At 40.3% G+C, this 115,343-nt stretch carries 73 protein-coding genes, 3 rRNA genes and 3 pseudogenes (2 of these 79 only partly in view); 37 read left to right on the top strand and 42 right to left on the bottom strand.

The features are described 5' to 3' along the window. Together CAL6303_RS20575 and CAL6303_RS20570 are read right to left on the bottom strand one after the other, a co-directional pair. Nucleotides 1-961, bottom strand: partial view of an inorganic phosphate transporter gene (locus CAL6303_RS20575; protein ID WP_015199759.1) — the 5' portion only. Its footprint begins 305 nt before the window's first position; the window shows 961 of its 1,266 coding nt (coding positions 1-961); it begins with the start codon at nucleotides 959-961; its stop codon lies off the left edge, out of view. A 338-nt stretch (nucleotides 962-1,299) separates the two neighbouring features. Beyond that, nucleotides 1,300-2,154, bottom strand: a complete 855-nt coding sequence (locus CAL6303_RS20570) for a bifunctional class I SAM-dependent methyltransferase/HIT family protein (RefSeq protein ID WP_015199758.1) — start codon at nucleotides 2,152-2,154, stop codon at nucleotides 1,300-1,302. 339 nt (nucleotides 2,155-2,493) lie between these two features. On the opposite strand from CAL6303_RS20570, the gene CAL6303_RS20565 reads away from it, so the two are divergent. The 4 genes from CAL6303_RS20565 to CAL6303_RS20550 all read left to right on the top strand — a co-directional run bounded on the left by CAL6303_RS20565 (nucleotide 2,494) and on the right by CAL6303_RS20550 (nucleotide 5,806). Continuing rightward, nucleotides 2,494-2,760: a Calvin cycle protein CP12 gene (locus CAL6303_RS20565; RefSeq protein WP_015199757.1), complete on the top strand. Its 267-nt coding sequence runs from the start codon at nucleotides 2,494-2,496 to the stop codon at nucleotides 2,758-2,760. A 278-nt stretch (nucleotides 2,761-3,038) separates the two neighbouring features. Then, nucleotides 3,039-3,872 carry a Cof-type HAD-IIB family hydrolase gene (locus CAL6303_RS20560; RefSeq protein WP_015199756.1) on the top strand — a complete coding sequence of 278 codons (834 nt, stop codon included), beginning with the start codon at nucleotides 3,039-3,041 and terminating at the stop codon, nucleotides 3,870-3,872. A 651-nt stretch (nucleotides 3,873-4,523) separates the two neighbouring features. After that, the gene (aqpZ, locus tag CAL6303_RS20555) at nucleotides 4,524-5,297 is read left to right on the top strand and encodes an aquaporin Z (protein WP_015199755.1); all 774 of its coding nucleotides are present in this window, start codon (nucleotides 4,524-4,526) and stop codon (nucleotides 5,295-5,297) included. Nucleotides 5,298-5,476: 179 nt separating this feature from the next. Further along, nucleotides 5,477-5,806, top strand: coding sequence for a low molecular weight protein tyrosine phosphatase family protein (locus tag CAL6303_RS20550; RefSeq protein WP_041740818.1), 330 nt, complete (start codon nucleotides 5,477-5,479; stop codon nucleotides 5,804-5,806). A 183-nt stretch (nucleotides 5,807-5,989) separates the two neighbouring features. Here the strand turns inward: CAL6303_RS20550 and CAL6303_RS31270 are convergent. The 4 genes and pseudogenes from CAL6303_RS31270 to CAL6303_RS20530 form a co-directional block, all read right to left on the bottom strand. Next, nucleotides 5,990-9,923, bottom strand: a pseudogene (locus CAL6303_RS31270) (CHAT domain-containing tetratricopeptide repeat protein). A gap of 454 nt (nucleotides 9,924-10,377) precedes the next feature. Further along, nucleotides 10,378-13,173 carry a preprotein translocase subunit SecA gene (gene secA / locus CAL6303_RS20540; protein ID WP_015199753.1) on the bottom strand — a complete coding sequence of 932 codons (2,796 nt, stop codon included), beginning with the start codon at nucleotides 13,171-13,173 and terminating at the stop codon, nucleotides 10,378-10,380. A 371-nt stretch (nucleotides 13,174-13,544) separates the two neighbouring features. Next, complete coding sequence (locus tag CAL6303_RS20535) at nucleotides 13,545-14,084, bottom strand: diheme cytochrome C (protein WP_015199752.1); 540 nt, start codon at nucleotides 14,082-14,084, stop codon at nucleotides 13,545-13,547. 477 nt (nucleotides 14,085-14,561) lie between these two features. Then, nucleotides 14,562-15,953, bottom strand: a complete 1,392-nt coding sequence (locus tag CAL6303_RS20530) for a hypothetical protein (RefSeq protein ID WP_158333170.1) — start codon at nucleotides 15,951-15,953, stop codon at nucleotides 14,562-14,564. A 498-nt stretch (nucleotides 15,954-16,451) separates the two neighbouring features. Between CAL6303_RS20530 and CAL6303_RS20525 the strand changes: the two genes are divergently transcribed. Continuing rightward, entirely contained in the window at nucleotides 16,452-17,957 is a 1,506-nt protein-coding gene (locus CAL6303_RS20525; RefSeq protein ID WP_015199750.1) for a FecR family protein, read from the top strand. A 78-nt stretch (nucleotides 17,958-18,035) separates the two neighbouring features. After that, nucleotides 18,036-19,487: a FecR family protein gene (locus CAL6303_RS20520; RefSeq protein ID WP_015199749.1), complete on the top strand. Its 1,452-nt coding sequence runs from the start codon at nucleotides 18,036-18,038 to the stop codon at nucleotides 19,485-19,487. 164 nt (nucleotides 19,488-19,651) lie between these two features. On the opposite strand, the gene CAL6303_RS20515 is transcribed toward CAL6303_RS20520, so the two are convergent. Next, on the bottom strand, nucleotides 19,652-22,009 hold the full coding sequence (locus CAL6303_RS20515) for a serine/threonine-protein kinase (RefSeq protein WP_015199748.1): 2,358 nt from the start codon (nucleotides 22,007-22,009) through the stop codon (nucleotides 19,652-19,654). 930 nt (nucleotides 22,010-22,939) lie between these two features. On the opposite strand from CAL6303_RS20515, the gene CAL6303_RS20510 reads away from it, so the two are divergent. Together CAL6303_RS20510 and CAL6303_RS20505 are read left to right on the top strand one after the other, a co-directional pair. Next, nucleotides 22,940-23,464 carry an NYN domain-containing protein gene (locus tag CAL6303_RS20510; protein ID WP_015199747.1) on the top strand — a complete coding sequence of 175 codons (525 nt, stop codon included), beginning with the start codon at nucleotides 22,940-22,942 and terminating at the stop codon, nucleotides 23,462-23,464. Between the two features lie 98 nt (nucleotides 23,465-23,562). Continuing rightward, the gene (locus CAL6303_RS20505) at nucleotides 23,563-25,167 is read left to right on the top strand and encodes a 2-isopropylmalate synthase (RefSeq protein ID WP_015199746.1); all 1,605 of its coding nucleotides are present in this window, start codon (nucleotides 23,563-23,565) and stop codon (nucleotides 25,165-25,167) included. A gap of 262 nt (nucleotides 25,168-25,429) precedes the next feature. On the opposite strand, the gene CAL6303_RS20500 is transcribed toward CAL6303_RS20505, so the two are convergent. Then, a complete protein-coding gene (locus CAL6303_RS20500; protein WP_015199745.1) occupies nucleotides 25,430-25,804 on the bottom strand; it encodes a DUF4870 domain-containing protein in 375 nt (124 codons plus the stop codon). Nucleotides 25,805-26,111: 307 nt separating this feature from the next. On the opposite strand from CAL6303_RS20500, the gene CAL6303_RS20495 reads away from it, so the two are divergent. Both CAL6303_RS20495 and CAL6303_RS20490 read left to right on the top strand, forming a co-directional pair. Next, on the top strand, nucleotides 26,112-27,293 hold the full coding sequence (locus CAL6303_RS20495) for an alpha/beta hydrolase-fold protein (RefSeq protein WP_015199744.1): 1,182 nt from the start codon (nucleotides 26,112-26,114) through the stop codon (nucleotides 27,291-27,293). Nucleotides 27,294-27,566: 273 nt separating this feature from the next. Continuing rightward, the gene (locus CAL6303_RS20490) at nucleotides 27,567-27,887 is read left to right on the top strand and encodes a hypothetical protein (protein WP_015199743.1); all 321 of its coding nucleotides are present in this window, start codon (nucleotides 27,567-27,569) and stop codon (nucleotides 27,885-27,887) included. Between the two features lie 164 nt (nucleotides 27,888-28,051). Here the strand turns inward: CAL6303_RS20490 and CAL6303_RS20485 are convergent, their stop codons facing one another. The 4 genes from CAL6303_RS20485 to CAL6303_RS20470 all read right to left on the bottom strand — a co-directional run bounded on the left by CAL6303_RS20485 (nucleotide 28,052) and on the right by CAL6303_RS20470 (nucleotide 32,987). After that, complete coding sequence (locus tag CAL6303_RS20485) at nucleotides 28,052-28,345, bottom strand: DUF2103 domain-containing protein (protein WP_015199742.1); 294 nt, start codon at nucleotides 28,343-28,345, stop codon at nucleotides 28,052-28,054. A gap of 13 nt (nucleotides 28,346-28,358) precedes the next feature. Further along, nucleotides 28,359-28,685 (bottom strand): ATP-dependent Clp protease adapter ClpS, encoded by a 327-nt coding sequence (gene clpS, locus CAL6303_RS20480; protein ID WP_015199741.1) that lies wholly within the window; start codon nucleotides 28,683-28,685, stop codon nucleotides 28,359-28,361. Between the two features lie 253 nt (nucleotides 28,686-28,938). Continuing rightward, nucleotides 28,939-30,954 carry an FAD-dependent oxidoreductase gene (locus CAL6303_RS20475; protein ID WP_015199740.1) on the bottom strand — a complete coding sequence of 672 codons (2,016 nt, stop codon included), beginning with the start codon at nucleotides 30,952-30,954 and terminating at the stop codon, nucleotides 28,939-28,941. A gap of 305 nt (nucleotides 30,955-31,259) precedes the next feature. Further along, complete coding sequence (locus CAL6303_RS20470) at nucleotides 31,260-32,987, bottom strand: S8 family peptidase (protein WP_015199739.1); 1,728 nt, start codon at nucleotides 32,985-32,987, stop codon at nucleotides 31,260-31,262. A 437-nt stretch (nucleotides 32,988-33,424) separates the two neighbouring features. Here CAL6303_RS20470 and CAL6303_RS20465 point away from each other — a divergent pair, with 437 nt between their 5' ends. Next, complete coding sequence (locus tag CAL6303_RS20465; protein ID WP_015199738.1) at nucleotides 33,425-33,949, top strand: hypothetical protein; 525 nt, start codon at nucleotides 33,425-33,427, stop codon at nucleotides 33,947-33,949. A 75-nt stretch (nucleotides 33,950-34,024) separates the two neighbouring features. Here the strand turns inward: CAL6303_RS20465 and CAL6303_RS20460 are convergent, their stop codons facing one another. Both CAL6303_RS20460 and CAL6303_RS20455 read right to left on the bottom strand, forming a co-directional pair. Then, on the bottom strand, nucleotides 34,025-34,981 hold the full coding sequence (locus CAL6303_RS20460) for a heme o synthase (protein WP_015199737.1): 957 nt from the start codon (nucleotides 34,979-34,981) through the stop codon (nucleotides 34,025-34,027). 328 nt (nucleotides 34,982-35,309) lie between these two features. Continuing rightward, complete coding sequence (locus tag CAL6303_RS20455; protein ID WP_041739812.1) at nucleotides 35,310-36,266, bottom strand: COX15/CtaA family protein; 957 nt, start codon at nucleotides 36,264-36,266, stop codon at nucleotides 35,310-35,312. A gap of 437 nt (nucleotides 36,267-36,703) precedes the next feature. On the opposite strand from CAL6303_RS20455, the gene CAL6303_RS20450 reads away from it, so the two are divergent. From CAL6303_RS20450 to CAL6303_RS20435, 4 genes are all read left to right on the top strand, one after another. After that, nucleotides 36,704-37,708 carry a cytochrome c oxidase subunit II gene (locus tag CAL6303_RS20450; RefSeq protein WP_015199735.1) on the top strand — a complete coding sequence of 335 codons (1,005 nt, stop codon included), beginning with the start codon at nucleotides 36,704-36,706 and terminating at the stop codon, nucleotides 37,706-37,708. A gap of 438 nt (nucleotides 37,709-38,146) precedes the next feature. Next, nucleotides 38,147-39,847, top strand: coding sequence for a cytochrome c oxidase subunit I (gene ctaD, locus CAL6303_RS20445; RefSeq protein ID WP_015199734.1), 1,701 nt, complete (start codon nucleotides 38,147-38,149; stop codon nucleotides 39,845-39,847). A 78-nt stretch (nucleotides 39,848-39,925) separates the two neighbouring features. After that, nucleotides 39,926-40,546 (top strand): heme-copper oxidase subunit III, encoded by a 621-nt coding sequence (locus CAL6303_RS20440; RefSeq protein WP_015199733.1) that lies wholly within the window; start codon nucleotides 39,926-39,928, stop codon nucleotides 40,544-40,546. Between the two features lie 213 nt (nucleotides 40,547-40,759). Beyond that, the gene (locus CAL6303_RS20435) at nucleotides 40,760-41,101 is read left to right on the top strand and encodes a hypothetical protein (RefSeq protein ID WP_015199732.1); all 342 of its coding nucleotides are present in this window, start codon (nucleotides 40,760-40,762) and stop codon (nucleotides 41,099-41,101) included. A gap of 29 nt (nucleotides 41,102-41,130) precedes the next feature. Here the strand turns inward: CAL6303_RS20435 and CAL6303_RS20430 are convergent, their stop codons facing one another. The 5 genes from CAL6303_RS20430 to CAL6303_RS29670 all read right to left on the bottom strand — a co-directional run bounded on the left by CAL6303_RS20430 (nucleotide 41,131) and on the right by CAL6303_RS29670 (nucleotide 44,401). After that, on the bottom strand, nucleotides 41,131-41,838 hold the full coding sequence (locus tag CAL6303_RS20430; protein ID WP_015199731.1) for a thermonuclease family protein: 708 nt from the start codon (nucleotides 41,836-41,838) through the stop codon (nucleotides 41,131-41,133). A 53-nt stretch (nucleotides 41,839-41,891) separates the two neighbouring features. Next, nucleotides 41,892-42,476: a YdeI/OmpD-associated family protein gene (locus tag CAL6303_RS20425; protein WP_015199730.1), complete on the bottom strand. Its 585-nt coding sequence runs from the start codon at nucleotides 42,474-42,476 to the stop codon at nucleotides 41,892-41,894. A 101-nt stretch (nucleotides 42,477-42,577) separates the two neighbouring features. Then, entirely contained in the window at nucleotides 42,578-43,615 is a 1,038-nt protein-coding gene (locus CAL6303_RS20420) for a WD40 repeat domain-containing protein (RefSeq protein ID WP_015199729.1), read from the bottom strand. A gap of 83 nt (nucleotides 43,616-43,698) precedes the next feature. Then, entirely contained in the window at nucleotides 43,699-44,004 is a 306-nt protein-coding gene (locus CAL6303_RS20415; protein WP_015199728.1) for a hypothetical protein, read from the bottom strand. A 226-nt stretch (nucleotides 44,005-44,230) separates the two neighbouring features. Beyond that, nucleotides 44,231-44,401, bottom strand: coding sequence for a chlorophyll a/b-binding protein (locus tag CAL6303_RS29670; RefSeq protein ID WP_015199727.1), 171 nt, complete (start codon nucleotides 44,399-44,401; stop codon nucleotides 44,231-44,233). Between the two features lie 347 nt (nucleotides 44,402-44,748). Between CAL6303_RS29670 and ald the strand changes: the two genes are divergently transcribed. The 3 genes from ald (at nucleotide 44,749) to CAL6303_RS20395 (ending at nucleotide 48,343) form a co-directional block, all read left to right on the top strand. Further along, on the top strand, nucleotides 44,749-45,840 hold the full coding sequence (ald, locus tag CAL6303_RS20405) for an alanine dehydrogenase (protein ID WP_015199726.1): 1,092 nt from the start codon (nucleotides 44,749-44,751) through the stop codon (nucleotides 45,838-45,840). A 329-nt stretch (nucleotides 45,841-46,169) separates the two neighbouring features. After that, a complete protein-coding gene (gene lpdA, locus CAL6303_RS20400) occupies nucleotides 46,170-47,600 on the top strand; it encodes a dihydrolipoyl dehydrogenase (RefSeq protein WP_015199725.1) in 1,431 nt (476 codons plus the stop codon). A 26-nt stretch (nucleotides 47,601-47,626) separates the two neighbouring features. Next, nucleotides 47,627-48,343, top strand: coding sequence for a pirin family protein (locus CAL6303_RS20395; RefSeq protein WP_041740816.1), 717 nt, complete (start codon nucleotides 47,627-47,629; stop codon nucleotides 48,341-48,343). A gap of 505 nt (nucleotides 48,344-48,848) precedes the next feature. On the opposite strand, the gene CAL6303_RS28640 is transcribed toward CAL6303_RS20395, so the two are convergent. Further along, nucleotides 48,849-49,553, bottom strand: a complete 705-nt coding sequence (locus CAL6303_RS28640) for a hypothetical protein (protein WP_015199723.1) — start codon at nucleotides 49,551-49,553, stop codon at nucleotides 48,849-48,851. A gap of 606 nt (nucleotides 49,554-50,159) precedes the next feature. Here CAL6303_RS28640 and CAL6303_RS20385 point away from each other — a divergent pair. Then, nucleotides 50,160-50,507, top strand: coding sequence for a hypothetical protein (locus CAL6303_RS20385; RefSeq protein ID WP_015199722.1), 348 nt, complete (start codon nucleotides 50,160-50,162; stop codon nucleotides 50,505-50,507). A 462-nt stretch (nucleotides 50,508-50,969) separates the two neighbouring features. Further along, nucleotides 50,970-51,203, top strand: a complete 234-nt coding sequence (locus tag CAL6303_RS20380; RefSeq protein WP_015199721.1) for a hypothetical protein — start codon at nucleotides 50,970-50,972, stop codon at nucleotides 51,201-51,203. 192 nt (nucleotides 51,204-51,395) lie between these two features. Here the strand turns inward: CAL6303_RS20380 and CAL6303_RS20375 are convergent, their stop codons facing one another. From CAL6303_RS20375 to CAL6303_RS20365, 3 genes are all read right to left on the bottom strand, one after another. Further along, nucleotides 51,396-52,052 carry a pentapeptide repeat-containing protein gene (locus CAL6303_RS20375; RefSeq protein ID WP_015199720.1) on the bottom strand — a complete coding sequence of 219 codons (657 nt, stop codon included), beginning with the start codon at nucleotides 52,050-52,052 and terminating at the stop codon, nucleotides 51,396-51,398. A 547-nt stretch (nucleotides 52,053-52,599) separates the two neighbouring features. Further along, complete coding sequence (locus tag CAL6303_RS20370) at nucleotides 52,600-53,496, bottom strand: carbohydrate ABC transporter permease (RefSeq protein WP_015199719.1); 897 nt, start codon at nucleotides 53,494-53,496, stop codon at nucleotides 52,600-52,602. 139 nt (nucleotides 53,497-53,635) lie between these two features. After that, on the bottom strand, nucleotides 53,636-56,689 hold the full coding sequence (locus CAL6303_RS20365) for a plasmid replication protein, CyRepA1 family (RefSeq protein ID WP_015199718.1): 3,054 nt from the start codon (nucleotides 56,687-56,689) through the stop codon (nucleotides 53,636-53,638). Between the two features lie 506 nt (nucleotides 56,690-57,195). On the opposite strand from CAL6303_RS20365, the gene CAL6303_RS20360 reads away from it, so the two are divergent. Next, a complete protein-coding gene (locus CAL6303_RS20360; protein WP_041739810.1) occupies nucleotides 57,196-57,393 on the top strand; it encodes a hypothetical protein in 198 nt (65 codons plus the stop codon). Nucleotides 57,394-57,497: 104 nt separating this feature from the next. On the opposite strand, the gene CAL6303_RS28635 is transcribed toward CAL6303_RS20360, so the two are convergent. Continuing rightward, nucleotides 57,498-60,503 carry a GUN4 domain-containing protein gene (locus tag CAL6303_RS28635; protein ID WP_015199717.1) on the bottom strand — a complete coding sequence of 1,002 codons (3,006 nt, stop codon included), beginning with the start codon at nucleotides 60,501-60,503 and terminating at the stop codon, nucleotides 57,498-57,500. A gap of 253 nt (nucleotides 60,504-60,756) precedes the next feature. Between CAL6303_RS28635 and CAL6303_RS30055 the strand changes: the two are divergent. Next, nucleotides 60,757-60,882, top strand: a pseudogene (locus CAL6303_RS30055) (EamA family transporter); the annotation flags it as partial. Between the two features lie 341 nt (nucleotides 60,883-61,223). Here the strand turns inward: CAL6303_RS30055 and CAL6303_RS20350 are convergent. The 6 genes and pseudogenes from CAL6303_RS20350 to CAL6303_RS20325 form a co-directional block, all read right to left on the bottom strand. Continuing rightward, a complete protein-coding gene (locus CAL6303_RS20350; RefSeq protein ID WP_015199716.1) occupies nucleotides 61,224-66,605 on the bottom strand; it encodes an ATP-binding sensor histidine kinase in 5,382 nt (1,793 codons plus the stop codon). A 223-nt stretch (nucleotides 66,606-66,828) separates the two neighbouring features. After that, entirely contained in the window at nucleotides 66,829-68,094 is a 1,266-nt protein-coding gene (locus CAL6303_RS20345) for a hybrid sensor histidine kinase/response regulator (RefSeq protein ID WP_015199715.1), read from the bottom strand. 85 nt (nucleotides 68,095-68,179) lie between these two features. Continuing rightward, nucleotides 68,180-69,031, bottom strand: coding sequence for a response regulator (locus tag CAL6303_RS20340; RefSeq protein WP_238993839.1), 852 nt, complete (start codon nucleotides 69,029-69,031; stop codon nucleotides 68,180-68,182). Nucleotides 69,032-69,080: 49 nt separating this feature from the next. Next, a complete protein-coding gene (locus CAL6303_RS20335; protein ID WP_083866358.1) occupies nucleotides 69,081-70,058 on the bottom strand; it encodes a transposase in 978 nt (325 codons plus the stop codon). 135 nt (nucleotides 70,059-70,193) lie between these two features. After that, a pseudogene (locus CAL6303_RS20330) lies at nucleotides 70,194-71,219 on the bottom strand (histidine kinase dimerization/phospho-acceptor domain-containing protein); the annotation flags it as partial. 146 nt (nucleotides 71,220-71,365) lie between these two features. Continuing rightward, nucleotides 71,366-76,756 (bottom strand): ATP-binding sensor histidine kinase, encoded by a 5,391-nt coding sequence (locus tag CAL6303_RS20325; protein WP_015199714.1) that lies wholly within the window; start codon nucleotides 76,754-76,756, stop codon nucleotides 71,366-71,368. A gap of 495 nt (nucleotides 76,757-77,251) precedes the next feature. Between CAL6303_RS20325 and CAL6303_RS20320 the strand changes: the two genes are divergently transcribed. The 12 genes from CAL6303_RS20320 (at nucleotide 77,252) to CAL6303_RS20265 (ending at nucleotide 97,876) form a co-directional block, all read left to right on the top strand. Beyond that, nucleotides 77,252-78,313, top strand: a complete 1,062-nt coding sequence (locus CAL6303_RS20320; RefSeq protein ID WP_015199713.1) for a DMT family transporter — start codon at nucleotides 77,252-77,254, stop codon at nucleotides 78,311-78,313. A 194-nt stretch (nucleotides 78,314-78,507) separates the two neighbouring features. Further along, nucleotides 78,508-79,692, top strand: coding sequence for a peptidoglycan-binding protein (locus CAL6303_RS20315; protein ID WP_015199712.1), 1,185 nt, complete (start codon nucleotides 78,508-78,510; stop codon nucleotides 79,690-79,692). A 782-nt stretch (nucleotides 79,693-80,474) separates the two neighbouring features. Next, entirely contained in the window at nucleotides 80,475-81,578 is a 1,104-nt protein-coding gene (locus CAL6303_RS20310; RefSeq protein WP_015199711.1) for a glycosyltransferase family 4 protein, read from the top strand. A 448-nt stretch (nucleotides 81,579-82,026) separates the two neighbouring features. Then, nucleotides 82,027-83,515, top strand: a 16S ribosomal RNA gene (locus CAL6303_RS20305). 329 nt (nucleotides 83,516-83,844) lie between these two features. Further along, nucleotides 83,845-86,733 (top strand): 23S ribosomal RNA (locus tag CAL6303_RS20300). A 69-nt stretch (nucleotides 86,734-86,802) separates the two neighbouring features. After that, nucleotides 86,803-86,922, top strand: a 5S ribosomal RNA gene (rrf, locus tag CAL6303_RS20295). The 16S, 23S and 5S rRNA genes sit together here, the layout of an rRNA operon. Before the next feature lie 264 nt (nucleotides 86,923-87,186). Then, a complete protein-coding gene (locus CAL6303_RS20290; RefSeq protein WP_041739808.1) occupies nucleotides 87,187-87,393 on the top strand; it encodes a hypothetical protein in 207 nt (68 codons plus the stop codon). Between the two features lie 550 nt (nucleotides 87,394-87,943). Further along, complete coding sequence (locus CAL6303_RS20285) at nucleotides 87,944-89,161, top strand: ISL3 family transposase (RefSeq protein WP_015196011.1); 1,218 nt, start codon at nucleotides 87,944-87,946, stop codon at nucleotides 89,159-89,161. Between the two features lie 352 nt (nucleotides 89,162-89,513). Beyond that, complete coding sequence (locus CAL6303_RS20280) at nucleotides 89,514-91,874, top strand: filamentous hemagglutinin N-terminal domain-containing protein (protein ID WP_041739807.1); 2,361 nt, start codon at nucleotides 89,514-89,516, stop codon at nucleotides 91,872-91,874. Beyond that, on the top strand, nucleotides 91,871-94,099 hold the full coding sequence (locus CAL6303_RS20275; protein ID WP_015199707.1) for a CHAT domain-containing protein: 2,229 nt from the start codon (nucleotides 91,871-91,873) through the stop codon (nucleotides 94,097-94,099). Before CAL6303_RS20280 ends, CAL6303_RS20275 begins: the two co-directional genes overlap by 4 nt. Nucleotides 94,100-94,150: 51 nt before the next feature. After that, nucleotides 94,151-94,885: a DUF928 domain-containing protein gene (locus CAL6303_RS20270; RefSeq protein ID WP_015199706.1), complete on the top strand. Its 735-nt coding sequence runs from the start codon at nucleotides 94,151-94,153 to the stop codon at nucleotides 94,883-94,885. Nucleotides 94,886-95,125: 240 nt separating this feature from the next. Next, a complete protein-coding gene (locus CAL6303_RS20265; protein WP_144051068.1) occupies nucleotides 95,126-97,876 on the top strand; it encodes a CHASE2 domain-containing protein in 2,751 nt (916 codons plus the stop codon). 812 nt (nucleotides 97,877-98,688) lie between these two features. Here the strand turns inward: CAL6303_RS20265 and CAL6303_RS20260 are convergent. After that, nucleotides 98,689-99,615: an alpha/beta fold hydrolase gene (locus CAL6303_RS20260; protein WP_015199704.1), complete on the bottom strand. Its 927-nt coding sequence runs from the start codon at nucleotides 99,613-99,615 to the stop codon at nucleotides 98,689-98,691. 11 nt (nucleotides 99,616-99,626) lie between these two features. After that, nucleotides 99,627-100,151 carry a DUF4112 domain-containing protein gene (locus CAL6303_RS20255; protein ID WP_015199703.1) on the bottom strand — a complete coding sequence of 175 codons (525 nt, stop codon included), beginning with the start codon at nucleotides 100,149-100,151 and terminating at the stop codon, nucleotides 99,627-99,629. A 245-nt stretch (nucleotides 100,152-100,396) separates the two neighbouring features. Here CAL6303_RS20255 and CAL6303_RS20250 point away from each other — a divergent pair, with 245 nt between their 5' ends. Further along, nucleotides 100,397-101,110 carry a M23 family metallopeptidase gene (locus tag CAL6303_RS20250; protein WP_015199702.1) on the top strand — a complete coding sequence of 238 codons (714 nt, stop codon included), beginning with the start codon at nucleotides 100,397-100,399 and terminating at the stop codon, nucleotides 101,108-101,110. A gap of 250 nt (nucleotides 101,111-101,360) precedes the next feature. Here the strand turns inward: CAL6303_RS20250 and CAL6303_RS20245 are convergent, their stop codons facing one another. From CAL6303_RS20245 to CAL6303_RS20225, 5 genes are all read right to left on the bottom strand, one after another. Continuing rightward, entirely contained in the window at nucleotides 101,361-102,386 is a 1,026-nt protein-coding gene (locus CAL6303_RS20245) for a 2-hydroxyacid dehydrogenase (protein ID WP_015199701.1), read from the bottom strand. 511 nt (nucleotides 102,387-102,897) lie between these two features. Further along, nucleotides 102,898-104,796 (bottom strand): ATP-dependent zinc metalloprotease FtsH, encoded by a 1,899-nt coding sequence (ftsH, locus tag CAL6303_RS20240; protein WP_015199700.1) that lies wholly within the window; start codon nucleotides 104,794-104,796, stop codon nucleotides 102,898-102,900. A 248-nt stretch (nucleotides 104,797-105,044) separates the two neighbouring features. Continuing rightward, the gene (locus CAL6303_RS20235) at nucleotides 105,045-106,058 is read right to left on the bottom strand and encodes an outer membrane beta-barrel protein (protein WP_015199699.1); all 1,014 of its coding nucleotides are present in this window, start codon (nucleotides 106,056-106,058) and stop codon (nucleotides 105,045-105,047) included. A 1-nt stretch (nucleotide 106,059) separates the two neighbouring features. Continuing rightward, nucleotides 106,060-107,178 carry a hypothetical protein gene (locus CAL6303_RS30840; RefSeq protein WP_203225931.1) on the bottom strand — a complete coding sequence of 373 codons (1,119 nt, stop codon included), beginning with the start codon at nucleotides 107,176-107,178 and terminating at the stop codon, nucleotides 106,060-106,062. A 265-nt stretch (nucleotides 107,179-107,443) separates the two neighbouring features. Beyond that, a complete protein-coding gene (locus CAL6303_RS20225; RefSeq protein ID WP_015199697.1) occupies nucleotides 107,444-108,613 on the bottom strand; it encodes a hypothetical protein in 1,170 nt (389 codons plus the stop codon). Nucleotides 108,614-108,832: 219 nt separating this feature from the next. Between CAL6303_RS20225 and moaA the strand changes: the two genes are divergently transcribed. Continuing rightward, nucleotides 108,833-109,831, top strand: coding sequence for a GTP 3',8-cyclase MoaA (gene moaA, locus CAL6303_RS20220; RefSeq protein ID WP_015199696.1), 999 nt, complete (start codon nucleotides 108,833-108,835; stop codon nucleotides 109,829-109,831). A gap of 2 nt (nucleotides 109,832-109,833) precedes the next feature. Here moaA and rpsD read toward each other — a convergent pair whose 3' ends face one another. From rpsD to CAL6303_RS20195, 5 genes are all read right to left on the bottom strand, one after another. Then, nucleotides 109,834-110,442: a 30S ribosomal protein S4 gene (gene rpsD / locus CAL6303_RS20215; RefSeq protein WP_015199695.1), complete on the bottom strand. Its 609-nt coding sequence runs from the start codon at nucleotides 110,440-110,442 to the stop codon at nucleotides 109,834-109,836. A gap of 407 nt (nucleotides 110,443-110,849) precedes the next feature. Then, a complete protein-coding gene (locus tag CAL6303_RS20210; RefSeq protein ID WP_015199694.1) occupies nucleotides 110,850-111,884 on the bottom strand; it encodes a glucokinase in 1,035 nt (344 codons plus the stop codon). Between the two features lie 141 nt (nucleotides 111,885-112,025). Further along, nucleotides 112,026-112,673: a histidine phosphatase family protein gene (locus tag CAL6303_RS20205; RefSeq protein ID WP_015199693.1), complete on the bottom strand. Its 648-nt coding sequence runs from the start codon at nucleotides 112,671-112,673 to the stop codon at nucleotides 112,026-112,028. A 168-nt stretch (nucleotides 112,674-112,841) separates the two neighbouring features. Further along, the gene (locus CAL6303_RS20200; RefSeq protein ID WP_015199692.1) at nucleotides 112,842-113,483 is read right to left on the bottom strand and encodes a DUF1294 domain-containing protein; all 642 of its coding nucleotides are present in this window, start codon (nucleotides 113,481-113,483) and stop codon (nucleotides 112,842-112,844) included. Nucleotides 113,484-113,504: 21 nt separating this feature from the next. Next, nucleotides 113,505-114,698 carry an AGE family epimerase/isomerase gene (locus tag CAL6303_RS20195; protein WP_015199691.1) on the bottom strand — a complete coding sequence of 398 codons (1,194 nt, stop codon included), beginning with the start codon at nucleotides 114,696-114,698 and terminating at the stop codon, nucleotides 113,505-113,507. A gap of 358 nt (nucleotides 114,699-115,056) precedes the next feature. Here CAL6303_RS20195 and CAL6303_RS20190 point away from each other — a divergent pair, with 358 nt between their 5' ends. Continuing rightward, nucleotides 115,057-115,343, top strand: the beginning of a protein-coding gene (locus tag CAL6303_RS20190; protein WP_015199690.1) for a sensor protein KdpD. Its footprint extends 823 nt past the window's final position; the window shows 287 of its 1,110 coding nt (coding positions 1-287); the start codon lies at nucleotides 115,057-115,059; the stop codon falls past the right edge of the window.

Genomic DNA, 115,343 nt, shown 5'->3' with positions numbered 1-115,343 from the left:
CCAATCCGGTAACGATCCCCATAGCTCCAATTAGCATTATCCATAACGGTATTTCAATTCCGGCAGTGGGAACAGCATGGTTTTTGATAGTATATATGATGGTTGCCAATGGCGCGATCGCATTACCCACATCATTAGAACCATGGGCAAAGGCGACAAAGCAAGCACTTAATACTTGATACCGGGCAAAGAGTCTTTCGATGGGGTTTTCAATTGCTGGTTTTTCAAGGTTATTTTCACTTTCGGTAACTTTGAGTTGTTGCCAACCAGAAACTGTTAAGCCAAATACAACTAATCCACCGATTAATAGGGAAATATCATGTTGTGGTATCTGTATTCCAAGTTTGTCACCCAATAATTCTGTAATTGGCTGAGTCAAAGTTGGCAAGACAATCACACCAAAAGCCCCAATTAAAGCTGTGCTTAACCAAGGAATCCACTCGTTGAGTTGCGTGAGTTGATTTGGTTGCTGCAAAATCCAACGTTGAATTTGACTATAAAATAAAGCCGCGATAATTCCACTGATAACTGGGGTTAATACCCAACCCACGGTAATTGTACCAATAGAAGACCACGCGATCGCTTTACCGCCCAAAGCCACTCCACTGAATCCTGCGATCGCGCCCACCACCGCATGGGATGATGATACTGGCAAACCCCTCGCTGTTGCTATCTGTAACCATAATCCACAAGCTATTAATACGGATATCATTCCAGTAATTAATGATTGGGGTGAATTTGCGAATAATTCCGGATTAGCCACATTTGTGGATAAAGTCTCCGTAACTTCACGCCCAAATAATGCTGCACCTGCAAATTCTAATACACCAGCTACAATCAAAGCTTGCTTTAATGTTATCGCTTTAGAACCTACCGAAGTCCCCATCGCGTTAGCAACATCATTTGCACCAAGGTTAAATGCAAGATAAAAAGCCAGAATAATAACGAAAGTAATTAACATTTTTGGCAATAATCAATATGTAGAGACGCGATATGTCACGTCTCTCTTTATATTTAACAATAACTACTATATAGGATTGATAAATAATTACTTTAATTTATGAAACAGACGTAGGGTGCGTTATCACGAAGTGTAACGCACCAAAATCCGGAAGACGGTGCGTTAGGCTAAAGCCATAATACACCCTACATACACTTAATTTTTTAAGTGCAAGGAACAGGCTACGTCAAAAAGAATCAAATCTGATTCCTATATATCTAGTAGTTATAATTTTTTGATGATTTATACAGCAAAACTAGAGTTTTTCAATCTACGTTTCCAACAAATTAAGAAAACTCCTATTTTTTCTGAGGAATCACACATCGCATTCCACTTTTTGCACCCATAACGTCTCCTCCATAGCGAGGAACTATATGAATACTAACATGCATCATATTCTGACCAGCTTCTCGATTAACATTCATGCCCACATTAAAACCATCAGGTTTAAATTCCTGGTTGAGAATTTCCTGAACCTTATTCACCATTAACCAACATGCTGATTGTTCTTTAAAGGGTAAATCGAAGTAATTACTAACATGACGTTTAGGTATTACCAAGGTATGCCCATTACTAAGTGGGTAGCCGTCAAGTATGGCATAAGCGGTTGCAGACTCTGTAATTAATTTCAGGTTTTGACGGGGGTTGCAAAATAGGCAATTATTGGATGAATTTCTTTGATAGTTATAATGTGTATATTCGTATATTTCGTAATTTTCTTCTAACTTAAGAGATTTAAATGGCAGTTTAACAATACATTGATATGTTGGCTTTTTGTGAACATAATGTTCTCTAAATCCTTCCTTTTTGATATCTCTTCTTACTGCATAGTAGGCTTTACCTCCTGGTTTGAGTAAATGTGAAATTGCCATCAATACATTTGATTGTTGTTCAGTAAACAAAACATTTAATACATAACAGCAAACTATTGTATCAAATTTATTTTCAGGATAGTCTGGAAAGTAATGAGGATCATACCCATTAATTTTAAACCCTTTTTTCTGAAGTAACTTTACATCATTACCAAAGCCACAACCAAAGTCAAGAATCTCACCTTTAAGTAAATTATTTTCTAATAAAAACTGTATTGGCAGTGATAAATTTATCCTTTCTATTGCCGTCAAATGGCTAAAATTATTTTTTTGCTTGAGCATACTTAAAAGATTATTATTTTCAAAGCAACTATGATTTACTAAATATTTATTTGAAACTTAATCTAATACAGTATTACTCTAATATCTCAATTATGACAAGTATTAATTATCTTGCGTATGTTTTACGTATTTTTACAGGTATTCATCAAAGTATTTGCTTCAAACTTAATAGCAATGAATCAAAAAATACATTCAGAGAAAATTATTAAATACTTGCAAAAGAATACTGTTTAACAACTATATTTTCTGTTTTAGTCTATATAAACTAATAACCCTAAACTCTGCCAGTAAATTAGCTCAGAGTTGACTTACATCTCCCTTCAAAACGGTGAAAATATTATGCCTCAGGTCTCAGAATCAATCCAAGCTTACCAAGATGCTAAAATAACCTTAGATCAAGCAATTAATGAAGCAGTCATTGAAGCCCGTGCAACCTGCGAAATTAAAGGAAAATATTCCCCAGAATGTGCAGTGGTTTGGGATATTGTAGAGGAATTACAAGCAGAGCGATCGCATCGTCAACAGGAGAACCGAATTCCCACATCCCTCGACTATTACTGCCACTTTCACCCTGAAGCTGATGAGTGTCGCATTTATGATGTCTAAGTAGTACTTGGATATAAATAATCTATGTAGGGTGCAGAAAACATAAAACTGTATTTGAATTTTGAGAAAAAATATAACGTTTCTTAACGCACCGTTCTATTTGGTGCGTTATTTATTGACTTAGTTCACAATTAAGTTGAATTTAGTATTTATCGCTACATATTTATCCAGCTGCAACAGATTTAAATGAACAAAATATAGACATGACTATATACTTGCTAATCTTGAAGTGAAAATGTAGGATTTAAGCCATTCTGTCAATATTATCCCCTACAGAAATGACATCTACCCCAGTACCAGATATTAAGCTTTTAGCTGTTGACATCGATGGAACAATAGCGGGACATTCTAATAAAGTTAGTAGTAAAGTTAAAGAAGCGATCGCACAAGCTCAAGAAAAGGGTATTCAGGTTGCTATTGCCACTGGACGTATGTATCGTTCTGCGTTACGCTTCCACAGCGAGATTAACTCACCATTACCCCTAATTGCCTACCAAGGTGCTTGGATTCAAAACCCAGCTACTGAAAAAGCCGAACGTCATCTGACAGTATCTCGGAAAACAGTTGAGCAATTACTAGATTATTTTGAACAACCAGAATTACGAAAACTATTATCTGTCCATTTTTATATTGACGATCAACTTTATATTCGAGAACTAACTAGGGAATCAAAAATCTACGCTCAACGTTCCAATATTAAACCAGTTGTTGTTGGAGATTTACGCCAAACTTTAGAGCGAGAACCAACCAAAGTACTGGCATTATGCGATGATCATAATGTGATTGACCAATTATTAGGTTCTCTACGCACTCAGTATACCCCCGCCGAACTGTACCTGACAAAATCAGTAGCAACCTTTTTTGAAGCAACTCACCCATCTGTAAATAAGGGTGCAGCAGTTAAGTATCTAGCAGAAGAATTATTGGGATTACAAGCTGAACAGGTGATGACTATTGGTGATAACTTTAATGATGTAGAGATGCTTCAATATGCTGGTGTCGGAGTAGCAATGGGGAATGCACCACCAGAAGTCCAAGCTATGGCGAATTGGGTTGCTCCCAGTATAGAAGGGGATGGGGTAGCAGCGGCAATTCAGAAATTCTTATTATAAGAGACTGCCAATAAAATCAAGATGAAAGCAGGAAGGGCACCGACGACTGACCGTGTTTCGTCTCGGTGCCCTTTCTGTTTTGCTCCTCACACACTGGAGAATTTAACTTGAATAATCCTAATGGTCAATACTTGTAATAAAAGTTATTCTTATCGCAATGTAACGCACACGCCATAGTTCTAATTGAGTGACAAACGATGGGTATGTGAGAAAAGCACAAATTCTAGTATAAGAAGGCAGAAGTAAGTAGGCAGAGAGCAGCGTGTTGCGGGGGTTCCACCCGTTGTAGCGACTGCGGAGAGGAACCTAAGGAATAAAGCCAATAAAACAAGCTTTTTTGTCTGGTTACGATGGTAGGTTTGTTTTCGCCGTGCTGTACTAGTTCAAATATCTAATAGCGATCGCGTAACAAAACAAAATCTTACTATTGAAGCTATCGTGACAAAGCTTTAATTTATATCCAGTCAAAATGAAGAAAATTAAACTTGTAACAATTCAACGACTAATAGTAGTATTATGATTCTAAATTTTAGGTCTAATAGGTAAAAAATTTAGCGCAAATACGCTCAATATCTATTTAACTACAATTTAATAACAACGAGTTCCCTGTTGCCTTTCATCTAATATTCAAATCAACAAGGAGTTTACTAAATGTCTCTGATCAAACGTAGTATCGCTGAATTTGTCGGTACATTTTGGCTGGTTTTAGGTGGCTGTGGTAGTGCAGTTTTAGCAGCAGCCTATACCGCAGATGGTGCTAAAATTAGTGAAAGTACTTCTTTCCCTTTAGGTATTGGATTAGTAGGTGTGTCCTTAGCATTTGGACTAACTGTCCTCACAGGAGCTTATGCATTTGGTCATATTTCTGGGGGGCATTTTAACCCTGCTGTTTCCTTCGGGCTTTGGGCTGGTAAGCGATTTCCTGCCTCAGATTTACTACCTTACATAGTTGCTCAAGTACTCGGCGCTACTACGGGTGCAGGTATTATCTACATGATAGCTAGCGGTAAAACTGGATTTGCACTCAGCGGCTCTAACCCACTTGCAACTAATGGCTTTGGTGCTCACTCTCCAGGCAGTTATAGCTTACTCGCTTGCTTAATCACTGAAGTCGTGATGACTTTCATGTTTTTGTTAATTATTCTCGGTGTAACCGATCGTCGCGCTCCCAAAGGATTTGCACCACTGGCAATTGGTTTTGGACTCACTTTGATTCACTTAATCAGCATTCCTATCACCAATACTTCAGTTAATCCTGCTCGTAGTACTGGAGTTGCGTTATTTGCTGGTCCAGAACTTTTTTCCCAAGTCTGGCTATTTTGGTTAGCTCCTATCTTGGGTGGTATTTTGGCTGGATGGTTCTATGTAACAGTTTTTAGCGAATCAACTGTAGAAGAACGACGAAGCATTGAAGAGCTAGTTTAAGTTGTTACATCAAGAGTATTCAATTTCTTGATCAATTTTTGCTAAATACATGTATTGCTGAATCAAGCCTGCTGCTTTAAAAGTGGCAGGTTTTGGTTATTTACCCAAAATGAAAAATCCTTAACCAAACTGTATTGGTAGTGATGGTATAGGGAATTAGTGATTTGAATGCAGCGATGGTGAAAAAGCTTTTATTTATATGTAGTCAAAATAAGTTAAGAAGTCCCACGGCTGAAGCTGTTTTTTCCGAATATGAAGGGTTGGAAGTAGAATCTGCGGGTTTAAATCATGATGCGGAAGTACCTCTTTCAGTTGAGATGCTGGAGGAAGCTGATATTATTTTTGTTATGGAAAAGGCACACAGAAGTAAGTTATCAAAAAAGTTTAAGCCTTATCTGAAAAATCAGCGGATTATATGTTTAGATATTCCTGATAATTACGATTATATGGATGTGGATTTGATTAAAATCCTAAAAAATAAAGTACTCCCATTATTAAACATCTGCTGAAAAAGACGTAGAGACGTAGCATTGCTACGTCTCTACAAGGGTTATGGGTAATGCATAATTAATTTCCAACAGATGTCTATTGGGAAGTTACTAAGTTTGTATACTTGCCTTAAATCCATATTTCCGCGCTAATTCACCAACAGTCGTGGTGCAGCGAGAAACCGGGTTTCTGAGATCTCAAACTTACCTCCACTCACCCTGTAAGGTGAAAGCAGCCCAATAATAGGGGCTTTTCCAATCCTTACCCTGCCACATCTGCAACTGCGCTTCCCGCAAAGCCACATCCGGAGACTTACCAGCTAACACCTCCTTGTAAAATAACGGCATCAACTGCGATGTCCCCTCATCACTGACATTCCACAGTGACACCACAGCCCGCTTTGATCCCGCATACATTAAGCCCCTTGTCAACCCAACTAAACCCTAAACCAGTTTGACAGGCACTCAACACCACCAACTCAGCAGCCCAATCCATGTTGAAGATGTCACCAAGGCGTAGATAGCCCTCTTCGTCTTTCACGGGTTTACCATTTTTGTCTACCTGTGCCAGCGCAATCCCTGATAACTCCGGTTGTTTAGGATCTGCTAAACCGTGGGTAGCAAAGAAAAGGTGTTGATATTGTTTAAGTACGGGATTAGTGGCAAAGTTGTAATTAGCATCAGCACCATAAGCATGGGTACTTTGTCCAGATGGAACAAGTTTGAGCATTGCTTCAGCTTCTACACGGGTACCTGGTAGAGGACGTAAATCGCTACGTTTGAGATTTCTCATTGCCCGTTGGAGTTCTGGTCCCAGAGATTCGGGTTTGCCTTGAGCTTGTTCTGCCGAAAATACCGGGTCTGCAAGTATAGCTAGGGTTTTGGGTGAGAGTGGACGGTTATTAAGTAGTTTGCGTTGAGTCGCTATGGCTGTTATTGAGGGAAGATTAACAATTTCGTGGTTGACAAGTAGTGGTTGATATGAAACTTCTCCTTTTGGCGGAGAAGGACTTTTATCTTGCTTCCTCGTTCCCAGGCTGGAGCCTGGGAATGCAATTCTAGAGGCTCTGCCTCTGGTAAACTCAGGAGGCAGAGCCTCCGTTACTGCATTCCTTGCCAGAGACAAGGAACGAGATTTGAGGGATTGGGTTTCTGGATCTGCTAATGCTGAAAAGGGGATAGTTTGCAATGCACCATCAGCGACAATAACTAACCGCTTTTTGCCTAACTTCTTAGCTACAGGTGCCAGAATCATTTGACTGAGTTGGGAAGCAGGTTGATTGATGTCATCTGGGTGAGCTTTCCCATAAGGAGAATCAGCAACGAGGATGACATCTCGGAAGTTGGCTACTGCTTTTTCAATATCTTCACCTTTGGGTAATTCGTAAGCTTGGAGTGAGTCGGGTGTAACTAACCAGAGATAACTGCGTTCTTTGCCGAGGGAATATTGAAGAAGGATGGTGTCTTTATCGAGTTGTTGCTGAATTCCCTTTAATTCCAAGGGTTGGGGATATTTCAGTGATGCATATTGTGGACTTTCTGTCAAAATTTTGGTTTTTAGTTCTTGTTGTTGGCGGATAATGTTGGCAATTTCTTTGGTTAACTCCTCTGCTGTAGCTTTGGCTGCGTCGTTGCCTTTTGATTTGCTGAGGATATCGTTTCTGGCTTTTTCTTTGGCGTTCAGTGATTGCTGTAACTCTTTTTCCTGTGCTAGAAGTTGGGGATTTATGCCTTTGCGGATGTTTGCCCCTGCTTCAGCAAGTAAGTCTACTAGTCCCCTAGCGCGGGAACGTTCTGATGTGTTCAGGGCTAATGCGTTGTAGCCTTTTGATGGTTGTTTTTTGTGGAGTTGCATCAATAGGTCGATTTTGAATTTGTAGTAATCTTGTTTAGTGGCAAAGAAAGAAGTTCGCAAATCCGGGTTATTAACTTTGGTGCGGGAATTTTCAATGATGTCGGTTGCTTGTTGAATATTTTCCAGGGCAACTGTGAGATTACCTCGATCCCGTTCCACTTTTGCCATTTCGTATAAAATTATGGCTTGGGTTTTTGTATCTTGGATTTTCTGTCGCAGTGTTAAAGATTGTTTGAAAGCTTCAATTGCTTGCTGTGGCTGTTTCATACCACTATAGATTTTACCTTGAATTTGGTAGCCATTAGCTTGATCTGATGTGTCTTCAGCTTGACGTGATAGGAGTATTGATTGATTGCTAGTTTCTAAAGCTTCTGGATATTTCCCTGCGGCTCTATATATCGCACTCAAAATACTTAGTGAACGGCGTTCCTGGTATTTGAGTTGACTTTTACGAGATAATGCTAAAGCTTGTTGAGAAAAACTAATTGCTTGAGGATAATCCTTGAGTAATCTATGTGCTACGGCAATATTGATAAGGTTGGTGATTTCGGTACTAGTATCACCTTTTTCATGATAATATTTCAACGCTTTCTTTGAAGATTCTAATGCTGCTTGATAATCAGTTCTTGCTTCATCTACAGAGCCATTTACATCTTCAAAAAATTTTCCTCTTCCTATATAAACAGAAAAAATACCATTATAAATCGAAGCAATAGGCATCTCAAATTTCATTTGCTGTGATATTTTTAGCGCATTCTGAAAAGTTGTCAAACTTTGCTCATAATCTCCTAAATCTCTATAAGTACCCGCTAGAGACATCAAGGTAAACACTTCGTATTGACGGTCTATTTTAAGAAAAATATTTCCTGCTTCTTTGAAATCATCTATTGCTTTCTGATATTCACCCTGATCATTATATAAATCACCTCTATATTGAAGTGTACTCGCTACTTTTAAAGGATCATTAAGAGCTTTAAATTTTGCCAAAGCTTGATTATAATACTCCAACGCTTTTTGAGTATCACCAAGCAGAGAATAAGTAAAGCCAAGACTTTGAATACCATCAGCTTCTTCCAATGGTATTCCTAATTTAGAAGCAAGGGTTAGCTGTTGTTTTATATAGAAAATTATCTGCTTGTTGTCAAACAATCGGGTATAATGATTCGCAATATCTCTTCGATTGAGATACTTTATGAAAATCAATTTTTTCTTTGCAGACGCAACACATTCTGTTTTCTTGCTTTGGCGTTCTTGTTCTGGTATTTGATCTAAATTACAACCTTGATCAAGGATAATTTCCGGATTCTGTTGTATTCTTTGCTCTATTTCACTTTCTAACTGTAATGCTTGTTTAACATATTTATCTACCTGCTGACTTTCACCTTTTCCAGCATAAGCTGAAGCAATATCCAGTAGGTTTTCTAATTTTCCTAGTAAATTGTTTGTTTTTTCACTTATTGCTAATGCTTGCTGTGAAAAATTAAGAGCTTGATCCGATTCTCCTAATATGATGTATACACCAGCAATGCTAGCTAGTATTTCTGCTTGTTTTGACTGATTATTTATCTGTTTTGCTATATCTAAAGCTTGATTATAGTATTCGATTGCCTTTTGATCCTCACCGTTTTGAGAATAGATTGAAGCGACATAATCTAAGGTATGCATTATCTGGCTTATCTGGCTTAGGCTACTTTCAGTCTGAGCTAACCTTAATGCTTCGCTGGCAGAATCTAAAGCTTTTTGTTTTTCTCCTAATTCTGTGTAAGGTAGAGCAATTTGTTTTAGGATTGCATATTGAAACTGACTATCTTTTAGTTCGCGGTAAATTACTAAGGAATTTTCAAAATATTTCACAGCCTTTTTCTTTTCACCCAAGTCTAAATATGTACTTCCAATGTCAAATAACAACGCAGCTTCATTGATTTGAGCTTTATCAAAGCCAGTTCTCACGTCTTGTCGCTGATAAATCTTTAATGCTTGTTCCCATTTCGCTATAGCTTGCTTTTGAGATTCTGATATTCCTGGTTGCTGTAAATTTATTCCCTCTTCGCGTAATTTGTCTGCTTCCTCCAACAATGCTTTCAACTTCGGATCAATATCTGTATTTGCTAGATTCTCTTTCTTTGTAGCTGACTGCTGTGCTATTTGTAACTCTGCAATTTTAGTTATTGCTCCAACTGAATCTGAGAGAAAAACCACGGTTAATAGGCAAATTAAGCTGTAAGAGTTAATTTGGCGTAGTGAAAACTTGATAAATCCCTGGTTATTTCTGCACCTATTCATTTTTAGCCCTCAATCAAGATTTTTAGTCGTAGCAAATTAGACCGTATAAATACGGCTATGGAGATAAGAAAGTTTTTTCTATTTCCGGAGATATACTGAATTATATAGTGGTCAGTTTAAAGCTAAAGTGAAGAGTCAGTAAACCCGGTTTCAGTTTTTGCAACAGGATTTTAGATCCGCCACTTCAAGAAGTCGCGGAGATTGTTGTGGTGCGGTGTGAAACCAGGTAGCAGCTTAACCCTGGGTAGTGAGAAACCCGGTTTCTTTAGTCGTAGTGAATAATTGTGATGTTGAACGTGGTGAAACCGGGCTTCTGAGTTCTTGTTTATATGTAGGCAAAATAGTTAAAAAAAATCCTACTGCTGAAGTTGTTGTTTCACAGTAGGATTTTGAGTCATTTAGTTAGGATGTAGAGATATGCCAATGGCTTGATATCCCTAAATCCTGCAACTTTTTACACCATCTCTGATGGAGCCTGCATCATTGCCTGAGGTTGAGGTTGGAACATAAATAACGAGTAAACAACATCTCTACGGATATTTACCATCATTTCCAAGAACAACTCGTACCCTTCACTCTTATATTCAATGAGTGGATCTTTCTGTCCATATCCCCGTAATCCTACTGATTCGCGGAGAGCATCCATCTGTTGTAAGTGTTCGCGCCACAGGGTATCAATCCGTTGCAGAATGAAGAAACGTTCTGCTTGCCGCATCAATCCAGCTTGGATTTGGTCAATTTCCCCTTCTTTCATATCGTAGGCAATGCGTACCTGTTCGTGGAGGAAGGCTTTGATATCGGTGACGGACATATCTATGAGTTGATCTGCTTGTAAGTCGGAGAGAAGATAAACGAATTCCTTGACTTTCTCAACTAACTTCTCTAATTCCCATTCCTCCGAAGGCAGATCAATGTTGATGTAGTAGTTAATGATGTCATCCATCGTTAACTCAGCATATTTGATCACTTGTTCCTTTAAATCCAAACCTTCTAGAACCCGACGACGTTCAGCGTAGATAGCACGACGTTGGTTGTTCATTACCTCGTCGTACTCAAATACCTGTTTCCGGATATCGTAGTAGTAGGTTTCGACTTTTTTCTGTGCCCCTTCCAAGCTGTTTGTCAACATCTTGGATTCGATGGGCATATCTTCTTCAACTTGGAAAACCTCCATTAGTTTCGCCACGCGATCGCCTCCGAAGATCCGCATTAAGTTATCTTCTAAACTGAGGAAAAATCTCGTGGTTCCAGGGTCTCCTTGTCTGCCTGCGCGTCCCCGTAATTGGTTGTCGATGCGTCGAGATTCGTGACGTTCTGTGCCAATTACATGTAACCCACCAAGATCTACCACTTTATCGTGTTCTGTCTTGGTGAAGGTTTCATATTCGTTTTTAATTTGGTTGTAAGCATCCCGTAATTTCTGAATCACCGGATCGTCAGTGGGGGCTTTTTCGGCGGCAACAGCGATTCTTTCTTCTGCTTCCAATTCTGGTAAACTGCGTTCACCATATTCGCGCACAGCAAAATCAACCGCTGCTTTTAATTGCTTTTCTGTCTCCTTAGAAATTTGGGTGGGGAAAATTTCTGGGGAAGCACGCCATGTTTTCACCTTTTTCCCAGGTACGAAACCTTGCCCACCACCACTGCTTGAACTGGGTAAACCCGATGCTTGTTGTACCCCAAAGTTGTCTTCATCGTCTGGTTGGACAATTCGGGGCATGAAATACTCCCGTAATTTCAACCGCGCCATGTATTCTGAGTTACCACCCAAAATGATATCTGTACCCCGTCCTGCCATGTTGGTAGCAATAGTTAAGGCACCACCTCTTCCGGCTTGGGCGACAATCTCAGCTTCCCTTTCGACGTTTTCGGGGCGAGCATTAAGTAGTTCGTGGGGGATTTCTATTTCCTTGAGGAGGCGACTCAAATACTCAGATTTTTCCACACTGGTGGTACCTACTAAAACAGGTCTACCCAGTTCATACATCTCTTTGCACTCGCGCGCGATCGCTACCCACTTCCCATGCTCAGTTTTAAACACCATATCCGACAAATCTTTACGTAGTCGGGTACGATTTGTGGGAATAATTGTCACATCTAACTTATAGATTTTGCCAAATTCCGCCTCTTCTGTTTTTGCGGTTCCTGTCATCCCTCCCAATTTGGGATATAGCAAAAATAGGTTTTGGTAAGTAATGGTTGCCAAAGTTTGAGTTTCTGGCTGAATTTCTACATGTTCCTTTGCCTCAATTGCTTGGTGCAAACCATCACTCCAGCGTCTTCCTGGTAATACCCTACCAGTAAATTCATCAACAATGACAATTTCACCATTGCGGACAATATAGGTTACATCTTTTTTAAATAATTCTTTTGCCTTGAGGGCATTAAAAATAAAATGCGCCCAAGGTTCCTCTGGATCGAATAAATCTGTTACTTCTAGGAGTTTTTCAGCTTCTGCAAAGCCTTCATCACTCAGCAGCACATTTCGAGCCTTTTCGTCAACTTCGTAATGTTCATCTATTTGTAATGCTGAAGCGATTTGAGATGCTCTTACATACTTCTCTGTCGGACGCTCCACCTGACCCGAAATAATCAGCGGTGTCCGGGCTTCATCGATTAAAATGGAATCAACTTCATCAATTACACAGTAATTGAACGGACGCTGCACCACATCCGTAATTGAAGTTGCCATATTATCTCGGAGATAGTCGAAACCAATCTCACTATTGGTGACGTATGTAATATCACAATCGTAATTTTTCCGTCGTTCTTGGGGGGTCATACTTTGCTGAATCAACCCCACACTCAAACCCAAAAATCGGTGTACCTGTCCCATCCACTCAGCATCACGTCTTGCCAAGTAATCGTTCACAGTAATTACATGCACCCCTTTACCAGTTAAAGCATTCAAATAACTTGGTAAAGTTGCTACTAGGGTTTTGCCTTCACCCGTTTTCATTTCGGCAATTTGCCCGGTGTGCAAAATAATTCCACCCAACATTTGCACGTCAAAGTGACGCAACCCCAATACGCGTCTTCCTGATTCCCTTACCACTGCAAATGCTTCCGGCAGGATATCATCAAGGGTTTCATCTTTGGCGAGACGTTGTTTAAACTCTAGTGTCTTACCCTTGAGTTCTTCATCTGAAAGAGCTTTAATCTCTTCTTCAAAAAGATTAATGTCGTTGATGGAAGGTTGATATTTTTTAAGTTTACGAGCGTTGGGGTCGCCCAACAAAGCTTTTAGCATGGCAGTTATTTAACTAAAATGAGGAAGAGAGGGATTTAAAGTTTGGCTATGTAATTATAGTCATTAATGCCAACCGGGACATTCGTAGCTGTCAACGGCTGTGCAACTAGTAAATTAGCTCAAAAATGGCGGGAGCCACTCAAGTATTCTTGAAGGCTGGTTTTAACTCATAAATTATATTAAAACTGTCCTTATAGTATCATTTTGCCTCATCAGCTTGTACAGATACTCCGGCACCATTGATGTAGCGATATCCGTAGTTGAGAATTCGGGAGTTATTTGGGGTGAAAAACCGAACGTGGAGCAGGGAGCAATGCTTCGCTTCACTCAGATGGGAAGGACTTACTCCCCCTACTAGAAAGCCCCTTGTTCTATTCCCACTCAGCAGTTAACCGACGGAAATTAAAATCATTTGCACCTGGATGACAACTAATACAGGAACTAACTTGGATGGGATTGGGAAGTTTGATTTTGGGGTGTAAAGCTTTAAAATAACGCGAACTGGCAAATCTATAGGGTGTTTGCTCATCTTCAAGCAGAGGACGGGAAAATGTGGAGAGGTAACGCCATGCTAATATTCGCGGCGGATCTACAAGTTGTTTTACTTGCACACCATAATGTTGATTATCTTGAAGTAAATTTTTCCAGGTTTGGGTGGGGAAAACCGCAGGTGGGATTCCAATATGGCAGGTGGCACAGTTTTCTAAATATACCTCTTGTCCCAGTTGGTATTGTGCTGGTACCACATCAACTGTACCGATTTCCGTAGTAGGAGTTGCACCTTGGACATTAGTGGCAAAAGCCAATAGCCAACCCATAGCTAAACTCCAAACCAAAATTACCAACAGCAAACCCATCGGTTTGCGCTGAAGCTGGCTTTTGGGGGTTTTGCGCTTCATCCGGTTTGACATATTCCCACTCCCAAGATTGCGGATTTTAGCTTTGATCTTAACTGGTAAGAGACTTCCAAATAAAAAATAGCCCAAAATTTCTTGTAGGCATTTTGCCTGCTACTAATATAAAAACAGGCAAGACTTCGGCGTGAGCGCTACTTTACCTCCGGTACACTTCGTTCCGACAGGCTTAGGAACCATCGAACGCTGCCTATCCCACAATATTGGGTCATCTTTTTTGTGGAGTTATCTAAGTGGATTGACGTGAAGTTTGAGGGAGTTTTCGGTAAAAGATTACAAACGCGATCGCGTAATTCTCTCGACGGGCAAATATGCTTATTGTTTTAGCAGGGATCCCTAGCTGTTGATCTAGCTTTGTGATCATTGCTAAAGTTGGGGAGTTCCTTAGGTTTATAGTTTTATATAATTCTCTGCCACTGTCACCCGATTGTTGGTTCCAGATTATATCTATATTAAACCACGACTCCACCTATATCAAAACCTACCCAAATCCACGTTGTAATTAATACTGAAGAACCAACCATCGAAATCAATACTACTTTCGGTGGAGTTACCCAAAGAGACACCAGCTTGGGCGCTCATGCTATTTGTATCAGATAGGCGATAGTTAAGATGACTGTATATACGGTGCGATATGTCTTGGCGATCGCGTTGAGTAAAGCTTGATAGATTGAACTGGTAATTTAAACCAACCTGTAGAGGTTTTTGCAAATAGTAATTTAACGATAACCACAAAGAATTGATTAAGCGATCGCGCTTTTCTGGGGGACCAGTTAAACTCCAGCGTAGTTCATAGTAACTATCAAACATTAGCTTTTTTGATAGTGGATCACGTCTACCTAACGATAAATGCCAAGCATTCTCATTTAAAAAGCGATCTCCAGACGAAAAATCATAGCGATCGCTATCCCTAGCATAAAATAATTGCTGGTTACTCCAACCAACTTCGCCATACATCCGTGACGTAATTTGGTGGTACAAGTTAACATTTACTTGAATTTGATTGTAGTTAAACTCTGATTGGTCGATATACTTAACCAAATTACCATCTACTGAACCACTCAAATAGGTTTTGGGTGATAATTCAATTGGTGCAGTTGCTAAAGTCAATCCACTAAAAATTAAACCATCTTGAATCGGATCAACCGAAGATGAAAACAAGTTATCTGTCAGAAAATAGCTAACATGTCCCGATACATAACCAATAGGTCTGAAAGTAGGAGGTTGTTGGGGTAATGGTTGTTGCTCAATTGCTTCTTGTCTGGCAATAATCACACCTAACTCAGTATTTTTCCCTGGCTCTGCTTCTGTCTGCGTTTCTGTAGGTGTTCCCAATATTTGCAGTAGTCGTTCTATCCGCTGAGGATAATTTTCTGAAGGCTTTTCTAAGCGTTGCTCAATTGGTGCAGGTGCTGGAAGCGGTGAATCATTCGGTCTTCCCTCCAATTGTGGTGGATCTGAAGGTTTAGCATCAGTAGGTGGTGGATTGTTGGGCTGTGCAGGTTTTACCGGATTATTATTACTATCAGGTGTAGTAACTTGCTGTACTGTTATAAAATTTGATAGTTTTTGAGTATGATTAGGAAATGCTAAGTTATTCCTCTGGTCACTAAATTTGTTTATGGATGAATAACTTAGGAACTTTGCCTGGTTCAATCCGCCTGATTTAACCCTGGGTATTAATTGCGAATTGTACTGGCTTTGCTCGGCTCGTTTTACCTGATAACTTGAATAAGCAAAAGAGTTTTTGTTAAGAGATTCATCAGTATTGGTGCCTTCACTCGGAAACTTATCTAATTGTTGATCAGTCAAATTAGATGCCTCTCCAGTAGTCAAATTGACTACAGAATGTGATATATTTGACATTGATTCATTTATTTTGTGTCCTTGACTAGAGTTCGCAGCCCGTGTTTTATTAGACTCAATCAAAAACCAGCCTGTATGACCCAAAACAAGTAAAATCCAAAATAAGAAAAAGTTTCGATTTTTAAGTTCCATCTGCCGTATTTTTTTGAAAATTTAGACTTGCACGATTGTTCCGAAGTTCCGATTTAATCAATACTAAATCCTAAACAAATTATCGTTTCATAGTCCATAATACATGTACTTAAGTATCTATCTCATTAGTCAATAAAGTGTACTTTAGCAGATGAATTTATCTATACCTACATAAAGGTTGCTAAAACTGAATTGCACAGTGTATATATAGGATGTATGAGTGTTTTGTATTTGTATTTTTAGCATTATTTTCAGAAAGAATACGTAGAAGAAGTTTTCATAACAGTTAACATAATCAAATTAGAGAAAAGACACTGATTTTAAAAATGTTTGAGTGTGAGTAAAATTTGCCGAGGCTATAACTCAATGTATCGTAAGTTATTTCCCCTACTGGTGATTGGTTTTTCTGGATTTACAGCGCTTTTGTGTGATCAAGCGATGCCTACAGCGGGCAAAGCCAACGCACAAACGCCGCTAACAAGAGCTACCATCCAGGAACTCCGAAATCTAGTGCAATTAATGCCTAATAAGCAACCAAAACGGAAAGCTCGTCGCGCGGATGCAATGACACCAGGAGACGGTTTATCAACTGGTCGCTCTTCACTAGCAGACCTTCGCTTCAATGATGGCTCATTAGCGCGAGTCGGGGAACAAGCGATATTTAGGTTTTTACCCCAAACACGTAACTTTACACTCAATAACGGCACAGTACTTTTACTGATTCCACCAGGGCAGGGACGCACCCGCATTCAAACACCAAGTGCCGCTGCGGCAATTCGGGGGTCAGCTTTGTTTGTTCGTTATGACCGCCCAACCGATACTACGATTGTGGGAGCATTGACCAACAGCGGCATTGAGGTTTTGGAAAAGAATGCTTCTAGCGGTAGAGTTCTCAAAGCCGGACAAATGATGGTTGTTGTTAAAGGTAAGTTTGAAGGTTTATATAATTTCGACTTGCGAACTTTTTACGACACCAGTGAGATGGTGCGGGGTTTGGAACTAAATCGTCCCGTTAGTGCTGGTTCAACAACATTAGATCCCGCAATTAATAGCGTTCGGGCTGAAACTGTTGAGGCTATGTTAAAGCAGTCGCCTATTTCTGGTGCCGGAACAATTCAAAACCCCGGTTTTTTACAATTAACTTCTAATACTTCCAGAAATACTAACACTAACGTTAGACCCGGTTATTCAGTGGAATCGTTACAGGACAACTCAGTTTTACAATCTAGTCAGCTACAAGAAAATAATAATTCTAATACTGCTAGTGGAGATTTAACTAGCGTAGTTAACGTTGGAAATTCTGGAGGTGGTTCCATCGGAACAGGTGGCGGAAATCCTGGAAATTCCGGAGGTGGTTCCATCGGAACAGGTGGTGGAAATCCTGGAAATTCCGGAGGTGGTTCCATCGGAACAGGTGGTGGAAATCCTGGAAATTCCGGAGGTGGTTCCATCGGAACAGGTGGTGGAAATCCTGGAAATTCCGGAGGTGGTTCCATCGGAACAGATGGTGGAAATCCTGGAAATTCCGGAGGTGGTTCCATCGGAACAGGTGGTGGAAATCCTGGAAATTCCGGAGGTGGTTCCATCGGAACAGGTGGTGGAAATCCTGGAAATTCTGGAGGTGGTTCCATCGGAACAGGTGGCGGAAATCCTGGGAATTCTGGAGGTGGTTCCATCGGAACAGGTGGTGGAAATCCTGGAAATTCTGGAGGTGGTTCCATCGGAACAGGTGGCGGAAATCCTGGAAATTCCGGAGGTGGTTCCATCGGAACAGATGGTGGAAATCCTGGAAATTCCGGAGGTAATGGAAATCCAGGAGATACTGGAAGTCCTGGGGGACAAGTCGATCCAAGTACGTTACCGAGTACTTAGCTGCATCAGCGATCGCAGAAAAGACCCTAATTTTGAAAATGTTTGAGTGTGAGTAAAATTTGCCGAGGCTATAACCCAATGTATCGTAAGTTATTTCCCCTACTGGTGATTGGTTTTTCTGGATTCACAGCGCTTTTGTATGATCAAGCGATGCCTACAGCGGGCAAAGCCAACGCACAAACGCCGCTAACAAGAGCTACCATCCAGGAACTCCGAAATCTAGTGCAATTAATGCCTAATAAGCAACCGAAGCGGAAAGCTCGTCGCGCGGATGCAATGACACCAGGAGACGGTTTATCAACTGGTCGTTCTTCACTAGCAGACCTTCGCTTCAATGATGGCTCATTAGCGCGAGTCGGGGAACAAGCGATATTTAGGTTTTTACCCCAAACACGTAACTTTACACTCAATAATGGCACAGTACTTTTACTGATTCCACCAGGTCAGGGACGCACCCGCATTCAAACACCAAGTGCCGCTGCGGCAATTCGGGGGTCAGCTTTGTTTGTTCGTTATGACCGCCCAACCGATACTACGATTGTGGGAGCATTGACCAACAGCGGCATTGAAGTTTTGGAAAAGAATGCTTCTAGCGGTAGAGTTCTCAAAGCCGGACAAATGATGGTTGTTGTTAAGGGCAAGCTTGAAGGTTTGTATAATTTCGACTTGCGAACTTTTTACGACACCAGTGAGATGGTGCGGGGTTTGGAACTAAATCGTCCCGTTAGTCCTGGTTCAACAACATCAGATCCTGCAATTAACAGCGTTCGGGCTGAAACTGTTGAGGCTATGTTAAAGCAGTCGCCTATTTCTGGTGCCGGAACAATTCAAAACCCCGGTTTTTTACAATTAACTTCCACATCTTCAGACACTAACGCTAGCGCTAGAGCAAATCCTCCAGTGGACTCGTTACTGGATCAATCTAGCTTGCAATCTAGTCAGTTAGTGAATGGGAAAGGGCAAATTGATGATCAAATAAAACCTCCTGTAGAAGTTAAGCCTCCTGTAGAAGTGAAACCTCCTGTAGAAGTTAAGCCTCCTGTAGAAGTGAAACCTCCTGTAGAAGTGAAACCTCCTGTAGAAGTGAAACCTCCTGTAGAAGTTAAGCCTCCTGTAGAAGTTAAGCCTCCTGTAGAAGTTAAGCCTCCTGTAGAAGTGAAACCTCCTGTAGAAGTTAAGCCTCCTGTAGAAGTTAAGCCTCCTGTAGAAGTTAAGCCTCCTGTAGAAGTTAAGCCTCCTGTAGAAGTTAAGCCTCCTGTAGAAGTTAAGCCTCCTGTAGAAGTTAAGCCTCCTGTAGAAGTTAAGCCTCCTGTAGAAGTTAAGCCTCCTGTAGAAGTGAAACCTCCTGTAGAAGTTAAGCCTCCTGTAGAAGTGAAACCTCCTGTAGAAGTGAAACCTCCTGTAGAAGTGAAACCTCCTGTAGAAGTGAAACCTCCTGAAAACGAGCATCCTAGGAACGAAACTCCAAAACCTGAGACTCCGAAACCGGAAACTCCTAAACCCGATCCACGGGATTTACCAAGTACCTAATACCAATTGGCAATTACAAAAGAAAGCAAGAAACTCTTGCTTTGAATCTGTTACTTAATCTTAGGACTTACGCAATCGTAACGGAAAAACTAGACTTTGAGATTGCTTCCTTACGAAGATGCAAGCTACGCAATGACGTAAATCTGTAGTCTTTGCATAAGTTATTACTCTTCCAAATCCCAAGGCGTGGTGGGTATATCAGATTCATCGGGAGATAACAAAGTTATAGCCATATCGCTAGATTGAGTTGTTTGAATATGTCCCGATGCAATTAAAATATCAACTGCCTGAAGAACCTCAGCCGCTGATTGATAACGCTGCTGATGACGATCTAAAACCATTTTGTTAATAATTGCTGCCAAACCTTGACTAATTTTCAACTTATCTAGCCACTGAACCTCACCATCTTCATCGCGTTCAAGTTCATGGGGAGGAATACCAGTCAAAGCTTTGATCCCAATCATTCCCACTGCATAGATATCACTACTGTATTCGGGTCTGCCAAAACATTGTTCTCTGGGTGCGTAGCCTTTAGTTCCTATACCTACCGTTAAAGCTGTTTGGTCGGAACTATCGGTGTATTCAGAATCTTGGGAGGTTTTGACGATTGTAGTAGAAACTTGTTTGACTGCACCAAAGTCGATTAATACGAGTTTGCGATCGCTCTTGCGAACAATGATGTTACTAGGCTTGATATCTCGGTGAATAACGCCATGTTGATGGACGAATGTCAATATTTGTAATAAATCTTTGAATATATCGATGACGGTCATTTCGTCAATGCATTTTCCTGATAGTTCTTTATTTAAGGCATTACCCTGGATTAATTCCTGTACCAAATAAAATTCTTCTTCTTCCTCAAAAAATGCCAGTAGCTGGGGAATTTGAGGATGACTGCCTAAAATCTGTAAAGTTTGAGCTTCAGAATTAAATAAGCGTCTAGCGACTTCTAATTGCTTCGGTTCAGTATTTGCTGGTTTCAGTTGTTTGACAACGCATCGAGGATTACCGGGAAGTCTAATATCTTCAGCAATATAGGTTTCGCTAAACCCACCAGAACCAAGAACTTTGACTATCCGGTAGCGTCCATCCAGAACTTTGCCGAATATAGCAATTTCACGCTGTGCAATCAAGTCTTGTAAGTCTTCTTGCTGACTGATAATTTCTTGGGCTAGACGGGAAGAGGGATTTCGCTTCAGGATATCGACTAGTTGGATTTTTCGCATCCGTTCAATATAGATTTCGGTACCAAAATAGAAAAGTCCGATTGCAACTATTGCCGCGATAGGAATAGCGGTGGGAAAAAACAAATGGCTGGTAATAAATAATATATAACTGATACCTCCCCAGATAAGCGCCAGGGATAAGCTGGAAAAAAGGCGAATTTTGCCGTGTTTGTTTCTGGTGATGAGGAACCCACAGCCCCCTACTAACAGCATGACAAATAAAGCTTGCCCATATTTATTAGGGATAGCAATGGCAACTGTATTACCCTGCATCAAAGACGCGATCGCATTGGCATGAATCTCTACTCCTGCCATCCGTTGAGGATATAACCAGTTTACGGCAACCGGGTGGAAATCATTCGCAAGCTGTGCAGTTGCACCAACTAGGACAATTTTGTCTTTAAAAATTCTGCCTTGTTGTAAATTATTGTTCCAATATGCGGGTTCTAGGACATACCACAATGGTATTGTCTTAAACGTATTAGCAGTACCTCGATAATAAATGCGATCGCCTTGAGGTTGTGGGTAGTTAAATTGGGCTGATGCTAAGGTTGCCTCTGCAAAAGATGGAATTTTTGCCGTCAGCGTCCCATCTTCAAGCAAGGAGTTATTATAAGCCGATCCCAGTTTATGAATTTTGCCATCATCTTCCAACAAAAAATTTACCGAACCAATTGCCACCTCTTGATTACTAAACCTTTCCAGGGGTTGCCTTAACTCAACTTTTTTCCAATAATCTGTATCAGACTCCTGATAAAGTCCAGCTAAAGTCACTCGGTTGCCATAACGTTTTAGTGTCGCTTGTAACTTCTTATCATCTTCTTCGCCATAGCTACTAGGTACATCAAAAACAACATTTAAAGCAACGGAACGCGCTCCAGCCTTCATTAATTTATCTATGATTTGAGCATATCCTGCCCGATAAAATGGAAAAGTTTTCAATGGCTCTAAATAATGATACCGTACAGGATCCGTGTTATAAGATAGTGCCGAAGTGGAAATAGACTCATCATCAATCGCCAAAATCAAAATTTCCTTTGGGGGTGCCAAAGAACCGCGAAACTGGTAAAATGCCGACTGTGCCTGATTTTCTGTCACCTCTGTCAATCGCCAATTTGAAGCCATCACCAAACCTGAAGTAAAAACTACAATCCCAGTCAACAGATGACTTAAACGTCCTAAAAGTCTTGATTGCCGCGCTAAGTGATTTGATGTGTACTTCGTTGATTTGCTCGATTGCGGATCGGTTGCAGACACATATTTTTTAGTTAAGGTAGATATAGGTTCTTCTGGCATATTTCTCAAAAAATAATTTAAGTATGATGTCTTTATTTATTTACACACTCTATCAAATGCAATAACCTGGAAATAACACTTAAACGAATGTCTTATACGTTTCCAATCTATACCAGCATTGCCGATTAAAATTTAATCCACTTGATCCTTAATCCGACTACAGACATGTAACGGCTAAATTTATCACCTAGATACAGATCAGCGATTAACTACTCATACACCCTCAAACTATTCTTTCACAGATATATTGACTGTGAGGCAAAACATTGACACAAATGTAGTGCTTTTATATTTGAAACTGCTACAGGCATCAAGTTACGGTAAATACTTAAGTATAAATGCGGATAAGAATACAGTAGAGCAAATCTAAAACCTGATTGCTAAATCATAGCATTGGCATATTACGTGCCCACGGGGAATTTGATTTGTTTGTAAACTTTTGTCTTGAGAATACTTATCAACAGCAAAAATGACACACTGTTTTTTTGCTGAGTCACACAAAGGTGTCTGATTTTTTACGAAATCAGAAGAGATTCCTTGTCGCTACACGGCAACGTCTATCTGACCTCAGAATTTTGGATTGACTTTCTTACAATCCAATTACAGCCAATTTCATACCTATTTAGGAGTAAACTGGATCGATAGACAGTCCTCAATGCTGTCTCTGACATAGTTAATTTTATTGATCGATTTCGATTTAACAGTATGCGTGATCATGTTCAATATCAATTCAATGGCAAAATTATCTCTGTGAAAACAAATAACCTCAAATTAAAAGTTTATGGGTAATCCCTGATTGAATATGTGTTTAATCAAAGCTATACATGACAATATATTTTACAGATATTAGCAAATAAGACATTTAATAATTGCTATAATTTGTTGTTTCATCTAAATTTTATCTATAACATCTACGGTGTTGTTCTTTTTATGGGTACTACTATGAATCGTCTGTCTATATTTGTAGATGGAAACAATATGTTCTATGCTCAACAAAAAAATGGTTGGTTTTTTGATCCCCGAAGGGTTTTAGAATATTTTAAACATGAACAATCAGAAACACATTTAATTAACGCATTCTGGTACACTGGACTAAAAGACCCACAAGATCAAAGAGGTTTTCGAGATGCTTTAATTAGTTTAGGATATACGGTACGAACTAAAATTCTTAAAGAATATTATGATGATTCCTCCGGTCGATACTCACAAAAAGCTAATTTAGACATAGAAATCGTTGTTGATATGTTTAATACAGTAGACCAATATGACCGAGTTGTTCTATTTAGTGGAGATGGAGATTTTGAAAGGGCAATCGAACTATTACGGTCTAAAAATACTCATATTACGGTTGTATCAACAGAGGGAATGATTGCTAGAGAGTTGCGTAATGCTACTGATAGGTATATTGATTTAAATGATATTCGTGAAGTTATAGAAAAATCAGAAGGTTCATAGACTTAAATAGACTTAATAATTATTTACACTTCTAAATAAACAAAAAGTTAGATTTAAAGTTAGTGGTCGCAAAACTATAAATTACTTCTAAGCAGCAAATGAACAGCAAACCCGAAGGAATTATTATCTTTGATACAACGCTCCGTGATGGTGAACAGTCACCAGGGGCAACACTAAACATTGATGAGAAACTGACCATAGCCAAGCAACTAGCACGCTTGGGAGTAGATGTCATCGAAGCAGGCTTTGCCTTTGCCAGTCCTGGCGATTTTGAAGCAGTTCAGAAAATTGCTGAGGTTGTCGGGGTTGAAGATGGTCCGGTGATTTGTAGTTTAGCGCGATCGCGTCACGATGACATCAAGGCAGCAGCCGAAGCCATCAAACCAGCAGCAAAAGGTCGAATTCATACTTTCCTTGCCACCAGCGATATCCATCTGCAATATAAACTCAAAAAAACCCGCTCAGAAGTTTTAGAAATTGCTGGGGAAATGGTAGCTTATGCCAAAAGTTTTGTTCAGGATGTAGAATTTTCTCCCGAAGATGCCGGACGTTCTGATCCAGAATTCTTGTATGAAGTATTAGAGCGAGTAATCGCTGCTGGGGCAACAACTGTTAATATTCCAGATACTGTTGGTTTCATAACTCCCAGTGAATTTGGAGCCTTAATTAAAGGCATCAAAGAAAATGTTCCCAATATCGATCAAGCAATTATTTCTGTCCACGGACACAACGATTTAGGGTTAGCAGTTGCCAACTTTTTAGAAGCAGTAAAAAATGGTGCCAGACAGCTAGAATGTACTATTAATGGTATCGGTGAACGGGCTGGAAATGCTGCACTCGAAGAGTTAGTTATGGCTTTACATGTCCGCAGACAATACTTCAATCCCTTTTTTGGCAGACCAGTAGAATCAGAGAAAGCACTCACAAATATTGATACTCGGCAAATTTACAAAACATCACGTTTGGTTTCTAACCTCACAGGAATGTTAGTCCAGCCAAATAAAGCCATCGTCGGTGCGAATGCTTTCTCCCACGAATCGGGTATCCACCAAGATGGGGTGTTGAAAAACAAACTCACCTATGAAATTATGGATGCCCAATTGATTGGTTTAACAGACAATCAAATCGTCTTGGGCAAACTTTCCGGAAGAAATGCTTTCCGCAGTCGTTTACAAGAGTTGGGTTATGATCTTTCCGAAAGCGATTTAAATAAAGCTTTTGTCAGATTTAAAGATATTGCCGATAAAAAGAAAGAAATTAGCGACAGGGATTTAGAAGCAATCGTTAATGACGAAACTCAACAAGCCCCAGATCTGTTTAAACTGGAATTAGTACAGATATCCTGTGGTAGTAATGCCCGTCCTACAGCTACTATTACTCTGCGTTTACCTGATGGTGCAGAAATCACCGATGCAGCCATTGGAACCGGACCCGTTGACGCAATTTACAAAGCCATTAATCGGATTGCTAATGTTCCGAATCAACTGATTGAATACTCTGTACAATCTGTGACAGCTGGAATTGATGCCATTGGGGAAGTGACAATTCGTCTCAAGGATGAAAATAGAATATTTACAGGTCATGCAGCCAATACAGACATCATCGTTGCCTCCGCACAGGCTTATGTAAATGCACTGAATAGGTTATATTCATCCATGCATAGTCAACGTAAGCACGCGCAAATGGCATCGCAGGAAACTTAATGAGTTAGCGGTTATTTAGGTGTAATTAGTCACATTTGATGAAAGTTAAGGAGATACTTTGCTGTTTGTTAATTTATCATTTAGGCTTTGGATCTCTTTATCTTTCGTTTCTATTTTTTCTTCGTAGTCTTTTTGTTTGAATGACTACGAAAAGCGTTTAATTAATGCTTAATTCCTAAATATACCAGGATGGGACATAGATAAATTTTGAAAGGGGGCAGAATTAGTAATTAGTTTCATTTCCCCCTGCCACTAAACGTATCTAGAAAATTCTGAAGGTAAAAGGGTAGCGAAATGGGACATCAGGTTGGCTAAAACAATGCAACAAAGCCCAAATAGTCAGTCCCCAGTGGATTAAAAAGCCCAAAGCGACTACAGGAAAGAATAAAATACCACCAAGACCAAAGGTAATAAAAGATAAAATGCCGATGGGAACTCCTATAACTGTCGCCCAGAACCAGACATTGAGGTGGAAATTGATAGATTCTTTTGCGTTACTTCTAATTACAGAATCATCGGCAATAAAGTAAATGGCAATGGGAATACCAATAGAGACGAGTGTTGTACTGAAGAAAATTGATCCATGAGATAGGGCAGAAAGCAGTTTGCGTCTATCCGTATTAGATGTAGATAGCATAGTAATATATCCTTTTGTTTAGTTCTTAATTATGATTGTAATGTTAGCTTGATGGGTTGGGTATTGGAGTTTCCCGTACTCAAACTTGTCCATGGTAAAACCACCAATGCATCTATTGGGGAATTATTTTGTTGGAAGTCCCTTAGTTAATACTTCCAAGTTTTTGCGTAATTGAATACATCGCTATTGATGTTGTATTTGAATACCGCATATTTTGCCTTAGATTTTACCTATAAAAGTAAACAAGCTAAGTCCTGCAAGTTTCGCGCTATTTCTATAAAAATACACAATTACAGCAAATGTGACGATGACAACTAATATAAAACTCTCTGCGACTCCTACTAGGGAACAAATTAGCCGCACCAAAAAGAGAATCGATGCTTATATTCAAAGTGTAAATAATAACCCAAATTTTCGTGCTGGTTCGACTCCATACTACGGTTTTCACGAACCTGGGAAAGCTATACACGGTACAGTATTAGTATTTCATGGGTTTAGTGGCAAACCCAAGCAAATGTCACTATTATCTGATTACTTATTTGCCAACGGGTTTAATTATTACCAAACAAACTTAGCTGGACATGCTTTACAACCACCAAGTAAGTATTGGTGTCAGGTGGATTTAAAACCGGAAATCTGCCAACCATTGCGGGAGAAAGTGCAAAAAGACAGTGTTTTGTCCAACTATATTGCTAATTTACCAACAGATCCTAGTAAGTTTCAGCGTCCTTCTTTTCAGCAACAAGCTGCTTTGGTGTCGCGTTTGCTGTTGATTGAACCGCGTTTACTGGATATTGTCCCAGCAATTGAAAGAGATGACGATCCTGATTTTTACCGCTATTTTGATTCCAATCACATGGAATATCTTACCCATGCACGGCAAAGATTGGCGGAACTTGACGATATGTCAGGACCAATTTACACTATTGGGTTATCTGTAGGAGCTGCGATCGCACTTGGTTTGGCAGCTGATAAACCTAATCGCATCTCGAAAGTTGTCAGCTATGCACCGTTACTAAAACTACATACACCAATTATGGAGCGGTATGTAAATTTAGCTGGTCCTTTGGATATACATGAAAAAAGCTGGAGTCCTGGTGAAAGTTTTCCAATTGGTGCATTGACGGCAGCGGCAAAATATGGGGCTTTTGTCCGTGAACCGAAGAATGTCAAAGCGTTACAGCAGGTTCGTACTTTGATGGTACTAACGGAAAACGAGGATGCTGCAAATATCCCCACTAATCAAAAGTTTTTTAATGACGTTGGTGGGGAAAAAAAGGGAAATCATTTATATATATACCCTGCTAGTGATTTAGTTCCCCATCCCCTTGCAGAACCGGATGTCAAAAGTCAGGGAATGACAAATCGCTTTTGGCAAAGTTTGTATCAGGAGACTTTTAGATTTTTAACTAGTGGTGAAATTGACCCTGGTAATATGAGTAATACTGAACAAGACCCAAATTTGCCCCAGGTTCCTCCTTTAAAGTAAGAATTTCTCAACTCCTATAGAAAAGTGGCTTTAGAGATATTTAATATTTTACGTATTGACACTAAATAGAAAACATGGTTTTCCCAAGAAAATGTATTTAGTTGTTAGGTAAGGGTTTGGTAATCATCAACCCTTACTTTATTTTTCTCTATTTTTCTTCGTATTTATTTACATTCTTCCGATTGTTGTATTTCAGTTTGTAACTCTTTTTTGGAAACTGAAATACTCATCCGATAAACTGAAATCAAATTAATCAGCTTCGGAATATAAAAAATGCTTTTAAACACTTTATGTTGTCACAGTTCGGTTGTTCTATTATCTGCGATCGCTTGTGTTAGCGGCTTGGTCTTACTGTGGGGTTATGATTCTCAGAATGATGAAGCGAAGGAAACTGAGCGGATTTTGTTTATGATGAGCTTTTCCTATTGGTTAGTTTACTGTGTTGCTTTTGGGATGCAAAAGATTACATTACCTGGCTGGGAAACATTAATTCCACCTTTGAAGATTACCACTGCTTTGGCATATTTGCTAACATTTTCATGCATTCTGAGCTTACCGCTACACAAGTTTGCAGTGAATAAAATTGAAGAATAGGTAAATTGATTGGATGTAAAAACGCTGCTCTAAAGCCTTCATCATAAATAGACGTTCCGGTGGAGCGTCTTTGTTTTTTAAAGGAAATTTGTGGTGGTGGTTACAGATATGAGATATATATTTCTGTATTTCTGTATTCCCGCGCAGCGGAATTTACTTTTTATTTACTTTTTAATAGAAATAGCGATCGCATGTTCCAAACATTCCTGATCTAAGGCAGTGAGAATAAACACCTCTTGTACCGTTTTCCCCTGACGTGCGATCGCTTTAAAACCTCCACGTATCGGTACAGATATCCTTAATAATAGCTTGGGAGCATGACCTTTCACCCTACCTAATACCCCTGGTGTCACAGTTTGAATTCCGTCATATTTACATAGACGTTCTAGTACGGGAATTAAACCGGGGATGTGGGTGGAGTGATTCCAAACAAGCCTGCCAGGGGAGGGTTTAGTCATGATATTTTAGGATTTAAGCTGCTTCAAGAGGTGCCATCGTTAAGCCAGCACGACGCAACTGCTGATGATACAGTTCCGCTGGTTCTTGGGGACCAGTCCAAACAATTGCTTGTCCTTCAAAATGAACTTGGTTGGTTAAGTCCCAAGCGCGATCGCTTGTCATTGCTGGTATATATTTTATCAGGCATTCGGCGACATGCTGAAAGGTGTTAAAGTCATCATCTAACACTATCACTTTATAGTTAGGATAGGGTTTTTGGACGACTTGGCTCGACCGTTCAGGAGTTACAGTAGGTGCCGATGCCATTCCGTAAACTGTGGCTGAAAGTCTTGTAAGCATAAAATACTAGGTTCAGTAGAGGGTTTACAAGAATTAGATGTACAAGTAACTAGTTTAGTTCGTAATCAGTCAACAGGGAACAGTTATCAGTTAACTGTTATCAGGAATCAAAATCGCTAGTTAGATGTGGTGAGGAATTTAAATTGCACCTAACGAAGTTTAGCCCTATTTAGATTTTGGCGATCGCTAAGTCAAATTGTTCAAGCTTTATAACTGATAAGTACTTACTGTTCACTGATAACTGCTTAGTGATTTACTTCCAATCTTCCCATTTCTGGTTAAAGATGGATGTGTCAGGAAATGCGGTTGGGTTGTTGTTCTGCTCTAATAATGCCCTGAGTTGGTCTAATTTCGGTTCCATTTTGGGCAGATTATCTATTAATTCATAAGGTGCGATCGCGTTTTTCAACGAGAAGGCTGCAACTGTTCCCAAAGCTGCACCAGCTGACCATTCAAAGGAATGAACTCTGTACGCAGCGGCAGCTATGTGGCTTGTGGCAATACTTTTACCCCCAACTAGTAAATTATCTATTTTTTGGGGAATCATGGCTCTGAGGGGAATTTGGAAAGGATAGGCTTGTCCAGCACCGCGTCTTTCTCCTGGGTATTCACGGTTGCCGGGTGCTTCTGGGGGACTTTTTTCCATACAGGGATGAAAATCGATGGCATAGTGCCCAATACCAACTGAATCGGGGTACACCGTGGAACGGGTGCGTCGGTTGGCTTTGTTGGGGTCAATTTGCCCGGTGAGTACCGATGCTGCTTCTAAACCTGCCAGAGATGCCCGTAGTTGGCGATACATGTCAGCTGGTAAGGTGGTGCGGTAATACTCATCGTTGTAATCCTGCCGAGAAATATCGATTTCAGCAATGGAAAAACCATCAGCTTGTCCCCAACTTGGTCGTCCAATAATCCGTCTACCTTCGCGCATGTATGGATATTTGGATAAACCACTGACTGTACCCATGGGTGCATCTAACCCAGTTAGCAAACGATGATTGGGTTCTGGCTGTTTGACATCTTTACCTAGTTGAGAGTCAGTATTTCCCGCAACTAACCAGTAAAAATAAGAAAGAGATTTTTCTTCAGCTTTGAGTAAAGCATCTGTTCTGAGTCCCCCCATCCAACCACCAGAAGTAAGTTGTCCAGTTGCTTGAAGTTGGTCACGGGTATAAACTAGGTTATCTTGGGCAGTTCCTGGTCGGTAGTCGTTGCCCCAAGTCCAGTTTTGCATGGAAATATCCCCTGGTGTGGGGCTAGTAAACTCAATTCCGCCAAATTTTTCCGATTTTCCTTTAGTTGGACTCCAAATCCGACGATAGGTAAATACTAAGTTGAAATTTGCTAATCGTTTGAGTTCATAACTAAAATATGGTGCATATTGCTCATAATAGGGAGGCATTGCATTAGTTTGCGGGGTTTTGGTTGCCTCCATCGCAAAAGTATAAGTAAAACCTTGGGTACAGTAGGGGTTATTGGTGGTGGAAGATGATGAAGGTTCTAAGTAGCTGAGGGGGTCGATTCCCAAGCGGTAAGGAACATCGGCTAAACCAATAATTTCCCCAGTTTCGGAAGTATCAGCAACATACCACCGGGGTGCATTAGTAACTTTGGTTTGTTTGGGGGAAAAGCGGATGATAGTTTTGGTGAAGCGGGGAGAATTTTGGTAACTATAGGAATCTTCAATGGTTTGGGAAAGGGTAAAAGTATTTAGCTTGGGGGCATTTGGTGCGGGTTGATGTTGAATTGCGATCGCATTTTCAATCAACTTACCATCCTGACTCATTTCTAATTCTTTAATTACCGTATTCGGAAACCAATGTAATTTTCCTCTCCCCTTACTTTCAGCATCCTTCAGCATCCCCTGCAAAGCTTTGTGTCCATCTGCTGGTAAAAAACACGATTCACTCACCCAACAGTCACCAGGGTTGAGATTCCCTCCATAGGTTTTTTGAATCCGTTGACGTAAATCCAGATATCCACGAGAAAAAAACTGTTTCGCTCTTTGGGTAGGACGTTCATCTAGTGCAGAAGTCCCCTGAGAAGAAATTTGTCCCCCCAACCAATCGGTGATTTCCGTCAAACAGACGGTTTTTCCTGCTAATAATCCCTCATAAGCAGTTGCCACACCCGAAAGTCCAGCCCCAGCTGCCAAGATATCACAGTTAACAACCTGATCCGGATTTCGTGGTGGTGCAGCAATCGCTACATAGGGTGTGAACAAACTAGAAATAATAGTTAGACTAGTAAATGATTTTCCATGATACATATATACATTCCTCTATCATCTGCTTTCACTTCAACAATTGAAGGTATCATTTCGTTGAAGCAACCACAAGCAATCAAAAATAGAGCAAAACTGAGAGCATAAATACCTGGACAAAAATATTTACAGTCAATCGTAGGGGCAAACAACCGTTTGCCCCTATTACCCTGATTTCTAGCAATTTGAAGAAACAATGCGACAGATGCTTTGGTAGGGGTTTAGCAATGCTAAACCCCTACAGATTGTTTATGTGTTGCAATGATTTTTTGAATCGGTATTACCTGCGTAGCAGCTTAACACCCAAAGTTTTAAAGATTCTCAGTATTAATCAATCCAAATCCCCATTTAGGATCAAATTCACCTGCACCCTTTCCAGGAATTGTGCTGTTTTTCTTGAATATTTCCTTCACTGCATCAGGAGTTAAACTTGCATCCCGTTGGAGTAACAAAGCAACTAAACCTGAGATAAACGGAGTTGCCATGCTGGTACCAGCTAACATCACGAATTTGGAATTAACCATCATTGCCCGATCAAAGGCAGCAGCAGATGATAATGTAGAACAAATCATCGCTCCAGGTGCAGCAACATCGGGTTTTTGCTCATTGTTACGTAGGGGACCTTCACTGCTAAATTCCGAGATATCATCCAAGGTTAAACCAACTTCACGCTTATTCCCGTCGATATCGTTATATTCGGTTTTTGTTGTGAAGGAAGCAACTGTAATTGCAGTTTTAGCAGCACCAGGTGAACCAATTTTCATGGTGTCTTGAGCGCTTTTCCCGGTGAAAAATACTGAACCAGTATCATCAAGTGTCCAAACATCAAGGCGAGTTTGTTCTTTAGATTTGTTACGGACTCGTAGTTGCCATACTCCTTGTGTCACTGGAAATGTACCATTTCCCTGGATTTGTACAAAGAAATTGTAATCATTATTGCTAGGATCTGCTGCTGGTGTGACAATTTGCACTTTGCCATCAGGTAAGTTGTAATCTTTAGAAGGATTACCATCAGCAATGATTTTTTGCCAAGGAGTTACAAAACCAATAGGACTGCGAACTGCAATTTCTAGTTGTGTGTTACCTGTATACCAACCATTCAACCAAACAATTCCCACTTGAGTACTAGGAACACGGAAGCGCATGGAACTCATGGAACAGGATTTTACTTCCGCTTGTCCGTGAATGTTATCATTACCTTCGTTTCCAGCTGCACAGCAAACAATTTTGCCAGGACCACTTTCAGCATCGATAATTTTAGAAAGTGAATCACTACCATCATGAGCATCTGCATGTCCACCCAAGCTGAGGTTAACAACTGCGGGTTTGCCTAATTCAGCAGCTAAACGGAAGATATAACGGATTCCATCAGCTATGTGAGCATCTTGTAAATCGGATCTAACAGCGATGATTTCGGCTTCGGGTGCGACACCACCATAGTTTGTGTCTGCACCCGAAGCGATACCAGCAACGTGGGTACCATGTCCATCTACATCTTGGGAAACAGTTAGTTGTTCTCCAGTAAATTCTGCACCATAGTTGCCTTCAGCAACACCAGGCCCCGACATGGTTTGATCCCAAATTCGCAGGATTCGTCCGGCAAAAGCTGGGTGTTTGGCATCAATTCCACTATCCACGATACCAATAATTACGCCTTTACCTGTCAATCCGGTTTTGGTTTTGAACTCAGGCAATTTTACTTTTCCAGGTGCCACATCCATCAGTAATTTCATTTTCCGGGATGGTTTGATGCGGCAAACAGAAGCTTCTTCTGATAGTGCATCTAAGCCATCAACGGGTAAAAATGCTGTGCGAACTTTACCTGTATTTTGGTTGAAGTGAATGCCGTATTGTTCGAGATGGCTTAAATCAGCTTCTTCATCGCAGTAGACGAAGACAACACTTTTAGCCGGTTTAACGTTATTCTTAGGAGCGATGATACCAAGCGATCGCTTGTGTGGAATTAGAGCTTGTTCTCCGTCACGTTGGTAGTCTTCGTATGCCAATAACAAACCAGCCGAAAGTTTTTCGTGTCTCATTTTTTACCTCTATTTTTAATGATTTTTGTCAGATTAAATTAAGTCAGAACCAATTTTGTCTGGAATGCCCTATGAGAAATAGATATTTTGATGTTGATTCATTACTGATAATTTTGGCTGTGCTGCTTCCGTCGCATATTTTGAATAGTTTTTTACACACATCATTTCAAAGATGCTGACCTTTTATAGCTTTCTACTCTTGTTTGATAACAGGGGGCTTGACCCCCCTTGCCAAAATTGCCTCGAATAAAACGGCTGAATAGAAAGTATAGTTAGCAGCTGAGTTAGCACCATTTAGTGCCAGTGAATCAAACATTGACTCTGCTTAACCTAGCTTTGATTTATTTCTGCTAAAGGGATACAGGAATAAATTAGAGGATTTCGGAAAATGTACAAACGTAATTTTTTTAGCTTTGCAGGTGTAAAATTTATAACTTATGAATATAACTTCCACTGCTGTTGCCAATAACAGTTTAACTATTGTATCCTTCCTAGCGATCGCCACAGTCTTGAGCGGGGGAGGAGGTTGGTTGATCAAAACCGGGAATTTACCCTTAAGCGATGTCATCACATTTAGTGAGAGGCAATGGCAGTTTATGCGAATTTGGCTCAGGGTTGCTTTGGTTATAGGAGTAATTGTCCCATTTGTGATGTTAATCACTTTGTGGAATCAATCAATTGTTCGTCAATTTTTGGGAAGTTATCTTGGAGTAGTTGCAATTCAGTTAGTTTGTGAGGTCAGCTTTAGCCGTTTGTTTGTCAAAAGTGTTGTGGTGATTATTGGAACTATTTACACAATTTTTCGACTTTGGCAACTTTGGGAAGGTTTACACTTGGCAAATTACACTCAAGTAGAATTAGGTCTATTATGGTTGATTCTGTTGTTTTGGGTGGCGAATCTAATTATCCTAATTTTCATGTCTATTCCCAGTATTGTTCACAAATCCGAGCATGTTACGTAAGAAAATAGTGAACCTCCGTCAACCTAATTATTGCTGACGGAGGTTTTGATTAAAATTTGATCGTGCAATCAAGTTTTAAGCTACAAGTAAATGCAGCTTGTTAATTGCAAAAGCGATGGCATGTTGGGTAATAGGCAAACTATCAATCACCATACCCAAACACAGCAGCATCATGTAGGAAATAGAGTAAAGAAATAAACTTCGAGCGCTGGGTTTATCTTCGGGATTTTGTAGGAGTTGCCAAGATTTACGGATAAATACAGATCCTAGAGCAAGTGCGATCGCCCCGTAAAGTAAACCGCTTTCTTGTAAGGGATAAATCAGTAACATGCTGGCAAATACTGTAATTAAGGTGTACCACCAAATTTGCCATACTGTTGCTTTGGCACCAGCAATTACTGGTAGCATCGGTATTCCTACCTTTGCGTAATCATCCCGAATCATCAACGCCAATGCCCAAAAATGGGGAGGTGTCCAAAGAAACACGATACCAAATAGTAACCAAGCTGTCCAACTCAGACTCCCGGTGACGGCAGCCCAGCCAACTAAGGCAGGGATCGCTCCAGCCGCACCACCGATCACAATATTTTGGGTGCTATGGCGTTTGAGAAGATGGGTATAGATTAAAACATAAAATCCAATACCTGAAAATGCTAGGGAAGCAGCCAGTACGTTAGCAAAGACAGTGAGAATTATAAAGGATAAAGCAGCGAGTGCGATCGCAAAAATCAACGCATCACGGGGTTGAACTTTACCTGAAGGTATGGGGCGATGGCGAGTCCGCTCCATATCATAATCGATATCCCGATCGTAAATACAATTGATGGTTTGGGCACTAGCAGCAGCCAGGGTACCACCAGTTAGCGTTACCAGTAACAGTAATGGATCTACCTGTCCTTTGGCAGCAATCCACATACTACCTGCTGTGGTAATCAGCAATAAGGGGATAATTCGAGGTTTTGTCAGCTGATAATAGCTTTGAATTACCTCTAAAAACGTCGCGTGGTGGCGAGAGACGTTAGTCTCAATCATGTCGGCACTAGTTCCTTATTTTTCAATTATGTTATTTAACAGCCCCCTGCTTTGAAGTCAGTGAACAGTAAACAGTTATCAGTTATCAGTAGTTGTCAGTTAGTTGTAGTGAGTAGTTCGGCAGGTGTTACAGTGAGCTTGTCGAACTGCTGCTTGTATCACTTGTTGGAACGAAGTGTACCGTAGATAAAGTACGCTCGACTCAAGCTGATAGCTGTTAACTCATAACTGGTAACTGATAACTGTTACGTGGGGTGTAATAGTTGAGAGACGCTGTTTACAGAACCTCTACAACTCCTAACTTTTTTTAATAATTTGATTCTGCTGTTTATGAACCTTTAATCGATGGGGCAATGTCAAGGGGGTAGGAGATATTGCCGTAATTGGTAACTGAATCACGCCATGCTAAGACTGTAAAAGCGACTAAAGTTCCTAGTAATGTGGCTCCAATTGCCTGGTGGGAGACGGTTAGGGGTTCTACTTGAAGGTGTAAGCGGAAAGTCGCAACCCCAATTAGCAATTGTAATAACAACAGCGCACCTGCCATGTTAACCAGTCTTCTGAGGGCAGGATGTAGTGCTGGTGTACGCCAAGCGACGAAAACCAAGGCTAAAGTTGCCACTGTTGGGGGAACTAAACCAAAAATGTGGGTATACATCACGCCACAGAGTTGGTATCCACCAAAACATTGGTGCAAAGCCCAGCGAGAGCCAACCACCGCACCAAGTAAACTTTGAATATAAACTAAAACTGATGCTACTAAACCAATCCAGTGTAGCTTACCAACATTCCCCGTTCCCTGGTAAGGAGTAAGTACCGTACCAATTATGAGCAGTGTAGTAAAAAATAACAACGCTGTTCCGAAGTGGGCGGTGACGATATCAAACCGCAATAATTGGGTGACAGTTAAACCACCAAGAATACCTTGAAAAACAATCAGGAACAGAGCAAAGGTTGCTGCCCAAGGTAGCCAACCAGGTAAAAAACGACGATACCACCAGGATATTCCAGAGAGTGCGATCGCGCTCACACCAATCAAGGCTGCATCCAATCTATGAAACCACTCCAAAAACACTTGGAGATTCATTTGTTTAGTGGGTACTAGTTCACCGTAGCACAAAGGCCAATCTGGACAAGCTAGCCCAGCATTCATCACACGGGTGGCACTGCCTATCGCCATTAAAATCAAAGTGGCTATACACATCTTCCACACCAAGCGACGAATTCGCTCTTTCGGCTGCGGTTCCACCGCTACTGTTTGTTGTTCGAGAACAAATTCGCTCATGAATGTCACCTTGCGCTCCATATATTTGAATAGAGCTATTGATTGTCTGAAGTTTTATTTTATTTTGGGCAATTTTATTTCAGCGCCCTATTCCACCCTAGCGTACAAAATCTAGGTTCAAGATTAGGTCTGTTGTTATACTGTGAATCAGGAAAACCATTATTAGCCCAAAGCTTTAGAGATTCTTAAGTAGTTCTCAGAAAATTACTCCAGTTATAATTACCTATTGCGTAATCATTCTAATTTCCTCAGATTTCATCTCAATTTATACGCATCATAAGGCAGATAAAGCGTTTTCCCAGATTCGAGAAACAAAACAGAAGCTAAAAAATTAATAATTATTTCACCTTCTACGACTCCATGTCTTATACGCTGGATTACCTTAGTAAGTAAGCAGCTCTGTCCAAAAGTAGTAAAGTCATTAGCGTAAATCCACCGTGAAAATCCCAAATTCAATCTGGACACTACTAGTTGGTATTCTGCTGACACTCGTCAGCCTGTGGTATGGTCAAAATCACGGCTTACTACCAGTAGCAGCATCCAAGGAAGCTTTTCTCATTGATGGCTTATTCAACACCATGATGGTTGTGTCTACAGGCATATTCATTTTGGTTGAAGGAATTTTAATTTATGCCGCAATTAAATATCGTCGTAGCCCAGGCGATGAAACAGATGGTCAACCAGTACATGGTAATGTACCCCTAGAGATCCTCTGGACGGCGATCCCAGCAATTATTGTTTTCGGTATTTCAGTATATAGCTTTGATATCTATAACGAAATGGGCGGCTTTGATCCCCATGGTGGACACGGCGCACCTCAAGCAATGAAGAGCCATGGAAGTGCTATGGCTGCCACAATGAACCACGATCATCCCGTGGCAGAAGTGGGAGAAGCGAAAGTTACAAACCTCAACCAAATTGCTGAGGTTAACGCTGGGATCGGTGGGACTCCAGAAAATGCTGAAAATCCCCCAGATTTAGAAGTAGACGTAGCTGGGCTTCAGTACGCTTTCATTTTCTCCTATCCCAAACTAGGTATCAGTAGTGGAGAGTTACATGTCCCCATCGGACGTGAAGTAAATTTGAACATGGCAGCAAATGACGTGATTCACGCTTTTTGGGTGCCAGAATTCCGCCTCAAACAGGACTTGATTCCCGGAAGACAAACCCAAATCCGTTTTACTCCCCAAGTTGAGGGCGATTATGCTCTAATTTGTGCGGAATTATGCGGTCCCTATCATGGTGCTATGCGGACTCGTGTGATCGTTGAACCCCAAGAAGCATACGATAAATGGGTACAAGAGCAATTAGTTGCTAGTGCAGAAACTATGAATCAGGCTGTGGCAATTAATCCTACTGCTCCTTTTGCCGATCAGTTTCTCGCACATTACACCCATGAAATGGGAATTGAACCTGAAGTATTACATCAAGTACACCATTAGTCAAAAAAGTCAAGGTGAAAAGAGTTATCAGTTAGGCTGATGTCCAGCTAGATTGTATAAGCCAAAAACACAAAATAATTGTAGTGCGGGCAGCGTTCGATGGTTCCTGAGCCTGTCGGAACGAAGTGTACCGGAGGTAAGGACTGAGCGCTCACACCGAAGTCTTGCCCGTGTCTTATATCAAAATTAGATGCCTCGCAGCTTATCGGTAAATAGTTATCAAAGTTTAAGTTCTTCCTTAGGAGACTATAAGCGAATGACTCCTTGTGAAAGCTAGAAGTTGTGAAAAATAGGATAACTTGATCCAACCGATAAAACATCACTTTTCACTGTTAACGGCAAAACATGGGGACATGGGTATTCTTAAATTTCACCGCGCTTCTATTTTTGTCATTACCGATAACTCTTGATTCTTGACTTAAATGACATAAAACCTTTATGACACAAGCCCAAATCCAAGAAAAAGCAAATATTCCAGCCAAGATTGAGGAACCGGGGATCAGAAAATGGTGGGAATTTTTCACCTTTAGTACTGATCACAAGGTGATTGGCATTCAATACTTGGTGACAAGCTTCATTTTTTACTGTATCGGTGGTTTAATGGCAGATTTGGTACGTACCGAACTGCGAACCCCAGAAGTTGATTTTGTCACTCCAGAAGTCTATAACAGTCTGTTCACGCTGCACGCTACAATCATGATTTTTTTGTGGATTGTACCAGCGGGGGCAGGATTTGCCAATTATTTGATTCCATTGATGATTGGGGCAAAAGATATGGCATTTCCTAAATTGAATGCTGTGGCTTTTTGGGTAATTCCCCCAGCTGGAATTCTGTTAATTAGTAGTTTAGTTTTGGGTGATGCACCCGATGCTGGTTGGACTTCCTATCCCCCTCTAAGTTTAGTTACTGGGAAGGTAGGTGAAGGCATTTGGATTATGAGTATCCTGCTGTTGGGCACCTCTTCAATTTTGGGTGCAATCAACTTTTTGGTGACGCTGATTAAAATGCGCGCACCCAGTGTGGGAATTTTCCAAATGCCGTTGTTCTGCTGGGCAATGATATCGACTTCAGCTTTGGCATTGCTTGCGACTCCAGTATTAGCCGCTGGTTTGATTTTGCTGTCTTTTGATTTAATCGCGGGAACAGCATTTTTTAATCCATCAGGTGGTGGTGATCCGGTAGTTTACCAACACATGTTTTGGTTCTACTCCCACCCAGCTGTGTACATCATGATTTTGCCTTTCTTTGGGGCGATTTCCGAAATTATTCCTACCCATTCTCGAAAACCCATTTTCGGCTATAAAGCGATCGCATTCTCCAGTTTAGCCATTAGTTTCCTGGGTTTGATTGTTTGGGCACACCACATGTTCACTAGTGGTATACCTGGATGGTTACGGATGTTTTTCATGATTACCACCATGATTATCGCTGTACCTACTGGGATTAAAATATTTAGTTGGTTGGCGACAATGTGGGGTGGCAAAATCAGCTTAAATTCCCCCATGCTCTTCGCTATCGGCTTTGTGGGAACTTTCGTGATCGGTGGTATCAGTGGTGTAATGTTAGCTGCTGTGCCATTTGATATCCACGTTCACGATACCTATTTTGTTGTTGCTCACCTTCACTATGTACTTTTTGGTGGTAGCGTTCTCGGTATTTTTGCGGCAATCTATCACTGGTTTCCCAAAATGACTGGGCGTATGTACAACGAATTTTGGGGTCGGGTTCACTTTGCCCTAACTATCGTCGGTTTAAATATGACATTCCTACCGATGCATAAACTCGGTTTGATGGGGATGAATCGACGTATCGCTCAATACGATCCCAAATTTACCAGCCTGAACGAAATTTGTACTTACGGTTCCTATATCTTAGCTATTTCAACTTTTCCCTTTATCATCAACATCATTTGGAGTTGGTTGTACGGTGAAAAAGCTGGAGATAACCCTTGGAGAAGTTTGACATTGGAATGGATGACAACTTCACCACCAGCAATCGAAAACTTTGAAGGTATTCCCGTTTTAGCAACTGGACCCTATGATTACGGCTTGGAAAAAGCTTCCCCCAGTACACCTTTACAAGACCCTGACCCGGTGATATCTGGTGGTCCCAATTCGGTTTTACGTGCCGAACCGTAGATGAAAAGCACAGATCACTGACTTCTTAAAGAAGTCGGTGATCTGGAGATCAAACTTGTCCTTTAACAATAAAATTTCATGCAAAGTCAAATTATTGACCCAGCAAAAACCGAGTTAAATCATCACCATGCAGCGACTACAGAACACCACGAAGAACATCCAGATTTTCGGTTGTTTGGCTTGGTTGTCTTCCTGATTGCAGAAGGAATGATTTTTGCAGGTTTATTTGGGGCTTACTTAGTTTACCGGGCAACAATACCTGTGTGGCCTCCCGAAGGAACCCCAGAGTTAGAATTATTGCTTCCTGGAATCAATAGCGTCAACCTAATTGCCAGTAGTTTTGTAATTCACAACGCTGACACCGCAATTAAAAAGAACGATGTCAAGGGGATGCAAAAGTGGTTTGCCATTACTGCTGTGATGGGAATTATCTTTTTATGCGGTCAGGTATATGAATATACTCACCTAGAATTTGGGTTGACAACCAACCTATTTGCCAGTGCTTTTTATGTTTTGACTGGATTTCACGGGTTGCATGTGACAATTGGCGTATTAGCAATACTTTCAGTGTTATGGCGATCGCGTAAACCAGGACACTATAGTAATGAGAAGCATTTCGGCATCGAAGCAGCAGAAATCTACTGGCACTTTGTCGATGTCGTTTGGATTATTTTATTCGGTTTGATTTATTTGCTGTAGTTTTCTCTAGTTTTTTCAACTCTAGATCCCCAATTTATACAATTGGGGATTTTTGTATTTTTACCGTCATCGAAGCTATAGCTATTTTGTTAATTTGGCTTCCCAATTACTGTGCGTTCGCTTGTAGCAACGTTGACACTATGATGGTATTGATATTTTTTGGGTAATATACAATAGATTACCAACTAAATAAAGCCTAGTTAAAATAAATTTATGCAAATACTATTAATAGCTAATACTATTTTTGAAATCGGAATTGGTTGCGTGTTTCTTTTCTTCCCCAACATGATATTAAAAGATAGCGCTATGTCGATTTCTTTATTGAGAGTAATTGGATGCGGGGCTTTGGCATTTGGTACTTTGAGTTTTTTAATGCTGGATTTGATTGGCACCAAAGCATTAAAACCAGGGTTAATTACCCTATGTGTTTTTCACACAGCAACAACTATTTCCCAAATTTACAGTTTGAATAATAACACAGCTAATCCACCTGCAATGGTTGTACATTCGTTGTTTGCTATTTCATTTTGTATTGCTTCCTGGCAGCTTAAGTAAGGATAAGTTTAAGCATTGTTCAAAATGACTTACTTAACGGGAGATCTCGATACAGATAAAACTTGATAACCACCACCTTGAGGCATACATTTTCCATCAGCATCAATAGGACAGGCAACGCCAGCAGAATCAGGTTTTATACCTTCAATATACACCGCTTTAATTTCAACTTGTTGATTATGAAGTGCTTGCAATTGAGTACGAGAAACCTGCGCTGATGGAAGTAGCACTAATCGATTTTTTTCTGGGAAATTAGTGACTAAAAAAAATTCTTCTCCCCTATAAGATCTAGTTGACATCACAGGGGTAATTTCTTGATAAATTAATTTTCCTTGCAAAGAATGTACTTTTGATTGCTGCCACAATCCCAGTTGTTTATTTTTAGCATTAGCTTCTGCTATCAAATATTGGATTTTGTTTTCCGAACAGTTATTTAAAGTTTCTCTATTCACAACAGCGTTCCCTTCCTCTACTAAACGCAGATTGATTGAGCGATTATCCACATATACTTCGCCAACTATACGACCGCTTTGATCTTTTTCTATACTTCTAATAACTACAGGACTATCTGCTGGTAGTAGTTCTTTTAGCCTCGGTGCTGCTAAATTAGGCTGTGGATTAATACATGTTAGCTTGACTTGTCCTACCTGCCCTGTGTTGTCTTTAATTGCTATTATTTCTCCATTGATGATGCCAGTTACTGTTGCTAGCATCAAAATAAACTCTAGTAATTCCATTGTTTTTTAAGTATTATTACTATTGTATTTAAGTAATTATTCTTGTGTAAAAATCAACGTACTAACGGACTTTTATTTTGAGTTACTGATAATATGGTTTGTTCGATTCGCTTTAACCTGGTTTCCGAACGTTTTGCACTTTGAATCCACAGCAGAATATTTTTCTTAGTTGTGTTACTAAATAATTGAAAATACTTTTTGGCAGTTGCATTTAGTTCAAAAGCTTCCTGTAAATCTTCTGGGACTATTAACGCTTCTATTGCATCTAAACTTGTCCAAGAATTATTTTGCTTTGCAACTTCAATTTTTGCTATCCCAAACTCAGTCATTAAGTCTTCTGCAATCAGTTCTTCGATATACTGCTTATTTAATTTCGACCAGACACTTTTTGGTTTTCTTGGGGTGAATACTTGCATATAGCTTTCTGCATCCAAGGATTTTACTTTGCTATCAATCCAACCAAAACATAAAGCTTCTTTTACTGCTTCACTATATTTAACGCTGGGTTTACCACTTTTTACTTTATAATATACTAGCCATACACCAATAGATTCATTGTGATTTTTATGCAACCATAAACGCCATTCTTCACGACTGGCAGCGTGAAACTTTTCTAATTTATCTTCAAATTTAGACATCATCGTCACTTTGGCATGTTGAAGTATAAAAACTGGGATGCACCCAAATTGATCCAGTTTGAATATTTGGGTTTATGGGGGACTATCTGCGTTAATCAAAATTAAAATCGCCACAAATTAACATTTTTATCAAATCCACCACTAGCTAGCATCTTACCGTCGGGACTAAATGCGATCGCACTCACCCAATCGGTATGATTATATAAGGTGCTAATCACTTCACCTGTGGTTAAATTCCAAATTTTCACCCCGTCACGTCCTCCACTTGCCAAGGTTTCACCATCTGGATGAAGTGAAATGGCGTTTACCCAATCGTTGTGTCCAGTTAAGGTACGATTAAGCATCCCTGATTCTACACCCCATAGTTTGATTGTGCGATCGCGGCTGGCTGTAATTAGGGTTTTTCCGTCTTTACTAAAAGTAAGACTTGTCAAAATATTTGTATGTGCTGTAAATTCTCGAATTAATTTTCCTGTCCCCAAATCCCACAGCTTAACTACACCATTTTTATCACCGCTGGCAAAAATCTTACCGTCTGGACTCACAGCTACGGCATAAATAACATTATCAAATTTTGCCAAGGTACTCAAAGGACGACGTTGCAATAAGTCCCAAATCCTGATTCCATCTGTGGCACCGCTAATTAGCATTTTACTATCTGGTGTCACTGCCAAAGACAGGACATTACTACTGTGTCCTACAAACGTCCGAATGAATTGGTTTTTCTTCAAATTCCAAATGTTCACCATATAGTCGCTACCACAACTGGCTAATGTCTGACCATCTGGTGAAACTACTAAGGATTGAACTGCTGTTTTATGTGCCCGATTTATCAATCCTTTACGATCGCCATGGGAAGTACTCCAGATAAAAACACTACCATCACTATCCGCACCACCACTGAATAGCCTTTTGCTATCCGGACTAAAGGTGACGGTTTTAACGGTTCCTGTATGACCTTTTAAGCTGTAAGCCAACTTGGGTTTAACAAATTTGCTAGCTGCTGTATTTACTGGTGCTTCTGCCGCTAAAACCCTCGGTAAAATCAATTGTTGAGATTTTGTAGGTTCAATGGTGAAATATGCTGTTAAAACGGCTACAGCCAAAATTACAGCTTTTCTTTTGCTAACACTCCTCACAGTTTTTTCCTAACTCGTTAACCACTACTATAGTTGGTATAAAAAGTAGAATCCCTTTTCTTCCCTCCCCTTGTTCCCCTGCGTTATAGCGGTGGTCTTTTCTTTGTCACACTTAACATTGGCAAAGCTGAAGCACTAGAACTGGATTTTGAAGGTAAATAACGTTGCTGTAAAACGGGTTCATCCTGGGGAATTTGCCGATTTTGCTGAACTTTCCACAGTTTGACTCCCAAAGAAGCTCCTGTAATTATCAAGCCAAAGATAAATAAAGACCAGCTATCATCTAGTCCACCAATTAAAGCATCAACTAAACCCATCGTCATGACAACGCTGATGATAGGGTCTCTCCGATAGGCTGATTTTAAAATACGAGGTAACACTGCATTCATCACAGATTATTTTGCTCTAGCTAAAGTTTTTGTATAAATCTACCTAAAATTACCCCATCGTTATGGGCATTTCTTGAGAAAGCCTGTTTCTTTATTATAATTTCAAGAACTGGTGGTATGAGATGTTGATATTTAACCTACTACTAAAAACCAGCTGGGATAAGCAGCTGGCTTTAATTTATCTAATTGCTGGTATAAAATATACAAATTATACCTTGATATCAATTTATCTTAGACCTAGCCAAGATAATACTCCTTTATCTGTAACATACTCAATCACTACCATTAGAAGAAAACCGATCATCGCTGCCCGACCATTGAGACGTTCTGCGTAGTAATTAAAGCCAAATTTAGGATCTTCAAGCTTTGGTGTAATGGAAGGCTGTGGTTGTGTCATGATTCAGGGAAGTCTCTTGTTGGTAAAGGTTTAGTTCTGAGAAATTTTTAGAAGTTTAAGTAAGACTACGAGTCTTAAGCGATCGCAAATATCACAAAGGGTTTATTTACGATTTTACAGGATATCCAAGTTATACCACATGTCTACGACTCTTTACAGTTCTTTATATTTATTTATAAATTTTAGTAATAGGATTTTTGGATAGCTTGAGTAAGCAACTTAAATAGTTTGAGGTGGTAATTGCCGAACTTTCAGCAATTAAACATGAATAAGGTATATCTGGTACCAAACTGGCAGTCTGGAGATTGAGACACTAAACTAAACAAAAATCAACACAGAGGCAGTCAATGGAAATTGGTGTTCCCAAGGAAACTAAAGATTTAGAGTTTCGGGTTGGGCTAAGTCCCTCCAGTGTGCGGGTGTTAGGGGAAAGTGGACATACTGTATTTGTCGAGACAGGTGCGGGTACAGGTGCTGGTTTCAGCGATGAAGAGTATGTGAGTGCTGGGGCAAAGATTGTGACTGCATCTGAATCCGCTTGGCAACGAGAATTAGTTGTCAAAGTCAAGGAACCTCTGAAAAGTGAGTACAAATATATACAGAAAGATCAAATATTATTTACCTATTTACATTTAGCCGCTGATCGGGAATTAACTGAGCATTTAATGGATTCTGGCGTATGCGCGATCGCTTATGAAACAGTAGAGTTACCAGGAGCCAATCGCCTACCTTTGTTGACCCCCATGAGTATCATTGCTGGAAGGTTATCGGTCCAAATTGGAGCCAGATATCTGGAAAAGCAACAGGGTGGACGCGGTGTCCTCCTGGGTGGGGTACCTGGGGTGAAAGCTGGTAAAGTTGTAATTCTCGGTGGCGGTGTTGTGGGGACAGAAGCCGCAAAAATCGCCGTCGGGATGGGTGCAACAGTCACAATATTAGATGTTAATGTCGATCGTTTGAGTTATTTAGAAACCCTATTTGGTTCCCGTGTGGAACTACTTTATAGTAATTCGGCACATATCGAAGCCGCAGTCAAAGAAGCAGATTTACTCATCGGTGCCGTATTGATTTTGGGTAAACGAGCGCCCATCCTAGTCTCTCGTGAATTAGTTCAACAAATGCGTCCCGGCTCAGTGATTATCGATGTTGCGGTCGATCAAGGTGGTTGCGTAGAAACTTTACATCCCACATCCCACACTAACCCAGTGTACTTAGAATCGGGTGTCCTCCACTACGGAGTTCCCAATATGCCGGGTGCAGCACCTTGGACAGCTACCCAAGCTTTGAATAACAGCACTTTGCCATACGTTCAACAGTTAGCTAACTTGGGCTTAAAAGCATTGGAAGTTAATCCAGCACTAGCTAAAGGTGTAAATGTCAGCAATCATAAGTTAGTCCATCCAGCAGTGCAAGAAGTTTTTCCTGATTTAGCAAGTTAGCTTTAGCAATTAAAATTAAGAGATGAGGTAAGGGAATTTGAGCAGGGAATAGGGGAAAAGTTTGTAGTTTGTAGGGTGTGTGACACTACGAAAAAATCTCCACGTCAAAGAGAAATGCTGATACAGTGTCACGCACTAGCAATTGATGTCTGTTGTAATTAGCAAAAGCGAGAGGCTTAAACCCATATTCCGCATTGTTTCACAGCTTTGTACAACAAATTATTTTCCCTTGCCCCCTGTCCCTTCCCTCCTGCTTCTTTGTTGAGGTACTTGCATCGGTTACATCGTCAGTTGAAAATATATAGAGCACAGCGCACGGGGACACCAAAGTGAGTGATGGATTTGATTATGATTTAGTAATTATCGGCGCGGGTGTGGGCGGACATGGTGCAGCCCTCCACGCTGTTAGTTGTGGTTTGAAGACTGCAATTATTGAAGCTGCGGATATGGGGGGAACTTGCGTAAATCGTGGTTGTATCCCCTCAAAGGCTTTATTGGCAGCTTCGGGAAGGGTGCGTGATTTGCGGAATGCTCATCATCTCAAATCATTGGGCATTCAAGTTGATAATGTTAGTTTTAACAGAGAAGCGATCGCATCCCACGCCGGAAGCCTAGTAGCGAAGATTCAAGGTGATTTAACCAACTCCCTCAAGCGTCTGAACGTAGATATTATTCGCGGTTGGGGTAAATTGGCAGGTAGTCAAAAAGTTAGTATCACCACCGATAGCGGCGAAAAAACTATTACCGCCAAAGATATTATTCTTTCCCCTGGTTCCATTCCCTTTGTCCCCCCAGGAATTGAAGTGGATGGTAAAACTGTATATACCAGCGACCAAGGTGTCAAATTAGAGACCTTACCTGACTGGGTAGCAATCATTGGCAGCGGTTACATTGGTTTAGAATTTTCCGATGTCTATTCGGCATTGGGCTGTGAAATCACCATGATTGAAGCCTTAGATCAATTAATGCCAGGGTTTGATCGGGACATTGCTAAGTTGGCAGAAAGAGTATTAATTACACCCCGTGATATCGAAACCTACGTGGGTATATATGCCAAACGAGTTATTCCTGGTTCCCCCGTAGTGATTGAATTGGCAAACTTCAAAACCAAAGAAGATGTGGGGACAATCGAAGTCGATGCTTGTTTAGTGGCAACTGGACGCATCCCCATGACAGAAAACCTTGGTTTAGAGTCAGTTGGAGCCGAACGCGATCGCCGAAATTTTATCCCGGTAAATGATAAAATGGAAGTACTCAGTTCCGGGGAAGTAGTCCCACATCTCTGGGCAATTGGAGATGCCACCGGAAAAATGATGTTGGCACATGCCGCATCTGCCCAAGGTATCACTGCGGTGGAAAATATTTGTGGTAGAAGCCGAGAAATTGACTACCAAAGCATCCCCGCAGCCGCATTTACCCATCCAGAAGTCAGTTATGTGGGAATGACAGAAGTCCAAGCACAGGAAAAAGCTACTGCTGCTGGTTTTCAAATAGGTGTAGCCAAGAGTTACTTCAAAGGTAATTCCAAAGCTTTGGCAGAAGGTGAAGCCGATGGTATCGCCAAAGTTATCTACCGCAAAGATACAGGTGAAGTGTTAGGAGTCCATATTTTTGGCATCCATGCTTCCGATTTAATCCATGAAGCTTCAGCTGCGATCGCTAATCGTCAAAGCGTCCACACCTTAGCACATTTAGTTCATGCACACCCAACACTTTCAGAAGTTTTAGATGAAGCATATAAGCGTGCGGTAACATCGTAAGTATGCATGTTAACAACCTAAATACTATGACTAGCAGCCTAATTAGTCACCTAGTTCATCATAGCGATGCTCGTGGCATAACCCAACTTGACTGGCTTGATAGTCGTCATACCTTTTCCTTTGGTAATTTCTATGATTCTGAGCGAATGGGTTTTAGATCACTAAGAGTAATTAACGATGATCATATTGCTCCTGGAAGAGGTTTTGCAACCCACCCTCACAAAGATATGGAAATTCTCACATATGTTTTAGATGGTGCTTTAGAACATAAAGATAGCTTAGGCAATGGTTCAGTCATTCTTCCTGGTGAAGCCCAAGTAATGAGCGCTGGTACTGGCATTAGACATAGTGAGTATAATGCTTCAACAACTGATCCAGTACATCTATTACAAATCTGGATTTTACCTAGCCGCAACAACTTAGAACCTCGCTATGAACAAAAAGCATTTTCCGTAGCAGAAAGAAGCGGTAAATTACGCTTAATTGCCGCTCAAGATGGACGTGATGGTGCTGTGACAATTTACCAAGATCTAAATTTATACACCGCTATTTTGTCACCTGGCGAGCAAGTTAGTTACAACTTATTACCCAATCGTCACGGGTGGTTACAGGTTGCGAAAGGTGTCGTGACTTTTAATCAAGAAACCCTTCATGGTGGTGATGCAGTGCAACTGAGCGGCGAAAATGAATTAGAAATTTCTAGTGATGTTGGTGGAGAAATTTTGTTGTTTGATTTAGGTTAGGAGCGTGGATTAAATAAAGTACAAAAGTAGGGTGTGTAAGCGGAGCGTAACGCACCATTTCATTGTCTAGCAAAATTGCACGTTATTAAATTCCCGTTCCTTAGCTCACCCTCAAATGCTTTTTTTGATGCCTGCTATTGGGGACTTTCAATTAAATAATTATCGGGAAAGGCAGAGGGCAGGAGGCAGGAAGGAATACTGTTTTCTGCCCTCTGCCTTCTGTCTCCTTCAACCAATTTTTATTGTGGAATAGAGACAGTTTGGTGGTGTCGGTTTCCGTCCCGCCAAACTAGATATACAAATTAGGTGCTTAACAGCTTACCAACGTTAAAAATCCCCGATTTCCTTAAGGAAATCGGGGATATTAAACCCCGTCCATGATCAAATCTGAAGCTTTTTGAGCGATTCAAATGCCTCAAAAAGCGATGTAAGGTAGACGCTGCATCGGCTTGTCGTAGACTAGCATACACCTACCCAAGTGTAGGAGATGTCACTAATAGAAATCTTACTTAACTACAAAGATAGCTTTCATCGCACCTTGAAAATTGCCTGGTGGATTAGAAACTACGAGATACTTGCCTGGTGTTAAATTCACTCTGAGAACTCTAGTTGCACCACCTTTAAGTTCTTGAGCATTAATTTCACCTACCTTTTCACCTGCTTTTTGTTGATCTAGTAGACCATTTTGAGTTACGGGTAATTGGTTCGCAGGAAAAGTAGTTTTAATTACCGACATTTCATGAGGAATTCGACCAGCATTTGTCACAATAAAATCGACATCACCAGCAGGGATATCTGATTGTGATAGACGAAATGTCATCTCACTGGTGGTAACATTGATCCGATGAGAGTGCCATCCTGGAGCATTGTACTTTTTTTGGCGATTACGATATTCACCCCCTCCGTTATTGTTGCGATCGCGGTGGTTTCCGTCGTTTCTGTCGTTCCTGTCGTTATCTCTGTCACGGCTGTCTCTATCGTTATCGTTGTTTCGATCGCGGTCGTTCCTGTCGTTGTCTATGTTGCGGCTGTCTCTATCGTTATCGTTGTTGCGCTCTGTGTCGGTTCTTGTGGGATTGGAGAACGGCTGTTGTTCACTTGGAAAGGGATTTTGCTGTTCTCTCCTTTGAGGTGCGTTACGTGAAGCGCACCCTACAAAAAAAATACACTGAGTTGCAGTTAGAAAAAAGACTATGAGTCGAGTCTTCAATTGATAATACCTTCTGCAAGCATTCTAGGTTTAATGCTTCTATTTTGAATAAAAATATTGAATAAGGTGCAAAAGCTTCCAAATTTTTAAAGCATTATTTCTTATTAGTTATTTGCTAGCTATTCGCTGCTTATTCATTCACCATTATGGATGAGTTAATAAATCATAAAACAGGATAAAAAAAAGCTGTGAATGCTACATTTTTGCTCTGAAAATCTGAAAATATTAGAATGATACGAATTATTAAAATTTACATAAAATGGTTTTCATTTTCCTCCACAGCTTATTAATTTAAATATATAACTCAATATATTACGCAAGAAAATATTAGCAGTCTCACCCATTAAGTGCTAATTTCTATTAATTAAAATTTAGCAATTAAGAACAACAACTGCTAATTGCATCCCTCTGAAAGTTTTTGTCAGACAAAGGAGCATGTCGGCTTTTTAGAAAAAAAGAATTAAACAGGCTCTAAATCATATTGGCATCTCACTTTCATCGCAACATTGTTTATTAGCCTGCGGAGGTGGGCTTTGTACTTAGCTATATATTTTATGCCTTTTGGGGATAAAAGTTTATGCACAATCCTTTCCAAGGTGATCCAACATGAGTTACACATTTGATATCGTTGGCGTATCTCCAGTTTTACACTTTTTTCGCCACCAACAAGAAACTATTCAAAAATCTTCAATAGGGGGAGTAGAATACTTTGGTACTCAAGTTTTCACCCTTGATGCAGTAATTGCCTGTATCGAACCAGTTCCAATTAAATGGGGATGGAATTTAGATGAAGTGGTCAAAACCATAATTGAATTTTGGCTCAAAAATTCTGAGAGTATTGGTTATTGGAAATTGCGGTTAGATGATGCAGGCACGGACAATTTATTAGTTGCCAGAATCGCTGATATGCGAGCATTACAGGCTGAATTTGAACTATTACTTAACAAAGATTAGAATCGGTAGATTTGTCGAGGGATTTTAGCCGAAATGTAAAACAGCTTAGATTACCGCTTTTATTTATAGTTAATCCGGTGATCTAAGCTTTTTTGGTTTCCTTAGAAATATTATTATCCCAAAATCCTGACTTTGGCAAGAAAAAAATCGGATTGATGTTGTTCAGATTTTTAGCTGTCAATAGTAAAAATTTTCCGACTATTTTGAGGTATTTCCACATATAAAATACTGCCAATTATATTTTATATAAATCGCTCAAATCGTTACTCCATAACCACTTTATTAAATCAACTACTAGTCAAAATTTTAACTAAGTTGCATTTAATACCGAATATTCACTGATGACGTTCAAAAAATGCTATGATATCCAGGTGTGATAAGCAAAAATAAAAAGCCCTAGCTTATCCCCGCCAAGAGAGTCACTAGTGCTTTTTAGCTAATCTAATGAGGATAACATAAATAATGACACAAAAATTAAACAGCAACCACAGTGGTTCAGAAGCAGAAGCGATCGCATACAAAAAGCGATTGAATTCATGGGCAATTGCGAAACTGATTCCTGGTATGCAACGTGAAATTGTTGCTAGATTCCGTAGTCGCTCAGATGCAGATGGTCATATGCAACTCTTAAGTCGTATGACACCCGATGCAAGCTTTATGTTAGTGTTTGACTGTCAAAGTGAGCAAGCTGCTTAATCTTTAACTAATCATCAGGACGGGTAAGGAGTAAGTCAGAAGTCAGAAACTAGCAGTAAAACAAGATTTGTACTTAAACTCTTCGATAGTGTGTCGTACTCTATTTTCCTATTTCCCAACTGCAATTCTTGATTTCTAACTCCCAAACCCTATCTCCAAATTTTTGTTGATAAACCTTTAATTATTTCTAATTTACTTACACCTATGAATTGAACCATCGGGCATAATTGTATCCACAAGTTTGGCATTACTTAAATTAGTTCTAAACAAGTTAGCTTCAAACAAATTTGTTTGCATTAAATTAGACCATGAAAGATCTGCATTCATCAAATTAACCCGATTTAGATTAGCCTCAAGCAAAATTGCTCCACATAACTTAGCTTCTATCAAATTAGCATTAATCAAATTAGCCTCAACTAGCGATGCTTCCACTAATACTGCTCGATACAAATCTGCTTTCCTTAAATCTACCCCGCACAAAGAAGCAGAACGTAAATTAGTTTGATTCAGTTTCGCTTTCCACAAAAAAGCTCCGCACAAATTTGCACCAAGTAAATCAGCATCATTCAAGTTAGCTTCACATAAGCAAGCTTCTTCTAAATTAATTCCTCGTAAATTAGCTCCGATCAAATTTGCACCACTGAGATTTGCTCCTTTGAGAATAGAATTACTCAAATTAGCACCTCGTAAATCTACCCCAATCAAATTGACTCCACTCAAATCGATTGAGCTTAAATCTACACCACTTAAACTATATCCATTAAAATTATTACGAGAGAACGATTTATCCGCAACTTGATTGAAGATTTGACTCAAGACTAGTTCCTGGTTATCAGCTTGGTTATTCATGGTAATTTTCCTCTAAATCCTGGATGCTCAGTGTTGGAAATGTAGATACCTAATTTAAGTGCTAGATGCAAATAAACATGATCATCGATTGAAAAAATTAAATTGGGTGAGTGAATGAATATTTCTGCTTTTCATCTAAATTTCACCCTGATATAACTTGAGAGCTTTGATTTTTATGATTTGCTCCATACCTTGAGATTACACTCCAGTTGCCGTCATATGAAACAAATAATTTACGAACAATAAAAGAATTTCCCAAAAAATATTGAGAATTCCGAAAAATCCCTGATAATACGTTGTTTTTTATTTTCAAATGTCATAATGCTCTGATATAAGTCACAGCAATTTCATAAATTGCCATGTGCTGAAAATTTCAATAATTAACTTGAAGTTTATTGTAAAATTTAAAAAAATTTTATATCTACGTCACATAATTTAGTAAAAGTCATATTATCTTATATAACTTCTTCTGGTACTATAATTTTTTACCTGTAAGATAAACTAATCGTTATCAAATCAGCATAATATATATATTCAAACTTTGATTTTAATCATCATCTTGCCATGTTCGTAACTGTAAATATACAAGTACTAACGTAACTACTAATAAAACTGTTGCAGCAGCTGCGGCATAACCAAAATCAAATTGTCCAAATGCTTCTTGATAGATATAATAAACCAACAAATTAGTAGAATTGAGGGGACCGCCACCAGTTACAACGAATACCTGCTCGAAACTGCGTAGCGTAAAGATAATTGTAGTAACAGCTGTAAACACTAGAGTAGGTCTTATTCCTGGTAATGTAATGTGCCAAAACTGCTGCCATTCATTTGCCCCATCTAACTCAGATGCTTCGTAACGACTGATGGGAATGGCTTGTAAACCAGCTAAAAAAACAACCATGTTAAAACCAAGCTGTTTCCAAATACTCATAATAATTAATACAGGCATTGCCCAAAATGTATCACCCAACCAAGAGATAGAATCAATTCCCAAAATATTTAAAAATTCGTTTACAGGTCCATCTGTTTGAAATAGCCAACGAAACCCTAAACCAGCCGCAACTAGTGAAATAATTGAAGGGATGAAGTACGCTGTTCTGATGACACCTCGTAAGGGAATATTGCGATTTAACAAAGCAGCTAATCCGAGAGGGATAATTAAGCTAGGAATCACTGTAGTGATGGTAAAGTAAGTTGTATTGCCGATAATTTGCCAAAAATCTTTGCTCAGAAGTAATCGCCAATAATTTTTAAAACCTACCCAATAAGCTCCCTTGGAAGTGAAACTTCCGGCAGTAAAACTAAGATATAATAAGTAGATTATGGGATAAATAATAAATAAGCCCAGCAATATTAACGCAGGAGTAAGAAATATCCACGCGGCGATAGTGTCATTATCTAATATATTTTTACTATTCTGATTAACTTTATGAGAGTTCATACGCAAGCTTCGTGATGGCACTGATATAATATTTGAATTTTACCTTAATCGAAGTAGATCTCTTTCATCACGCAAGTTTCGCCTCATACGACATGATTGAGATCATAATATTGACTTAAGTTCCACGCCAGCCGGCTGATTATTGATAAGCGTTTACTGCTAAATCTCTAACTCCGGATGTAATTTGAGGATTTTTGTCTACAACCGCCAAATTTGCCAACATTAATTTATCACGCTGATGCCATACATGAAAAATTTCATCTCTACCATCATCTAAAGTCTTTAAGTCAACTTGATAAATTCCGTGAGTTCGTTTTAATTTCAAACCAAATAAATTTAGTAATCTGCCTAAAATTTTCAAAGACGATTTTTGATCATTTCCACAAACTAAGTTGATATTTAAGGCACGCTGTATATGTTGACTACATTGTGAAGTAGTATTCTTCAACAAAACTAAATCTGTATCATTCTCAGAAAACTTTCTTCCTACTTCGAGAAACTGCTGCATCCCTAAAGCACGTAAAACTTCAACTTTTAAGGTGTAAGCTTTCAAATCAGGTAAAAATATTTTACCTTCACCTGAAAATAAATGTTGACGTAGTTCCTGTTGATCTCGAACACGGAAATACTCACTTTCATGAGTTAGGTAATAATGAATTAATAGTTGCGAATAATATCCTTGATCATCTTGAATTTTTAACTTAGGTGTGACTTCAACACCATATCTTTGCCACAATTTATGTTTATTAACTTGACAACGTTCGTCATCGCTAAGTGAATGTTTTGTTAAGAGTTCTTCGTATTCGACGTAATCAATATCTCTTGCATTTGCTACAGCATTTGCAGATGCTAATTGATTTTGATATTTAATTTTGCGGATACTATGGCTAATTTGTTTATTTTTCTGCCTACTTCTTTCCCAATCTTTTTTAACTTTGACTATTTCTAGTATGAGCCTACGTCGTGTTGCTGCATCTTCAGGATCTGTTACTAAAAATGCATGACGCAAATCTCGGATAATATTCTGCTGAATCGCATTACTACGTAGCCAAATCTGATGTCCATCTGCCAATAAACCTTCTTTCATTGATTGACGATAAATGCTAATTGAAGAATTTACCCTAGCAGATATTTTTGACCAGGTGCGTAAATGAATTGGATCATAAGCTAAAGGCAAATCAACATCGATTTTTTGTAGTGGACTGAGTAATGCTAAATTTTCTTTTTGATTTTCTTGATACCAATCTGATAGTAGACGATAATTAGTGCTGCCGCTACCAATTAAGCCAATCCCGCGTTTTGCACACCAAACCGTGCGCGGAACATGATCACGAACCCTTGCTAAAGCTTGACGTGCTTCAGAATCGGGAATTACACCTTGGAAGATACCATAAACCCGATCGAAATGTTGAATATCAATACTTACACCAGTTCCCAAACTGGGAGTTACTAAAACCAAATCATAGTTTGTTACTTTATCGTTAATTTCATTGACAAAATCAACAGCTTGGTGTCCTGGTGTATTGGTAGTACTGCTGCTAATTACTAAGGTTTTGGGAAATAATCGATATATTTTTTCTAAACGTTCTTTGAGATATTTATCAATTGTTTCACAACTATAACGACCTGCTCGACTATCTGTGGTGACATAGCACTTTCTTCCAGCAATTAAATCTAATTCAAGTTGCTGAATTAAGGGTGTTGGATTCGGAGAATCGTAAAAAGTCACATCCCAACCTTTTTCAGGTTGCCATTGATTGACTAATATCCAAGGTGGTAATTCTGTTCCACTTAACTGTTGTAAATATTCTAAGGAAATATCCGATAAATCTGCATCTTGAGCAATTATCATTCCTCCTGTGCTCAAAACTGTATAAATCAAGTTTTGAAAACTTTTCAAAAGTTTGACACGTTTGTCTTTACAGGTGTTGCTGTGGAGTAAATGCCATAAAGACTGCTCAACCTCATCTAAAATAATAATTCCACCTTGCCAATCTTGGGGATTTAATTTCCAGATGGAATCTGCACAAAGTCCTAGATGTCGAGAATTATATGATTTATTTAAACCCCAATTAATCCCGATTTTGTCACACAAAAACTTTCCTAACTGGATGCGATGGGTAATTAATAAAACTGGCTGATTTTTAGCTTTTGCTTGTTGAACAACTGATTTCAAAGCTGTAGTTTTACCTGTTCCCTTAGCAGATTTCACACCAATGATGCCACTTTTTGGAAAGGGAATTTCGCCTAAATAGCGCTGATTAACTGATAAAGTAGAAGGAATTGTGAGTTGGGTATAGGGTTTGATTTGAGCCAGATAAAGCTCTAAATCTAGACTTTGACGATAAAGACTTTCAACTCCACTAATCCCCTTCCTGACGATATATTCATCAACTCCTTTCTCCGCACCCGGTAACTTAATGACTTGAACTGAGCAATTTTTGCTTTGAAACAGCACACCTAATTGAATAATCGCATTATTCACCGCCGCGATTTTTCGAGGTTCGGTTTCAAAATCAAAACAAATGTAGAAAGTCCGGTGTTTACTAGCAAAAGTAGTTAAATCGGGAATTAGTTGACGACTGACTATTTTTCCAAAATCATCCTTTGCCACACGATAACCACTAGTGATTCCCGGAATAGCGATCGCATTGTACCCCAAAGATAACAATGAAGCGGCTTTCTTTACTCCCTCACAAATAATTATCGGCAAATTCTGTTCTCTTACCCACTGCCAAAACCCTACAGCTTCCCCATCTGGAGAAACTTTCACATCATGGGGAATTGCTAAATTGTACCGTTGGGCAACTTTCTGCCATGTTTTCAGCGTCACTCGTAAGCAAAACACCCGTGTTGAGGTTCCCGGTGGATGTTCGTACTTAATGGGTTTGCCTTTTTGATTTAAGCGAGGTTCATCAGGTTTAAAACAACCCCACTCCATCTCCTGCCAATTATTCAAAGGATCTAACCCCGAACACCACCAACCACCAGAGGTGACATGGGAGTAACGTTGTAACCAGCTATGCTTCACCATTCCGGTGTTCGTACGGGGTACCTGTTCCGAAATCAACAGGCAATTGTAAGCGTCTCTATCTTGGAGAGAACTAAAATTTAAACTGGCAATTTGAGAATCTATACCACTACCCTCGATAAGTTCTTCGAGGTGCTGAGGATGTAAATAGTGGTTATACATGGTTGACAGCAAGGGGTGATGGACTAGGAATTTTCAAGTTACCACGCATCTAATTCTTTTGTGCGGAGTAATTTTACTGTCTCTCCGTCTCAGAATTTTACTTGGTTTGATGAAATACATCGGTTAGCTATAAATTAGGCTGTAATCCTTGACTAGCTGTTGATGTAATAAGTTTGTATTGTGATATTTGTATGTTGATAATTTTTATAAATTCAGTAAGTTACATATAAGTGACTTCATACATCTGTACTAATGATCCCGGTTTCTTGGAGATTTCCGAAACCAGGTTTCACCAGCTTGGGAAACAAACAACTGAACACTAAAACCCAAAGCAACCTGGTTTCCTGTGCAAACAAATCAACCCGCAGCAGCCTTTATCTTGAACGCAGATGGATGCGGTATGCCATCAGTTAGCCACTTTCAAGAAAAACCAGGTTTATCACGACTTCTCATCTTCGAGAGAAACCCGGTTTTCATCGTTAAATTCGCAATAGTTATACTGAGTGATGGAAAAACCAGATTTCTTGGAGATTTCAGAAACCAAAGTCATAAAAAGCAAAAAGAAGAAAACATCACCAGGGCAAACAAAGTTACCTTGGGCAACTTGGGAAGCTGACAACCCAGAAATTGAAGCGGTAGCGGAGAAATTTGCGACGGCAAACTGCTATGACGCAAAAATCGCTATGCAGTTATTTAACGATTAAGCTGCCTCGCGCATAGTGCCAAGTGCCAGGTATCGAATTTCCGAAAGGCTTATGTTTCCGTAGAAATATTCTATTTTACAAATCTTGATAAAAAGCTGAAGCGCTTATATGTTACAGTTCACAAGTTTCTGCGCGAGAGAAGAAAATAATTTCCCAACAGGAGCAGGGGCATTATCACATAGGGGCAGGGGCAAAAAGGTATCTCTTTTAGGGGCATTTAGGTTAAAGGTATAATCATCGTAACGCAACCAAGAACCTCCTATCTTCCAGCCCACGCGATCGCAGAAAGCATTCCATACTTTTTCATTATATTCTCGTTTACCACCTAAACTTTGGTAAATTTCTTTTTGGACACTAAAGCCAAAATGACCGTTGCTAGCAGATACCCAAAGTGTATCAATAATCCGCAAGTCCTCGCAAGGGAAATTATCTATAGCTTCTATATCTAAATACCCTTGATTTTCTCTTCCCGCAACTTGCAACATGACTTTAAAAGTTTCTTCATCAGCTTCTCTCCACTCACCCCGCATTAAATATTTTGCAAGCTGACTATATTTTAAAGGTAATTTGCACCTCACCAAACGAATTTTAGTTTTATTTTCTTCTGGTATATTGTATTGCTTTCGTTCTTTTAGTGTTGGTAATCTGTACCACGTAGCCAATTTATCAAGTTGATTACTTGTATCTTTTAAGCTTAACCATACACAAAACCGATTCGCATCTTCTAGAGTGATGTCATCAACTATATTTTTTGCTGTTCCTTTCACAAAGCTTTGAGTTAGCAAATTTTGCTGTGGGTTATGTCCATTTTCTAACAAAAATAATTTATATTCTGCACAGGTAACACAGCTATTATCAACTTCAGCATTCTCATCAACCCGCACCAAATTATTTAATCTTTTTGCTAACTTAACCCCAGCAGCTAACTTAAATATCTCCGAATCATCAGATTCCAATCCCGCATCAAGTTTTTCACTAATTTGCTGCCTTACTTGATTATCAATTCGCCAACCTTCCTCTTCATAATCTGCCACTACCAAAAATGCATTTATCGAAGGAACAGGCATATTAATCACAGCCCGAATCAAATTGGTTGCATCATTTACTGTTGCATAAAGACGAATAGTTTCAGCCCACCAGGAATTATTGATATTCCTAATTAAAATATCTTCTTGATTTGACTCCTTAATCTCAACCGCAGCTAAATATTCCTGAAAACTCAAGTGAGCAAATTCATAAATATCATTTTCTTTTTCTACCAATAACCCACAATCATCCCGAATATGTCTGATAAAAGCTTCAGCATTGGCAAAGTGCTGCGGTAATGTAGTCAATTGTTGCTGAATATAACCAACACCTTCAGCTAAATTAAATTCACGCACTTCTTTTTGCATTAACTTAAGTGCTAATTCTTGCAAAAAAGATTGTTTCTGCGAAGCTGTTAATGCATCCGGTATATTTTTTGCACGTTGACGTTTTTCCAATAAAATTTGACAAATTTCTTTATAAAGCTCAACCCTTTTACCCGGTAAAACATTTCCCCGACGGTGAACTGTGGCAATCATTGTTAGCAACAGAGGATTTACAGCCATTGCCGCAATAGCGCGACTATTTTGTGAATCTTGAATGCGATTAATTAACTTATTTGCTTGTTCTTTTGCAGCTTGCTTTACACCTTCATCACTTTGTCCTGCACGGCTTTTTATCTCCGTTTGCAAATACCAACTATGCAAAAATTCTTCGATTTGTCCGCGATTAAATGGTTGTACTTCTAGTTCATTAACTGAAACCTGTCGCTGTAATTCTCGATAGCCATTAGGACGAGATGTGAGAATAAATATGGTGTCGGGGTAAGCTTCCATTTGCCTATCTACCCAAGTTCTGACTTGCTGACGCTGATTTTTATCTGCAACTTCATCTAACCCATCTAGTAGAATTAAAAATCTATTTTTATATAAGTTTTTCTGTAACCAATAAATGGGTGTTTTTAGTGGTTTATTATTTATTTTTAGTTTTTCAAGATGCTGTTTAATCAAATCTTCTAAAGATGGATGATGATTAGCAATTTCGTCTCTAATTTCGCGCAGATAAAATAAGATAGGAATTAATTGTGGCGGTCGAGGATTGATCTTAGTTTCTTGTTTAGTTGCATAAATTAATGTCAAATGCCTCAAAAGTGTAGTTTTACCAGAACCAGGTCTACCTAAAATTACAATTTTCTTAAATTGGTTTTCTCCACTTTTATTAGCTGCTAAAAAATCCCAGATAGATTTTTCGCTATTTTGGTTGAGACTTTGAGGTATTATGTCTTGCCTAGCATTATTAGCGCTATTTGCCGATATTTTCAACTGAACAAAGACATTTTTTAATTCCAAAGTCCACTCATTATCTAATCCTTGAGTTTCAAAATCTCGACATTTATATTCTAAAGCTTTGTAATAGTCACGCTGAAACGGTGAAATAACGTCTTCAAACTTATCTTTTATCCAAGTCGCTGCACTAACAGCACCTTGCCGCTGATATTCCTCCCAAACTACCGAAAGTTCGGTTATGAATATTTTAAAAAAATCTTTAGCAGCAAGTATGACTGTAATAATCCCAGTCAAAATTAATGATACAACTGCTGGAAATTGTTGCTGTTTCAATATTAGATGAACTGTCAAAAATATCCCGAAACCTGGAATCAGCCACAATAACCACTTACGCCACTTTTCCGGTAAAATTAACACTGGTGGTAATATAGCTCCCAAAGCAAACATTATCAATGATGCATAAGAAGTTATTAAACTAAATTCTGTTGGAACTAATTTGAGGTACAGAAAAATACTTAGTATACCTCCTCCCAGTAGAGGCAAAAATCCACCTATCCAATTATTTGATGTTGATTGATTAGATGTAGCAGTAGATGTAGAACTTTGCTGTTGGGAATCACTTGATATAAAAGTCAGAATTACTTGAAAAAATATACAGCCAATTGTTAAACCCAAAATTGTTGAGTCGGATAACTTTAATTCTGATTTAGTTGGTAATTGATTAATTAACCAACCTAGTCCACCATTGCTGGAAATTAGCAGTAATGACAGAAGTAAGTTTTTAGTTAATCCCGACATAGATATTTTCCCGTAAATATACAGTAGTAACAGTGGTTACATTTACTCTAGCGCGAGGCGGGAAAATTTATGGCTAAACCTCATCCATCAGAAAAAATGGAGTTTTGTCATCCCGTAGTTTGCTTCCATTAACCTCAGTTCAACATGCCTCCTTATTGTTTCTTCACAAAATTCAACAATTAGGTAAAATTAACTATGTGCATATAACATCCAACCAAGCGTCACCAATTACATGGAACTGAACGAGCGAACATCCAAGGCAGTGGGAACAGTCATGATTAGATACGTAACCAAATACGTAGATCCTGTGGTGGCGACAGGCTGGCACATGATTATTGGTGGTTTACCATTGTGGGGAATTTCAGCAGCTACAGAAACCTCAGTCTCATAATTTTACTTTGTTGGATGAGACACATCGGTTAACTATAAATCACGCTCTCATCCTTGAGTAGCTGTAAATGTAATAAGTTTGTATTGTGATTTTTGTATATTGATAACTTTTATAAATTCAGTAAGTTGTATATCGGCAACTCATACGTTTGTACTACTAAAACCTAGCTCACCCATTGAAAAAAAATTCAGTAAATCACAACTTTTCATCTTCGAGAGAAACCCGGTTTTGCCCGCTTGGTAAATAAATAACTGAACAGTAAACTGACTTTTACCCTTATCTTTCCATCATAGCGATCGCTATCAGTTTTTTAGCTGGGATGTTGAGACTTAAACAGGAATTTTGATGATAAATTCCGTACCTTTCCCTACTGTGGAATTGACTTCGATAGTTCCACCATGTTTTTCCATCACAATCTGACGAGCGATCGCCAACCCTAAACCCGTACCTTTACCGACTTCTTTGGTAGTAAATAAATTGTCAAATATTTTTTGTTTAACTGATTCACTCATCCCTTTACCATTATCAGCAATTGAGATTTTAACTTGTTTATCTTCTATTGATGTTTTAATGGTAATTTTATTTGGATTAGCTTGAATTTCTGCGAAACTTCGCCCAGTATTTGATTCATCTAGAGCATCAATGGCATTTGCCAGAATATTCATGAACACTTGGTTTAATTGTCCTGGGAAACATTGAATTTGGGGTAAGTTACCATATTCTGTAATTACTTCAATAGATGGGCGTTGTTCGTTAGCTTTGAGACGATGTTTGAGAATTAAAATTGTACTGTCAATACCTTCATGAATATTAAAAGACACTTTGTAATCTGTATCAGCACGGGAAAAAGTTCTTAAGCTGGTGCTAATATTTTTCAACCTGTCGCACGCCATCACCATTCCATCAATTATTTTGGGTAAATCTTCTAAACTATAATCTAAGTCAATTTCCTCTGCGTGTTCCAGAATATTATCACTGGATTCGGGGAAAGTCTCTTGATATAGTTTTAGATGTTCAGTAATATCAGCAAATATGGGTTTTGCTTGTCTGAGACTGGCAGAGATAAAGCCCAAAGGATTATTCATTTCGTGGGCAACACCAGCTACTAAATTGCCCAAAGCCGACATTTTTTCGCTTTGGACAATTTGCAGTTGGGATTGTTCAAGTTGTTGTGCGTAGTTCTGAACTTGTTGATAGAGGCGGGCATTTTCCAGAGAAATTGCAGCTTGGGTACAGAGAAAATTGAGTAGTTGGACGCGATCGCGGGTAAATGCGCCAACGGTAACGCGATTCTCCAAATACAAAATCGCTACGAGTTTACCCTGGTTGAGAATCGGGGTACACAGCACACTCTTCGGTTGCTGTTGCACAACATAGGCATCCACCGCTAGGGTAGGATGGATCAAGGCATCGACCACCACCACCGGTTCTCGGCTGCGTTTAACGGTGTTAATCAAGGATTGGGGAACGGATGAACTACTTGACAGGGCGATGGATTCTACCTGCGCCGGACAATCAATTGTAGCAACCGCTTCCACAAACCACTGATGGTCACGGGGCATCAGTAAGGCAGCTTTGTCTGCTCCAGCATTTTCTAGCACCGTATGCAGCAAGGTTGCCAAGAGTTTGTCAAGTTGAATTTCGCCAGATAGGGTTTGGGAAGCTTTTAGCACCGTTGCTAGGTCGAGAGCGGCAGATATACTGGTGCTGCCGGAGGTGGAGGATTGTGTGGCGGAAGTTTGCGATGGGGCTAAAGATATTGTCGAAAACACTGTTTCATTGGCTGACAAAGCCATTTGTTGCTGTTGTAAAATCGGCGCAAGCAGTTGGGGATAGCGCTGCTCTAAATCCTCTAATTTGGCTTTGGCACCCCAGCGTGCGTAACTGTAGTAGGCATCTTGCATGTAGCTTAGGGCAATTTTCTCTTTGCCCCAGTTGAGGTAGAATTTAGCTGCGAGTTCGTTGGCTAAAGCTTCTTCTTGGATAAAACCATTTTCCTTAGCTCCAGAAATGGCGCGATCGTACATTTCTATTGCCTCAATTTTATTGTCCAAAACGCGATATCGTTCTGCCTCCACCAAATCATATTTATGTTGAAAGTTCATTGGTGCGTGGTGAGCGCGATGGTGCAGTTTAGCCTGGTTTTCAGACACGCGATCGAGGACTGCCATTTTGTCTGTCACTTCCGCAAGGTCAGCCAATGCCGTCAGAGAATCGTAGAAGTAAAAAATGGGTGTGCTAATCATACCTGCCCCGGCTGCTAAGGTTTGGCGTGCTGCCGCCGCATCTTGTTTTGCCTCAGCCATTTCGTTAAGCAAATAGGAAGCTGTGAGCCGATAAACCCAATACCAATGTAATCCGGTTAAATCATTAGCAATGGTTAAGGTGTGATGTAATTCCTTTTGGGCAGTCAGCACAGCCTCATTCCGAGTCGCTTGTAATCGCTGAATTGTCTGAAAAATAGTATAAGTATGGTTTGAGCTTGAGACGATTTTTAGCTTCAAGAGTGTGGCGAGATAAATGTCTATTTCTGCCAGCAGTGCCGTTAATTCTTTGCCAACCGCATAGGGAAATGCACAAAGATCGCCAGCACTGTAGCCTGTATATTCAAAATCACCCACTTCTAGTCCAATTTTAAATGCTTCTGTGAACAGAGGTAGACTGTTTTGGAAGTGGGATTTACAGTGAATAATAAAGTTTCCGACGGCGAAATTCACCTTCATCTGAACAGTTTGCACTTTGAATTTTTCTGCAAGTTCTAGCCCTAGCTGACCAAATTCATAGGCTGCGTCCAAGTCTTCCAAAACACCGCTTAATAAAAGACCATAGCCAGTGTAGCTAAAGGCAGAGAGGGCTGTATTGCCGACTTGAATCGATAGTTTCACTTGAGCCAAAATGACAAAGGGAAACACTAGGGGGGCAGAAACGTAAGAGGCTCCGCTAATACTCGACAGTAACTGCATACTTGCCAAAGATACCGCGTCTGTCATCACGGGCAGTTCGAGTAAATCACGGGCAGTTCTGCCATTGAGCAGTGCTGCAATATCTTGCAGGGCTGGGACGATATCTGCTGGTGCGGGTTGTTTTGGTAGATGAATATTAAATTGCTCTAGGGCTTTCTGTCCGATTGCGATCGCCTCCGCAAACTGACTCTGATTGCTATGGGCTTGAATCTGGATGTCATAGGTTTTAACCAGGTGGAGAGGCTCCAGTTTTTGAGCTAAGATCGCGCTCACCCACTGCTCCATTTGAGCAAAATCACCGTGAAGAGAAGCTGCTGATGCTGCGCCTTCATGCAATGCCAGCATCAGGCTGGTTTGGTTCTGCCAGTCACCCAGATCATCTAGCAGAGCTATACCTGTCCTGCAATACGTCAGAGCTAGTTCGTAGGCATTCGCTGCTTTGGCTTTGTTCCCAGCAATTAAATTGAGTTGGGCGAGATTAGTTTTTTCCAGTGGATCGACCAGAAGGGCGATCGCCCGATTCCAGTGGTTGACAATCTCAAAAATATTGGCTTCTAGTTCTTCATCTGGCGTGTTTTGTCGCAGCAAGTAAGCAATTGCTAAATGAGTTGATTGTTGTTGATCTTCAGGAATCAGAGAATAAGCAGCTTGTTGGACGCGATCGTGTAAAAATCGATAGGTCGGATTCACGACACTCTGCGGATCACCCGACTCTGTATTTTGAAAGAACTTATAGATTTGGCTAGTAGGTAAAATCAAGCATTCCTGCAATGCTTTCCAGAGATCTGTGGCTGCCTCAGTGGGTGATTGTTCTAAAACGATCGCCAAGGTTGCCAAATCAAATTGGTTGCCCACACAAGCCGCTAACTTCAGCACCTGTTGTGTTTCCAACGGCAATTTCTGCAATTGCACTGCCATAAACTCAACAACATCATCCGTGAGTGCTAGTGCATTTACTTGGGCAATATCACATTCCCAATAGCGGCGATCACGATCGAACGTGATGCAGTTTTCTTCATACAACGCTTTGAGAAACTGGGTAGTAAAAAAGGGATTACCTTGAGTTTTGCGATTAATTAACTCTGTCAAAGGTTGTGCCAGTTCCCTCGAACAATTCAATGTATCCGCAACCAGATGATTGGTATCCGCCAAATCTAACGGTGTCAGGGTAATGGTGTTAACAATCGCGTTCGCTTTTTTGATTTCTTCTACGGTCAGAATAAATGGGTGGATGGGTGAAACTTCATTGTCTCGATAGGCTCCCAACATCAGTAAATAGCCATTATCCTTCATCAACAGTTTGATCAACTGAAGTGAAGCCGAATCTGCCCACTGCAAATCATCCAAAAACACCACCAGAGGATGCTCGGCGGTCGTAAAAACTTCAATAAACTTCTGAAATAATAAGTTAAACCGATTTTGAGCAGCACTACCGGATAGTTCGGGAGCAGGTGGTTGTTTGCCGATTATCTGCTCCAGTTCAGGAATCACGTCTATCAGCACTTGCCCATTCTCGCCCACAGCAGCCAAGATTTTGGCTTGCCACTGCGCCAGTTGCGCGTCAGATTCAGAGAGCAATTGTCCCATCAAATCCCGAAGAGCCTGCACAAAGGCAGAGAGGGGAATGTTGCGATTGAACTGGTCAAATTTGCCCTTGATGAAGTAGCCGCGTTGCCGCACGATCGGCTTATGGACTTCATTAACTACTGCTGTTTTACCAATGCCTGAAAATCCTGCCACCAGCATCAATTCCGATGCGCCATCCGCAACCCGATCGAATGCTTGTAATAGGGTGTTAACTTCTGCTTGCCGTCCATAGAGTTTTTCGGGGATGAGGAAGCGATCGCTCAAATCGCGTTGTCCCAATTCAAATGCTGCAATCTCACCGGTTTCTTTCCAGTCGGTTAAACACCGCTGTAAATCATGTTTGAGTCCCAAGGCACTTTGATACCGATCTTCGGCATTTTTTGCCATCAGTTTCGTGACGATCGCTGCCATCATCCCAGGCACATCAGGATTTACCTGCTCCACAGCAACCGGAGTTTTAGCAATGTGACAGTGCATTAGCTCTAATGGATCATCCGAAGTAAACGGCAATGTTCCTGTCAACAGTTGATAGAGAGTTACGCCTAAAGCATAGAAATCAGCCCGATAATCGATACCGCGATTCATCCGCCCGGTTTGTTCTGGTGCTAAATATGCCAGGGTTCCTTCCAAGACGTTGGGGCTTTGGATTTCCTGGGTTTCCTTGGGCAGCAAAGAGGCAATGCTAAAGTCGATCAGTTTGACTTGCTTCGATTCAGGTTGAATCAGAATATTGGCGGGTTTGATGTCCTTATGCACCACCCGATGCTGGATCAGATCGTCGAGAATATCAGCGATTTGAAGGGCGATCGCCAACACCTCTGTCAAAACCAGCGATTGCTGCTGAATATATTTACTTAATGCCACACCGCCGCAATCTTCCATCACCAGCCCGTAGCCATTCCCCACAGGTTCCAGGCTCAAAGGTTGAACAATACCAGAAATAGGAAGATTTTTTGTAACAGCATATTGATTGCGAAACTGCACCAATTCCCCAAAGCTAGGATAGTCTCGTTGCAGCACCTTAATCACCACCGGACGCTGAGTCGCTGTTTGCACCGCACGATACACTGCGGTTCTAGAACCCAGGTATAATTGCTCAACAATGCTATAGCCAGGAATTTCCGGTAGTAAGTCGGGGGAGCTATTGTTTAAAGATTTCATCGGTTGGGGATGGGCAGCGTCTAGCCCTAATCTTGTGGGACTACCCTAATAGTGTTCCCAAAAATTTGGGCGATCGCACGGTCAATCACAACCTTTCATCTTCGAGAGAAACCCGGTTTTGCCCGCTTGATAAATAAATAAATAACTGAACAGTAAACTGACTTTTACCCTTATCTTTCCATCATAGCGATCGCTATCAGTTTTTTAGCTGGGATGTTAAGACTTAAACAGGGATTTTGATGATAAATTCCGTACCTTTCCCTACTGTGGAATTGACTTCGATATTTCCACCATGTTTTTCCATCACAATCTGACGTGCGATCGCAAGTCCCAATCCCGTACCTTTACCGACTCCTTTGGTAGTAAATAAATGGTCAAATATTTTTTGTTTGACTTCTTCTATCATTCCTTTTCCATTATCAGCAATTGAGATTTTCACATGATTATCTGCCATTGATGTTTTAATGGTAATTTTATTTGGATTATCTTTAATATCTGCAAAATTTCGCCCTGTATTCGACTCATCCAAAGCATCAATAGCATTTGCCAAGATATTCATGAATACCTGATTTAATTGTCCAGAAAAACATTCTAACTGTGGTAAATTACCATAATCTGTAACTATTTCAATAGCTGGACGTTGGTCATTAGCTTTCAGGCGATGCTTGAGAATTAAAATTGTGCTATCAATGCCTTCGTGAATATTAAATGGCACTTTATACTCTTTATCTGCGCGGGAGAATGTTCTTAAACTGGTGCTAATATTTTCTAATCTGTCGCAAGCTAAAACCATCGCATCCAGCATCTTGGGAAAATCTTCTAAACTGTAATCTAAATCGATTGATTCTGCGTGTTTGCTAATTTCTTCATCTGAATTGGATGTCCTTTTTTGGTAGAGTTTTAAATGTTCAACAATATCAGTAAATGTGGGTTTTGCTTGTTTGAGACTCGCAGAAATAAAACCAAGGGGATTGTTCATTTCATGAGCAACACCAGCAACTAAATTACCAAGTGCAGACATTTTCTCACTTTGCACAATTGTTAATTGTGCTTGTTGCAATTTCTTGATCTGTTCTACTACCTGCTGTTCTAGGAACTCCATTAGGCGCTTCAATCCCCAGTGAACCTTGACACGAGCTAACACTTCTGCTTCGGCGAAGGGTTTGGTAATGTAATCCACTGCACCTAATGATAAGCCTTTAACTTTGTGTTCCGTATCAGCTAAAGCTGTCATGAAAATGATAGGAATTCCTTGAGTTATAGGGTTTTTTTGGAGATGAAGACAGGTTTCAAATCCATCCATTTTTGGCATATCCACATCTAGTAAAATTAGTTCTGGATGATTGCGTTCTACCTGAGCAAGAGCATCTTCCCCATCAACAGCCATGCGGACTTTATAGCCAGCAGCTTTCAATACTTGGGACAAGACAGATAAGTTAGTGGCGTTGTCATCAACAATTAAGATAAACGGTTGGGCTGGATATGGCATGGATTTAAGGGTTCAAAGTTCTGAGTTTCAATTAGGTATTAGCTGACGGTAAATGTTCATCTCAATCACAGGGTAATGCTTATTTTTAAGGAAGGTATTGTTGAATAAATGCCCGCAGTTTATGGAGTTCACAAGCCTCAGCAAAACTGATAATTTCTTGGGCGAAAATAGATTTACTGTCATCTTGAAGTTGCTGGGCGACTTCAATAATACCATCGATTTCTCCGTCTTGAGCTAACTCAAATAGCTGCTCTAAGATTGTAGTTTCAGGTGGTTGTATCTCACCATTTATAACTTCAATATCCTGGTTATTAGTGCGATTACTGTCATAAATCCAATCTAATTCCAGATATTTCTCCAGAAGTGACAGTAAATTTTCCGATTGTACGGGTTTGGGTAAGAAATCATTCCCCCCAGCATCTAAACTTTTGTAACGATCGCTCTCAAACACGCTGGCGGAGGAAATCAGCACAATTTGATTATGCAATTGGGGATGCGACCGCAATTTCTGTAAAAACTCAAACCCATCCATCACGGGCATTACCAAGTCAGTAATAATTAAATCTGGTGATATTTTCAGAACCTGTTCGATACCTTCAAGTCCGTTGTTGGCTTCGATGATTTCAAAACCAATTGGTTCTAAAAGATTCACCAAAACAGAGCGATTTTCCCAATGGTCATCAATGACCAAAATTTTGCGTTTTGAGCCTTTGTAACCTTTGACTAAACCTTTTGTCACTACTCTGGAAGCATCTGCCCAATTTTCTGCTTCCGGTAGTTCTAGTTCCAAACAAAAGGTACTACCTTTGCCTAGAATACTTGTAACCTGGATTTCGCTGTCCATCAAAGAAACAATTTTGTGGGTAATCGCCAATCCCAATCCCGTACCTTCAGATTGCTTTTTAGTATCACCAACTTGCTCGAAAGGAAGGAAGATTTTAGTGATTTTAGGACTTACGCATTGACAGGAAAGCTAGTTTATGTATTCAAGCGGCACAACTAGCATTCAAGTTATCCAAAACATATTCACGAATAACTTTTGTGAATAGATTCCTTTGTACTTCATACCAATTGTCAATGATGTTTTCAGAACGCATTTTCTCTAAACGAACAAATGCTTGAAGTGAGCAGAATATATGTGTTTTGATTGCGTGGCTATCTCTAACCATAAACCTACAAATGCCACATAGCTGTTTTACTGCTCTATGGAAACTTTCAATACCCCAATGTGTGTCATGAATAGTGATAAATTCAGTTCTAGTTATTTGTTGTAAGACTTCTTTCTGATTCTCGTCATCAGGCTGATAAAATATGTAGTGTCTAGAGTCTTCTTTCTTAAACACTTTCCTAAACAACTTTACAAATCCAAATTCTCTTAAATGAGTTATCAAACCTTCATCGTAAATCTCTAAAGTACTTACCTGACAGTACTTTCCAGGCTCATTTGATACTGTTCTATTTTTTTCAACTCCGAATAAAAAACCTAATTTCTGGTTTCTCAAAAATTTCAGATTTTCTACTCCTGAGTACCAACTATCCCCTGTGACTATTCGCGGCTTTAATCCCCAATCAGTCACTTCTATTAGCATCTCTTGGAAATAATCATTTTTGGTTTTTCCCTCCTTCTTATCGTATATCCTGTAATTTATGGGAACACAATTGCCTCGAATATCGCTGTAATAAAGTGTTATTAAATTTAAACCTTTAATCGTTTTATGATATTTACCAGACCAAAAATATCCAATTAATTCTGCGTATTTTGGGTTGCTGTACAGCTTTTCTATTACTGTATCATCAACACTTAAAATCCCTCCTTCTATATTGATTATCTCTTTTACTATGTCAAATAAATCTTTTGGCTCGTATCTTTCTCTCAGCAAAAACCTATTCACACTATCATGTGAAACATCTCCCAAGATTTCTGCCAATCGACTGCACCCTCCATGCTTTGGCTCCGATAGCAAGAACAGGGTGTAATGTTCCAAATTACATTGTGCTGTCGAGGGTTTGCTGATTTCTCTAATTGTCCGATACCTTGAAAGTAGACGACACCGTTTTCCAATGCATTATTTTACCATCCCGTCAATGCGTAAGTCCTAGATTTGTTCTTTTGTCATACCCACCCCAGTATCTTCTATGTGAAAGCGAATTTTGTTGCTGATGGGTTCTACTTTAAAAGTCACACTACCGCGATCGGTAAATTTAATTGCGTTACCTAATAGATTAATTAATACCTGACGCAAACGTTTTTTATCAGCACAAACACCCGTAGGTAATTTGGAGTCAACTTGGAAATTGAAAGTAATTCCTTTTTCTTCGGCACGGATACGGTTAATTTCAGCAACACTTTGTAGGAAGGAAGGTAAATGTAAAGGTGTGGAATGCAATTCTAATTTTCTAGCTTCGATTTTAGATAGATCCAATACATCGTTAATTAAATTCAATAAGTGAGAACCGCATTCATAGATAATATCGATGCCATTTTGACCTTTTTGGGTGAGGGGTTCATTACGTTTGAGAATTTGAGCATAGCCCAAAATACCATTCAGGGGAGTACGTAATTCGTGGCTCATATTGGCGAGAAATTCGCTTTTGGCTTTGTTAGCATTGTCAGCAATTTCTTTCGCATATTGAAGTTCAGAAGTACGTTCTATAACCCGTTGTTCTAAAACTTCATTGAGTTGCTTCAGGGCTAATTCTGCTTCTTTCCGCTCAGTAATATCTTGGAAAGTACCGAGAATGCCGATTACCAGACCTTTTTCATCATGGAGTGGGACTTTATTTGTTTCTAACCAAGCTTGTCTGCCATCAGCTTGAAGTTGGGGTTCAATGATGCCTAATTCCCCGCTATTAGCATCCATGACTCGGCGATCGCAAGCCCGAAAAAAATCAGCTTCTTCTTTTTTCCAAGCCAAGTCATAATCAGTTTTGCCAACAATTTTATCTGGAGTCCCAACACCAGCAATTTCTGCAAATTTACGATTACAACCAAGATAAATAGAATTTATATCTTTCCAGAAAATACATTCTGGTAGATTATCCATAACTAACTGTAATAATTGTTTTTGTAATATATCTCCGCCTGAAAGTGCTTCTGAAAATTGAGGAAAAATAGATTGTGTCATATGATTAATTCTCTATAATAATTAATACTTCTAACAATTTATCCTTTTTTGCTTAGTATTCCCGTGCAATCTGCAATAAGTAGCATGGCAAAAATACTCATACACGGATGGCGATCGCAAAGTCTTTACCCTTACCCAGTAAAGAATTACAACTCAATGTGATCCATAGGTATTTGCATTACAAACTCAGTACCCTCACCCAGTACAGAATTACAACTTAATTTACCACCGTGGGTTTCTGTAATAATTTGCCGCGCGATCGCCAACCCTAAACCCGTACCTTTCCCGACTCCTTTAGTAGTAAATAAATTGTCAAATATTTTTTGTTTAACTGATTCACTCATTCCTTTCCCATTATCAGTAATTGAGATTTTCACATGATTATCTGCCATTGATGTTTTAATGGTAATTTTATTTGGATTATCTTTAATATCTGCAAAATTTCGCCCCATATTCGACTCATCCAAAGCATCAATAGCATTTGCCAAGATATTCATAAATACCTGATTTAATTGTCCAGGAAAACATTCTAACTGTAGTAAATTACCATAATCTGTAACTACTTCAATAGCTGGACTTTGGTCATTAGCTTTCAGGCGATGCTTGAGAATTAAAATTGTGCTATCAATGCCTTCGTGAATATTAAATGGTACTTTATAATCTTTATCTGCGCGGGAGAATGTTCTTAAACTGGTGCTAATATTTTCTAATCTGTCGCAGGCTAAAACCATCGCATCCAGCATCTTGGGCAAATCTGATAAACTGTAATCCAAATCAATCTCTTCTGCATGTTTAGTTATTTTTTCATCTAGATTAGATGTGCTTTCTTGGTAGAGATTTAAATGTTCAACAATATCGCTAAATGTGGGTTTAGCTTGTTGGAGACTGGCGGAAATAAAGCCCAAAGGGTTATTCATTTCATGAGCGACACCAGCAACTAAATTACCCAAAGCAGACATTTTCTCGCTTTGGACAATTTGTAATTGTGCCTGTTGTAAATCTTCTAATGCTTGTTGTGCTTTTTGATAAAGTCGAGCATTTTCTAGAGAGATGGCAGCTTGGGAGGAAAGTAAATTGATAACTTGTAGATGTTCATTAGTAAATACGCCGCTTGTCAGTTTATTTTCTAGATATAAAATCCCAACTAAATGCCCTTGATTAATAATTGGTGTACATAAAATACTCTTGGGTTGATGCTCTAGCATATACTCCCCAATTACGCCAGGAATATCGGTTTGAGAATTATCAATGACAAGGGTTTCTTGAGTATTTTTGACGTAATTGATAATTTTTCTAGGGATATCTTGACAACTATCTAGTAATTGTGATTGAAGAATGGTTTGTATTTTATCTTGATTCAACAAGGTAATTGCTTGAACTTGCCAAGTATTTTCTTGAGGGAGAATAAGAACAGATTTTTCCGCTCCAGAATTTTCCAGGATAATTTTAGTCAGACTGCTGAGGAGTTCATCTAACTCAATACTGCTGGAAATTGCTTGAGCTGCTTTGAGAATGGAAGTAAAATCTAGGGCATCGGAAATGCTTGTATTATAGGTATGAGTAGAGGAAGAAGTCCGAGGTAAGGTAATAGTACCAATAGTTTCCCAGGGATTAAGGCTAATTTGTGGCTGTTGGAGGATAGGTTTGAGTAGTTGAGGATAGCGTTTTTCTAAGTCGTCGGTTTTGGCTTTTGCGCCCCATTTGGCGTAGCAATAGTAAGCTTCCTGCATATATGCTTGAGCGACTTTTTCTTTGCCCCAATTGAGGTAGAATTTAGCTGCTAGTTCGTTGGCTAAAGCTTCTTCTTGGATATATTCGTTGACTTTGGCTTCAGAAATGGCACGATCGTAAAGAGCGATCGCTTGATTGGGTTTACCTAGTACGCGCAGATATTCGGCTTCTAGCAGTAACAGTTTATGTAGGTAATTCATGGGAGCCGATTTTGCTAGCACCGCAAGACGCTGGTGAGTAGTCTTGACTTGGGCTAGATAGGCTTTTTGTTTAGCTCTCGTCACATCGGGATACAGTGCCAACCTAACTAGGGCATCATAAAAATAGAAAAAAGTTTTGAAAAAAGTGCCATCAAGATTGCTCAACAGCTTCTCGACGATCGCAATTTGTGCCATCGCTTGCTCGTAGCGATAAAACCAGAAAGCTAGGAGAATTTTATCTAAACTCGTATAAACTTGAGTTTCCCGATCCTCAACAACAGTCTCGTCAAAAAAACGTCCTACCAATTGACAAACATCATCGGGTTCTGTGGTGAGATTGTCTAGAATCTGACAAGACAGATCTTGCAGATTATTCATCACAGAGTTTTGAAGTCTCTGCATAGCGGGACGACTGGCGATCGCCTCCTGTTTTAAATCCACTAGATTTTGTCCGGCATGAAAGGCTTGTCCAAAATATACAGCTAGACTGTAGGCTGCATATTCTAAATCTCCCACTTCCAAGCTCACCTGATAGGCTTCCAAAACTAAAGGCAACAAGCTGCGTAAAGATTCCTGGCGATAGGCAATAAAGCGATTCCAGAGAAATAGAGTCGGAGCCAATGCCGCCCTAGAAGAAGAGGTCTGATGGCATAATGCGATCGCGGCTTTCCCTAAAGCATACCCAGCGTCGATCCGCCCCAGTTTCTCACAGAGCAGAAAAGCATGGATGATATAAGCCATCGATGATTTGGGAACATTGCCATACCGCAGGTACAGAGAGATCCCCCGAAACGTGATAAAGGGCAATATCTCCGGCATCCCAAGGGTAGCCGCCGATCCCATTGCATTGAACAGGTTGCAAGCGGCTAATTTATCGGGATCGGACATGGTGGGTAATTTCAGTAAATCCCTGGGGGTTTTGCGTGACATCCGATAGAGGGTGGCGAAGAATCCCAGCATGGTTTGTAGTTGGGAGGGTTTCTGAGGTAGACTAACACCGAATTGAGCTAAGACATTACAGGCGTAATCTACCGCAGCACGGGGTTCGTTTTGCGCCACCAGTGCCAGAATCTGAATTTCGTAGAATTTCGCCCGGTCTAATCGATGGTGCGTCTGTTGTAAGGCGATCGTTAGGAGCGTTGTCATTTGCTCATGGTTGCCGGAAAGATAGGCAACTTCGGTGGCTAGTTGGTGGAGTTCTAGGGTCAGTTCATACTGGTTTTGCCAACATTGAGGCGATAACAGCTGTAACCCAATATTAAGATAATTCATGGCTGCATCATATGCGGAGGATATTCGCGCCTTGGCTCCTGCTCGCTTGTTGAGACCCGCTAATTCCTCTCGCTCCTTGGCATCATCAATCAGAGATATACCGCGATTGAGTTGATTGACAATGTGGAAGAGTTGCAACTCCCATTCATCCTTAGGAGTGTGTTTTTGGAGTAGCCGCCCAATACTCAAATGTACTGCGGCGGTTTCATCTTCTGAAATCAGGCAATAGGCGGCTTGTTGAATGCGATCATGCAAGAATTTATAATTGACAATCTGCGAATTTTGTAATGTATTTTTGGTTGATTCTCCGATATAAAACTTGTAGATTTCACTAGTAGGTAAAATCAATCCTTCCTGCAAAGCTTTCCACAAATCAGTAGATGTTTCTATCTCAGATTTTTGGCAAATTATAGCCAAAGTTGCTAAATCAAACTGATTACGAATGCAAGCCGCTAACTTTAAAATTGACTGAGTAGCTTGGGGCAATTTTTGCAATTGCAATGCCATAAACTCTACTACATTATCTGTCAGGGCTAACGCCTTAACTTCCGTAGTATCACACTGCCAATTTCCCTGTTTCTCATCAAATTTAATCAAGCCATCTTCATATAGTGCCTTCAGAAACTGTGTACTAAAAAATGGATTTCCATTGGTTTTATAATAGACTAATTGAGTTAATATTTGAGCAATTTTGGCGGCACAACTTAATGTATCAGCCACCAATTGATTTAAACTATCGTTACTCAGAGGGTCAAGGGTAATAGTATTGATTGTGGCTTGAGATTTGATAATTTCTGCTAAACTTAACATCAAAGGATGGGCGGCTGAGACTTCGTTATCTCGATAAGCACCAATTAATAATAAATAGCCTTTGGCTGATTCGCTCATCATCAATTGCATTAACTTCAACGATGCCAAATCTGCCCATTGCAAATCATCTAAAAACATCACTAATGGATGTTCCTTAGTTGTGAATACCTGCACAAATTTCTGGAATAATAAATTAAACCGATGTTGTGCCGCCGTTCCTGATAATTCCGGTGTTGCTGGTTGCTGACCAATAATGCGTTCTAATTCTGGGATAACTTCAATAATTACCTGTCCATCGTCTCCGACAGCCTCTAATATTTTGTTTTTCCATGCTTGAATTTGAACATCATTTTCTGTCAGTAATTGCCCCATTAAATCCCGGAATGTTTGCACAAATGCCGAGAAGGGAATATTGCGATTAAACTGGTCATATTTCCCTTTAACAAAATAACCCCTTTGCCTGACAATCGGCTTATGAACTTCATTGACAACCGCAGTTTTACCAATTCCAGAGAAACCAGCCACCAGCATCATTTCTGTTGCACCATCGCTGACTCTTTCAAATGCTTGGAGTAGTTTTTCTACTTCGGTTTCTCGTCCATATAATTTATCAGGGATAATAAATCTGTCACAAATATCTTTCTGAGCAATTTGAAAAGACTTAATTTCCCCAGATTCTTTAATTTCAGCTAAACATTGCTGTAAATCATGTTTTAAACCTAATGTACTCTGATATCTATCTTCGGCATTCTTCGCCATCAGTTTACTGATAATCTCACCGATAACTTGGGGAATTCCTGATTTGATATCAGAGACACAAGTCGGCTGTTTCGCAATATGACAATGCACCAATTCCATTGGTTCTATGGATGAAAACGGTAATTGTCCGGTGAGCAACTCGTAAAAAGTGACACCCAAAGAGTAAAAATCAGTGCGGTAGTCAATCCCCCGATTCATCCTTCCTGTTTGTTCGGGAGAAATATAAGCTAATGTCCCTTCTAATACATTAGGATTGACAAGATTTTGAGTTTCCCTTGGCAGCAAAGATGCAATACTAAAGTCAATTAATTTAACTTGTTTGGTTTCTGGGTTAATTAATATATTGCTGGGTTTAATATCTTTATGAATAATCCGCTCTCGACAGAGAATATCTAAGGTATTACATAGAGATATGGCTATTTGTAAAAATTCTTCTAGAGAGGCGATATTTTGCGTTTCTAGTTCGGTGAAATAATCTTTGAGGGAAATTCCTCCAAAATCTTCCATCACCAACATATAACCATTTTGGTAAGGTTCTAGGCTATAGGTTTGAATGATTCCGAGATAGTTGAGGTTTTTAGCGATGGTATACTGATTGCGAAATTGTACGAGTTCGCTAAAGCTGGGATAAGGATTTTTTAGTACCTTGATTACCACTGCTGATGAGTCAGTTTCTTGCACTGCGCGATAAACCAGGGTTCTGGAACCGTTGTAAAGTTCTTCGCTAACTTCATAACCGGTAATACTCACTTGAGTGGTAATCATACTACCTTCATCTTTAAATACTTTTACATTTAGTATTCCCAGATATGCAACTAAATTTTAAAACAGTATCTTTCTACCTGATACCTTGATTTGATAACTTTGTGATATTGTTCTACTCGCCATCGGTTAAAACCTTCTAAGCTGTTCCGTATTTAAATCATATAATCTAAATTATTACAATTCTTGTGGGGTAGGCATCCCTGCCTGCCTTTGATATATGAGTTGGGTGCTTTTTAGCTTATCTCAATGCTTTTAGCTTAAGTTGACACGTATGAGTATTGACAAACCCCTACATTGATGGGATTCAAATATATGAAAGCTGTTGTAAATAGGGTCGTAATGGCAAGATATTTATACATTGCGAAAATCCCAAAATTTCGGGATTACTTTAACCTCAATTCATCATGGTTTCTTATTATTTCTTCACAAAATCCTCAGATTGGGTAAAATTAACTATGTGCATACAATAATATTCTTCCAAGCGTCACCAATCACATGGAACTGAACCAGCGAACATCCCAATCTCCCTTGAATCTGATTCTTCTAATTGCACCCTTTTTTCTTTGGGGTACAGCAATGGTGGCAATGAAAGGTGTGACTCCCCACACTACACCTTTATTTATGGCAGGGGTGAGAATCGTACCTGCGGGAATCATGATTTTGGCTGTTGCAGCATTAATGGGGAGAAAACAACCTCAGGGATGGCAAGCTTGGTTGTGGATTGGGTTGTTTGCTTTGGTGGATGGAACTTTATTTCAAGGTTTTTTGGCAGAAGGTTTGATGCGTACAGGTGCAGGATTGGGTTCTGTGATGATTGACTCCCAACCTCTAGCTGTAGCGCTAATGTCACTGTGGCTATTTAAAGAACATATAGGTTTGTGGGGATGGTTGGGTTTGGGATTAGGTGTTGGGGGTATCAGCTTGATTGGTTTACCGGATGATTTGATTTTGAATGTGTTTTCCGGTGTGATTTCTTTACCTAATTCCCTTAACCTGAATTCCCTGTTTAGCAGTGGTGAATGGTTAATGCTGCTTGCTGCTTTATCTATGGCAGTAGGAACAGTCATGATTAGATACGTAACCAAATACGTAGATCCTGTGGTGGCAACAGGTTGGCACATGATTATTGGTGGTTTACCATTGTGGGGAATTTCAGCAGTCACGGAAACCCAACGTTGGCAAAACTTAGTTACATCTGATTGGTTAGCCTTGAGTTATGCCACTATATTTGGTAGCGCGATCGCTTATGCGCTATTCTTCTACTTTGCCTCTAGTGGTAGTCTCACCAGTTTGAGTTCTCTCACCTTTCTCACACCCGTATTTGCACTGCTATTTGGCAACATATTATTAAGTGAAGTTCTCACACCTATACAGTGGATGGGTGTTGCTTTAACCTTGGTCAGTATTTATCTAATTAATCAACGTGATACTCTGGGTAGAAGCGAACAAGTGACAAAAGTTACTATCGCAGAACTTGCATCTACATCACAATCAGAAATATTTGAGCAACAACCCATAGAAGTCAAGTTAAAAGAGGGTTTAGCCACCAGGGATTAAGCGTGGTTAATCCTCAAACTGATCTGTCGCAAAGTTCTCAGATACCCTATATTTGTATCTGCCGCAGTTTAATTTATAGTTTATTGTCAGATTTTAAAGACTTTTGTCAAGATCCAAGTTAACATTTTAGTCAGCTTGAAGTTATCGTGATATCGGTAACTTTTTATGCACACCCTTGGCTATACTTTTCTGATATGCGGTTATGCGGTTCTTCCATACTAATCATTGCCTGTTTAGCTTGTTTAGGTCTTGATACAAGTTCAGCAAATGCTGTAAATTTCAAACTTGCCCAAGCTGAATCGACTGTAACACCTAGTTCTAGTCCTCAAACGAGTGATTCGATAAATCTAAAAATCGGAACTTCCGGCTCACAAGTTGAAGCTTTACAAACCCAACTCAAACAATTGGGATTCTATGATGGTGTGGTGGATGGTAATTATGGTGTGAGCACACGCAACTCTCTATCTCGTTTTCAAGCAAAACAAGGTTTGCCCGCCGATGGTATCCTCGGAAAGACTACTCGTGAACGGTTAGCGATTGCAATTAAACAGCAAACACCAGCAATTCCTACCCCAAATCCCACAACGGAAGTCAAAAAAAAGCCCCAAGAAAGTACGAAAAGTAGTATTCTATGGTGGGGCTTAGTTTTTTCTGGAGTACTCGGAACCTGCGGCGCGATCGCATACACGATCAATCGATTTTCTAAACCCAAACTTCTCCCTGCTACCTTAGAAGTAATTGATGCAGAAGCCGAAACAATCGACAAAACCTATGCATCAACAGCAGATTTTGCTCCTCGTGTTGAAACTTATACTGAACCTCAATATCTTGAAGCAACAGAAAAAAACTCCGACAACATAGAAGTTATAGACACTATTCCAGATTCTCAAGATCTACCAACTTCATCAAACACCGAACTACTAGCACCAGAAAAAACATCCCGCCTGATAAAAGTTAGTATTGTTGAAGAATTAGTCAATGATTTACGCAGTCAAGACCCCAACAAACGCCGTAAAGCCGTTTGGGACTTAGGACAACAAGGAGACTCACGGGCAATTGAACCCCTGCTTGATCTCATGATTGACGTTGACTCTCAGCAACGTAGCTTAATCTTAGCTGCATTAGCCGAAATATGCACCCGCACACTCAAACCCATAAATCGCGCTTTAGCCATTTCCTTACAAGATGAAAGTCCTGAAGTCCGTCAAAACGGTATCCGTGATTTAACCCGCGTCTACGACATGATGACACAAGTCAGTCAGATGTTATATCATGCCCTAGAAGATCCCAACGCCGAAGTTCAAGCCACTGCAAAATATGCCTTGGCACAAATGAACCGTATTCGTTCCATAGAAGGAAATGAAGGATTTAGAGATTGATATTCTCTCCTCTAAAAATATCTGAAAAATGCTACAAGAGACTTCCAATTAAATAATTATCCAATTGTTTATTGTGGAACACGCATCCCTGCCTATATTTTCTGGCAAGATACCCAAACCAGAAGATATTTTATTTTCTTTCTGGAAGTCTGCCATCTGTAGACATACTCCGAAGTCAAAAAATAAGCTACACCCTTACCAACTGTGCGTTCGCTTATTTTTAAACTCCAAATTGAATTAAAGCCTTAATTCAAAAAGAAAAGGGCGTTTTTTAAGTAATACCGATTTGAAAAAACAACGCGACAGATAGATATTTGTAGAGACGTAGCAGTGCTACGTCTCTACCGTTGCATTTGTTGCAATCATTATTTCAATTGGTATAAGTAGGGAATACAAGGTAATAAATATTACCTTTTTATTAAGTTTCTAGAAGGATCTATTTAAGACGTAGAGGGGTATAAACCATAAAAATGGCTAAAACCTTGTTTCAACTCAAAATGCTGAAATTGCTCGTAGAGTCTAGATTGTAAGCCCTGTAAGGGTTAATTAAATTTTCGGGTCAAAAATGAGCGAACGCTGAGTTACCAAGCATCCATTTGTCGCAAAAACTATTTCAATTGCTATCAGTTAAGTGGTTACATAAAACCAAGCCCTTGCCTTTTAAGAAATCCTCAGATTTAGTTCTATTCATGCCATGTTAGATTTAGCGAAGGTATTGTTAATTTAATCAGAGTTTATATAAAAATAAAGAAAATAGAACTAACCGAAATATAACTCTTGATATGCCAGATAATCTAATACCACAGCGTCGATTCAACCTGCTTTTCCTCTCAACTCCCGTAGGAGCAATCGGTAGCGGATTAGGTGGGGGCGTAGAATTAAGTATACATAACACAGCAAAAGCCATGATCCATCGTGGTCATAGTGTAGAAATAGTTGCACCTTCAGGTTCTCATCTAGATGGATTTTCCATCACCCAAATTTCCGGAAACTTACAAATCATTGCCCAAAGTCAAGAACGCAGCACTCCCATCAATTTACCCGTCAATTCTGTATTAGCGAATATGTGGGAGTATGCTCGCCAAGTAGAAAATAAGTTCGATCTAATAGTAAACTTTGCTTACGATTGGTTGCCTTTTTACCTCACACCTTTTTTCTCAATACCCATTGCCCATATTGTCAGCATGGGTTCCCTATCAGATGCTTTAGATCAAACTATTGCTCAAATATCACACAAGTTTCCCCACACAATTGGGTTTTGTACTGCTTCCCAAGCAGCAACTTTTCCCAATTTAAACTCACCTCTATACTATTTAAGTAACGGAATTGACTTATCACTTTACAAATTTTGCTCGCAACCCAGACAGCAATTAGCTTGGCTAGGAAGGATTTCTCCAGAAAAAGCCTTAGAGGATGCAGTGCAAGTTGCCATCCAAACAGATATGCAACTCAAAATCATGGGAAAAATCCAAGACGAATCTTACTGGCAGCAAATATGCCACAAATATCCCCACGCACCAATTGAGTATCTGGGGTTCTTAAGCACAGACAAGATGCAAGAAATAGTTCGTCAGTGTGCAGCATTGATCATGACACCAAGGTGGGTAGAAGCTTTCGGAAACGTAGCAATCGAAGCTTTAGCTTGTGGAGTTCCTGTTATATCGTACCGTCGTGGTGGTCCATCGGAAATCATCAAGGACGGGGAAACCGGGTTTCTGGTTGAGCCAGATAATGTATATCAACTCGTCAATGCCGTATCTAAATTAAACACAATCAATCGTCTAAATTGTCGGCAACAAGCAGAGCAGGAATTTTCCTTAGATGCTCTAGGCACAAGATTTGAATCTTGGTTTCAGGCAATCTTTCAGTATTCGGGTCTACTTTGAATCACATTACGGACTTCCAATTAGATAATTATCCAGCTTTTTATCCTGGAAAAGGGATCCCTGCCTGTCTTTTCGGGCAAGATGTCCAAACAAAGCAAGAGATATTTTATTTTCTGGAAGTCTTTTACTCCGAAGCACTTTACTAGAAGCCCTTTGAAAAAGGGACTTCACGACTTCTCAAACAACCTTACCCATCAAAAAAGAGCCGAAAAAAAAGGAGATAGAGAAAAAGAATAAGGAAAAGAGTTGACAGGGAAGGGAGGCTCCGCTAGTATGTATAAGTGCCGGAAAAGCGGAGCGCAAAGCGCAAGGCTCGAAGGGAATCGAACCATGAAAATAATATAGTTTGGAAGCTAGTATATAGCACTTGGTCGGGTGAAGTAAAGATATAACCCAGACTGAGGGAAAAAATCAGTCAAAAGAGCTAAAAAGAACTACTTTAGTTAACAAAACGGAGAGTTTGATCCTGGCTCAGGATGAACGCTGGCGGTATGCTTAACACATGCAAGTCGAACGGGCACTTTAGGGTGTTAGTGGCGGACGGGTGAGTAACGCGTGAGAATCTAGCTCTAGGTCTAGGACAACCATTGGAAACGGTGGCTAATACTGGATGTGCCGGGAGGTAAAAGGCTTGCTGCCTAGAGAAGAGCTTGCGTCAGATTAGCTAGTAGGTGTGGTAAGAGCGCACCTAGGCGACGATCTGTAGCTGGTCTGAGAGGACGATCAGCCACACTGGAACTGAGACACGGTCCAGACTCCTACGGGAGGCAGCAGTGGGGAATTTTCCGCAATGGGCGAAAGCCTGACGGAGCAATACCGCGTGAGGGAGGAAGGCTCTTGGGTTGTAAACCTCTTTTCTCTAGGAAGATAATGACGGTACTAGAGGAATAAGCATCGGCTAACTCCGTGCCAGCAGCCGCGGTAATACGGAGGATGCAAGCGTTATCCGGAATGATTGGGCGTAAAGCGTCCGCAGGTGGTTTTAAAAGTCTGTTGTTAAAGCGTGAGGCTTAACCTCATAAGGGCAATGGAAACTATAAGACTAGAGTACGTTCGGGGCAAAGGGGAATTCCCAGTGTAGCGGTGAAATGCGTAGAGATTGGGAAGAACACCGGTGGCGAAAGCGCCTTGCTAGGCCGTAACTGACACTGAGGGACGAAAGCTAGGGGAGCGAATGGGATTAGATACCCCAGTAGTCCTAGCCGTAAACGATGGATACTAGGCGTTGTCTGTATCGACCCGGACAGTGCCGTAGCTAACGCGTTAAGTATCCCGCCTGGGGAGTACGCACGCAAGTGTGAAACTCAAAGGAATTGACGGGGGCCCGCACAAGCGGTGGAGTATGTGGTTTAATTCGATGCAACGCGAAGAACCTTACCAGGGCTTGACATGTCCAGAATCTTGCTGAAAGGTGAGAGTGCCTTAGGGAGCTGGAACACAGGTGGTGCATGGCTGTCGTCAGCTCGTGTCGTGAGATGTTGGGTTAAGTCCCGCAACGAGCGCAACCCTCGTCCTTAGTTGCCATCATTAAGTTGGGAACTCTAGGGAGACTGCCGGTGACAAACCGGAGGAAGGTGGGGATGACGTCAAGTCAGCGTGCCCCTTACGTCCTGGGCTACACACGTACTACAATGCTACAGACAATGGGAAGCTACACAGCGATGTGATGCGAAACTCAGAAACTGTGGCTCAGTTCAGATTGCAGGCTGCAACTCGCCTGCATGAAGGAGGAATCGCTAGTAATTGCAGGTCAGCATACTGCAGTGAATTCGTTCCCGGGCCTTGTACACACCGCCCGTCACACCATGGAAGCTGGTAGTGCCCGAAGTCGTTACCCTAACTGCTTGCAGAGGGGGATGCCTAAGGCGAGACTGGTGACTGGGGTGAAGTCGTAACAAGGTAGCCGTACCGGAAGGTGTGGCTGGATCACCTCCTTTTAGGGAGACCTACCCAACTTGAAGTGAATGAGGTTCAATGAATCTTCGGATGAATAGAGCCAGAGAATTCACATGAAGATGGTCATTCCTAGGTCGTTCGAGGAAAAAGTCATATAATCTAATCAAGCTATTAACGGTATCGGTAAAAACTAACCGAGATTGAAGTCAGCACCTAAGTTCATCAGTGACAAAGAACTAATGAATCGGAATGCTGAGTAATGACTCAGTAAAGAACCATGAAAACTGCATAATAGAAGCGAAAAAGGTAGGTAGTACGAGAAGCTTGAGAGCGCGCAAGTGTGATTGAGTGAAATCGGAAACAGACAAAAGGTCAAAGGAATAAGGGCTGACGGTGGATACCTAGGCACGCAGAGGCGAAGAAGGACGTGGTTACCTACGAAAGTTCCGGGGAGTTGGAAGCAAGCGTTGAGCCGGAAATGTCCGAATGGGGCAACCCAGAATACTGCCACCTGAATATATAGGGTGGAAAGAGCGAACCTAGCGAACTGAAACATCTTAGTAGCTAGAGGAAAAGAAATCAAAAGAGATTCCCAAAGTAGTGGTGAGCGAAATGGGAAGAGCCTAAACCAGAATGCTTGCATTGTGGGGTAGTGGGACAACGAGATGGAATCGGAAGGTTAGACGAAGCATTGAAAAGATGCACCAGAGAAAGTGAGAGTCTTGTAGTCGAAAGCTGAAAGATACTAGTTGAATCCCGAGTAGCATGGAGCACGAGAAATTCCATGTGAATCAGCGAGGACCACCTCGTAAGGCTAAATACTACTGCGTGACCGATAGAGAACAAGTACCGCGAGGGAAAGGTGAAAAGAACCCCGGGAGGGGAGTGAAAAGAACATGAAACCGTCAGCTTACAAGCAGTGGGAGTCTGATTAAACGGATGACCGCGTGCCTGTTGAAGAATGAGCCGGCGACTTATAGGTACTGGTGGATTAAGCTATTAAGTAGCGAAGTCAAAGGGAAACCGAGTCTGAGAAGGGCGTTAATCAGTATTTATAGACCCGAACCCTGGCGATCTAACCATGTCCAGGATGAAGCTTGGGTAACACCAAGTGGAGGTCCGCACCGACTGATGTTGAAAAATCAGCGGATGAGGTGTGGTTAGGGGTGAAATGCCAATCGAGCCAGGAGCTAGCTGGTTCTCCCCGAAATGTGTTTAGGCGCAGCGGTTACGAATATAGCTTGGGGGTAAAGCACTGTTTCGGTGCGGGCTGGGAGACCGGTACCAAATCGAGACAAACTCAGAATACCAAGTGAACATGTAGCCAGTAAGACGGTGGGGGATAAGCTTCATCGTCAAGAGGGAAACAGCCCAGACCGCCAGCTAAGGTCCCCAAATCAACGTTAAGTGGCAAAGGAGGTGGGAGTGCACAGACAACCAGGAGGTTTGCCTAGAAGCAGCCACCCTTGAAAGAGTGCGTAATAGCTCACTGGTCAAGCGCTCCTGCGCCGAAAATGAATGGGACTAAACGTTGTACCGAAGCTGCGGACTTGTATTTAGGTATAAGTGGTAGGGGAGCGTTCTATAAGAAGAGAAGCATTAGCGGCAAGCAGGTGTGGATTTTATAGAAGTGAGAATGTCGGCTTGAGTAGCGCAAATATTGGTGAGAATCCAATACCCCGAAACCCCAAGGGTTCCAGAGGCAGGTTCGTCCACTCTGGGTTAGTCGGGTCCTAAGGCGAGGGCGAACGCCGTAGTCGATGGACAACGGGTGAATAATCCCGTACTAATTTATGTTTGTGCAGAGGGACGGAGAAGGTGAATGTCAGCCGGATGTTGGTTACCGGTTTAAGTGTCAAGGTGTTGAGAGACGGAGAAAACGTCTTGAGTTGAGGCATGAGTACGACCTGCTACGGCGGGGGAAGTGGCATAATCTAGCTTCCAAGAAAAGCTCGGTGGCACGTTAAGCATAAATTACCCGTACCCGAAACCGACACAGGTGGGGAGGTTGAGTAAACTAAGGGGCGCGAGATAACTCTCTCTAAGGAACTCGGCAAAATGGCCCCGTAACTTCGGAAGAAGGGGTGCCCATAGCAATATGGGTCGCAGTGAAGAGATCCAGGCGACTGTTTACCAAAAACACAGGTCTCCGCGAAGTGTAATCACGAAGTATGGGGGCTGACGCCTGCCCAGTGCCGGAAGGTTAAGGAAGTTGGTCAGGGTAGAAATATCTGAAGCTGACGACTGAAGCCCCGGTGAACGGCGGCCGTAACTATAACGGTCCTAAGGTAGCGAAATTCCTTGTCGGGTAAGTTCCGACCCGCACGAAAGGCGTAACGATCTGGATGGTGTCTCGGAGAGAGACTCGGCGAAATAGGATTGTCTGTGAAGATACGGACTACCTGCACCTGGACAGAAAGACCCTATGAAGCTTTACTGTATCCTGGAATTGGGTCCGGGCTTGGCTTGCGCAGGATAGGTGGGAAGCGTAGAGTATATCCTTGTGGGGATATAGGAGCTAACGGTGAGATACCACTCTGGCGAAGCTAGGATTCTAACTGATGACCATAATCTGGTCAGAGGACATTTTCAGGTGGGCAGTTTGACTGGGGCGGTCGCCTCCCAAAAGGTACGGAGGCGCGCAATGGTTCCCTCAGCACGGTTGGAAATCGTGCGGCGAGTGTAAAGGCAATAAGGGAGCTTGACTGCAAGAGATACATCTCGAGCAGGTACGAAAGTAGGTCTTAGTGATCCGACGGCGCAGAGTGGAATGGCCGTCGCTCAACGGATAAAAGTTACTCTAGGGATAACAGGCTGATCTCCCCCAAGAGTCCACATCGACGGGGAGGTTTGGCACCTCGATGTCGGCTCATCGCAACCTGGGGCGGAAGTACGTCCCAAGGGTTGGGCTGTTCGCCCATTAAAGCGGTACGTGAGCTGGGTTCAGAACGTCGTGAGACAGTTCGGTCCATATCCGGTGCAGGCGTTGGAATATTGAGAGGAGCCTTCCTTAGTACGAGAGGACCGGGAAGGACGCACCGCTGGTGTACCAGTTATCGTGCCAACGGTAAACGCTGGGTAGCTATGTGCGGAGTGGATAACCGCTGAAAGCATCTAAGTGGGAAGCCCACCTCAAGATGAGTATTCTTTTTACTTTAAGTAAGTAAGGTCACGGGAAGAACACCCGTTGATAGGCTCGAAGTCGAAGTTCAGTAATGGATGTAGCTCACGAGTACTAATAGACCGAGGCTTTGACCTTAACTAATTATTCGCTTCTATATGCAGTCTTCATGGTTTTTCCAAAACAAGAACAAAACCATACAGATTTCCTGGTGCTGATGGCGTGGTGGAACCACACTGAATCCATCCCCGAACTCAGAGGTGAAAACGCTACTGCGGCAACGATAGTTGGAGGGTTGCCTCCCGCCAAAATAGCTCGGCGCCAGGTCTATTCTTTTCCAAAGCCCCTTCCTATACACATCATAGGAGGGGGCTTTGCTTTTACATGCTTTTTGCTTTCTAATAAGTATTTAATTTTGTTATATTGTATTCTAAGGAGTATTTGATAAGCAGGGTAAGCCTCTAATTTGTGTATATTAAGACGGGCAAGATGTCCACTCTACGAAGCTTATAATTTTGAACCTATGAATTTAGATGCATACTAGCTTACCAATGTAGATAGCCTTTATAAACTTTATCCAATATGATAAGTATGAAAATTTGGGTTAATGAGCAAGTTGACTCTTCTGGAATGATTCACGCTTGTATTGCTACTGTCAGTGAGTCTGAAGCGAAATTATGTCATGAGTCATTTGAAAAAAATCTGACTGATGTTCAAAGAAGTTGGGGTTGGGTTGCAATATTAAGAACTGTAAATTCTTGGGATGAAGTTCCTGTCAATGCTTTAAAACTTGGTTAAACAAGATGTTAATTAATGAATGAATGAATGAATGAATGTTTTATGTGGTTATAAAAATTTGTTTTTTCAGGTATGGTTTTCATAAATTTAAAAAAGTATGTTATGTTCCTTATCCCAGCATTTATTATCCTGCCATTTTCGACCACGATGCTCACAATCTGACTTTGTTTCTATCCAAGGTAACGATGTGGGGTATGTTGTATCCGTATTAGTGCTTGCATATGTGTAACTAAGAAAAGATATAATAAGTTGTACGGTTAAACAACCTGCGCCCAAAAAACTTATGATAAAAAGTCCGGATATAAAATTTTTAATAATTATTTTGTATTGATACATTGCTGATAATCAAACAAGATGATTTATAAATTAATTAGGTTCTACCGATCCCCTTATGAAAAAAAATATATTTAGATGTGAAAAAATGGCTATAACTTAACAAGAATGTATAGCTACAACTCAAGCTAGATAAAGGTTTATGGATTTTTAAATATACCAAATCTGTGAGAGAATACAAGTAAAATAGCCATAAATTAAATTTTCGGTGCTCGCTATGAAGTTTTCCGTAGAGCAAATTCTGAATTTACCAGGGATAAAAGTATTAAATTGTCAAGATATTGAAGGCTTAGGATTAATCATAGAAATACAAGTTGACTCCAAATCTTCTAAATGTCCAAGATGTGGTAAAGCTAGTCATAGTATACATCAGCATCATTGGCGTAATATTAAAGACTTGCCATGGAGTAATCAGCAAGTAATATTAAGAATTGATCGTCGTCAATTTAGGTGCAAAAATTGTCAAAAATTATTTAGTGAGGATTTAGATTTTGTCGATAAACAACGAGGATATACTAAAAGATTTGCAATAGAAATAGTGAAACAAGTGTTAGACAGTAACATTCGTAGTGTTGCAGAGAGAAATGATTTAAGTGAATCAGAAATTCAATCGATGCTAGATTCTTTAGAATCAGATATCAGTTTTGAGACAAGTGAAATAAAGCGTCTAGGTATAGATGAAATTTCTTTAATTAAAGGTCAAGGTAATTATTTAGGAGTATTGGTAGATTTAGACAGAAGAAAACCAATTGATATTGTTGAGTCACGTCGTCAATCAGAAATGACTCAAGCTTTGCAGAGTATGGGCAATGAGGTTTTAGAGCAAATTGAAGAAGTTAGTATAGACTTGTGGAAACCATATAAAAGTTTAGTCAAAGAGTTGATGCCAAATGCAGAAGTAACTATTGATAGATTTCATGTAATGAAACAGGTAAATGATGAATTAGATGCAGCGCGTAAACAGCAAAAAAAAGAAGCAAATTCCCTCAAGAATAAATTAGATAGAGATCGAATATTGGCGGGATTATTAAAAAGTAAATATAGCTTGTTGAAAAACGAAGATTCTTTAAATGAGACTCAAAAAGAAAAGCTAAAAGCAGTTCAAAATGTATCTCCAACTCTATCAAAAATGCACGAGTTAAAAGAGAAATTCAGAAATATATTTAACACTGCTGAATCATGGGGCGATGGGGTACTAAAATTATTAGATTGGATGTATGATTCGAGTTTATACTTTCCGAAAACTATTAGAACAATTTTTAGATGGTTTGGAGATATAGTTGGTTATTTTGAACAAAGAACAACTAGTGGCACTGTAGAAGGAATTAATAATAAGTTGAAGCTAGTCAAAAGATTAGGATATGGTTTCCGTAATTTCGCAAATTTTAGATTACGCTGCTTATTATCTTGGCACTTTAGTGTTAAATTTCCATAAGGGGATCGGTAGAACCATTAATTAGTCTTTTATAAATTCATTATGGCTGAATCATCTGATAAAAATGTGATTGTTGTGTGATAAATGCATAAATACAAGATAAATTATTGCTTAGGAAAATTAATAATATCTTTAAAATAGGTTTAAGTTTGAGATGAATGGCATAAAATTGTGCGTTAAAGTCATATATTGCACATGAGAATGATTAAATCGTGCGTAATAGATATTTTATGAGATATATTAGCATCATTGATAGCAAGTATTAATACTGAGTATTATGTCAATCTATTCTGACTTGATATCGCCAAAAACGCTTTTATTGCCTACTTTGTGTATTTATCAAGTCCTGGGCATGACTTCAGCCGTGTTAGGACAAGAAATTATACCCGATAATAAGCTACCAAATCCCTCAATTGTGATTACAGAGGGTGACGGACTCATAATTGAGGGAGGAACTGTTGCTGGTACGAATTTGTTCCATAGCTTAGAAAGATTCTCGGTTCAACAGGGACAGAAAGCGCTTTTTACAGGTAGAACCACTACTGAAAATATTATTACTAGAATCACGGGTGCTTTTCCTTCCCATATTGACGGATTGATTAGTGTTGCTGGTAATGCCAATTTATTTTTACTTAACCCTAATGGAATTTTTTTTGGTAAAAATGCGGCATTGAATATTACTGGTTCTTTTTTTGTGAGTACAGCTAACAGCTGGGAATTTGCGGATGGAAAGATATTTAGTGCGACAACAAATCAGAATGACCCGCTTTTAACTTTTAGTGTACCCGTTGGTGTGCAGTGGGGAAAAAGTCCCGCAGGTAAGGTGGAAAATGCTGGTAATTTGGTGGTTGGAAAAAATTTAACTTTAGTCGGTGAAAATATCAGTAGTACGGGTTCGATGAGATCTGTAGATGGTAAGCTGACCCTGACGGCAGAAGATAATCTTCGGTTCACTAATGCTATAAATAGTGCTGTTGAAATTGAGATCGATGCTAAGTCAGTCGAATTAATTAATACGGATATACTGACAAATACTTCGACTCGTACTAGTAAGCTGGGGGAAGATATTGCAATTAGAACAGGTTCTTTGTTGGTGGAAGATAGTTTTATTGAAGCTGTCACAGAGAATAACGCAAGTTTTGGGAAAATTGTGATTAAAGCTACGGGAGATGTTATTTTTGATTTTTCTGGTTTAACCACCAATACACGCTTTAGAGCCGCAGGTAGCCGGGGAAATGATATTCTGCTAGTAGCGAAAAATCTATATTTAAAGAACGGTTCAGGTTTAGTTGTCAGTACTCCTGGCAATAGCATCACAGGGAATATCGATATTCAGGTGGAAGATAGGATTGTTTTATCTAATTTGAGTGGGATTTATAGCTATGTTGCCCCAGATATTATGGCAAATGGTGGGGATATTAATATTAAAGCGCGATCGCTTACCCTAGAAAATGGCTCACGTATTAGCAGTGAAGTGGATAATAACGGCTCAATTTTTGGTTATCTTCCCAACTCAGTGGGTGAGAGGAATGCTGGTGACATCACCCTTAATGTGAGTGATGAGGTGCAATTGAATGGTATTTTTAATCTATTTGCGTCACCTGTATTTAGCGAAATTTCCACTCAGGTTAGGAATGGTGCAGTGGGTAACGGTGGCAATATCAACATCAATACTGGTTTGTTATCCTTGTTTAATCAAGGTAAAATTAGCGCAGGCAGTAATGGGGAAGGGAATGCAGGTGCGATCGCTATTCGTGCAGAATCCTTAAAAATTGTAGATGGTGGGCAACTCATAACTAGTTCTTCCAGTCGCGGTAATGCTGGAGATATGAGAATTAACGCTAGCCAAAGCATAATTATATCTGGTGAAGATGCCGGATTGTTTGCAGATACAGGTGCAAATTCTAGTGGGATGGGCGGTAATATCTATGTATTTTCCCCATTGTTTAAAGCATTAAATAATGGTTCTATTTCCACTGATAATCAAGGTTCTGGGAATGGCGGAAACCTCACATTCCAAACGGATAATCTTACCTTGAAACAAGCAAGTATTACTGCTGAAACTATTAGTGGGAGAGGGGGAGACATCAATATTTCTAGCGGTTTCCTGGTTTTATCCAACAATAGCCAGATTTCCGCAGCTGCCAAATATACTGGTAGCGGTGGTAACATAAATATTAACTCTGACTTCATTGTGGCTCTAACTAGCGAAAATAACGATATCATCGCCAATGCTAATCAAGGACAGGGGGGAAATATCCGCATTTTCTCCCAAGGCATCTTTGGGTTAGGATATCATCCAGATTTAACATCGGGCAATGATATTACTGCCAGTTCTGATTTAGGTGTCGATGGAGTAGTTGATATTCAAACTTTAGGCATTAATCCCAGTCAGGGTAATGTGGAATTACCTAGTGAATTTCTCAATCTTTCTCAACAAGTAACGCAGACTTGTTCGGTTCAAAGCCGTACCAACAGCTTTGTCAATTCTGGACGTTCTGGTTTACCATTAAGTCCAAGTGAAGTTATAAATAATACGCCTAATTGGGTTGATACACGAGGGAAAAACAGAAGTGAGGAAAATTTTTCTGAATCTAATACCTTTGTAGAGGCGGTAGATTGGACTATTGGTAGTGATGGGAAGGTAAGATTGTTAGGTAGTAAAAAAACTGTAGCAAATAAAACTCAAAGCTGTGTAGATACTAATTCATGAAACTTTTTTGGTGCATTTTGCTGGCTTTTTTGGCATTCTCCATTCCCAGTTTTGCTAATGTTCCTAAGTTGACAACTGCCCAAAACTTAAATCATCAAGGAAATACTTTATTTGAACAGGGAAAAATAGAGGCAGCTTTAACAAGTTGGCAAGAATCTGAACAGCTTTATTCAAAGTTGGGAGATATCACCGGAAAAATTGGCACACAACTCAACCAGGCGAAAGCTTGGCAAAGCCTTGGTTTCTATCAGCGATCGCATTCTATCTTAAAGCGGGTGTCCAAGACTCTAAATCACCAACCTGATTCCCCCCTTAAAGTGTCTGGTTTGCTGAATTTTGGGAATATTTTACGATTGACGGGGGATTTTTCAGCTGCCCAAAGCACCTTACAACAGGGTTTAGAATTGACGCAAAAGTTAGATTTGCCCAAGGATAGAGATTTAGTTCGGTTTCAGTTGGGAAATTTGGCGGTAGCAAGGGGATTTTTAGAAGAGGCTTTATTTTACTATCAACAAACTGCACTTCCCAATAGTTCTGTAAGATTACCAGCTTTAGTTAAGCAGATGGGAATCCTAATTCAACTGCACCAATTAGCAGACGCTCAAAAGCTAATTGTACCAATTCAAAATCTTCTATTGAATTTACCCGAAACTCAATTAAGTATATATACCAAGATTGAATTTGCTGAAGTCTTAATTCAGTTAAATAATAGAGAAAATTCTGTTGCTGCCGAAATTTTAGTAGCAGCTAACCAAGAAGCAGAAAAAATAGGAGAATTGCGCGCTCAATCTTACGCTTTGGGACGCTTAGGACATTTGTATGAACAAACTCAGCAGTGGGAAGATGCAAAAAAATTAACACAGCAAGCCATAAACATAGCCGAAAAAAAAAGGGCTGATGATATTATTTATCAATGGCAATGGCAAATAGGTAGAATCGAGCAAGCCACGAATAACATTCCTAAGGCGATTGCTAATTACACCGAAGCTGTAAATATTCTCCAATCTTTGCGGCAAGATTTAGTTGCAGTCAACCAAGACGTGCAATTTTCCTTTCGCAGCAGTGTCGAACCAGTTTATCGTCAACTTGTAGACTTACTACTGCAACAACCCAATCAAGAACACCTAATTAAAGCCCGAAAAACCATCGAAGCATTACAAACTGCCGAACTTGCTAATTATTTTCGCCAAGCTTGCAACCAAATCAAACCTATTTCGGTAGAAAAAATAGATCCCCATGCCGCGATTATCTACCCAATTATTTTACGCGATCGCATAGAAGTAATTCTCTCAATCCCCAATCAAGCATTACACCATTATGCTACCTCCATCCCCCAATCAGAGGTAGAAGTGGCAATTAACCGGATGCGGCAATCCATGCGGCAAACCTCTTTTGAAGAGGAAAGATTAGCAGTTGCACAGCAAATTTATACCTGGTTAATTGCAGATGCTGCAAATCAATTAGCCAATTTACCCATAGATACCCTAGTATTCGTTTTAGATGGCTCCCTCCGTAATATTCCCATGGCAGCATTACATGATGGCGAAAAATATCTAGTTGAAAAATATCAAATTGCCATTGCCCCCAGCTTAGAAATATACCCCTCCCAGCCTAGGCGATTATCCCAAGTAAAAGCAGTTCTTGCTGGTATTAGCAAGCCACACCAAGAATTAGATGCTTTACCCGGTGTTGAGGAAGAAATTAAGACAATTAGGAGCAAAATTTCAGCAACTGTTCTCCTCAACGAGAACTTTACCGTTAATAATCTCCAGAAAAAATTAAAAACTCCCTCCGTTTCCATCCTCCATCTTGCCACCCATGCCCAATTTAGTTCTCAAGTTGAAGATACCTTCATATTGACTTGGAATCAAAAACTCAACCCTCAACAACTAAATACCCTCCTCAGCGAGAGAGAATTAGACGCACCACCCTTAGACTTACTTATTCTTAGTGCCTGTCAAACCGCCAAAGGTGATAACCGTGCCACATTAGGTTTAGCTGGGGTTGCCACCCGTTCTGGTACACGTAGTACCCTTGCATCACTTTGGACAGTCAACGATACATCAACAACTTTACTCATGCAGGAATTTTACAATCACTTACTGAGTCAAAAATTAACAAAGAGTGCTGCCCTTCGTCAGGCACAGCTTTACCTACTTCAGCAACCTGAATTTAAGCATCCTTTTCACTGGGCATCTTTCATCATGGTTGGCAATTGGCTCTAATAAAAAGCATAATGTATTTGCGGAAATGAAAAATAGATCACATTTCTAATCATGCATATAAAAACATCTACCCTAAGACAGATATTTTCAGTAATAATACTATCAGTACTGATAGTATCTAATATTTCTAATCAAGCTTTAGCTGGAAACTCTGACTTTGAACCACCACCAAAAAAGGATGCACCAAAGGGGGGAACAGCAGGAGGGGGATCTCGAACGAACCAGAAAAAATGTTTAGAGGGCAGTTTAGCAGCATTAAGTCCCAAAAATCAAATTGGATTAACCCAAGTTCAGCGACCTAAATTTTGGGTGAACCTGCCCAACTCCCAAGCCAAAATTGGCGAATTTAGTCTATTTGATGCCCAAATGCGAGGAATTTATCAAACTAATATCCCCCTTCAGCAACCTGGATTATTAAACTTAGAAATTCCCCATAATGCCCCCTCACTAGCCAAAAACACACCTTATTATTGGGCATTTGCCGTAGTCTGCAATCAGAGCGATCGCACTGAAGATATAGTGGTTGGTGGCTGGGTAGAATACCGTGATATTGACCTCAAATTCCAGCAAAAATTAGCCCAGTCAAATAAAATACAGCAGGTATCACAAAACTTTCAGCAAGGATACTGGTATGATGCTTTAGCATCATTAATCGAACTTCAAAAAATACAATCTGCTAGTAATCCTGAGATAGCCGAAGCTTGGAGCGTAATGTTCAAAGTTGCAGGCATCAATCCACACACCGATACAGGTTTAGCCACAGTTGGGATGAACAACAGAAATTAATCAATCTCCCAAATCTGTAAATTCCAAGAGTTATCTAGCAACTTCAAATCTCTCACCATTCACGTCATACCTGACTCACTACGGCTAGCATTTTTTTCAGTCAAGCTCTGTAGCCGCAGTATGCAGTACAACATTGGCTCTAGATGATAACTGATAACTGATAACTGACTTATGTGGAAACGGCTCAAAACAAAGATTTTTACGTGGCGAAGTATCAGCATCATATCTGTAGCGATCACCATGGTAATCATTATTCTACAGTATGTAGCAGCCTTCCAAGCCATAGAACATGCAATACTCGATCAATGGTTTCGCCTGCGTCCAACAGAATTAGGAGAATCGCGGATAGTTTTAGTTACCATCGGCGAATCTGATATCTCCAAGTTAGGACAATGGCCAATTGACGATGCAACCTTAGCAAACCTACTGAACAAAATCAAGCAGCAACAACCCTCAGTTATTGGACTTAATTTATTTCGCAACCTACCAGTGGGTTCTGGACATGAGCAGCTAACAGCAATCTACGAAAATACACCTAATTTAATTGGCATTAAAAAAGTCTCAAGTGATGTTAGTGGACTAATAGAACCGCCAATTATCCTAGAAAAACGCGATCAAATAGCAGCTAGTGACTTAGTACTTGATGGAGATGGAAAATTCCGCCGTCACTTACTATCAGTGCGGATTCGTGAAAATAACTCCAAATCTGGTAGCAAAATCATCATGACTCTGGGGACAAAACTTGCTCTTCATTATTTAAAAGCTAAAAACATCAAAACCCAAAATAAAAATGGTGCGATTCAACTGGGAAAAGCCAAATTTATCCCCCTCCAAGAAAATGATGGTGGTTACAGTCGGGCGGATGTTGGTGGATATCAAATCTTAGCTAATTTTCACCGCTTAAAACAGCAATTTCCGCGAATTTCCGTTAGCGATGTTTTAGAAAATCATATACCCCATCACTTGATGCGTGGACGCATAGTCCTCATCGGTTCAATTGCCAGCAGTAGTTTAGGAGAAAGCTACTACACACCTTACACGATAAATACTAGTACTACCTGGTCAGGAGTAGAAGTTCACGCAGATCTTGCCAGTGAGATAGTTAGTGCAGCCTTAGATGGTAGAAAATTATTACGAGGTTTACCGCAACCATTGGGATGGTTATGGATATGGTTGTGGTCATGTGTTGGTACAACCTTGGGTTGGGAATTTAATGTGCGTAAAATTCGGATGCCACATTCCCGTTCTATCTTAATGCCTTCTGGCTCCCTATTAGGTTGGGCAGTGGTATTATTACCGGGTGCGATCGCATCTTTAATTGGATGTGGTTATTTGTTATTTATAGCTGGCTGGTGGGTAAGTGTAGCTGCGCCAGTAGCTGCCCTAGTATCAGCTGGATTAATTACTCGTGGGTACCTGTTATGGCAGGGACTACAATTATCCCATCAAGCGATCGCTAATTACGCCCAAACCCTAGAACAAAAGGTTCAGGAACGTACCCAAGAACTAATGGAGAAAAATCTTGCCCTCCAACAGGCAATGCAAGCAGCAGAAGCCGCTAACCATGCTAAAAGTTCTTTCCTCACCAATATGAGTCATGAACTGAGAACCCCCCTCAACGCCATCCTCGGCTTCAGTCAGTTACTCACAAGGGATGAACCCCTCAGCAATCGACAACAGCAACATGTCGAAATCATCAACCGTAGCGGCAAGCATCTACTGGAACTCATCAATGATATTCTCTCAATGTCGAAAATTGAAGCAGGACATATCGTTCTCACCCCAACCTGCTTCGATTTACACGAATTATTATATTCTATGGAACAAATGTTCCAACTTCGAGCAAATGCCAAAGGTTTGCATCTTCAATTTGAAAATATCGGCGATATTCCCCACTACATCCAAACTGACGAAGGAAAACTTCGCCAAGTTTTAATTAATTTGCTTGGTAATGCCATTAAATTTACCCAAGAAGGAAGTGTTCGACTATGTGTAAAAGCCCTTCCCGATTCTTTAATATTTGAAATAATTGACACAGGTTCCGGTATTCTCCCAGAAGAAATCAATAGCTTATTTACCCCCTTTGTCCAGACTCAAATTGGTAAGCAATCAATGGAAGGGACAGGTTTAGGATTAGCTATTAGTCGTGAATTTGTCAGGTTAATGGGAGGGGATATCAGTGTTAACAGTATTTTTGCTCAAGGTTCAACATTTAGTTTCAATATCCAAGGTAGTTATATTCCTGTCAGCGATATTCAAATCAAAACACCTCCAGGAAAAATTATCGGTTTAGAACCTCACCAACCTCAATATCGAATCCTCATAGTTGAGGATATTGAAGAAAACCGGCTTTTACTCATCCGATTACTTCAGAGATTTGGCTTTGAAATTCATCATGCTAGTAATGGAGAAGAAGCGGTAAGTATTTGGCACAACTGGCAGCCAAATCTCATTTTGATGGATATTCGCATCCCAATTATTGATGGCTATGAAGCAACTAAGCGAATCCGGCTAGCAGAAGCAAATCCATACTCATCCAACTATGGCACCACCATAGTACGGGAAGTTCAAACAAAAACAACAGCAACAGTAATTATTGCCCTGACAGCTAGCGTTTTTGAAGAACAGCAGGCAGCAATATTTGAAGCTGGATGCGACGACTATATCAGTAAACCATTTGCCGAAGACCTACTGTATGAGAAAATTGCTCAACATCTTGGTATTCGCTATCTCCGGGAAACAGAAAATAAACTTGAATCCTCCCAAAATTCCCATCCAACCCAACTTAGCTGCGAGGATTTTCAGATGATGCCAAAGCTTTGGTTACAACAACTATATTCTGAAGCTTGTGCCCTGAATGAAGAAAAAATCATCACCCTCATCCAGCAAATTCCGCCAAACCAATCTGCACTTGCCCAAACCCTGAATAATTTAGTTGATAATTTCCGCCTCGATATCATTGCTGATTGTCTACGAGAATATCAATCTTAATTTGCTCTCAGGAAGTGCATAGCACAACGTCACTTTGATTATTTGTATTGGAAGTCACAGAATTACATATATCTCTATTCTGAGTAAAATTACCATAATTTTGAGATGAAAAGTTCCTCAAATACTTGCTGCAAAAGTATTTGAGGAATTTTTATCAATGCTATGAAATCTTGACTATTTTGTTTTATTTTTAGTTTTTTCTTCCGGTTAAAAAATAACTAGCAATTTGCCAAAATGGCAACTCAACTTAGTTTTAATTGGGTACATTTAAATAGCTAAACGACTTCAAGGGTGTTGTTGTCAGGGTGTAAAACTACCACTTTATTCAATTTTAATTACTAAATTGCTAGTAATTATTTCTGAGATTTCAGTCAGGCTTATTCTCAAAAATGTACACAAATTACGAAACTATGTGTTATTCAAAAAAAGTTTTTAAATCATAAAGTTTGACATTTGCTGCACTAGAAAAATAATATATATAAATGCTGTACTGACCCACAGATTAGCCCCCTAAATCACAGTACTTGTATATATTTTCTAGACTCTTCAGCGGCAAATGCAAGGGTGGGAGTTGACTGCGATTGATAAGCGTCCTCCCACTCATTTTTTATTTTTCAGCACCTCTGGAATTTGCAGAAATCATTGATTTTCTGACAACTTATACCAATTGAAATAATGATTGCAAGACATGCAACGGTAGAGACGTAGCAGTGCTACGTCTCTACAAATATGTATCTGTCGCGTTGTTTTTTCAAATCGGTATTAGATAGAGGCAAGATGTTTGGTGATATATTTTTCAAAAAAATCTCGGTTTAAATATCTTCCAAAAATTTGATCACAGCCTGATTGATCTCGGCAGCAGAACCAAAAGATGCATCATGGCAACAATTAGCCAAAATTTGTAATTGCGAGTTGGATATATGTTGCTGGAGTTTTACGCCATCACTAGCAGGAAACCAGCTATCTTGTTCTCCCCACAAAATTAGAGTCGGACTTTGAATTTTGTTCAAGTTACTTTGGATCCGACTTAACCAATTATTTTGTTTTTTTTGATGTTTTTCAATTTCTCTAGCTGCAATTTGTAATTCCTCAGCAATCTTAGTTAAAGCACCAGGAAATTCAATATAAGGATAAGTCATCCAATAAATATCTTCTGATGTTAGTATAGATGGATCATATAACACTCCACGCCTTTCAATTGCCATAATTTCCCTAACTAAAGGGGCAATTAGATATGCTAGGCGAGATAAATCAATTGCTTGAATCAATTCAATCGGAATTTTGGAAATCACAGACATTGCCCAATGAGGTAGATGTTGGGCAAAAATCGGAACATTAACAACAACTAATTCAGCAATTAATTGAGGGCTTTCTTCTGCCAAAGCTAAGGCAGTTAATGCACCCAATGATTCGGCAACTATTACAACAGGTTCATCACACAAAGCCCGAATAATTCTTCCCAACTCAATCACTTGATGACCACTATGTTCGCGCCGAAATAGGGGTTTTTCAGAAAAACCATAACCTTTGGCATCACAACAAATAACTCGAAAATGCTTCGACAAAGGCTGAATACTGCTACGCCAATTAAAACTCCAGCTACCAATACCGTGCAGTAAAAATAAAGGTTTACCTGTACCAATCTCACCATAAGCAATCTGTACAGGGAAACCATCTGCATCAATAATTTTTAGGCTTTGTCTTCCCTGGGGAAATGTTCTTTGCCACCAATCTTTCATGGATTATTTACTTATCCCAAAATCATCGATAATAAGCCGAGTAAAGCACCAGAGATAAAACGATAAAGAATTACGGTTAATGCCACTACCACAACAGATATTAGTAATAATCCTCCCATAATCAAAGCAACGAATACTTTGTCAGCAGCTTGATTTTGTCTAGGAGACTGAAGATGTGCTTCCAGTAATGTAATGTTTTTGGTATTTGCAGTCCAGGCAAAATCAAATAAGTCACCAACGACGGGAACTGTTCCCACTAAGCTATCGATGACGATATTTGATACCATTCTGCTTAATGTTGCTTTGGATGCGCCTAGTCTGGCAGCTTCTAAGACTATATAGGCAGAAAGCATAATTCCCAAGAAGTCTCCCCCACCAGGTAGTAATCCCAGGATGGGGTCTAAACCGATACCTAATTTTGTTCCGGGAATGACAACAGCTTTATCTAGTAGACGGGCAAGTTGACGTAATCGTTTGAGGGTTGAGGCTGTAGCACTAGGTTCCAGCATTGATTGATTCAGCGGTGGCTGAGACATGATAGCGATCGCATAAATTGTTGAACAGCTATATATTTTACTGCCTTGATGTTATTTTGGCGTTGTTCTACCCCTTAGAAGAGTTTAGCTAAAAATTGGATCGCAACATAAAGTTTTGAACTACGTCTGATGTCAATGGTGTGTATATACATACATTTTCCAAATTTATTGAGAAAATGAGCATATTAATGAGTATTGACACTGGTAATAGGCAAACCAATCCTATTACCACAAGGAATTAAAACATGATTCAGTGGGGAAAAAAATCCATCAAATTTGGGGGCAAATTCTTTCTATTAGGATTGAGTTTAACAACCTTTATCAGTCTGCTGCCTCAACCAGCAGCAGTCCAAGCCCAAATTTACAAATCTCAATCTCAGCAAATCGCAACCGCGAATATTGGCTGGCAAGCAGCATCATTTCCAGTGGAACATTTTCAAGCTTACACCTCACCTTTTGGCTACCGTCAATCGGCAACCGGGGGAAGCAACTGGGAATTCCACAGTGGTTTGGATATTGCTGCACCTAACGGAAGTTATATCCGTAATTGGTGGGGTGGTACTGTTGTCAAAGTTTCTGATCAAGGTGCCTGTGGAACCCACATTGTGATTCAATCAGGTCAATGGCAACATACTTACTGTCATATGCATGGAAGTGCTGGTATTGATTCCGGTAGACGTTATTTAATCGATCGTCAGGGAGGAATCTTAGTTTGGGAAGGACAGCAAATCCCCGCAGGTGTGAGGATAGGGCGTGTTGGTACAACTGGACGCAGCACTGGACCCCATCTTCATTGGGGGTTAAAGTATGCTGGAAATTATGTAGACCCGGCGATGGTTTTACGGGCTATGTTCTCACAACAGCAACCAGCCTCTAGCCAATCTAGACCCCGTTTTACTCAGCAACAAAGACAAATTAGAATCGACGAGTCGAAATATATTCGGGATTCGGGGTATTAAAAAATAAGTCATGAGTAATGAGTAAGTTTTGTAACGGGGATTTAGCGCAAACTTAACGGGGGCTGTGCCTCCGTTAAAGTTTGCGGGGTCATCCGACTCCGCAAACGTGCCGCCCCGACACAAAACGCTCTGCCGTCGTTGATTGCTGGGGAATTAAACCCCCAAAATTTATTCTGGTGCAGGCATCTTGCCTGCTACTAATGCAAGAACAGGCAAGAGGTTATTTTATTCTGGCTCTGCTAATGAAAATTCAGGTTATACCTGTCTTCGATAAAATTTTCGGTTCTGCTTGAATCTCGTTGACACAGGAAATTCCCTGCATAACTTCAGTAATATTTTTCAGTGTTGTCTCCGCAATATTGCTTAACGCCTCCTCAGTGAAAAATGCCTGGTGTCCAGTAATCAGGACGTTGTGAAAGGTTGTCAGACGGAGAAAAACGTCATCTTGGATGATGGTTCCTGACAAATCTTCAAAGAATAAGTCAGATTCTTTTTCGTATACATCCAAACCTAGTGAGCCAATTTTGCCAGATTTTAAGCCTCTAGTCACAGCTTTGGCATTAATTAAAGCACCTCTACTAGTATTAATTAACATCACACCAGGTTTCATTTGTGCGATCGCATCGCTGTTGATGAGGTGATGGGTTTCTGGTATGAGGGGACAATGTAGTGAGATAATGTCAGAATTGGCAAAAAGTTCTGGAAGTTCGACATATTTTGCTCCCAACGCTTCGACTTCGGGATTGCGATATACATCATAAGCGAGCAGTTTACAACCAAATCCTTTGAGAATTTGGCTGACAATTAACCCAATTTTGCCTGTACCAATGATACCAATAGTGCGATCACGCAGGTCAAATCCCATCAATCCATCGAGGGAAAAATTGCCTTCTCTGACACGGTTGTAAGCACGGTGAATCTTGCGATTGAGGCAAAGAATCATTGCGATGGTATGTTCTGCGACTGACTGAGGTGAGTATGCAGGAACGCGAACTACTGTAATACCGAATTCGGAAGCAGCTTTTAAATCTACGTTGTTAAATCCAGCACAACGGAGGGCAAGTAAATGTGTACCGTTTGCGGCAAGAATTTCCAGGGTTTTTGCATCAGCTTCATCGTTGACAAAAATGCAAACTGCGGGAAATCCTGTGGCAAGTATTGCTGTATCTTTATTTAGGTGGGGATCGAAAAATGCAAACTCATATTGTTGGTTTGTGTTTGCTATTTCCAAAAACTTTTTGTCGTAGGCTTTTTTACTGAAGACAGCTACTTTCATTTAGAACCTCACGGCATTTGAGAATTGGGATTTTGGGCTTCAATTTTAGATCAATACTTGTAGGTTAAGAAAAAAGATTAAAAATTAACAAGGAGAAATTCTTTCCTGTTTAACTTAACCAATACCTTCCCCAAAACGGAGTATCACAAAAGCCATCCAAAATCATCGGATTCCTGAAAAAATAAGGGTTTTATTTTCAGCCGACGGCAAAAGCTTAAAACCCTTATGGGGTAAAGAACGTAAATAAAGCCCTCTACGGTAAAATCAGCACCATGTTTATACGGCTTTTAGTTTTGCCAAAAAAACAGAAACCCTTAATTTACCGTGGAGACTGAAAGCTTTATTTCTCGTAAAATGGCGAAGGTATTGATGTACACGGCAGCTTTAAAGACGGGGAAGCTTAAGGGACTAGCGTCAAAATAAAGTACCAGATGAAAACTCTGAATCCATCATAAAACGGTAAAGTCTGATTGGTATATCGGTATATTATTTAATTGCAAGTCCCTAACCTCTAAACACCTGACTTTGCTAATTCCTTTTCTGGTAGCTTTGTGTATTCGGAAACAATCTGCCGGAATTGTTCACCTTCGATGGTTTCCTGTTCCACTAACAAATCCACCAAACGGTCTACCAAATCACGGTTTTCACGGATAATTCGCCGCGCTTCTTGGTAAGAATGATTTGCTATTTCCCGAACTTTGCGATCGATTTTAACAGCTACTTCTTCAGAATATTCGTTTCGTGTCACCCAGTCACGACCTAAGAATACATCCTGATTCTGACTTTCTAATGCCAGCAAACCGACATCAGTCATCCCGTACACCGTCACCATTTTTCTGGCAATATTAGTCACCATTTTCAAGTCAGACAGTGCGCCATTTGTCACCTCAGCCTCGCCAAAAACTTCCACTTCTGCTGCTTTTCCACCCAAAGTCATGGTGATGCCATCTCTCATTCTGGCACGGGTATTAAGTCCGCTATCAATTACTTGCTCATTGGGAATTTGCTGGGAGAAGCCGCCAACACCGCCAGAACGAGGAATGATGGTAACTTTGTTGAGGGGATCGGAATGCTCAAGTAATGTTGTGAGGAGGGCATGTCCAATCTCATGGTAGGCAATGAGGCGTTTTTTCTTGCTATCCAGTAATGGATTTAAAGTTAAACCAATAGTTAAGCGATCGATGGCATCGTCAATTTCTAGTGTGGTAATTGCTTCTTTGCGACGACGTGCGGTGAGAATTGCGGCTTCGTTGAGAAGATTGGCTAAGTCTGCACCTGTAAAACCTGGTGTACGTCTGGCAATTACTTCTAGGGAAACTGTAGGATCTAATTTTTTATTCCGCGCATGAACTTGGAGAACTTCCAAGCGTCCTTTGCGGTCTGGTGCATCAACTATTACCTGGCGGTCGAAGCGTCCAGGGCGTAAAAGTGCGGCATCTAGGACATCTGGGCGGTTTGTGGCGGCAATAATGATGATGCCGTTGTTACCTTCAAAACCATCCATCTCCGTAAGTAGTTGGTTGAGGGTTTGTTCTCGTTCATCATTTCCCCCACCAATTCCGGCACCGCGTTGTCTTCCCACTGCGTCGATTTCATCGATAAAGATTATACAGGGGGCATTTTCCTTGGCTTTTTTAAATAAATCCCGGACACGGGAAGCACCGACACCGACGAACATTTCCACAAATTCTGAGCCAGAAATACTAAAGAATGGGACTGCGGCTTCACCTGCGATCGCTTTTGCTAGTAAAGTCTTACCAGTACCGGGTGCACCAACTAAAAGTACACCTTTAGGAATCCGCGCACCAACTGCGGTAAATTTTTCTGGTTGTTTGAGGAATGTAACTACTTCGGCTAATTCTTCTTTGGCTTCTTCAATTCCCGCCACATCTTCAAATTTTATCCCTGTTTTTGCTTCCATTTGAAACCGTGCTCTGGTTTTACCAAAGTTCATCGCTTGGTTAGAAGCATTACTGGAACGTCGCAAGAATAGCAACATTAATGCCGCTAAGGGCAAAATCCACATTAAGTTAATTAATAACCCCACGGCAGCACGACTACCTGTTGAGGATGACTCACCAAAATCAACCCTTTTATCTCTGAGTCTAGCGATTAATTCGCCATTTTGATTTAAAAGCCGCACTTGTAAAGGTGGTGTATCTGGCTTTTGATTTTTCAGATAAACCTTAGCGATTTGTTCGGTTTCATCCAACTCAACCCGCTTCACTTCATCGTTTTGAACTTTTTTAATCAACTCACCATAGTTCAATTCCCGCTCATTTTTTTGCGCTGACGCGGGGGAATTGCCTATACCTGGTAACACTAGCAAACTAGCTGCTAAAGCACCCGCTAAAGCTAAACGTTTAACTGGGTGGTGTTTCGTCAATTGATTTACTTGCAGATTTTCCATAATTATAACCTTTGGTCTACTGGCACCAACTAAGCCCTAGCCGTGACGGTGTTCTTTTTTGTAAATGTTCAGAGATATCTCTGAATTTTGTGAAAATAACTTTTTCAGGTCTATCTAATCTAGTTTAGCTCGTAGGTCGTGTGTAGGGGGGTAGATGGTGGGTTTTCTCCCACTTCTATCCTAAATTATCGAATTATAGGAAAACCAAATACCAGTTCATAACACTTCACGGGACGTGAGTATGCTTATTAAAATAGTGGCAGATTCAAACCCAAATTTATCCCCACAGAAAAGTTATCCATATTCGTAAAGCTTTGGGAAGAAGAACCAAATAAGTAGGAAGCACTGCTACCGATAAATAAGTCTTGGTTGATGTTGTAAACCAAATCTAACCCAACTTGATGTTGTGTATCAAACCTTTCCTGCTCGGTATAATCTTTGAAAGTGAGACGATAATCTAATGCACCTTGTAACTTAGGCGTTAGGTCATATTTTAATCTTGTACCCAGGGAATTAGCAATTCGACTTTGGGTTTTGGGGGTAGAAAAACTTGCCCTTAGTTCGTAATATGAGTCTAATCTTAGCTGTGAAGATAACGAATCTTGACGAGCGATGATAAACCGAACCGAGTCATCAAGCAGAAGACGTTTATCTGATGAAACCGAGTATAGTCTATCTTGCACCCATCCTAGTTGACCATAGACTTTTGGTGTTATTCGTTGTTGGATAGCTGCATTAAAGTTGAGATAGTTATAGTTATATTCATCTTTGGTGGCAAATCTGGCTAAACCACCACTAACCCCAGCAATTAAGCGGGTTTCTGCACCTAATTTGGGTGTTGCCAGTAAGGTGGCACTATTGATAAATACTGTATCGCTACGTTGAAGAAAATCTACACCCGTAATATTAGAACTACTAAAACCAGAGGAACGTAACAACAGTTGGACATCTGGTTGTGGTGGTTGTGGTGGTTGCTTCAGCTTGGGGGTGGGAATAATTTTGATTTCTCCTAAGTCTGAGTCATCTGCTTCTGGAGAATTTTCAGGTTCTGTTGGTTGTGGAATCGGAGAATTTGCAGGGGAATCTGGAAGGGTGGGAATATTTTTATTTTCAGTAATTATTGTTGGTGCAAGATTGAGAGCTTGATCAACAGGTACTGTTTGATTGATACTCTCATGAGGATTTGCTAACACCAGATTTTGGCTCCAACCCCACAATAGTAGCAATACTAAAGAATTAAGCGTGATTGAATATCTGTACATATTATCTGATTACTCCAGGTTGATTATTAGGAGTTTGATTATTAGGAGGTTGGGTTGGAGGTTCAGCTCGAGGTTGGGTTGGAGGTTCAGTAACTGGAGGTTCAGTAACTGGAGGTTCAGTAATTGGAGGTTCAGTAATTGGAGGTTGAATCTGGGGTTCTTGTCGTGGGGGAACAACTACATCACGTCTATCCTCAAATGTGCGTAAAGGATCATCCGAGTTTGTATTAATGCAGTTACTGGACAATGTACTGGCAACACCCCTACCATTTAAAGTGCAGAGTCCTTCGATCCATTTTTGCTGTGCTTGCCACGCGGCAATTGTATCCTTTCTAACTGCCCTAAATGTTTCTTGAACTTGAGGTGGTTGGTTAATTAACAAGTTTTCTTGTCCAGGACCTAAAGCAGCTCCTAGCTTGGTATTACTATAAAAACGACCTAGATCGAAAGTTTTTACATCACCCAATACACCATTTTTGATATCTAATGTTTTTCCTGATTCAAGATTTTTGAATTGGGTACCATCTTGATTAAATACTTTAATGGGAGTCGAACCAAAATTTCCGATAGAAACAACATCTAGCTTCTTAGCAACAAAGAATGAATCACTATTTGATTTTTTTTGGGGTGTAGGTGAAGACAGGTCAAAACTACTTTCTACCCTACCGCTACCGGGAATTTCCACAGTGGTGACACCGCCGCCAGGGGGAATAATGGCAACTATCGTTCCTTCTTGCAATTCAAATATAGTTTCTGCAACAATTTGACCATTTTTGAGTTGCACTCTTCGCAATCCTGGCTTAAATCTAAAAATACTATTGGCACCAACCTCAAAAGCCGTACCTTCATTAAATAATAAATCAACACGCGATCGCGCTTTGGTTTGAACGGCATCTAAGGGACGTATTGAATCTTTCAACTGTGCTCGACGTGCTGGTTTGTTTGCCAACAACAAATCTACCAGTTTTTGCAACTTGTATACTTCGGCTCTAGTTAATTCTGCGTTTGACTGTGCTAACACTGGATTAGCAGAGATTAAAATCAGAAACATCACCAGAAAATATTTTGGAGTTAATAACTTCATCACTTCTGTTGTCCTCCCCACAAACTTAGATATCATAGTTCTTAGCACAACCGTGTTAACCCGGAGAATATATTTTAAGTTTTGTAAAAAAATAAGTATTTTTACTGAAAAAAGGACAGTTTGACTTGAAGCTGCAATTATAACCTCATCACGCGATATTCCTACGGAACCCTAAGAGCGACTGCTAGATTCCGCAATCACTAAATTATTGTTCAATTAGTTCAATTAGCGCTAGAAAATACCCCTGCTGCACATTCCTGTACACCAAGGGTAAAATCAACCAATTCCCCAAGCTTGCCGATTAGAAACCAGGAGCCGGAACTGCTACTCTATTACTAGGAACAATCTGTGGTTGATATGAAAACACTTCGCGGCTACGAGGATCTACAGTCACCTTCAACCACTGAACATCATTTGTGCCGCTTGCCTGATTGTTACCAAATGTCTCGACACGAGTAAAGTTTTCTAGTCTTCTACCTTGAACATCTAGAAAAGGCTTGTCAATCCGGTAATAGTGGGAGTCACCATGTACATAAGCAATCGGCTTACGAAACGCGATCGCTTCATCGCGCAAAGCCAATAAAAAGTCTTTGAAGCCATCAGGTTGCCCATCGGTTTGTACCAATGTCTTCGGATCTCGCAAAGGTGCTCTAGTGGGGTCACTCAAATCCCACCCCGGATTACCTTGAGAAATCAACATCACGGCTGCCGATTTGCGCTGCTTTGCCACCTTAAAAGTCTCTTTCAACCAGGCAATATTGGCTGCATTCCTTGCCGCATATTCCTCTGGGTTAGGTGCAGTGTCGCATAGATTATTGCAGGAACCCTGGATATTAAGTGTGACGTAAGTAACCCTGCCTACCGTCCAGCGGCGGTTCTCAACACAGGGTGTAAAACCATTGACACCAAGGCACAATGGTGTAGTTTGGACTTGTTGGCGTAACCGACGTTGCCCCAAAGAAAAATTTGTGCTAAAAAACACTTTACGCTCATAGTCGAGCCGTTCAAGTGAATTGTATCCCCCATTGCTAGGGCGATCGCAATCAGTCCAATCATTGTCACCTGGGGTGAACATTGCTGGTGCTTCCAAAGCGTTGAAGTAGCCAAGAGCCTTGGAGTATAGCGCGTCATCACAAAGACTATTAGAGCCTGCCTTAAGATCCCCATCATGGACAGTGAAAGCAAGTTTTTGCGAATTCATGTCATCGATGAGTCTGGTTACACCTACTTCCTGTGCTTCCGAATAGGGTAAATCACCCCACAATCCAATCTCGTATGATTGTGCGATCGCGTTCTCGTTTTCTCTGGCAACCACCAAGCTGCTACTTGCAGATACCAAGAGTGGTAAAGTTACTAGCAGTAAGGACATTTTACGCAACAAACGTCCAGTAGTAACTTGTCTAAGCACTGAGTAGCTAAAATTTTTCATCATATCCCCAATTATTTTTGTATCCGTAAGTGCATCTTGCATAAGTAGCTTGTGCGGCAGCTATTACAGTCAGCAATTTAGATTAACGGATAGTCGATGATGGAGGGGTTATGGAGAGGTTATAGGTACTAAATTTTACAATAAGGCATGAAAATACTGGCGGAAAATGACGCTGATAATTGAAATTCACCAACGTACTAGTGAAGAATTTACCATGGAAGCTGGGATATCAGTCACAATAAAAAATAAATCCCACATCCCATGAACCAGGTAGATTATCTCCGAATTAGCTTAATCGATCGTTGCAACTTTAGTTGTCAATACTGTATGCCGGAAGGTGCAGAGTTGGATTACATTTTGCAGCAAGATTTATTAACTAATGCAGAATTACTGACTCTTATCAAAGAAGTTTTCATTCCAGTTGGGTTTACTCGGTTTCGCTTAACTGGTGGAGAACCTTTGTTACGTCGTGGTGTGGTGGAGTTGGTGGAACAAATTGCCAGTTTTCCCCAAACTAAAGATTTATCGATGACAACTAATGGTTTTTTACTAGCACCACTGGCACAAAATCTCTATGATGCGGGTTTAAAACGGATTAATATTAGTTTGGATTCTTTGGACGCGGATATATTTAACCAAGTCATCGGGAATAAAGGACTTACGTCCCGCTTAAAATGGGAAAGTGTCTGGAATGGTATTCAAACGGCACATGATGTGGGTTTTGATCCATTAAAATTAAATGTGGTGGTGATTCCTGGTGTGAATGACCACGAAATCCTGGATTTAGCTGCATTAACTATTGATAAACAATGGCATGTCCGCTTTATTGAGTTTATGCCAATTGGTAACGGCGATTTATTTCAAGGCAAAGGCTGGATTAGTTCGGCAGAATTGCGTCAACAAATTAGAACTAAATGGGGATTGACAGAAAGCCAAGTTTGTGGGGCTGGTCCTGCTGATATTTTTCGGATTCCGGGGGCAAAAGGGACACTAGGCTTTATCAGTCAGATGTCGGATTGTTTTTGCGATCGCTGTAATAGAATCAGGCTTGCTGCTGACGGTTGGTTACGTCCTTGCCTACTGAACGAAACCGGACAAATAGATTTAAAAACTGCCCTCCGCAGTGGGGTTAGTACAACCAAACTACAGGGGCAGATTCAGGAATTATTGACGGTAAAATCTGAAATAAACTTTAAACAGCGAGAATCCGGAACTACGACAGGGAATTACAGCCGCACCATGTCGCAAATCGGTGGATAATATTAAGCTTGTCGTGAATAGTATTCCACAACTAGTAACTCATTGACTTGCAGTGCAATCCACTCACGTTCAATTACACCATTAACCTTACCTTCCATCTTGTTTTTATCAAACTCCAAATGGCTAGGAAGGTTAGCCAAACCAGGATATTGTAAATTAGCTTCAACTAATTTTTTGGAGCGGTCGTTATTACGCACCGAAATTACTTCACCAGGACGACATTGGTAACTAGCAATATTTACTTCGCGTCCATTGATCAAAACGTGACCATGATTGACTAGCTGACGTGCAGCTGGAATTGTGGGAGCCATACCCAAGCGGAAAACTGTATTATCTAAGCGCATCTCTAGCAACTGTAGTAATACCTGTCCAGTTGAACCAGTTACACGTCTAGCTTTACGCACATAACGCAATAACTGCTTTTCGGTTACACCGTAGTTAAAACGGAGTTTTTGCTTTTCTTCCAAACGGATTGCATATTCAGAACGCTTTTTACGATTCTGACCATGTTGTCCAGGTGGGTAAGCACGACGGGCACTTTTACGGCTTAATCCAGGCAATTCGCCTAATCGGCGAGTAATTCTTAGGCGGGGTCCTCTGTATCGGGACATGAGCTTCCTTACTTAATTCTTGTTTAAAATTTATCCAGACATACCATTATAAATCCAACTTGGGAAATAATAAATAAGATTCTGAAAAATCCTGAATAAATATTTCTGTGCTTGTTAGGTTTTATTGCCAGTGCGATACCTACGGTGGTCAACTACGCACTTGACAATTAAGACAGCCGCTACTGTAGGGCTTTACCTCAACTTAACTTTGTAATACCAATTCAAATAATGATTGCAACACATCCAACGGTAGAGACGTAGCACTGCTACGTCTCTACAAATATCTATCTGTCGGATTGTTTTTTCAAATTGGTATAAGAACGCTGCTTGCTAGTTGCAGGGGAATTAAACCCCCAAACGTGGTTCAAATAACTGAAAATCGTTACCTGTTATCTGTTCCCCATTCCCTATAATCTAGCTGCACAAATAGCAGCACCAATTAATCCCACCTGTTGATTGAGAACGACATGTACGGGAATGTCTTCGAGGATGCCTCGCATTCGTCCTTTTTGGGTGAAATTGAGCATAAAGTCGCCATTTTCTATTAGGGGAAGGATTTTGGGGGCAATACCACCAGAAATATATAAACCTCCGTGGGGGAGTAATTTCAGTGCCAGGTTTCCAGCTTCGGCACCGTAAAGTTCAACAAATAATTTTAGCGTTTGTTGGCATAGGCGATCGCGTCCACTCAGCCCTGCTTGCCCAATCACGGCACCCGGATCTATACTTTTTTCCGGTTGTCCAGCTTCTTGTTCCCAGGTGCGAATTGCTGCAGCAATATCTGGAGATTCATGGCTTTGTGCTTTAGCGCGATCGCGTAAAAATTGGTAAATTGATACTATTCCCTGTCCGGAAACTACTCTTTCCACAGATATGCGTTCGATACTGTGTTTATCTAACAGGTATTTTAAAAGTTGAAATTCTAATTCATTCCGAGGGGCAAAATCTGCATGTCCACCTTCAGAAGGGAAAATATGGTAATTTTCACCTTGTTTAACTAAAAAGCCTTGTCCTAAACCAGTTCCAGCGCCGATAATTGCAATCGGAGCATCCGGCTGAGGTTTACCATTTTGTAAAGTACATAAATCTTGAGCTTTCAAACCCAAAATTCCATAACCAACCGCAGCAAAATCATTAATTAAAGAAACCTGGGTAATTGCTAATTCTTGTTGTAATCTTTCGGTATCAAGATACCAGGCTAAATTTGTTAATTTTGCAGTATTATTCACCACAGGTCCCGCAATTCCAAAACAAGCTTTTGCCGCTTTGCTTTGAACATTTGCGCTTTGCATAAATTGCTGGACTATGGGGACTAAATCAATAAATTCAGCGCTGGCATAACTTTCTTGATATACATCTTGCCAATTTAGAGGGTCGGAGATATCAACTAATCTTAAGATTGTTTTAGTGCCGCCAATATCTCCAGCAAGTAATAATGTCATAATCAGTTATCAGTAAAAAGTAAACAGTTAGCGGTTATCAGTTAGCAGTTAGAAGTTAGAAGTTAGCAGTTATCAGTTATCAGTTAGATTAATTTCCCTACCATATATCTAATCACTGTTCACTGTTCCCTGTTCCCTGATTTAATTTAATCTCACAACCTCTTCAACTTCAGTTAAATGTGAAGTATCGTGGCTAAGTTCCAACATCCACTCTGGATGCTGGCGAACAACTTTAAATAAACTACATAATCTAACTTTTTCGCCAGTATTTGCCGTTTCTCCAGCTAAACCGATGGTTGCACCCATAACTGAGGCACCATGTCCTACTAAAAGAATATTCTGAGGGGCGTATTCTGTCGCTAGGCACCGGGCAGTTTGTCCAGAACGGGCGCGGACTTGGGCGCGAGTTTCGGGGTACTTAGCGGCGATTTGGGGGGTGTAACTGATATCGATGTGGGGGAACATCTCTGCTAGTTCTCTAGTGGAAATGCGTTGGGGTTCCTCTGTCATCCAATCAGGGTTTAACCATTCACTCAGACCAGTTTCTAACTTAATTGGCAAGTTTAGCACTTCAGCGATCGCACTGGCAGTTTGGACGGTTCTGAGAAAGGGGGAAGCAAAAATATGATGAATTTTCTCGCCACTTAAACGTTGGGCAAGTTGCTGTGCTTGAATAAAACCATCTTCCGACAATGGAGGATCATAGCGGTATTCAGCCGTAAGAAACCAATCGGGATTTACGAAATCGAGACGATTAGCATGTCTGGCTAACCAAATAATCTGGCTCATGGGCGAAAACCAAGCGACTTACGCCGCGCAAGCTTTGTATACTGCAAACTAACTATAATGCCATATTTCGGCACACCTAAACTAAAATTGCACCAGGCATGAATTATAAAAAATCCCAATTCAACTTGACTGCACAGCAAATTTTCGATTTGGCTTCGTAGGAAAGCTTTATAGTCTGATGTATGGTTTGCTAAAAAATAGCCAGCCTAACCAAATAATCTGGTGAAGTATAACAATTACCCAAAACTCAGATTGATAGGACTTCTTACTACTTTTGTGATGGAGTCTTCGTTGAGCTATAAATCCTCCCAACCAACCACCCGCTAGTTCACATAGATGTAGTGTATTCTCTGAAATTCTCCATTTCCCTTGCTTTGCCCGAAATTTGTCGTTTTTGTACAAGGCAAATGTTAATAAACTCATCACCGGATAAGGAATGAGTGGAAGCGGATGTGCTATCTTCCAAGCAAAGTGAAGTGAACCAAGCAGAGGTACAATCGATAATAATAATATCTCCAGAACTGGAAATGGAAATGTGGATATACCATTTGATTTGACTCCATAACTCGAAGATATCGAATTTGAATTACTTCTGGCTCCAAGAATGAAAGCATTACAAGCGCGATTTTTCCCATTTTCGGCTACAGCATAATAATAAATCGTGTCGCCGAGTTTTGGACGGCGAATTGAGTCTTTCAGTTCAGAGATGTGCAAAAAAACTTCTTTACTAGCATCATCAGGTTTGATAAACCCAAAACCTTTATCATCCTTCCAGGTTGTTAGTTGCCCTTTTCTGAGAACAGGTTTCATGCAATACCTTCATATCTATACCTATCCTGTAGTTTTCCCAGTAAGACTCAAAGTTTCAAACTCTTGCCAACAAAGAAATAAGGCACGGGGAACATGAAAACAACCTTTCCATTTTCCGCCTTTGAGATTTAACAACACTTCACCGCGACGGTTGAGATAACCAAACCATTCGCCAAATTCTGGATCTGCAAAATGTGACCAACTATAATCATGCAGCTTTTGGTACCATTCCCAGCATTCTTGCCGCTGGGTAAGTCGATAAGCCATTGCCAAGGCTACTAATGATTCTAAATGTACCCACCACAGTTTCTGATCCCATTCTAATTGTTGTGGTGGATGACCATCGGCATCCATAAAATAATAGAGTCCACCATATTCTTTGTCCCAAGCAAAATCGAGAATATTTAATACTACCTGCACTGCTTGGCTAATAGTTTCTTGATCTCCCCGACGTTGGGCGATATCCATAATAAACCACATTGCTTCAATGCCATGTCCAGGATTAATTATTCTGCCTTCAAAGCAGTCAAGATGTGAGCCGTCGGGGGCAATGTTTTCATACATCAATCTTCGCTCTTTGTCAAGGAAATCACCCATAACTTCACTCACTGTGAGATCTAAGACTTGATTTAGCTGTGTTTCTGGTAAAAGCCAACTCATTTCTAAAGATAAATTAGCCAGAATCATGGGGACAGCCAGGGATTTCATCGGGCGTGTACCAGGATAGGTTTTGGTATATTTACCCTTGGGGTCGTCTTTGCGACGTAAAACATTATTGTATGCTTGGATAGCGATCGCTTCCGCCGATTTATCCCCAGATGCCATAGAATACTGACTAAAAGCCATTGCCGCAAAGCAATCAGAAAAAATATTGTAAGGTTGTACTAATGGTGTACCTGCTTGGTTCAGGGCAAAATACCAGTTTCCTTCCTCGTCACGTCCGTGTTTTGCTAAAAATTCCGCTCCATGTTTGGCGATTTGTAACCAGTTTTCTCTCTGTTCGCAACGGTTATAGAGCATGGAGAACGTCCAAACCTGACGATTTTGCAACCAAATAAATTTATCGGTATCGTAAACTTGCCCTTCACGGTTCAAACAAGTGAAGTAACCACCATTTTTCTCATCAAGGGAGTATTTTTCCCAAAAGGGGAGAACATCATTTAGTAAGGTATCGCGGTAAAGTTGAGCTAGGGTTTGAAAGTCGTACTGAGTCATTTTAGATTTATATTTATATCTATAAATTTAGATTTTCCCAAAATACAGTAGATTGCATCTTGTTTGAATACAAAGAGAGACGTTTACCTTGAGTACCATCCACGAAATTATCATACTTTCATGTTTGGTTGTGGGTTTTTCCCATGATTAGCTGACTTGAAAAAAGGCAGTAGGCAGTAGGAAAGAACGTTTTTCATGGGTTTTGGTGTACGCAGTTCATGACGGCTATTTATTTTATTTCCCTGCCCCCCCTGCTCCTCTTCTTCCCCTGCTTCCCCTGCTCCCCCTGCTCCCCTTGCTTCCCCTGCTCCTCTTCTTCCCCTGCTTCCCCTGCTCCTCTTCTCCCCCTCCTTTTTATATGTTATCTTCTCCCGACACCACATATAATCGTTCATCTCGACGCGGTAAGCATAAGATATTTATTGGTATGGCTCCCGGCGTTGGCAAAACCTATAAAATGTTAGAGGAAGCGCATCAAATCCGTACAGAAGGGATGGATGTGGTGATTGGGATTTTGGAAACCCATGGTCGTCGGGAGACTGCGGAAAAAGCTGTGGGTTTGGAAGCGATTCCCCGACAAGATTTAGTAGTTAATAACGTCACTCTCAACGAAATGGATACTGATGCCATCATCACGCGATCGCC

It is taken from the genome of Calothrix sp. PCC 6303 (assembly GCF_000317435.1).
Lineage (GTDB): Bacteria > Cyanobacteriota > Cyanobacteriia > Cyanobacteriales > Nostocaceae > PCC-6303.
Note: the sequence above shows the minus strand (reverse complement) of the source record. Positions and strands in the feature narration are given on the sequence as shown.

Coding starts and splice junctions, on each gene's coding strand:
- rpsD (WP_015199695.1), bottom strand. CDS start 110,442: ATGTCCCGATACAGAGGACCCCGCCTAAGAATTACTCGCCGATTAGGC.
- CAL6303_RS20485 (WP_015199742.1), bottom strand. CDS start 28,345: ATGACTAAACCCTCCCCTGGCAGGCTTGTTTGGAATCACTCCACCCAC.
- CAL6303_RS20460 (WP_015199737.1), bottom strand. CDS start 34,981: ATGATTGAGACTAACGTCTCTCGCCACCACGCGACGTTTTTAGAGGTA.
- CAL6303_RS20210 (WP_015199694.1), bottom strand. CDS start 111,884: ATGACATTATTACTTGCTGGAGATATTGGCGGCACTAAAACAATCTTA.
- CAL6303_RS20365 (WP_015199718.1), bottom strand. CDS start 56,689: ATGTATAACCACTATTTACATCCTCAGCACCTCGAAGAACTTATCGAG.
- CAL6303_RS20570 (WP_015199758.1), bottom strand. CDS start 2,154: ATGCTCAAGCAAAAAAATAATTTTAGCCATTTGACGGCAATAGAAAGG.
- CAL6303_RS20525 (WP_015199750.1), top strand. CDS start 16,452: ATGTATCGTAAGTTATTTCCCCTACTGGTGATTGGTTTTTCTGGATTT.
- CAL6303_RS20280 (WP_041739807.1), top strand. CDS start 89,514: ATGACTTCAGCCGTGTTAGGACAAGAAATTATACCCGATAATAAGCTA.
- CAL6303_RS20515 (WP_015199748.1), bottom strand. CDS start 22,009: ATGCCAGAAGAACCTATATCTACCTTAACTAAAAAATATGTGTCTGCA.
- CAL6303_RS28635 (WP_015199717.1), bottom strand. CDS start 60,503: ATGTCGGGATTAACTAAAAACTTACTTCTGTCATTACTGCTAATTTCC.
- CAL6303_RS20415 (WP_015199728.1), bottom strand. CDS start 44,004: ATGAATGCAGTGTTACCTCGTATTTTAAAATCAGCCTATCGGAGAGAC.
- CAL6303_RS20325 (WP_015199714.1), bottom strand. CDS start 76,756: ATGATTACCACTCAAGTGAGTATTACCGGTTATGAAGTTAGCGAAGAA.
- CAL6303_RS20455 (WP_041739812.1), bottom strand. CDS start 36,266: ATGAGCGAATTTGTTCTCGAACAACAAACAGTAGCGGTGGAACCGCAG.
- CAL6303_RS20195 (WP_015199691.1), bottom strand. CDS start 114,698: ATGACTCAGTACGACTTTCAAACCCTAGCTCAACTTTACCGCGATACC.
- CAL6303_RS20375 (WP_015199720.1), bottom strand. CDS start 52,052: ATGAATAACCAAGCTGATAACCAGGAACTAGTCTTGAGTCAAATCTTC.
- CAL6303_RS20360 (WP_041739810.1), top strand. CDS start 57,196: ATGGAAAAACCAGATTTCTTGGAGATTTCAGAAACCAAAGTCATAAAA.
- ald (WP_015199726.1), top strand. CDS start 44,749: ATGGAAATTGGTGTTCCCAAGGAAACTAAAGATTTAGAGTTTCGGGTT.
- CAL6303_RS20200 (WP_015199692.1), bottom strand. CDS start 113,483: ATGAAACCTGTTCTCAGAAAAGGGCAACTAACAACCTGGAAGGATGAT.
- CAL6303_RS20530 (WP_158333170.1), bottom strand. CDS start 15,953: ATGTCAAATATATCACATTCTGTAGTCAATTTGACTACTGGAGAGGCA.
- CAL6303_RS20520 (WP_015199749.1), top strand. CDS start 18,036: ATGTATCGTAAGTTATTTCCCCTACTGGTGATTGGTTTTTCTGGATTC.
- CAL6303_RS20435 (WP_015199732.1), top strand. CDS start 40,760: ATGCAAATACTATTAATAGCTAATACTATTTTTGAAATCGGAATTGGT.
- CAL6303_RS20495 (WP_015199744.1), top strand. CDS start 26,112: ATGACAACTAATATAAAACTCTCTGCGACTCCTACTAGGGAACAAATT.
- aqpZ (WP_015199755.1), top strand. CDS start 4,524: ATGTCTCTGATCAAACGTAGTATCGCTGAATTTGTCGGTACATTTTGG.
- CAL6303_RS20490 (WP_015199743.1), top strand. CDS start 27,567: ATGCTTTTAAACACTTTATGTTGTCACAGTTCGGTTGTTCTATTATCT.
- CAL6303_RS20430 (WP_015199731.1), bottom strand. CDS start 41,838: ATGGAATTACTAGAGTTTATTTTGATGCTAGCAACAGTAACTGGCATC.
- moaA (WP_015199696.1), top strand. CDS start 108,833: ATGAACCAGGTAGATTATCTCCGAATTAGCTTAATCGATCGTTGCAAC.
- CAL6303_RS20440 (WP_015199733.1), top strand. CDS start 39,926: ATGCAAAGTCAAATTATTGACCCAGCAAAAACCGAGTTAAATCATCAC.
- CAL6303_RS20370 (WP_015199719.1), bottom strand. CDS start 53,496: ATGAACTCTCATAAAGTTAATCAGAATAGTAAAAATATATTAGATAAT.
- ctaD (WP_015199734.1), top strand. CDS start 38,147: ATGACACAAGCCCAAATCCAAGAAAAAGCAAATATTCCAGCCAAGATT.
- CAL6303_RS20345 (WP_015199715.1), bottom strand. CDS start 68,094: ATGCCATATCCAGCCCAACCGTTTATCTTAATTGTTGATGACAACGCC.
- CAL6303_RS20315 (WP_015199712.1), top strand. CDS start 78,508: ATGCGGTTATGCGGTTCTTCCATACTAATCATTGCCTGTTTAGCTTGT.
- CAL6303_RS20510 (WP_015199747.1), top strand. CDS start 22,940: ATGGGTACTACTATGAATCGTCTGTCTATATTTGTAGATGGAAACAAT.
- CAL6303_RS20245 (WP_015199701.1), bottom strand. CDS start 102,386: ATGAAAGTAGCTGTCTTCAGTAAAAAAGCCTACGACAAAAAGTTTTTG.
- clpS (WP_015199741.1), bottom strand. CDS start 28,685: ATGCTTACAAGACTTTCAGCCACAGTTTACGGAATGGCATCGGCACCT.
- CAL6303_RS20285 (WP_015196011.1), top strand. CDS start 87,944: ATGAAGTTTTCCGTAGAGCAAATTCTGAATTTACCAGGGATAAAAGTA.
- CAL6303_RS20275 (WP_015199707.1), top strand. CDS start 91,871: ATGAAACTTTTTTGGTGCATTTTGCTGGCTTTTTTGGCATTCTCCATT.
- CAL6303_RS20350 (WP_015199716.1), bottom strand. CDS start 66,605: ATGAAATCTTTAAACAATAGCTCCCCCGACTTACTACCGGAAATTCCT.
- CAL6303_RS20270 (WP_015199706.1), top strand. CDS start 94,151: ATGCATATAAAAACATCTACCCTAAGACAGATATTTTCAGTAATAATA.
- ftsH (WP_015199700.1), bottom strand. CDS start 104,796: ATGGAAAATCTGCAAGTAAATCAATTGACGAAACACCACCCAGTTAAA.
- CAL6303_RS20470 (WP_015199739.1), bottom strand. CDS start 32,987: ATGAGACACGAAAAACTTTCGGCTGGTTTGTTATTGGCATACGAAGAC.
- CAL6303_RS20395 (WP_041740816.1), top strand. CDS start 47,627: ATGACTAGCAGCCTAATTAGTCACCTAGTTCATCATAGCGATGCTCGT.
- CAL6303_RS20235 (WP_015199699.1), bottom strand. CDS start 106,058: ATGTACAGATATTCAATCACGCTTAATTCTTTAGTATTGCTACTATTG.
- CAL6303_RS20560 (WP_015199756.1), top strand. CDS start 3,039: ATGACATCTACCCCAGTACCAGATATTAAGCTTTTAGCTGTTGACATC.
- CAL6303_RS20290 (WP_041739808.1), top strand. CDS start 87,187: ATGAAAATTTGGGTTAATGAGCAAGTTGACTCTTCTGGAATGATTCAC.
- CAL6303_RS20385 (WP_015199722.1), top strand. CDS start 50,160: ATGAGTTACACATTTGATATCGTTGGCGTATCTCCAGTTTTACACTTT.
- CAL6303_RS20505 (WP_015199746.1), top strand. CDS start 23,563: ATGAACAGCAAACCCGAAGGAATTATTATCTTTGATACAACGCTCCGT.
- CAL6303_RS20205 (WP_015199693.1), bottom strand. CDS start 112,673: ATGAGCCAGATTATTTGGTTAGCCAGACATGCTAATCGTCTCGATTTC.
- CAL6303_RS20255 (WP_015199703.1), bottom strand. CDS start 100,151: ATGTCTCAGCCACCGCTGAATCAATCAATGCTGGAACCTAGTGCTACA.
- CAL6303_RS30840 (WP_203225931.1), bottom strand. CDS start 107,178: ATGATATCTAAGTTTGTGGGGAGGACAACAGAAGTGATGAAGTTATTA.
- CAL6303_RS20380 (WP_015199721.1), top strand. CDS start 50,970: ATGACACAAAAATTAAACAGCAACCACAGTGGTTCAGAAGCAGAAGCG.
- CAL6303_RS20465 (WP_015199738.1), top strand. CDS start 33,425: ATGAATATAACTTCCACTGCTGTTGCCAATAACAGTTTAACTATTGTA.
- CAL6303_RS20320 (WP_015199713.1), top strand. CDS start 77,252: ATGGAACTGAACCAGCGAACATCCCAATCTCCCTTGAATCTGATTCTT.
- CAL6303_RS20250 (WP_015199702.1), top strand. CDS start 100,397: ATGATTCAGTGGGGAAAAAAATCCATCAAATTTGGGGGCAAATTCTTT.
- CAL6303_RS29670 (WP_015199727.1), bottom strand. CDS start 44,401: ATGACACAACCACAGCCTTCCATTACACCAAAGCTTGAAGATCCTAAA.
- CAL6303_RS20535 (WP_015199752.1), bottom strand. CDS start 14,084: ATGTCAAACCGGATGAAGCGCAAAACCCCCAAAAGCCAGCTTCAGCGC.
- CAL6303_RS20500 (WP_015199745.1), bottom strand. CDS start 25,804: ATGCTATCTACATCTAATACGGATAGACGCAAACTGCTTTCTGCCCTA.
- CAL6303_RS20475 (WP_015199740.1), bottom strand. CDS start 30,954: ATGTATCATGGAAAATCATTTACTAGTCTAACTATTATTTCTAGTTTG.
- CAL6303_RS20310 (WP_015199711.1), top strand. CDS start 80,475: ATGCCAGATAATCTAATACCACAGCGTCGATTCAACCTGCTTTTCCTC.
- CAL6303_RS20265 (WP_144051068.1), top strand. CDS start 95,126: ATGGTAATCATTATTCTACAGTATGTAGCAGCCTTCCAAGCCATAGAA.
- CAL6303_RS20260 (WP_015199704.1), bottom strand. CDS start 99,615: ATGAAAGATTGGTGGCAAAGAACATTTCCCCAGGGAAGACAAAGCCTA.
- CAL6303_RS20565 (WP_015199757.1), top strand. CDS start 2,494: ATGCCTCAGGTCTCAGAATCAATCCAAGCTTACCAAGATGCTAAAATA.
- CAL6303_RS20425 (WP_015199730.1), bottom strand. CDS start 42,476: ATGTCTAAATTTGAAGATAAATTAGAAAAGTTTCACGCTGCCAGTCGT.
- CAL6303_RS20225 (WP_015199697.1), bottom strand. CDS start 108,613: ATGCAAGATGCACTTACGGATACAAAAATAATTGGGGATATGATGAAA.
- secA (WP_015199753.1), bottom strand. CDS start 13,173: ATGCTAAAAGCTTTGTTGGGCGACCCCAACGCTCGTAAACTTAAAAAA.